Source organism: Blautia sp. MSK.20.85 (genome assembly GCF_013317245.1).
Taxonomy (GTDB): Bacteria; Bacillota; Clostridia; order Lachnospirales; family Lachnospiraceae; genus Blautia_A.
In genome coordinates this window covers 57,672-173,014 of record NZ_JAAIUN010000001.1, presented here as the reverse complement: position 1 = coordinate 173,014, position 115,343 = coordinate 57,672, and the positions used below count along the sequence as shown (strand labels likewise).

The 115,343-nt window shown below is 45.5% G+C and carries 93 protein-coding genes, 2 tRNA genes, 1 pseudogene and 1 riboswitch (2 of these 97 cut by a window edge); of the genes and pseudogenes, 72 read left to right on the top strand and 24 right to left on the bottom strand.

The window, feature by feature from the left end; all coding sequences use genetic code 11:
• From G5B12_RS00720 to G5B12_RS00690, 7 genes are all read left to right on the top strand, one after another.
• Positions 1-479 carry the end of a D-alanyl-D-alanine carboxypeptidase family protein gene (locus G5B12_RS00720; protein ID WP_118062020.1) on the top strand. The gene continues 832 nt to the left of window position 1, outside the view, so 479 of the gene's 1,311 nt are visible here — the last part of the coding sequence; its start codon lies beyond the left edge, outside the window; its stop codon occupies positions 477-479.
• A 16-nt stretch (positions 480-495) separates the two neighbouring features.
• Positions 496-1,053 carry a dTDP-4-dehydrorhamnose 3,5-epimerase gene (rfbC, locus tag G5B12_RS00715; protein ID WP_021976724.1) on the top strand — a complete coding sequence of 186 codons (558 nt, stop codon included), beginning with the start codon at positions 496-498 and terminating at the stop codon, positions 1,051-1,053.
• Positions 1,054-1,064: 11 nt separating this feature from the next.
• Positions 1,065-1,871 (top strand): ABC transporter permease, encoded by an 807-nt coding sequence (locus tag G5B12_RS00710; protein ID WP_021976723.1) that lies wholly within the window; start codon positions 1,065-1,067, stop codon positions 1,869-1,871.
• A gap of 105 nt (positions 1,872-1,976) precedes the next feature.
• A complete protein-coding gene (locus G5B12_RS00705; RefSeq protein WP_021976722.1) occupies positions 1,977-3,305 on the top strand; it encodes an ABC transporter ATP-binding protein in 1,329 nt (442 codons plus the stop codon).
• 14 nt (positions 3,306-3,319) lie between these two features.
• The gene (locus tag G5B12_RS00700; protein ID WP_174087567.1) at positions 3,320-8,959 is read left to right on the top strand and encodes a glycosyltransferase; all 5,640 of its coding nucleotides are present in this window, start codon (positions 3,320-3,322) and stop codon (positions 8,957-8,959) included.
• Positions 8,935-11,382, top strand: a complete 2,448-nt coding sequence (locus tag G5B12_RS00695) for a glycosyltransferase family 2 protein (protein ID WP_021976720.1) — start codon at positions 8,935-8,937, stop codon at positions 11,380-11,382. Before G5B12_RS00700 ends, G5B12_RS00695 begins: the two co-directional genes overlap by 25 nt.
• A 12-nt stretch (positions 11,383-11,394) precedes the next feature.
• Positions 11,395-12,834, top strand: a complete 1,440-nt coding sequence (locus G5B12_RS00690) for an ArnT family glycosyltransferase (protein WP_244096012.1) — start codon at positions 11,395-11,397, stop codon at positions 12,832-12,834.
• Between the two features lie 168 nt (positions 12,835-13,002).
• On the opposite strand, the gene G5B12_RS00685 is transcribed toward G5B12_RS00690, so the two are convergent.
• Positions 13,003-14,253: a D-alanyl-D-alanine carboxypeptidase family protein gene (locus G5B12_RS00685; protein WP_174087566.1), complete on the bottom strand. Its 1,251-nt coding sequence runs from the start codon at positions 14,251-14,253 to the stop codon at positions 13,003-13,005.
• A 181-nt stretch (positions 14,254-14,434) separates the two neighbouring features.
• Here G5B12_RS00685 and G5B12_RS00680 point away from each other — a divergent pair, with 181 nt between their 5' ends.
• The 10 genes from G5B12_RS00680 (at position 14,435) to G5B12_RS00635 (ending at position 30,622) form a co-directional block, all read left to right on the top strand.
• Positions 14,435-16,294 (top strand): glycosyltransferase family 2 protein, encoded by a 1,860-nt coding sequence (locus G5B12_RS00680; RefSeq protein ID WP_021976717.1) that lies wholly within the window; start codon positions 14,435-14,437, stop codon positions 16,292-16,294.
• Positions 16,295-16,298: 4 nt separating this feature from the next.
• Positions 16,299-17,255: a glycosyltransferase family 2 protein gene (locus tag G5B12_RS00675; protein ID WP_021976716.1), complete on the top strand. Its 957-nt coding sequence runs from the start codon at positions 16,299-16,301 to the stop codon at positions 17,253-17,255.
• Between the two features lie 108 nt (positions 17,256-17,363).
• The gene (locus tag G5B12_RS00670) at positions 17,364-18,767 is read left to right on the top strand and encodes an undecaprenyl-phosphate glucose phosphotransferase (RefSeq protein WP_021976715.1); all 1,404 of its coding nucleotides are present in this window, start codon (positions 17,364-17,366) and stop codon (positions 18,765-18,767) included.
• 18 nt (positions 18,768-18,785) lie between these two features.
• Positions 18,786-20,219 (top strand): LCP family protein, encoded by a 1,434-nt coding sequence (locus G5B12_RS00665; protein WP_174087565.1) that lies wholly within the window; start codon positions 18,786-18,788, stop codon positions 20,217-20,219.
• A 70-nt stretch (positions 20,220-20,289) separates the two neighbouring features.
• The gene (locus G5B12_RS00660) at positions 20,290-21,219 is read left to right on the top strand and encodes a glycosyltransferase family 2 protein (RefSeq protein ID WP_021976713.1); all 930 of its coding nucleotides are present in this window, start codon (positions 20,290-20,292) and stop codon (positions 21,217-21,219) included.
• Between the two features lie 125 nt (positions 21,220-21,344).
• Positions 21,345-23,021, top strand: coding sequence for a S1C family serine protease (locus G5B12_RS00655; protein WP_118169400.1), 1,677 nt, complete (start codon positions 21,345-21,347; stop codon positions 23,019-23,021).
• 156 nt (positions 23,022-23,177) lie between these two features.
• Positions 23,178-24,563, top strand: a complete 1,386-nt coding sequence (gene clpX, locus G5B12_RS00650; protein WP_021976711.1) for an ATP-dependent Clp protease ATP-binding subunit ClpX — start codon at positions 23,178-23,180, stop codon at positions 24,561-24,563.
• Between the two features lie 39 nt (positions 24,564-24,602).
• Positions 24,603-25,244 carry a zinc ribbon domain-containing protein gene (locus G5B12_RS00645; protein WP_021976710.1) on the top strand — a complete coding sequence of 214 codons (642 nt, stop codon included), beginning with the start codon at positions 24,603-24,605 and terminating at the stop codon, positions 25,242-25,244.
• A 78-nt stretch (positions 25,245-25,322) separates the two neighbouring features.
• Entirely contained in the window at positions 25,323-26,963 is a 1,641-nt protein-coding gene (locus G5B12_RS00640) for a hypothetical protein (protein WP_021976709.1), read from the top strand.
• A gap of 20 nt (positions 26,964-26,983) precedes the next feature.
• Entirely contained in the window at positions 26,984-30,622 is a 3,639-nt protein-coding gene (locus G5B12_RS00635; protein WP_174087564.1) for a protein kinase domain-containing protein, read from the top strand.
• 28 nt (positions 30,623-30,650) lie between these two features.
• On the opposite strand, the gene G5B12_RS00630 is transcribed toward G5B12_RS00635, so the two are convergent.
• The 3 genes from G5B12_RS00630 to G5B12_RS00620 all read right to left on the bottom strand — a co-directional run bounded on the left by G5B12_RS00630 (position 30,651) and on the right by G5B12_RS00620 (position 32,073).
• The gene (locus tag G5B12_RS00630) at positions 30,651-31,352 is read right to left on the bottom strand and encodes a protein phosphatase 2C domain-containing protein (RefSeq protein ID WP_021976707.1); all 702 of its coding nucleotides are present in this window, start codon (positions 31,350-31,352) and stop codon (positions 30,651-30,653) included.
• A gap of 13 nt (positions 31,353-31,365) precedes the next feature.
• Complete coding sequence (locus G5B12_RS00625; RefSeq protein WP_021976706.1) at positions 31,366-31,716, bottom strand: hypothetical protein; 351 nt, start codon at positions 31,714-31,716, stop codon at positions 31,366-31,368.
• Positions 31,717-31,989: 273 nt separating this feature from the next.
• Positions 31,990-32,073: transfer RNA gene (locus tag G5B12_RS00620), tRNA-Leu, on the bottom strand.
• Positions 32,074-32,310: 237 nt separating this feature from the next.
• On the opposite strand from G5B12_RS00620, the gene G5B12_RS00615 reads away from it, so the two are divergent.
• The 7 genes from G5B12_RS00615 (at position 32,311) to G5B12_RS00585 (ending at position 44,259) form a co-directional block, all read left to right on the top strand.
• Positions 32,311-33,387 carry a carbamoyl phosphate synthase small subunit gene (locus G5B12_RS00615; RefSeq protein ID WP_118062010.1) on the top strand — a complete coding sequence of 359 codons (1,077 nt, stop codon included), beginning with the start codon at positions 32,311-32,313 and terminating at the stop codon, positions 33,385-33,387.
• Positions 33,387-36,602, top strand: coding sequence for a carbamoyl-phosphate synthase large subunit (carB, locus tag G5B12_RS00610; protein ID WP_021976704.1), 3,216 nt, complete (start codon positions 33,387-33,389; stop codon positions 36,600-36,602). Before G5B12_RS00615 ends, carB begins: the two co-directional genes overlap by 1 nt.
• A 159-nt stretch (positions 36,603-36,761) precedes the next feature.
• Entirely contained in the window at positions 36,762-37,664 is a 903-nt protein-coding gene (locus G5B12_RS00605) for an undecaprenyl-diphosphate phosphatase (protein ID WP_174087563.1), read from the top strand.
• Between the two features lie 39 nt (positions 37,665-37,703).
• On the top strand, positions 37,704-38,621 hold the full coding sequence (locus G5B12_RS00600) for an SPOR domain-containing protein (protein ID WP_174087562.1): 918 nt from the start codon (positions 37,704-37,706) through the stop codon (positions 38,619-38,621).
• A 17-nt stretch (positions 38,622-38,638) separates the two neighbouring features.
• Positions 38,639-40,300 (top strand): CDP-glycerol glycerophosphotransferase family protein, encoded by a 1,662-nt coding sequence (locus G5B12_RS00595; protein WP_174087561.1) that lies wholly within the window; start codon positions 38,639-38,641, stop codon positions 40,298-40,300.
• Between the two features lie 85 nt (positions 40,301-40,385).
• Complete coding sequence (locus G5B12_RS00590) at positions 40,386-43,148, top strand: CDP-glycerol glycerophosphotransferase family protein (protein ID WP_174087560.1); 2,763 nt, start codon at positions 40,386-40,388, stop codon at positions 43,146-43,148.
• A 16-nt stretch (positions 43,149-43,164) separates the two neighbouring features.
• Positions 43,165-44,259: an acyltransferase family protein gene (locus G5B12_RS00585; RefSeq protein WP_174087559.1), complete on the top strand. Its 1,095-nt coding sequence runs from the start codon at positions 43,165-43,167 to the stop codon at positions 44,257-44,259.
• A gap of 114 nt (positions 44,260-44,373) precedes the next feature.
• On the opposite strand, the gene G5B12_RS00580 is transcribed toward G5B12_RS00585, so the two are convergent.
• Together G5B12_RS00580 and G5B12_RS00575 are read right to left on the bottom strand one after the other, a co-directional pair.
• Positions 44,374-45,294: a substrate-binding domain-containing protein gene (locus tag G5B12_RS00580; RefSeq protein ID WP_119247768.1), complete on the bottom strand. Its 921-nt coding sequence runs from the start codon at positions 45,292-45,294 to the stop codon at positions 44,374-44,376.
• Complete coding sequence (locus G5B12_RS00575) at positions 45,287-45,499, bottom strand: TOBE domain-containing protein (protein WP_118062004.1); 213 nt, start codon at positions 45,497-45,499, stop codon at positions 45,287-45,289. The genes G5B12_RS00580 and G5B12_RS00575 overlap by 8 nt, the downstream gene beginning before the upstream one ends.
• A 192-nt stretch (positions 45,500-45,691) precedes the next feature.
• Here G5B12_RS00575 and modA point away from each other — a divergent pair, with 192 nt between their 5' ends.
• From modA to G5B12_RS00560, 3 genes are all read left to right on the top strand, one after another.
• The gene (gene modA / locus G5B12_RS00570; RefSeq protein WP_119247787.1) at positions 45,692-46,594 is read left to right on the top strand and encodes a molybdate ABC transporter substrate-binding protein; all 903 of its coding nucleotides are present in this window, start codon (positions 45,692-45,694) and stop codon (positions 46,592-46,594) included.
• A 64-nt stretch (positions 46,595-46,658) separates the two neighbouring features.
• A complete protein-coding gene (gene modB / locus G5B12_RS00565) occupies positions 46,659-47,354 on the top strand; it encodes a molybdate ABC transporter permease subunit (protein WP_174087558.1) in 696 nt (231 codons plus the stop codon).
• On the top strand, positions 47,354-48,403 hold the full coding sequence (locus G5B12_RS00560; protein WP_174087557.1) for a sulfate/molybdate ABC transporter ATP-binding protein: 1,050 nt from the start codon (positions 47,354-47,356) through the stop codon (positions 48,401-48,403). Before modB ends, G5B12_RS00560 begins: the two co-directional genes overlap by 1 nt.
• An 85-nt stretch (positions 48,404-48,488) precedes the next feature.
• Here the strand turns inward: G5B12_RS00560 and G5B12_RS00555 are convergent, their stop codons facing one another.
• Both G5B12_RS00555 and G5B12_RS00550 read right to left on the bottom strand, forming a co-directional pair.
• Positions 48,489-49,574 carry a PucR family transcriptional regulator gene (locus G5B12_RS00555; protein WP_174087556.1) on the bottom strand — a complete coding sequence of 362 codons (1,086 nt, stop codon included), beginning with the start codon at positions 49,572-49,574 and terminating at the stop codon, positions 48,489-48,491.
• A gap of 109 nt (positions 49,575-49,683) precedes the next feature.
• Positions 49,684-50,799 (bottom strand): ABC transporter ATP-binding protein, encoded by a 1,116-nt coding sequence (locus tag G5B12_RS00550; RefSeq protein WP_174087555.1) that lies wholly within the window; start codon positions 50,797-50,799, stop codon positions 49,684-49,686.
• 337 nt (positions 50,800-51,136) lie between these two features.
• Between G5B12_RS00550 and G5B12_RS00545 the strand changes: the two genes are divergently transcribed.
• From G5B12_RS00545 to G5B12_RS00535, 3 genes are all read left to right on the top strand, one after another.
• Positions 51,137-51,595: a transcriptional repressor gene (locus G5B12_RS00545; RefSeq protein WP_021976235.1), complete on the top strand. Its 459-nt coding sequence runs from the start codon at positions 51,137-51,139 to the stop codon at positions 51,593-51,595.
• Between the two features lie 265 nt (positions 51,596-51,860).
• Positions 51,861-52,205 carry a DUF6110 family protein gene (locus tag G5B12_RS00540; protein WP_021976234.1) on the top strand — a complete coding sequence of 115 codons (345 nt, stop codon included), beginning with the start codon at positions 51,861-51,863 and terminating at the stop codon, positions 52,203-52,205.
• A 14-nt stretch (positions 52,206-52,219) separates the two neighbouring features.
• Positions 52,220-54,295 carry a heavy metal translocating P-type ATPase gene (locus G5B12_RS00535; protein WP_118061998.1) on the top strand — a complete coding sequence of 692 codons (2,076 nt, stop codon included), beginning with the start codon at positions 52,220-52,222 and terminating at the stop codon, positions 54,293-54,295.
• A 202-nt stretch (positions 54,296-54,497) separates the two neighbouring features.
• On the opposite strand, the gene G5B12_RS00530 is transcribed toward G5B12_RS00535, so the two are convergent.
• The gene (locus G5B12_RS00530) at positions 54,498-55,445 is read right to left on the bottom strand and encodes an AraC family transcriptional regulator (protein ID WP_021976224.1); all 948 of its coding nucleotides are present in this window, start codon (positions 55,443-55,445) and stop codon (positions 54,498-54,500) included.
• A 227-nt stretch (positions 55,446-55,672) separates the two neighbouring features.
• Here G5B12_RS00530 and G5B12_RS00525 point away from each other — a divergent pair, with 227 nt between their 5' ends.
• Positions 55,673-57,790, top strand: coding sequence for a glycoside hydrolase family 36 protein (locus G5B12_RS00525; protein ID WP_174087554.1), 2,118 nt, complete (start codon positions 55,673-55,675; stop codon positions 57,788-57,790).
• Between the two features lie 208 nt (positions 57,791-57,998).
• On the opposite strand, the gene G5B12_RS00520 is transcribed toward G5B12_RS00525, so the two are convergent.
• Positions 57,999-59,192, bottom strand: a complete 1,194-nt coding sequence (locus tag G5B12_RS00520; protein ID WP_118061996.1) for an MFS transporter — start codon at positions 59,190-59,192, stop codon at positions 57,999-58,001.
• A 161-nt stretch (positions 59,193-59,353) separates the two neighbouring features.
• Here G5B12_RS00520 and G5B12_RS00515 point away from each other — a divergent pair, with 161 nt between their 5' ends.
• The gene (locus tag G5B12_RS00515) at positions 59,354-60,199 is read left to right on the top strand and encodes an AraC family transcriptional regulator (protein ID WP_174087553.1); all 846 of its coding nucleotides are present in this window, start codon (positions 59,354-59,356) and stop codon (positions 60,197-60,199) included.
• Between the two features lie 17 nt (positions 60,200-60,216).
• Here the strand turns inward: G5B12_RS00515 and G5B12_RS00510 are convergent, their stop codons facing one another.
• On the bottom strand, positions 60,217-61,086 hold the full coding sequence (locus tag G5B12_RS00510; RefSeq protein WP_174087552.1) for an AraC family transcriptional regulator: 870 nt from the start codon (positions 61,084-61,086) through the stop codon (positions 60,217-60,219).
• Between the two features lie 232 nt (positions 61,087-61,318).
• Between G5B12_RS00510 and G5B12_RS00505 the strand changes: the two genes are divergently transcribed.
• A complete protein-coding gene (locus tag G5B12_RS00505; protein ID WP_021976229.1) occupies positions 61,319-61,942 on the top strand; it encodes a sugar O-acetyltransferase in 624 nt (207 codons plus the stop codon).
• Entirely contained in the window at positions 61,932-63,293 is a 1,362-nt protein-coding gene (locus G5B12_RS00500) for an MATE family efflux transporter (RefSeq protein WP_174087551.1), read from the top strand. The genes G5B12_RS00505 and G5B12_RS00500 overlap by 11 nt, the downstream gene beginning before the upstream one ends.
• Here the strand turns inward: G5B12_RS00500 and G5B12_RS00495 are convergent.
• The 7 genes from G5B12_RS00495 to G5B12_RS00465 all read right to left on the bottom strand — a co-directional run bounded on the left by G5B12_RS00495 (position 63,286) and on the right by G5B12_RS00465 (position 69,447).
• Entirely contained in the window at positions 63,286-64,572 is a 1,287-nt protein-coding gene (locus G5B12_RS00495) for a Na+/H+ antiporter NhaC family protein (protein ID WP_174087550.1), read from the bottom strand. The genes G5B12_RS00500 and G5B12_RS00495 overlap by 8 nt on opposite strands.
• Before the next feature lie 71 nt (positions 64,573-64,643).
• Positions 64,644-65,450, bottom strand: coding sequence for a Cof-type HAD-IIB family hydrolase (locus G5B12_RS00490; RefSeq protein ID WP_174087549.1), 807 nt, complete (start codon positions 65,448-65,450; stop codon positions 64,644-64,646).
• Positions 65,451-65,458: 8 nt separating this feature from the next.
• Entirely contained in the window at positions 65,459-65,665 is a 207-nt protein-coding gene (locus tag G5B12_RS00485) for a DUF6219 family protein (protein ID WP_021977798.1), read from the bottom strand.
• A gap of 32 nt (positions 65,666-65,697) precedes the next feature.
• Positions 65,698-67,056 (bottom strand): M20 family metallopeptidase, encoded by a 1,359-nt coding sequence (locus G5B12_RS00480; protein WP_021977799.1) that lies wholly within the window; start codon positions 67,054-67,056, stop codon positions 65,698-65,700.
• A 186-nt stretch (positions 67,057-67,242) separates the two neighbouring features.
• Entirely contained in the window at positions 67,243-67,902 is a 660-nt protein-coding gene (locus G5B12_RS00475; RefSeq protein WP_174087548.1) for an SDR family NAD(P)-dependent oxidoreductase, read from the bottom strand.
• On the bottom strand, positions 67,899-68,459 hold the full coding sequence (locus G5B12_RS00470) for an ECF transporter S component (RefSeq protein WP_021977801.1): 561 nt from the start codon (positions 68,457-68,459) through the stop codon (positions 67,899-67,901). The genes G5B12_RS00475 and G5B12_RS00470 overlap by 4 nt, the downstream gene beginning before the upstream one ends.
• Before the next feature lie 13 nt (positions 68,460-68,472).
• The gene (locus tag G5B12_RS00465; RefSeq protein ID WP_174087547.1) at positions 68,473-69,447 is read right to left on the bottom strand and encodes a nucleoside hydrolase; all 975 of its coding nucleotides are present in this window, start codon (positions 69,445-69,447) and stop codon (positions 68,473-68,475) included.
• Positions 69,448-69,570: 123 nt separating this feature from the next.
• A riboswitch (PreQ1 riboswitch) is annotated at positions 69,571-69,615 on the bottom strand.
• A 304-nt stretch (positions 69,616-69,919) separates the two neighbouring features.
• Between G5B12_RS00465 and G5B12_RS00460 the strand changes: the two genes are divergently transcribed.
• Positions 69,920-70,183, top strand: coding sequence for a hypothetical protein (locus tag G5B12_RS00460; protein ID WP_174087546.1), 264 nt, complete (start codon positions 69,920-69,922; stop codon positions 70,181-70,183).
• 156 nt (positions 70,184-70,339) lie between these two features.
• Here the strand turns inward: G5B12_RS00460 and G5B12_RS00455 are convergent, their stop codons facing one another.
• Positions 70,340-70,957, bottom strand: coding sequence for a hypothetical protein (locus G5B12_RS00455; protein WP_174087545.1), 618 nt, complete (start codon positions 70,955-70,957; stop codon positions 70,340-70,342).
• Positions 70,958-71,124: 167 nt separating this feature from the next.
• Here G5B12_RS00455 and G5B12_RS00450 point away from each other — a divergent pair, with 167 nt between their 5' ends.
• Both G5B12_RS00450 and G5B12_RS00445 read left to right on the top strand, forming a co-directional pair.
• Positions 71,125-72,150 carry an ABC transporter substrate-binding protein gene (locus tag G5B12_RS00450; RefSeq protein ID WP_174087544.1) on the top strand — a complete coding sequence of 342 codons (1,026 nt, stop codon included), beginning with the start codon at positions 71,125-71,127 and terminating at the stop codon, positions 72,148-72,150.
• A gap of 104 nt (positions 72,151-72,254) precedes the next feature.
• Positions 72,255-73,277 carry a threonine aldolase family protein gene (locus G5B12_RS00445; RefSeq protein WP_021977806.1) on the top strand — a complete coding sequence of 341 codons (1,023 nt, stop codon included), beginning with the start codon at positions 72,255-72,257 and terminating at the stop codon, positions 73,275-73,277.
• A gap of 223 nt (positions 73,278-73,500) precedes the next feature.
• Here G5B12_RS00445 and proC read toward each other — a convergent pair whose 3' ends face one another.
• The 3 genes from proC to G5B12_RS00430 all read right to left on the bottom strand — a co-directional run bounded on the left by proC (position 73,501) and on the right by G5B12_RS00430 (position 75,005).
• Entirely contained in the window at positions 73,501-74,295 is a 795-nt protein-coding gene (gene proC, locus G5B12_RS00440; RefSeq protein WP_174087543.1) for a pyrroline-5-carboxylate reductase, read from the bottom strand.
• Positions 74,296-74,365: 70 nt separating this feature from the next.
• Positions 74,366-74,436: transfer RNA gene (locus G5B12_RS00435), tRNA-Gly, on the bottom strand.
• Between the two features lie 116 nt (positions 74,437-74,552).
• Positions 74,553-75,005, bottom strand: coding sequence for a CYTH domain-containing protein (locus G5B12_RS00430; protein WP_021977808.1), 453 nt, complete (start codon positions 75,003-75,005; stop codon positions 74,553-74,555).
• Between the two features lie 173 nt (positions 75,006-75,178).
• Here G5B12_RS00430 and G5B12_RS00425 point away from each other — a divergent pair, with 173 nt between their 5' ends.
• The 14 genes from G5B12_RS00425 (at position 75,179) to G5B12_RS00360 (ending at position 89,690) form a co-directional block, all read left to right on the top strand.
• The gene (locus tag G5B12_RS00425; RefSeq protein ID WP_118061984.1) at positions 75,179-75,745 is read left to right on the top strand and encodes a DJ-1 family glyoxalase III; all 567 of its coding nucleotides are present in this window, start codon (positions 75,179-75,181) and stop codon (positions 75,743-75,745) included.
• A gap of 241 nt (positions 75,746-75,986) precedes the next feature.
• Positions 75,987-77,273, top strand: a complete 1,287-nt coding sequence (gene tig, locus G5B12_RS00420; protein ID WP_021977810.1) for a trigger factor — start codon at positions 75,987-75,989, stop codon at positions 77,271-77,273.
• Between the two features lie 24 nt (positions 77,274-77,297).
• Positions 77,298-77,879 (top strand): ATP-dependent Clp endopeptidase proteolytic subunit ClpP, encoded by a 582-nt coding sequence (clpP, locus tag G5B12_RS00415; protein WP_021977811.1) that lies wholly within the window; start codon positions 77,298-77,300, stop codon positions 77,877-77,879.
• A gap of 111 nt (positions 77,880-77,990) precedes the next feature.
• Positions 77,991-79,304: an ATP-dependent Clp protease ATP-binding subunit ClpX gene (gene clpX, locus G5B12_RS00410; protein WP_118062065.1), complete on the top strand. Its 1,314-nt coding sequence runs from the start codon at positions 77,991-77,993 to the stop codon at positions 79,302-79,304.
• 17 nt (positions 79,305-79,321) lie between these two features.
• Positions 79,322-81,634, top strand: a complete 2,313-nt coding sequence (gene lon / locus G5B12_RS00405; protein WP_021977813.1) for an endopeptidase La — start codon at positions 79,322-79,324, stop codon at positions 81,632-81,634.
• Positions 81,635-81,703: 69 nt separating this feature from the next.
• Positions 81,704-82,315, top strand: a complete 612-nt coding sequence (gene yihA, locus G5B12_RS00400) for a ribosome biogenesis GTP-binding protein YihA/YsxC (protein WP_021977814.1) — start codon at positions 81,704-81,706, stop codon at positions 82,313-82,315.
• A gap of 13 nt (positions 82,316-82,328) precedes the next feature.
• Entirely contained in the window at positions 82,329-83,180 is an 852-nt protein-coding gene (locus G5B12_RS00395; protein WP_021977815.1) for an energy-coupling factor transporter ATPase, read from the top strand.
• The gene (locus G5B12_RS00390) at positions 83,165-84,052 is read left to right on the top strand and encodes an energy-coupling factor transporter ATPase (RefSeq protein ID WP_021977816.1); all 888 of its coding nucleotides are present in this window, start codon (positions 83,165-83,167) and stop codon (positions 84,050-84,052) included. The genes G5B12_RS00395 and G5B12_RS00390 overlap by 16 nt, the downstream gene beginning before the upstream one ends.
• Positions 84,049-84,852, top strand: a complete 804-nt coding sequence (locus tag G5B12_RS00385; RefSeq protein ID WP_021977817.1) for an energy-coupling factor transporter transmembrane component T family protein — start codon at positions 84,049-84,051, stop codon at positions 84,850-84,852. Before G5B12_RS00390 ends, G5B12_RS00385 begins: the two co-directional genes overlap by 4 nt.
• 90 nt (positions 84,853-84,942) lie before the next feature.
• On the top strand, positions 84,943-85,680 hold the full coding sequence (gene truA / locus G5B12_RS00380; protein WP_118061981.1) for a tRNA pseudouridine(38-40) synthase TruA: 738 nt from the start codon (positions 84,943-84,945) through the stop codon (positions 85,678-85,680).
• Positions 85,681-85,706: 26 nt separating this feature from the next.
• Positions 85,707-87,041 (top strand): MATE family efflux transporter, encoded by a 1,335-nt coding sequence (locus tag G5B12_RS00375; RefSeq protein WP_118061980.1) that lies wholly within the window; start codon positions 85,707-85,709, stop codon positions 87,039-87,041.
• Between the two features lie 225 nt (positions 87,042-87,266).
• Entirely contained in the window at positions 87,267-87,695 is a 429-nt protein-coding gene (gene rplM / locus G5B12_RS00370; protein WP_021650595.1) for a 50S ribosomal protein L13, read from the top strand.
• A gap of 16 nt (positions 87,696-87,711) precedes the next feature.
• On the top strand, positions 87,712-88,104 hold the full coding sequence (rpsI, locus tag G5B12_RS00365; protein WP_021977820.1) for a 30S ribosomal protein S9: 393 nt from the start codon (positions 87,712-87,714) through the stop codon (positions 88,102-88,104).
• 197 nt (positions 88,105-88,301) lie between these two features.
• Positions 88,302-89,690 (top strand): sodium-dependent transporter, encoded by a 1,389-nt coding sequence (locus tag G5B12_RS00360; RefSeq protein WP_174087542.1) that lies wholly within the window; start codon positions 88,302-88,304, stop codon positions 89,688-89,690.
• Positions 89,691-89,835: 145 nt separating this feature from the next.
• Here the strand turns inward: G5B12_RS00360 and G5B12_RS00355 are convergent, their stop codons facing one another.
• A complete protein-coding gene (locus G5B12_RS00355) occupies positions 89,836-90,177 on the bottom strand; it encodes a VOC family protein (RefSeq protein WP_021977822.1) in 342 nt (113 codons plus the stop codon).
• 337 nt (positions 90,178-90,514) lie between these two features.
• Here G5B12_RS00355 and G5B12_RS00350 point away from each other — a divergent pair, with 337 nt between their 5' ends.
• The 17 genes and pseudogenes from G5B12_RS00350 (at position 90,515) to G5B12_RS00275 (ending at position 110,622) form a co-directional block, all read left to right on the top strand.
• Positions 90,515-92,071 carry an ABC-F family ATP-binding cassette domain-containing protein gene (locus tag G5B12_RS00350; RefSeq protein ID WP_021977823.1) on the top strand — a complete coding sequence of 519 codons (1,557 nt, stop codon included), beginning with the start codon at positions 90,515-90,517 and terminating at the stop codon, positions 92,069-92,071.
• 35 nt (positions 92,072-92,106) lie between these two features.
• Positions 92,107-95,142: a translation factor GTPase family protein gene (locus G5B12_RS00345; RefSeq protein WP_174087541.1), complete on the top strand. Its 3,036-nt coding sequence runs from the start codon at positions 92,107-92,109 to the stop codon at positions 95,140-95,142.
• Positions 95,143-95,486: 344 nt separating this feature from the next.
• The gene (locus G5B12_RS00340) at positions 95,487-96,017 is read left to right on the top strand and encodes a CarD family transcriptional regulator (RefSeq protein ID WP_021977825.1); all 531 of its coding nucleotides are present in this window, start codon (positions 95,487-95,489) and stop codon (positions 96,015-96,017) included.
• A gap of 136 nt (positions 96,018-96,153) precedes the next feature.
• The gene (gene greA / locus G5B12_RS00335) at positions 96,154-96,654 is read left to right on the top strand and encodes a transcription elongation factor GreA (RefSeq protein WP_021977826.1); all 501 of its coding nucleotides are present in this window, start codon (positions 96,154-96,156) and stop codon (positions 96,652-96,654) included.
• 252 nt (positions 96,655-96,906) lie between these two features.
• Positions 96,907-98,727 carry a Na/Pi cotransporter family protein gene (locus G5B12_RS00330; protein WP_174087540.1) on the top strand — a complete coding sequence of 607 codons (1,821 nt, stop codon included), beginning with the start codon at positions 96,907-96,909 and terminating at the stop codon, positions 98,725-98,727.
• Between the two features lie 178 nt (positions 98,728-98,905).
• Positions 98,906-99,580: a winged helix-turn-helix domain-containing protein gene (locus G5B12_RS00325; RefSeq protein ID WP_021977828.1), complete on the top strand. Its 675-nt coding sequence runs from the start codon at positions 98,906-98,908 to the stop codon at positions 99,578-99,580.
• The gene (locus G5B12_RS00320; RefSeq protein WP_174087539.1) at positions 99,577-100,932 is read left to right on the top strand and encodes a sensor histidine kinase; all 1,356 of its coding nucleotides are present in this window, start codon (positions 99,577-99,579) and stop codon (positions 100,930-100,932) included. The genes G5B12_RS00325 and G5B12_RS00320 overlap by 4 nt, the downstream gene beginning before the upstream one ends.
• A gap of 145 nt (positions 100,933-101,077) precedes the next feature.
• Entirely contained in the window at positions 101,078-102,001 is a 924-nt protein-coding gene (locus tag G5B12_RS00315; protein ID WP_021977830.1) for a sugar phosphate nucleotidyltransferase, read from the top strand.
• A gap of 135 nt (positions 102,002-102,136) precedes the next feature.
• Positions 102,137-103,153, top strand: a complete 1,017-nt coding sequence (galE, locus tag G5B12_RS00310) for a UDP-glucose 4-epimerase GalE (RefSeq protein WP_118061961.1) — start codon at positions 102,137-102,139, stop codon at positions 103,151-103,153.
• Positions 103,154-103,462: 309 nt separating this feature from the next.
• Positions 103,463-103,834: pseudogene (locus tag G5B12_RS18455) on the top strand (site-specific integrase); the annotation flags it as partial.
• A 200-nt stretch (positions 103,835-104,034) separates the two neighbouring features.
• Positions 104,035-104,172 carry a zinc ribbon domain-containing protein gene (locus G5B12_RS18215; protein ID WP_291542162.1) on the top strand — a complete coding sequence of 46 codons (138 nt, stop codon included), beginning with the start codon at positions 104,035-104,037 and terminating at the stop codon, positions 104,170-104,172.
• Positions 104,173-104,424: 252 nt separating this feature from the next.
• Positions 104,425-104,772 carry a hypothetical protein gene (locus G5B12_RS00300; RefSeq protein WP_118061956.1) on the top strand — a complete coding sequence of 116 codons (348 nt, stop codon included), beginning with the start codon at positions 104,425-104,427 and terminating at the stop codon, positions 104,770-104,772.
• Positions 104,773-104,980: 208 nt separating this feature from the next.
• Positions 104,981-105,265, top strand: coding sequence for a helix-turn-helix domain-containing protein (locus G5B12_RS00295; RefSeq protein WP_021977834.1), 285 nt, complete (start codon positions 104,981-104,983; stop codon positions 105,263-105,265).
• Positions 105,266-105,368: 103 nt separating this feature from the next.
• Positions 105,369-105,554, top strand: a complete 186-nt coding sequence (locus tag G5B12_RS00290; protein ID WP_021977835.1) for a hypothetical protein — start codon at positions 105,369-105,371, stop codon at positions 105,552-105,554.
• Positions 105,555-105,637: 83 nt separating this feature from the next.
• Entirely contained in the window at positions 105,638-106,753 is a 1,116-nt protein-coding gene (gene glf, locus G5B12_RS00285; RefSeq protein ID WP_119247778.1) for a UDP-galactopyranose mutase, read from the top strand.
• Between the two features lie 139 nt (positions 106,754-106,892).
• Positions 106,893-107,630 (top strand): hypothetical protein, encoded by a 738-nt coding sequence (locus tag G5B12_RS00280; RefSeq protein WP_021977837.1) that lies wholly within the window; start codon positions 106,893-106,895, stop codon positions 107,628-107,630.
• A 31-nt stretch (positions 107,631-107,661) separates the two neighbouring features.
• Entirely contained in the window at positions 107,662-110,622 is a 2,961-nt protein-coding gene (locus tag G5B12_RS00275) for a C1 family peptidase (RefSeq protein WP_174087537.1), read from the top strand.
• A gap of 111 nt (positions 110,623-110,733) precedes the next feature.
• Here the strand turns inward: G5B12_RS00275 and G5B12_RS00270 are convergent, their stop codons facing one another.
• A complete protein-coding gene (locus G5B12_RS00270) occupies positions 110,734-111,180 on the bottom strand; it encodes an RbsD/FucU family protein (protein WP_021977839.1) in 447 nt (148 codons plus the stop codon).
• Positions 111,181-111,525: 345 nt separating this feature from the next.
• Between G5B12_RS00270 and G5B12_RS00265 the strand changes: the two genes are divergently transcribed.
• The 4 genes in view from G5B12_RS00265 to G5B12_RS00250 are tightly spaced (at most 36 nt apart) and all read left to right on the top strand, a layout consistent with a single transcriptional unit that may run on beyond the window.
• Entirely contained in the window at positions 111,526-112,377 is an 852-nt protein-coding gene (locus G5B12_RS00265; RefSeq protein ID WP_174087536.1) for a class II fructose-bisphosphate aldolase, read from the top strand.
• Positions 112,378-112,413: 36 nt separating this feature from the next.
• Positions 112,414-113,439, top strand: a complete 1,026-nt coding sequence (locus tag G5B12_RS00260; protein ID WP_021977841.1) for a LacI family DNA-binding transcriptional regulator — start codon at positions 112,414-112,416, stop codon at positions 113,437-113,439.
• Positions 113,439-114,956 (top strand): xylulokinase, encoded by a 1,518-nt coding sequence (gene xylB / locus G5B12_RS00255; protein ID WP_174087535.1) that lies wholly within the window; start codon positions 113,439-113,441, stop codon positions 114,954-114,956. Before G5B12_RS00260 ends, xylB begins: the two co-directional genes overlap by 1 nt.
• A 2-nt stretch (positions 114,957-114,958) precedes the next feature.
• On the top strand, positions 114,959-115,343 hold the beginning of the coding sequence (locus tag G5B12_RS00250) for a galactitol-1-phosphate 5-dehydrogenase (RefSeq protein WP_021977843.1). Its footprint extends 668 nt past the window's final position; the window shows 385 of its 1,053 coding nt (coding positions 1-385); it begins with the start codon at positions 114,959-114,961; the stop codon falls past the right edge of the window.

Here is a 115,343-nt window from a genome sequence, read left to right as displayed (position 1 = left end):
GGGCAGCTGATCTGGCGAATTCCTGTATGGACAGTACTGCCATGTTTAACTATGGTTTTGATAATTTCACAAAAACAGAAGTAGACGGAGGAAGTGTGCTTCTTCCAAAGGGAACAGATCTGAATTCTCTCACAAAGAAATCCGAAGATGTAAACGGAAAAACAGAAACTTCTTATTATTTTGGAGAATATCTGGTGGGCAGCGGAAGTGTGGCACAGGCTACAGCAACTCCAACGCCGGAGCCAACTGCGGCATCTGATCAGGAAAATACAGAAGGTTCCGAAACAGAAACAGCAGCAGATCAGACTGCTGCAAAAACAGAGAAGAGTACAGCCAGCAAAGAAAGCAGCGAAACAGAAGGAATGCCGGTACTTCGAAAGATCCTTCTGGGAATCATGGCAGTTATGATCCTGATCCTGATCGCTCTTCTTGTGGCACTCAGAATAAAAGAAAAGAAACACGCAAATAAATATCGTTAGAAAAGGAGAAAGAAAAATGGGAAAAATAAAAGTAACACAGTGCGGAGATATTGAAGGACTGAAAGTGATCGAGCCAACAGTTTTTGGGGATTCCAGAGGATATTTCATGGAAACTTACAATTACAATGACTTCAAGGAAGCCGGCATTGATGTGGAATTTGTTCAGGACAACCAGTCCAGCTCCCGTTACGGTGTCCTCCGCGGACTTCATTTCCAGATCAACTATCCGCAGGATAAACTGGTACGTGTGGTAAACGGAGAGGTTTTTGATGTTGCAGTTGACCTTCGTGAGGGATCCAAAACATTCGGAAAATGGTACGGAGTAGTTCTTTCAGCAGAAAACAAGAAACAGTTCTTTATCCCGAAGGGATTTGCCCACGGATTCCTGGTACTTTCCGAGAATGCGGAGTTCACCTACAAATGCTCTGACTTCTATCATCCAAACGACGAGGGCGGTCTTATCTGGAATGACAAGGATATCAATGTAGAGTGGCCGATCCCGGAAGGCATGGAGCTTATTTTCTCCGACAAGGATCAGAAGTGGGGAAGCTTCGAGGAATATAAGAATCGATAAGGAATTACAGAATGAAGAAAATATTAGCTTTGCCGGCAGAGCTGTACCAGAATCGAAAGCTGGTTTTAAGCCTTGCAAAAAATGATTTCAAAACAAAATATGCAGGATCCTATCTTGGCATTGTCTGGGCATTCATCCAGCCTATCGTGACGATCCTGGTCTACTGGTTTGTATTTTCCGTGGGACTGAAAGCCGGAACTGTATCGGATTATCCTTTTGTACTCTATCTGGTATCCGGTATCGTGCCGTGGTTTTTCTTCCAGGATGCGTTAAACGGTGGAACCAATGCACTGATTGAGTACAATTACCTTGTAAAAAAGGTTGTATTTAAGATCAGTATTCTTCCCATCGTGAAGATCATTTCCGCACTTTTTGTGCATGTGTTTTTTGTAGTGTTCGCACTTATTTTGTGCGCATGTTATGGATATACACCAAGTTTATATACACTGCAGATTATTTATTATTCCATCTGTACCTTCCTTTTGGTACTGGGGCTTGTGTATGCCACAAGTGCAATCGTCATTTTTTTCCGTGACCTGACCCAGATCATCAGCATTTTTCTCCAGGTTGGCGTATGGCTTACACCGATCATGTGGGATATCAATATGCTGTCTTCACATCCATGGCTGATCAAGCTGTTCAAGCTGAATCCAATGTACTATGTAGTTACGGGTTATCGTGATTCCATGCTTGGTCATGTCGGAATCTGGAACCATGCTTCATGGACGATCTATTTCTGGGTGGTTACGATCCTGCTTTTCGGACTGGGATCTGTAATATTCAAACGTCTGAAACCGCATTTTGCAGACGTTCTTTGATCGAATCAGGGAAGTCTCCTGCGGAAACTTGCTCAGTACGCAGAAAAACAGCAAAACGGCGACAGATTGTGAGAGTGAACGATTTACACAAAAGTGAGGTTAAAAATGGCAGAAGATATTGCGATTTCAGTAAATGATGTCAGTAAAATGTATAAACTTTACGATAATCCCATGGACCGTCTTAAAGAGTCTCTGGGATTATCCAGAAAAAAGAAATATAAAGAGCACTATGCTCTGAACCACGTATCTTTTCAGGTGCATAAAGGGGAAACAGTAGGAATCATCGGAACCAATGGATCTGGTAAATCTACGATCCTGAAGATCATCACAGGCGTACTTTCTCCTACAGGTGGAGAAGTTTCCGTAAATGGAAGGATTTCCGCTCTTCTGGAGCTTGGAGCAGGATTTAACGGAGAATATTCCGGACTTGAGAATGTATATCTCAACGGAAGTATGATCGGTTTTTCCAGAGAGGAGATTGATGCCAAGCTGCAGTCTATCCTGGATTTTGCAGATATTGGAGAGTTTATCCATCAGCCGGTAAAAACATACTCCAGTGGTATGTTCGTGCGTCTGGCTTTTGCGGTGGCCATCAATATCGATCCGGAGATCCTGATCGTTGATGAGGCGCTTTCCGTAGGTGATGTATTTTTCCAGGCAAAATGTTACCGGAAATTCGAGGAGTTCAAGGAAATGGGTAAGACCATTTTGTTCGTAAGCCACGACCTGAGCAGTATCGGAAAATACTGCGATCGGGTTGTTCTTCTCAACAAAGGAGAAAAGCTTGCGGAAGGTGGCGCCAAGGAGATGGTCAATCTCTACCGTCGTGTGCTGGTGAATCAGTATGATGATGCAGATCTGGAGGAAGGTGCAGAGAATGCAGAAGCAGGGCAGGATGGTCAGCTGACAGATGGCACAGCTGGAGAAAATGTGTCGAAAAAAGAGCATGCCGGAGGCGGCAGGGCTATGAAAGACAGCCTGAATCTGAATCCGAAGGTTCTTGAGTATGGCAGTAAGCTTGGAGAGATCGTGGATTTTGCGATCCGGGATGATACCGGAATGATTACAAATGTGATCGAAAAAGGTAAAGAATTTTCTGTTCAGATGAAGGTACGCTTTCAGGCAGATGTCAATGACCCGATTTTTGCATTCACACTGAAAGATCTGAAAGGTACGGAAATCACAGGAACAAACACCATGTATGAACACACTCCTGTGAAACCGCAGAAAGCCGGTGATGTGCGGGAGATTACTTTTAAACAGATAATGCCGCTGGAGGCAGGAGAATATATGCTTTGTCTGGGCTGCACAGGATATAAAGACGGCGATTTTACCGTATTTCACCGGCTTTATGATGTGTGCAATCTGACGGTGATCACAGATAAAAAAGCAGTGGGATATTTTGACATGTTTTCCAAAGTATCTGTGAAATAAGTGGAGGAACTACTATGGCGGAGTTGAATTTAGATTATTATACGGCGAAGGATCATTATTCCGATGGGGATATCGAGGAAACACTTCTGAAAATGGCACAGGAAGGGAAATCGTTTGAGGACCTGCCGGAGGATGAAGTGAGTTTTCCCATGGTCTATCATTTTTCCGGACTGCGGGAGAATATTTTAAGCTGGTACCCTCTGAAAGAGACGGATTCCGTTCTTGAGATCGGAGCCGGATGCGGAGCTATTACCGGAATGCTTTGCCGCAAGGCCGGGCATGTGACTTCAGTGGAGCTTTCCAAGCGTCGTGCAGACATAAATTATGCAAGAAACAATGATAAAGAAAATCTCACGATCATGGTTGGAAATCTCAACGACATGACTTTTCCGGAGAAATTCGACTATGTGGTAGTAAACGGTGTTCTGGAGTATGCCATGAGTTTTACGGAAGGAAAAACTCCTTACGAGACATTTCTTCAGCGTATGGGTGCATACCTGAAACCGGAGGGAAGACTTCTGATCGCCATCGAGAACCGACTGGGACTGAAGTACTTTGCCGGAGCACCGGAGGATCACACAGATCTTCACTTTTTCGGAATCAACGGATATCCGGGAAATCAGTCTGTGCGCACCTTTTCCAAGAATGAACTGGGAGAGCTGCTGGAAAACAGCGGCTTTCCTTTTCTGCACTTTTATTACCCGTACCCGGATTACAAATTTCCTACAGAAATTTTTACAGATGAGAGCCTTTATACCAATTCCTATGGAAGAAACTATCCGGTGTACACAGATAAGACAGCGGATCTTTTCTCAGAACATGCAGGGGTAAAAGCTTTTGAAAAAGAGAAGATCCTGAGCAGTTTTGTGAATTCTTTCCTTGTGGAGGCCGGAAGAACAGAAAGACAGGAGAAGGAAGAAATTCTCTATGTAAAACTGAATCAGGAACGAAAGGAAAAGTTTCGGCTTCTGACAAAGATCGTTCGTGAGAACGGAGAGGTCCGTGCAGAAAAAGAGGCCATGGTGCCTGAGGCAGAGTGGTTCCTGAAGACCCTGGAAAAGCTTGGAGCGGAAAAAACAGGCTCTGATAAATATAAAAATCTTCCATGCAAGGCAGAAAACGGAAAAGTCAGCTATCCGCTTCTTACCGGAAAAACTCTTCATCAGGAAATCGCTGAACTTGCTCATGAAGGAAAAACCGGGGAGCTCAAAGGACTTCTTAAGAATTTCCATCGGGATTTTTTCCAGTCCCGCAGGATCATGGATTACAGAACGAAAGAGTTCTGTGAGGTATTTGGAAAATATCCCGGAAGAACAGATTATGAATGTGTCTGCCCTGCCAATGTGGATCTGATCTGCAGTAATATTTTCATGGGTGAAAGCCAAAATCAGATCATTGATTATGAATGGATGTTTGATTTTCCTGTACCGGTGAATTTCATTATGTGGCGTCTGATCCATGAACTGTATACTCATATTCCGGAGCTGCCACAGCTGATACATGAAGATGATATGATGGCAGAATTTGAAATCGGTTACACAGATTATGAGATCTTCATGAAATGGACCATGCATTTTGTTTATGAGTATGTTGGATGTGGATCCCTGCTTCCGTTTGAACAGAAAAAAGTACCGGTTTCCGTAACAGAGCTGGTGAACAGAGAAAGAGAAAAACACCAGATGCACAGTAAGATTTACTATGATCTTGGTGAGGGCTTCTGTGAAGAACATACGCTTTATGCAGAGGGAAAACTTACAGGAAACCGTTTTCGGGTGGAGTTTGATCTTTCCGAAATTGAGGGGATAAAGAATCTCCGATGGAATCCGGCAAACGGTCATTTCCTGAAAGTAAAAGTAGAGCGCCTGGACTGCGGATGCAGTGCAGAACTTGTGCCGCAGGGTGTTCATATGAAGGTGGACAACAGTATAACCGCATTTTTTACAACCGATGGTTTTTATCTTATTCACGTTACACACCCGGAAAATGTAGATAAGATCGTAATTGAGGGAAAACTTGACTGTCTGGAGCTTCCGGATGTGGAAAAGCTTCTGGCATTTGAAAAAGAACGGGAAGTACGCAGGGAACAGGAAAGAGTTAAAAAAGAGGCCGAACGTGCAGCAAAACAGGCGGCGGAAGAGGCAGCCCGTATGCAGGAAGAGGCACTGCGTCATCCTGGCAAAAAAGCTCAGGTGAAAAGGCTGGTCAAAAAAGTTCTCCATTATCATACAGAGCCAGCAACTGTGATGGGAGTGGAGGCAACTCCTACCTGTATGGGAAGTGTTGATTTTTTCCATTATGAAAATGGTACTTTAAATGCCATTGGCTGGGCATTTGATCCTACATTTGCTTCCATGGGACAGCCAAGGATCGTATTTTACCAGGGAACACAGAAGCTTCAGGAAGCTTCCTGTACTACGATCTATCGTACGGATGTAGCCAATGCCATTGGAAAGCCGGAGGCGGAAAGTGCGGGATTTTCTTTCCTGGCAACGGTTCTTGCGCCGGCAGAGATTTCTGTTTTTCTGGAATACGGAACAGCAGCAGATACCGGAAGATTCCTCATTGGAAAGATTCCCGGAACCAGAGATCAGAAGGAACTTCTGGTATATGCCATTGAAGATCCGAAGAGTATCGGAAATCTCCGCCACTTCAAACAGCGTTATGTCCGCAGTGTGAGAAAAGATTATCCACAGGCTGTTTATCAGCAGAAGGTGGATGTGATCGTGCCGGTTTATAATGGTCTGGAGTATTTTGACGCCCTGTTTTCCGGAATTGAGAAGACAAAGGTTCCGTATCGCCTGATCATTGTAAATGACAAGAGCCCGGACTTGGAAGTAGGAAAATATCTGGAAAAATATGCCGCTGAGCATGACAATGTGGTACTTCTTAATAATGAGACCAATATGGGCTTCCTTCCGTCCGTAAACCGTGCGTTAAAGATGGCGGAAAATCACGTTGCCCTTGTAAATACAGATGTGGAGGTTCCGGAAGAATGGCTGGAGCGCCTGATGCTTCCCATCTTCGCAAAGGAAAAAATTGCGACCACCACACCGTTTACCACCTGTGGAACCATCTGCAGTTTCCCGGATTTCTGCCGGGATAACAAGCTGTTCGAGGGAATGCCGCTGTGGGAGATCGATGACGAATTCCGTATGATCCGCCCGCAGTATCCGGCCATGCCTACCGGTGTGGGATTCTGCATGGGTATGAACCTGAAAGCAATCAGAGAAGTCGGACTTCTGGATGAGGAGAACTTCGGAAAAGGCTACGGAGAGGAAAATGACTGGTGTCAGCGTGCCATAGCAGCAGGTTATGAGAACGTACATGTAGATAACCTGTTTGTATATCACAAGCATGGTGGAAGCTTCCCGTCCGAGGAGAAACAGCGCCTTCTGAAAGAGCACAGTGATGCACTGCTCCGCAAGCATCCGGACTACAACAAGGATACCGCAGATTACTGCAGAAGAGATCCGCTCCGTCCGGTAAGGCTTTATGTGGAAATGAAACTTCTCAATAAGAAACTGGATGTGCCTACCATTGTGGCTTTTGACCATGATCTGGGTGGTGGAGCTACGGCTTATCTTGTTGAGAAAAGGCGTCTGGCACTGCGGGAAGGATACCGTTTTGTAACTATCCGCTATAATATCGTAAGCAACCGTTTTTACTTTACGTATCAGTATAAGCAGTATGAGATGGAATTTTTTGCCAACGATCTGGAAACTGCTCTTGGAGAGCTGATGCGTGTGGATGAGATCTGGATCAACGAGCTTGTAACTTACCAGAATCTCTATGGAACCCTGGAGCGTATCCTGCGTCTTAAGAGAGAACAGGGTGCGAAGATCCTCATGCTTCTTCATGACTTCTTTGCTCTCTGTCCGGCAGTGAACCTGATCGATGCGAAGGGAAAATACTGCGGCGTTCCATCCTGCGATGTCTGCGACAAATGTGTTCCGGACAACCGCAGCAATGCATGCACAGAGTATGGAAGTGGAACTCTCTGGCGTACAAAATTCCGGGAATTCCTGTCAAACTGTGATGAGATCCGTGCGTTTTCCGATGATACGGCGAAGCTGTTCAAGCGTGCTTATCCGGATGTATACAATCTCCATGTGATCCCGCATGCACCACATTATCTTCCGGCAGTGAAGAAAACCAGAAAGACCACAGAGACCTTTAACATCGGTCTCATCGGTGTGCTCTGCTACAAAAAAGGCCTGGAAGTTGTGAAGGCGCTTGCAAAATATATCGAAGAGAATGATCTGAGTATCCGTCTGAGACTGATCGGTACTTCCGATGAAGAGATCGAAAGCCCGGTATTTTCCCAGACAGGAAGATATACAAGAGAAGAGATCCCGAGGCTTACCCTGGAGCAGGATATTGATATGTTCCTGATCCCGTCTGTATGGCCGGAGACCTTCTCCTACACAACCTCCGAGATCATTTCCATGGGCTTCCCGGTAGCTGTGCTTCCGGTAGGCGCACCTGTGGAACGTGTAAAACGTTATGGGAAAGGTCTTGTTCTTAAGAATGAGCAGCCGGAGAATATTGTGGAAGAGATGATTTCCCTGTGGAAAACTCTTGGCGGAAATGAACTTCCTGTGGAAAAAAGCAAGATTCTTTTTGTCGGGGAGGAAATTTCCTTTGCATCCAGATATCGTGTGGAACATTTCCGGGAGCAGCTGATCCTTAACGGATATGCATCGAAATTTATCCAGATGGATCAGGCAGAGCAGGAGAAGATCGAAGAATATACAGCAGTTGTGATGTACCGCTGCAGTAAACTGATGGAAGCGGAAATGCTGGCCGACCGGGCAAAAGCTGCCAAAATTCCTGTTTACTATGATGTGGATGACCTGGTATTTGATTACGAAAAAATTTCCGGACTGCATTTCCTTAAAGGCAGCGAATACAGCGATTTCCGTACAACCACAGACCGAATCCACGGATGTATGGAATTCTGCGACGGATATTTTACGTCCACGGAAACGCTGGCAGAGGAAATCCGGGAGGAATTTCCGGGAAAACCGGTGGTGATCAACCGTAACTGCATGAGTATGGAGATGGAAGTTCTGTCTCACGAAGCGGTGGAACAGACAGATAAAGATAAAGACCGGATCTATATCGGATATCTGAGCGGTTCCAAAACCCATGATCAGGATTTTGTCCAGGTGGAAGCCGCACTTCTGGAAGTGATGGAGCGTCATCCTGAGGTTTATCTGAAGCTGGTAGGTGTTCTGGATGAGTCCGGAATGGAGCCGGTACAGAACCGTATTGAAAAGCTTCCGTTTATGGACTGGAGACAGCTGCCAGGAGTCATCGCAGGACTGGATATCAACCTGATGCCGCTGGAGAACACACTGTTCCACTGCTGTAAGTCCGAAAACAAGTGGACGGAGGCAGCCCTTGTGAAAGTTCCAAGTGTCATGAGCCGCAACCGTGAGATGGAATATGTGATCGAAAATGGAAAAGACGGCTGGATGTGCACCACGAAAGAAGAATGGGTCAGTGCCCTGGAATCTCTGGTAACCGATGAGAAGGCCAGAAAAGCCATGGGAGAGGCCGCACATCAGAAAGTTATGGAACATTACCTGACAGAGAATACCGGAAAGGACGCAATGGAGGAATTGTTATGCAGCGAGAGCTATACGAAGTAGAAAAAGACAGGTTTGACCTGAAGGACAGTTCCCTGTATCACCTTCAGGGAACCTGGCCGAAAGACCATAAGCCGGAAGCCGTTCTTGACGGGGAAAAACTTCCGGCTGCCATCAGTGCCCAGGAGCGTGTCAGCGCCCTGGAGCGCTTTAAAGATCTGGATCTGGTAAACGGGGAACGTGTGCAGATGGAAATAAAGCTTCCGGATCTGGAAGGCAAAAAGAAGCTTGTTGTCTATGCGGTAAAGGGCGGAAAACGTATCCAGTGGTTTGCTGTTTCCGCGGCGCAGCTTTACAGGAAGCAGGGAAAACCACAGTACTTTATCGAAAGTATTGAGGTGGAATCCGCAGAAAAAATCTGCCGTGTCCGTGGATGGGCAGCTTTTAACCGTCCCTTAACCATTCGTCTGGAAGACCGCAGCCGGAAGGAAATCCCCTGCGAGATCACCAGACTGAAACGGGTGGATGTGCAGAACCAGTACCAGGAAACAGAAATTGATGCGAAGAGCGGATTTTTCTTTGAATTCCATTATGACAATGTGAAGGAATTTTACATTGTATTTGAGGCCGGCAATGTGCGGACACTTCGTCTGGTGCATCTGCAGCCACAGAAGCGCCTTGCGGAGAAAGCCGCGGTATATTTCCGGAAGGGAAGCCGCTACATGAAACTTCACGGGGCAGCAGCCCTTACCGGAAAAGTTTTCGGAAAGGTAATGAACCGGAAAAACCGTCCTGTGGATTATTCCAAATGGATTGTGAAACATCTGCCGGATAAGGCGGAACTTGCGGAAGAGAGAAAAACAAAATTTTCCTGGAATCCCAAGTTCAGTATTGTGATCCCGCTTTACAAGACCCCGGAGAAATATCTCCAGCAGCTGGTGGATTCCATTGAGGCCCAGACTTACGGAAACTGGGAGCTTTGTCTTTCGGATGGAAGCGGAGTGGACTCTCCTCTTACCGATTATCTTGCCGGACTGGAAAAAAGTGATGAAAGAATCCGGGTGATCCGCAATGACCAGGCACTTCAGATCGCGGAGAATACCAATGCGGCTATGGAAGCGGCAACCGGAGATTTTATCGTGTTTGCAGATCATGATGATGAGATGACACCGGATGCCCTGTTCCAGTGCGTGAAGGCACTGAATGAAAATCCGGAGATCGAGGTCCTGTATTCAGACGAGGATAAGATGTCCATGGATGGCCATAAATTTTTCCAGCCTCATTTCAAACCGGACTTCAATATCGATCTTTTGTGTACAGTAAACTACATCTGCCATCTTTTTGTTGTAAAAAAAGAGATCGTGGATCAGATCGGAATGCTGAAGAAAGAATTCGACGGCGCACAGGATTACGATTTTGTATTCCGCTGCGTGGAAGCTGCGGGAAGAGAGAAGATCCATCATATCCCGAGGATCCTTTATCACTGGAGATGCCATGAGGATTCCACAGCAGAGAATCCGGAAAGCAAGATGTACGCCTTTGACGCAGGCGCACGTGCCATTAAAGCTCATTATGACAGGATCGGTGTTCCGGTAGAAATCGAGAAGGGCGAGTATCTTGGTCTTTACCGCACGAAATTCCTCTGGGAGGAAAAACCGCTGATCTCCATTATCATCCCGAACAAAGATCACATCGATGATCTGAAGAGATGTATTGATTCCATCGAAGAAAAAGCGACTTACCGCAATTATGAGTATGTGATCGTGGAGAACAACAGTACGGAAGATGAGACATTCGCTTATTATAAAGAGCTGGAAGCCTCCAATCCGAAGGCTCATGTGGTGTACTGGGATGGCATTTTCAATTATTCCGCCATCAACAATTTCGGTGCTTCTCATGCCAAAGGTGAGTATCTGCTTCTTCTCAACAACGATACGGAGATCATCAGTCCGGACTGTCTGGAACAGCTTCTGGGATACTGTATGAGACCGGATGTTGGAGCTGTGGGAGCGCGTCTCTATTATGAGGATGATACTGTGCAGCACGCAGGTGTGGTCATTGGTTTCGGCGGCATTGCGGGACACTGCTTTGTGCAGCAGAAGAGGGACGCTACGGGATACTGCCACAGGATCATCTGTGCCCAGGATTACAGTGCGGTGACAGCTGCCTGCATGATGGTAAAACGTGAGGCTTTTGACAAGGTTCACGGATTAAGCGAAGAATTCCAGGTTGCTTTTAATGATATTGATTTCTGCCTCCGTCTTGGAAAAGCCGGATATCTGGTTGTGTACAATCCTTATGCGGAGCTTTATCACTATGAGTCCAAATCCAGAGGTCTTGAGGATACGCCGGAGAAAGTGGCAAGATTTAACCGTGAGATCGCTTCCTTTGAGAAGCACTGGCCGGAAATCCTCCGTGACGGAGATCCTTACTATAACCCGAACCTTACACTGGAGAGTCAGGATTTCTCTCTGAAGCGGATATAGGAGGAACTGATCTTGGAAAAGAAAAAAATCTGGAAAGAAGAACGGTTTCAGGTGCTGGTTCTTGTCCTGGCAGCATTTCTGCTTTTGACTGCATGGGCATTCATGCAGCCGCTGGGAGCGGGCCCCGATGAAAAAATGCGCTACATGGTGGCACAGTATCTTCATAAACATCCGGGAAAACTTCCTCTCGGAGATGATCCTGCCATCCGGGATGCCACCTGGGGAATTTCCTATGCCTATTATCCCATTCTTTCCTATATGGTATCTGCTGTATTTATGGGAATTGTAGGTCTGTTCCATGCTTCTGCCGACGGACTTCTCCATGCGGCAAGAATGGCAGATGTGCTTTTTGTGACCGGATCTGTGTATTTCGTTGTGAAAGCATCCGGAAAGCTTTTCCCAAAAGAGGGAAGATGGCTGTTTGCGGCGCTGGCAGGTTTTATGCCACAGGCACTGTTTTTGGGAACTTATGTAAATACGGATTCCCTGGCACTTTTGTCTATGGGAATTATTCTGTATTCCTGGTCCTGCTATCTGGAAGAAGGAGACTGGAGTTTCAAAAACTCGATCCTGCTGGCTGTTGGCATGGCAGTCTGCGCATTGTCCTACTATAATGCCTACGGCTGGATCTTATGCAGCTTTCTGTTTTTCTGCCTGACAGTCCTTCTGTGCAGGGAAGAACCGGTAAAACAGAGAATCGCTTTTCTGTTTCGAAGAGGAATCGTGATCGCGGCAGTAACCCTTGTTTTATGTGGCTGGTGGTTTGTCCGGAACGCCATTCTTTATGACGGAGATTTTATCGGAAGAAAAGCCTGTGCAGAGTGTGCGGAGAAATATGCGGCCATTGATTACCGGCCGTCCAGATATCCAACACCGGAGAAACTGAAATGGACATGGAAGGATATTCTTCTGTATCAGGACCCGGGCTGGAACCATAACTGGTTACTGACAGTTCTGGTAAGTTTTATCGGAACTTTCGGACTGATGCAGATCTATATGCCTTATGGTGTGAGCAAGGCATATTTCCTGTTGTTCGGGATCGGTGGCCTTGGAGTATTGTCCATGCTGGGAATGTTTTATCCGAAGAAACGTACTGTCGTAAAAGAATGGAAAACATCAGGCACTGAAAAACTGAAGATAAAAACAGTGACTGTGTCCAATAAATGGGACAGAAAAGGAATCTTCCATCTGCTGATGATCCTTCTGATCCTGATCCCTGTGGGATTGTTCATGTATTATGTATATTACAGTGACAACCAGGCACAGGGACGTTACATCATGCCGGCACTGTATCCGGCCATGTATTTTGTGACAGCGGGCTGGAACTGTCTGCTGGAACGTTTTGTAAAAAAAGAAAATATCAGAATGTGGATCTACCGGGGCTTAAGTGCACTTCTGGTGGCTTCGCCGTTTTTGTGCTATATCTTCCTGGTGGTTCCGTTTTATCGCTGATTTTCCGAGGGGAAAATCGAAATTGACAATAAAAAAATCCCTCCTGTGTATCCGGATATGACCGGTACACAGGGGGGATTTTTTAACCAAATCAAGTAAGTCCCCTGCTTCAATCGCGAAAAGCAATAAGCAGTGGGTGGGGGACTTGCATATAAGATGTGATGCAGATCAGGAGCGGATAATCCTGATCATACGCCACAGAAGCAGGATCAGGATCAGGAGGCCGGCGCCGCCGATCACAAAATAAGGAATTGGAGAGCGGGATTCTGAGTAAGCTTTTGCGGCATCCATATTGTCATCATTTTCCTGAACCTCTGCGGTAGTGCTTTCTGTGGAGGTGTCTTCCACCACTGCAGTTCCCACCTGAGCTCCGCCAAAGGAATAGGTGCGGAGAATCTGGCCATCGGATTCCGTATCTTCCGTAGTAAGATCATCCGAAGTTGCACCGGACGGAACCATTACGGTACCTCCGGACAGAATGTGGAAATCTTCTTCCGAAAGATCCAGAAGCTGGAAATTGGCAAAACCGTAGTCCATAAGAGTAACCGCTTCATTGGCTGTCTGTCCGGTCGCTCCGTTCATAACAACGCAGATCAGTGTGGTGCTGTTGCGTTCAGCCGCAGTTACCAGGACGCTTCCGGAAGTAGTGGTAGTACTCTCACGTCCGCCGATACAGCCCTGGTAATAAGTGGCGGAAGTCGGATTTGTCATGGAAAAGGAACTGGTGAGGTTTCTGGCACCGCCGGAAACATTGGTGGCCGGTATGGTATAGGAAGTGGCTCCGGAAATTGTCCGGAAACTGTCATTGCTGATTGCTGCCTGCATGATCAGAGACAGGTCGTGGGCGGTGGTGTGCTGATTATCGTCCGGAAGACCGGTAGGATTGGTAAATACGGTATTGGTACAACCAAGTTCCTGGGCGCGGTCATTCATTTTCTGGACAAAAGCATCCACAGAACCGCCGATCTGTTCTGCAACCTGAAGGGCAATATCATTGGCAGAAGCCAGCATGATCGCATAGAGGCACTGCTCCATGGTAAAAACTTCTCCGAGCTGTGAGGAAATATGGGCGCCTCCGTCGGTGACACCGGATACACCGGTTTCTGTCATTGTCACCTGATCGGTTAACTGGCTGTTCTCCAGCGCCAGAAGGCAGGTCATGATCTTAACTGCGCCGGCAGGGGAGAGCGCGGTATCCATATCTTTGGCGTAGAGAATGGTATCGGAAGAATCTTCCATGACTACGGCAGATGCGGAAGTGATCTCAGGCCCCTGTGGCCATCCGCTGATGGAGTTGGTTGTAATACCGGATGTGGCGGCAGCAGCGGTTTCTTCTGTGGCGAAAACTGGAGTCTGGAACACCATGGAAGCTGAGATCCCAAAGGCCAGAAGCGCCGCGGTTATTCTTGATTTTTTCATAATATATGGTACTCCTGTATAAAAAATAATTCTTATGTAAGCAATACATACGTAAATGTTACTGTTCACTCCGTGACCAGCAACACGTAAGCACAGTATAACACACTTTCTCTCTTCCTTGCAAAAAAAATGCGGTAATGTTAAAATACGTTTATCAAATTGAGTAATACGGAGAAAATATATGAGTAAAGATGATTCCACAGGAAAGATTCAATGGGACAGGCTTGTGAAGAAGCTTTCTCCCTATACAGTACAAAAGGGCTTGAGATACCTGAAGCATTACGGACTGAAAGAATTCTGGATCAGGCTTCATGAACGCTTTGAGCCGGAAGAAGTTCCCTACGGACCGTGGTATGAGGCATACAGGCCAACCGAAGAGACTCTTGAGAAGCAGCGAAAGAGGAAATTTCCGGATGGCCCGCTGATCAGTATTGTAGTGCCTGCATATCTGACACCGGAGAGGTTCTTAAGACAGATGCTTGATTCTCTGCTTGCCCAGACATATCAGAACTGGGAACTCTGTCTCGCAAATGGCAGTCCGGAAGATCCGGATATGCAGCTTGTACTGAGATCCTATGCAGAGATGGATAAAAGGATCCGCTATGAAGATCTGAAGGAAAATCTCGGTATCGCTGAGAATACCAATGCAGCCTTTGCCATGGCAAGAGGAGATTTTATCGCACTTCTGGATCATGATGATCTGCTTGCACCCAATGCTCTGTATGAGATCGCAGCTGCACTGGAGGAACATCCGGAGGCAGATGTGATCTATACCGATGAAGATAAGGTCACAACAGATCTGTCCGAGCATTTTCAGCCACATCTGAAACCGGATTTTAACCTGGACCTTTTAAGATCCAACAATTATATCTGTCATTTTCTGGTTGTGAGACGTTCAGTTGTGCAGAAAGCCGGAGGTTTCCGCAGAGAATTTGACGGAGCGCAGGACTATGATTTTATTTTCCGCTGTGTGGAACAGGCACGTGAGGTCATCCATGTACCGGAGATCCTTTACCACTGGAGAACCCACAAATCCTCCACAGCGGATAACCCGGCAAGCAAGATGTATGCTTTTGAGGCAGGAAAGCGTGCCATTGAGGGAAATCTTGAACGAACCGGAACTCCGGGAACTGTGGAGCATACCCCGGATTTCGGATTTTACCGTGTGAAATATCCGGTGCAGGGGGAACCGCTGGTGTCCATTATCATCCCCAACCGGGAAGAAAAAGAAACCCTTCAGGCCTGCGTGGAATCCATTTTTGAAAAAACTGTCTATAAGAATTATGAGATCATTATCGTGGAGAATAACAGCGGTTCCGACGAGATCTTCCGTTACTACCGGAAGCTTTCTGAAGACCCGAGGATCCATCTGCTCCGCTGGAAAAAAGAATTCAATTATTCTGCCATCAATAATTTTGGCGTGCGCCATGCAAAGGGAGATTATCTGCTTTTCCTGAATAATGATGTGAAAGTGATCGATCCGGACTGGCTTTCGGAGATGCTTGGTGTCTGCCAGCGACAGGAAGTAGGAGCTGTCGGGGCCAAACTGATCTATCCGGATAATACCATCCAGCATGCAGGCTGTGTGGTGGGAATGGGCGGCATTGCGGGACATATGTTTGTAAATATGCCGGCAGAACGTACCGGATATCTGCATAAAGCATCCCTTCTGCAGGATATGAGCTGTGTGACAGCTGCCTGCATGATGATGAAAAAAAATGTTTTTCTGGAAGCAGGCGGCTTTACAGAAGAACTCGCGGTAGCATTTAATGATGTAGATCTCTGCCTGAAAGTGAGGAGCCACGGCCATCTGATCGTCTATGATCCGTACGTGAAACTTTATCATTATGAGTCCAAATCCAGAGGTGCGGAGGACAGTGAGGAAAAAGTCCGTCGATTCCAGTCGGAAATCGAATATATCCGTTCTCACTGGATAGACATCCTCAAAAACGGAGATCCGTACTATAACAAAAATCTTTCTCTGTCAAAATGGAATTATTCCCTGAAGCCTCTTCCGGGAATGGGAAAGAAGAAGGGATGAACCAATGCAGGAAGTATCAGTAGTCATACCGAATTTTAACGGGATGGCATATCTGGATGGTGTGCTTTCAAGTCTTGAGAGACAGACCATCCGCAATTTTGAGGTTATACTGGTGGACAATGGGTCCACAGACGGCAGCTGTGCTTTTGTTTCTGCGGAATATCCGTGGGTCCACATGATCCAGCTTCCGGAAAACTATGGATTCAGCAGGGCTGTGAATGAGGGAATTCATGCGGCACGCTCTCCGTATGTGCTGCTTCTGAATAATGACACGGAAGCAGAACCGGATTTTCTGGAAGAGATGGTAGCGGCCCTCAGAAGACATAAAAAAGCTTTTTCCTGCCAGGCAAAAATGATCCAGCTTCATGACCATGACAAGATGGACGATGCGGGAAATTATTACTGTGCACTGGGATGGGCGTTTGCCAGAGGGAAAGATAAGGATATTAACCATTACGATAAAGAGCAGAAGATTTTTTCCGCCTGCGCGGGAGCTGCCATTTACAGAAAAAAAATCATCGACCGGATCGGAGATTTTGATGAAGAGCATTTTGCCTATCTGGAGGATCTGGATATCGGTTATCGCGCCCGGATCTTTGGGTATCAGAACTGGTATGCTCCAAAGGCGAAAGTTTATCATGTGGGAAGCGGAACAAGCGGTTCCAGATATAATCAGTTTAAGATCCGGTATTCATCCAGAAATAATATTTACCTTATTTACAAGAACATGCCGTTCCTTCAGATCGTTCTGAACCTTCCATTTCTGCTTGTCGGATTCGGGGCAAAAATCCTGTTTTTTGCGTCAAAAGGCTTTGGCAGGGAGTATCTGGCAGGAATTAAAAATGGCTTCCAGATCAGCCGGAAGAACAGGAAAGTAAAGTTTTCCATGAGGAATTTTCCACGTTATATCCAGCTGCAGGTTGAGCTCTGGATCAACATTTTTAGGCGATTTGCCGGTTAAAACTCCATATTTTCACAGAAATTTTATATTTCGGAGGGAAGATTTTGTTGCTTTTGGGATGCATCTATTATAAGATAAAAGCAATGAACTTAAATGAGGTGACGGAAATTGATTAAAGATAACCAGAAAAATTTCAGTCGTCTCCATATGCTGATCGATGTATTTGTGATCGCAGCCTCTTATGCGCTGGCGTGGCTGATCCGTTTCCAGGGAATATTTGAACATTCCGCAGTTCAGTCCAAGACCGTTCAGGAATATATGTTTATGCTGATCTTTATCATTCCTGGATATGTGCTTTTATATCAGGCATTTGATCTTTATACACCGATGCGAATGCAGGGGCGTCGTCTCGTGCTTGCCGGAATCGTGAAGGCAAACGCGTTAGGGCTCCTTATCATCATGTTTGCACTTTATAATTTTAAAGAACTGGATTATTCCCGTCTTACACTGGTTTCCTTCTGTTTTATCAATATTGTCCTGGAATGGCTTGTACGCATGTTTGTGTTTTACATTCTCCGGGACATGCGGAAGAAAGGAATGAACCAGAAACAGGTGCTGCTGGTTGGATACAGCCGTGCCGCTGAGGAATATGTGGACAGGATCCTGCAGAATCCGCAATGGGGATATGTGATCAGGGGCATACTGGATGACAATGTGCCGGCAGGCACTACCTATAAAGGAGTCAAGGTGATCGGGCGTATTGCCAATCTGATGATCATCCTTCCATCCAGCCGACTGGATGAGATAGCTATTACCCTGGGCTTAAGTGAGTATTATCGTCTGGAAGAGATTGTTGCACTCTGCGAGAAATCAGGAGTACACACGAAATTTATTCCGGATTATAATAATATTATTCCGACCAAACCGTATACAGAAGACATTCTCGGACTTCCGGTGATCAATATCCGGTATGTGCCGCTGAGCAATACGTTTAATGCAATGATCAAGAGGACGATGGATGTGATCGGTTCTTCGATCGCGATCATTGTTTCATCGCCGGTGATGCTGATCCTGTGTATCCTGATCAAGCTGACCTCTCCTGGTCCGCTGATCTATAAACAGGAACGTGTTGGCCTTCATAATCAGACTTTCCGGATGTATAAATTCCGTTCCATGGAGATCCAGAAGGAGTCCGAAGAAAAGAAAGCATGGACTGTAAAAAACGATCCACGTGTCACCGGAATCGGAAAATTCATGCGTCATACCAGTCTGGATGAACTTCCACAGCTTTTCAATATCCTGAAAGGGGAGATGAGCCTTGTGGGACCGAGACCGGAGAGACCGTTTTTTGTAGAGAAGTTTCGTGAGGAAATACCGCGGTATATGGTGAAACATCAGGTGCGTCCGGGCCTTACCGGATGGGCACAGGTAAATGGTTACCGTGGAGACACTTCTATCAGGAAGAGGATCGAATGTGATCTGTACTATATCGAAAACTGGTCAGTAGGATTCGATATCAAGATCATGTTCCTCACCATATTTAAAGGCTTTATCAACAAGAATGCATACTAAAAAGGGGAAAAGGAAAAGATGTCAAAACCTCGGAAAAAAAGAAGAAAAGTTCTGTTTATCCTGGAAATTATCGTACTGCTCCTGTTTATAGGAGGCTTATATGTTTACGGTCAGATCTCAGCCAAGCTGGACAAGATCGATATTCAGGAAACAGATCTTCAGGAACAGGATATCGTAACCAATGACCAGGCACCGCAGATGACGGGTTATACCACATATGCACTGTTCGGACTGGACCACAGAAGCAAGAATGAGAAGCTGAACACAGAGAACAGTGATACCATCATCATTGCAAGTATCAACAACGACACGAAGGCAGTCAAGCTGGTATCTGTTTACCGAGACACACTTCTCAATGTGAAAGATGATACCTATTCCAAAGCCAATGCAGCATATGCCCTTGGCGGACCGGCACAGGCAGTTAATATGCTGAACACAAACCTGGATCTTAATATTACAGATTACGTATCCATTGATTTTGACGCACTGGTAACAGTAATAGACTGTCTGGGAGGACTGGATATCCCGCTTTCCTATGCGGAGATCGTTCATATGAACAACTACTGCGTGGAAACTGCGGAAGAGACTGGCAAGAGTTATACACCGGTAGAGCTGCCGGAGCCGAAGCCGGAAGATCAGGAAGCGATTGTCGGAACCTATCATCTGAATGGTGTACAGGCTACTTCCTACTGCCGTATCCGTTATACGGCAAGCCTGGATATGGGACGTACAGAGAGACAGAGAAGAGTTATCCAGATGATCGTTGACAAGGCAAAAAAAGCCGGCCTTTCCACAATCTTTGATATCATGGATCAGGTTTTCCCGATGGTCAAGACATCTGTTTCCAAGACAGAGATCCTGAAGCTGATCCCGGCAATGATCGGATACTGCATTGATGAAACAACGGGATTCCCGCAGGACTATAAATTTGCTACAGTTAAGGGCAGTGTCATTGTACCGACAACTCTGGATTCCAATGTACTGAAGCTGCATCAGTTCCTGTACGGAAATACAAATTATACACCGACACAGGATGTACTGAACAAAAGTGCGCAGATCGCTGCGATTGTAGGCGGTGGACAGGTACAGGATACAGCGCCTGCGGTAACGGACGCTCCGAATACAACAACGGATGATTCGTATACCTGGGAGGGAAGTACAGACACTTCTGCCGATTACAGCTACGATGACACGGATTACAGTAATAATACAGACTACACGGATTACGGCAATGACACCAGCGATGATACGGATTATTCCGGTGGTGGAGACGATTCGAATACAGATTATTCCGGCGGCGGAGACGATTCAGGAAACGACGATTCCGGTGCAGGAGATACTGGCGATGATACGTCTGGAGGCGGAGATGAATCCGGCGGAGATGACGCTGGGGGAGATGCTGGCGGCGGAGATGGCGGCGCAGGAGCTGACGATCTCTCAGACGGAGAATAAAAAATTAAAATAATCAACCAGCAGAAGGGACCATCCGGTGAGGGTGGTCCTTTCTGGACAGGAGAGAATTATGAATGCAGTAAAAACAGATGTAATCATACCGGCATATCACCCGGGAGAAGAATTTGACAAACTTCTGGAGCGCCTCAGCGCACAGAAATATCCTGTCAATAAGATCATAGTTATGAATACAGAGAAAAAATTCTGGAGAGAAAACTGGGAACAGAAGTATCCGCTGGTGGAAGTCCACCATCTTACAAAACAGGAATTTGATCATGGTGCAACAAGAAGAAGGGGAGCAGAGCTTTCGGATGCGGAGATCCTCATATTTATGACTCAGGACGCATTACCGGCAGACAGAAATCTGGTTGGAAATCTTGTTCAGGCTGTTGCCGGGAATGAAAAGACAGGAGCGGCCTATGCACGACAGCTTCCCAAAAATGACTGCGGTTTCCTTGAAAAATATACCCGTTCGTTTAATTATCCGGAGCAGTCCTGCCTTAAAACAGAAAAAGATGTAGAGACCAGAGGAATCAAGACATATTTTTGCTCAAATGTCTGTGCAGCATACGATCACAGGATCTACAATGAGATCGGCGGATTTCCGGAACATGCTATTTTTAATGAAGATATGATCTATGCAGGCTGGATGGTAAAAAAAGGTTATGCGGTTGCTTATGCAGCAGAGGCTAAGGTTTATCACTCTCATAATTACAGCTGCAGCCAGCAGTTTCACAGAAATTTTGATCTTGGCGTTTCCCAGGCAGAGCATCCGGAAGTTTTTGAAGGAGTTCCGTCTGAGGGGGAGGGAGTGCGCCTGGTAAAAAAGAGCCTGTCTTATCTTCTGAAAACCGGACATATCTGGATGATCCCCGGACTGTTTTTTCAGAGTGCTTCCAAGTATGCCGGATATTTCCTCGGAAAAAGATATCAGAAACTTCCTGAAAGACTGATCCTGTTTTGTACTATGAGTCCGGAATACTGGAAAAAACAGAAATGATCAGGAAGAATCAGCGGGTCACGATTTTTTAAAGGATATATCACAGTTTGAACACAATTGCCTGTTAAACTGTTTTTTATAAAGCAGATGGCATAAGAAAAATTTGAGAAGGGAGCACTAGGGTCATGAGTGAAGAAAACAGATGGGATGAAGATCTGCCAGAGGTAAACGAAAATGTTCCAACAGAAGAGAAACCTCTGGATACTTTTGGAAATACAGATACCGGCAGTGCTGCAGATAACAGTACTGAAAATATAGATATTGCACAGAAACCAATGGCTCATCCATATTCCGCAGGCCGGAGAATGCAGGAGAACGGTTACGGAAATGGAACAAACAGCAGCAATTTTCAGAATAATACCAGTTTTCAGGAAAAACCGAAATATGCACATTATGAAGTGCATCAGCCGCAGGCAGGAAATTATGCGGGAGGAAGTATTCCACCGAAGAAACCTCATAAACCGAAGACAGCTCATGGAGGCGGGAACGGCGGCTTTGGAAAGAAGGCTGCAACAGCCGTTGCCCTGGCAGTGATCTTTGGACTGGTGGCAGGTGCTGTTTTTCAGGGAGTAAATATTGCGGCAGATAAATACAGAGATAATAACAGCAGCAGTACACAGATCGGAAAAACAGAAACTGTTACCGGTACAGAAGAAAGCACAGATGGCAGTTCCACAGAATCCAGTGTGAAAAGCATCGTAGCAGAGAGCGGAACAGTAGCCGGAGTTGCACAGGCGACGATGTCCTCGATCGTTGCGATCACTTCTGTCAGTGTACAGGAGATCCCGAGCTTTTTCGGATATGGAACAAGACAGTATCAGAGTGCGGGAAGCGGTTCCGGAATCATTGTAGGTGAGAATGACAGTGAACTTCTGATCGCAACGAATAATCATGTGGTATCCGGCGCAACAACACTTACCGTATGTTTTGCAGGCGGAGATGTAGTCGGTGCGGAAGAAGAGACACAGGCGATGGCCAGTGGCGACAGTATTACAGACAGTTCAGATAGCAGTGTGGATGTGAATAATGCGGTATCAGCCAAGATCAAGGGAACAGACGAAGAGAACGATCTGGCAGTAATTGCTGTAGAGAAGTCCGATATTCCGGAAGAGACGATGAATGAGATCAAGATCGCACAGATGGGAAGTTCCGACGATCTTGTAGTAGGTGAGCAGGTAGTTGCGATTGGTAATGCTCTGGGTTATGGCCAGTCAGTCACTTCCGGATGGGTAAGTGCCCTGAACCGTACCATCAGCACAGAGGATGGTGATACCAGTGGACTGATCCAGACAGATGCGGCTATTAATCCCGGAAATAGTGGTGGTGCGCTTCTGAACATGAAAGGCGAAGTGATCGGGATCAATGCGGCCAAATACGCAGACAGTCAGGTGGAGGGAATGGGATATGCAATTCCGATATCCAAAGCAGAACCGATCCTGGAAGAGCTGATGAACCGCGAAACACGTGATAAAATAGAAGACACTTCAAAAGTTGGTTATATGGGAATCAAAGCTGCGGACCTTACAACAGAGGCAATCCAGATGTACAATATGCCGGCAGGAGCATTTCTTACAGAAGTTACACCAGGTGGTGCGGCAGATAAAGCCGGGATCAAAAAAGGTGATATCGTTGTAAAACTGGATGGGCAGAAGGTAAGCGGCAAGAATGATCTGGTGGATAAACTTCAGTATTACGAATCAGGCGAAACCGTGGAAGTGGTAATTGCAAGAGCAAATAACGGAGAATATAAAGAAGAAACCGTAGAAGTCACTCTTGGAAGCAAGCCGGCTTCTGACAACTGAAAACAGAAATCTGGACAGGGAGCTGCGTTTTTTGCGGCTCCCTGTTTTATAAAAACTTAATTTGATACGTCGGGATTATGTGGTATAATATGCATTATGACACAAGACGGAAAACGAAACCGGCTTCCGTCTTATAAAAACCAGAAAGGAAATGTTATGGCAGATCAGTTTGATAATAATAAAGACAATGACCAGGAGCAGAAATACGAGAAATTCTGCTTTTTATGCCGCAGACCGGAGAGTCAGGCAGGGAAGATGATCGACCTTCCCAATAATATACATATCTGTGCAGACTGTATGCAGAAGAGCTTTGATACTATGAATACACAGATGAGCAATGGAAATTATTCCGATCTTTTTAACATGCCAAATGTGAGCATGATCGATCTTAGCAGTCTTCAGAATCCGGGAAATCAGGCGAAGAAGATCAAGAAGAAATCTGAAACCCCGAGGCCGGTGATCGATCTTAAAGATATCCCGGCACCGCATAAGATCAAGGCAACGCTGGATGAATATGTGATCGGACAGGAATATGCCAAGAAAGTAATGTCCGTAGGTGTATATAATCATTATAAGAGAGTTGCTACGGACACCATGGATGATATTGAGATCGAGAAATCCAATATGCTGATGATCGGACCGACAGGATGTGGTAAGACTTATCTGGTAAAAATGCTTGCCAAACTCCTTCAGGTGCCGTTGGCTATTGCAGATGCCACCTCTCTTACAGAGGCAGGATATATTGGTGATGATATCGAGAGCGTGGTATCCAAGCTTCTTGCAGCAGCAGATAATGATGTGGAGAAAGCAGAGCACGGAATCATCTTTATCGATGAGATCGACAAGATTGCCAAGAAGAAGAACACCAATCAGAGAGATGTCAGTGGTGAGGCTGTGCAGCAGGGACTTCTGAAACTTCTGGAGGGAAGTGAGGTCGAGGTGCCGGTAGGTGCTACCAGCAAGAACGCAATGGTCCCGATGGTGACTGTAAATACAAGAAATATCCTGTTTATCTGCGGCGGTGCTTTCCCGGATCTTGAGAATATCATCAAGGAGAGACTGAACAAGCAGGCTTCTATCGGATTTTACGCAGATCTGAAGGATAAATATGACAATGATCCTCATGTACTGGAGAAGGTAACTGTAGATGATCTCCGTGCATTTGGAATGATCCCGGAGTTTATCGGACGTCTTCCGATCATCTTTACACTGAATGGACTGACAGAAGACATGCTTGTGAAGATCCTCAAGGAGCCGAAGAATGCCATCCTGAAACAGTACCAGAAACTTCTGGCGCTGGATGAAGTAAAGCTTGAGTTTGAGGACGGAGCACTTCATGCTATTGCACGTAAGGCACTGGAGCGTCACACAGGCGCCAGAGCACTTCGTGCGATTCTGGAAGAGTATATGCTGGACATTATGTACGAGATTCCGAAGGATGATAATATCGGTGAGGTAGTGATCACAGAAGGATACATCCAGGGAAATGGCGGACCGAAGATCCTGATGCGTGGTCAGGAAACTCCGCTGCTGGAAGGATAAAGATAACACAGGAAGCAAATAAAAAGGAGCGTGACAGATATGGCGAAGAGCAGTTTTTGGGATGATCTTGGAAATGCACTGACACGGAAAGCGAAGGGCCTCAGTTCCAAGGCGGAGAATCTCTATGAGATCCAGAAGATCCGCAATAAACTTTCTGCACAGGAGCGTATGACAGAAAAACTGATGATGGACATCGGAAAAATGATCTACACCCGTTATGAACACGGAGAAGCTGTTGACGGAGAAGTGGGAGCAATCTGCGAGGAGATCAGCCAGCACATGCTGGAGGCGGATCACTTCCGGGATGCCATTGCAGCCAGCAAGGGCGAGAAGTTCTGTCCGGCCTGCCATAAGGCAGTAATGAGAGAAGCAAGTTTCTGCCCTTACTGCGGCGCCGCGTGTCCGACAGCAGAACTGGAAGAAAAAGCCACTGACGTGATCGAGCAGGCAGAGGAAGAACTGAAAGACGCAGCAAATGCAGAAGTTACGGAAGCAGAGGAAGTAACAGAGGCAGCAGAAGAAACAGAAACACCGGAGAAGGAAGTATCCGGAAGAGAAACGGAAACGATGAAGACTGAAGAAGCCGCTCCGGAAGCAGAGACTTCGGAAGAAACAGATACGCAGGAAGTGGTGGAAGAAGCAGAAGAAACTGCAACAGAATCTGAAGAAAAAACGGAATAAATATTTGAGATGTGGCAGGCTCCTGAGAGAAAGGGAGCCTGTTGCTGTATTTTTTACAGGGAAAGGAAACGAAAACACATGGAAAATACTTGCCTTCAATATGAGAACAGTCTCACAAGACAGGCAGAAGAATCAATGGATATATGGACGAAAGAACTGGCAGATATGAGTGAAGAACTGATGAACGATCCGATGGCTGTTGTCAGGAGCCTGAACGATGCCAGAAATCTCTGTACAGCCGGATTTTTGATGAGAAGGCAGATACAGGCATCTTTTTCTGAACTTTTGCGTGATGCTTCCGAAGAAACAGGGGAATCCTATGAAGATCTGACCGTAAATAACAATGTCCCATGGCCGGAGAAATTTCTTAAGAATCTGAGTTCCAGGCTGGAAAAATATATGTTAAAGGAACAGAACGAGGTAGTGAAGGCAATCGAATGGTTTCAATGGCTCAGTGACAAAAAATATCCCAGAAAAAGAGAACTTGCGGTAAAACTGTCTTTCCTTTTAAATATGGATGATTATACTACGACAAAATTTCTCCTTGCCTGTGGACACGAACCGTTCAGCGTAAGAAATCCGCTGGACTGTATCTGCCTGTTCTGTAAAATGCTGCGTCCCCAGGGTGACTGGACTAAAGTTAAAAGCATACTCAAAAAATATGAACAGAACAGACCACAGGATGCAGAAGATGCCGGGAAAACGCAGACTGTGGGAAATATCGGCATGACCAGAATGATCAGTAACCAGATACCGGAACTGGCCGGTATCAGTGTTCCGGAATCTGAGCGGGAAGATATGGAAGACAAACTGATCGAATATATGTATTCTGTAGATCCAGAGTTTACCAGACGAAAAATCCTCGTGAAGAAAGATAAAAAAACGAAAAAAGTGGTATCGGATAATCTTTCTGTTTACTATTCCGGATACTCCCTGCAGCGAAGAAAAGACCTGATGGAACTGACACGCTATCTTGTAAAACTGTATCCAACTTACGATTACTGGGCATATCACAAAGGTGACCGCAGAAACGATGCAGTCGGAAAGGTTTCAAATTCCGGAGATAACCAGGTTAAAGTTGAGATCGCGGAAGATGGTTATCCGGATATGGGAAGTCTGGCCAGGGCATTTATGTGTGCTCATGGCTGGCAGTTTGCAGAACCTGGGGAGTTTGGCCTGCCATCACATGGAAGTCTGAAGACGAAACATGACAATATACCATTTAATAAAGAAATTTATCTTGTGTGTAAGGCTTATGAGAGAAGCAACCGTCTGGGAGCAATCAGACGCTTTGTGGAAAAACCGGACAATGCGGCCATTGTTGAACGTAAAGATATACTGTTGCTTGCGTATCTTTTTATTTCCGGATATTCAAGAAATGAAAATGAAGATTTACGGAATGAACTTTATGAAATGGCAGAAGCAAACGAAGAAAAACATTTTTCTGAAAATATGGAAAACATTCTCGGGCAGCTGGAAGATGTTGTTGACAGCTGGGATGAATACGAAAAAATAGAAGGTTATATCAGCTGCATCAATGGATTTCTGATGATGTTTTCTTTTGAACCACTGTATCCGCCATTTCCTCTGGACCGGTTTGTTCTTTATGCGCTTGTGGCGGAGGAGATAGGAACACCGGGGCTGTCATGGGATGGAAAAACCGAGAATTTAAGTGATATGTGGCTGGAATCCGGATATGGAAACGTAGAAGAAGTGTGAATGAGAAAAAGGAAAAAACAATGCGAAAAGTACTGCAGGAAGGAACATGGATCCGTTTATCCCAGGGTGAACTGTATAAAATTACCGGAAAACCTATCGGAGAAGGCGGCGGAAGTATTGTATACCCATGTAAAAAAATATCTTATCTTGATGGGAAAATTACAGTCAGTGAAATTGACTATGCGTTAAAAGAGTGTTTTCCGCTGTCAGCTGCGTTTGTTTTTGAGAGAAGAGAAGATGGTGAGATCGTATCTGCGTCAGAAGATCCGGCATCCGTCCGTTATCTGGATTCTGTCAAAAAAATGCAGATGCAGGAGCAGGAGATAACAGGGAAAATTTACAATACCGCTGCCAGAACGATTCCCGTCATCAGCGCTTCCGGGGAAGTTGAGCTCTCTTTTGATGAGGGACATACTTTTCATCTGGTAAATAACACTGTTACAATCATGACATCACTGGAATCCAAAGGAAAAGCACTGAAATCTTATCTTTCCCAGGGAGAAAAATTTTCGGTTGTCCAGGCATTTCAGATCATAAAACAGGTATTATTCGCGGTGAAAGAAGTTCATGAAGCAGGTTTTCTCCATCTGGATATCCAGGACGGAAATGTATTTATAAAAGGAAGCCTCTCAGAGGAAGATAATCTGGTTTCTCTGGTAGATTTTGGAGCGGCGAGACCTGTCTGCGAGGACGGGTTATGTCCTGTGATTCGTGACAGAGCATTATTTTCCACAATAGGATTCGAGTCGCCGGAGATTGTCGGGCACAATGATGGAACTCTGAGGCTGGGAGCAGAGGCAGATCTGTACAGTGTGGGATACCTGCTTCTTCTGATGCTGACCGGAAAGAGATACACCCAGAGGGAACTTGACTCTGCGAATATCGGCCTGTATCTTTCAAAAAGAAAACTGAAAAAGCTGAACTGTCCGGCTCATATGGCGGATAAAGTCCATCAGATCATTTCGAAAGCGTTAAAGAAAACGCCGGAGGAGCGATATCATTCCTGTGAAGAAATGCTGGCAGATGTATCGGATCTTATTCATGCGCTGCAGCCGTATAAAAGCGATCTTTCCCAGGTTGTATATGATGCGTTTATCTGCTATCGTCATGGGGAAACGGACAGCCAGGCTGCAAAAATACTTCAGCAGAAACTGGAACATTTCCACATTCCGTGGATGCGTAAAAATAAAATAAAAAAGATCAGACGGGTTTTTATGGACGAAGGGGAACTGTCATCCTGTTCTGATTTTGGGCTCCAGATCCGGGAAGCACTGAAAAATTCGGGATGGCTGATCGTGATCTGCTCTTCTGAAACCAAAGATTCCCCCTGGGTTAATCTGGAAATAAAAACATTTCTTGAATTTCATGACAGATCCAGGATACTTGCCGTAGTAACAGAGGGAGAACCGGAAGATGTTTTCCAAAAGGAACTGCTGGGCAGTGACAGGACCGCAGAGGTCCTTGCGGCCGATGCAAGAGGGGAAACACCGGAACAGGTGCTCCGAAATGTAAAGAAAAACGTACTGTTAAAGATTGCGGCTCCAATCTTAGGAACCACATATGATTCCCTGAAACAGAGGCAGAGAAATTATATCATAAAGAAATATGCAGTCATTGGATCTCTGGCTGTGCTGATGGCAAATGCTTTTTTCCTGTTTGCCATGGACAGAAACCACAGGATCGAAGAACAGAACCGGCGGATCATGGAAAACCGGGCGGAGGATCAGGTGGCTCTGTCTGCGGAACTTCTGAAGGAAGGAAACCGGGAAGAAGCGTTACAGGCTGCTCTGGAAGCACAGGAAGAAGGGGATACACCAGTGATCCCGGAAGAGATCTATGCATTGAATTCTGCCCTGTACAGTTATCATCATGAAGGAAACGTAGAAGGTTTCCGGCCGGACAGACAGGTGGAACTGGAAAATAATACAACGGATATCGGTGAAAGCAGTCCGGATGGAAAGGTGTTTTTCTGTCTGGATGAATCGGGAATCGCATATTTTTACAATATGGAAGACTGGTCTTTGAAGTGGAAGTGTAAACTGGAGGAGGAAACTTCTGCATTTATAGATGGAAAGTTTGTTTCTGAGGGAAAAATATTGTTGTTTTCACAGAACACAGCGTACTACACAGACATCGAACAGCAGAAATGTATAAAAAGGATTCCGTTAAAAGAAGAGGACAACATGCTGGAAACTCCGGTCTGGGCACTTCATGATGGAATGCTTGTATTTGGCTGCGAGTCTCTGGATGGAGTTTATGTGTATCGGTATGACCTGAACCAGGACAGCATGGAAAAGATCAGACTGACTGTGGATACAATGGATCATATAACTTCCATCGCAATTTCTCCGGACGGAAATACTCTGGCAGTCAGCTGGGTTGATTATGCTTCCGGGGATATCTGGGACGGAGGCATTCAGACGGTTGATCTGAATACCGGAAAACAGACAACACTGGAAGCTAATCATGTTTCCGTGATCCGTTTTATCAGTAATTCGGAATTCCTTACCATAGAATGTGAGAACGTGCCTTTTGGAAGTGGTGGAATCGATGATAAAAAAAGATACCGTGAAGCAATATATCAGATGGAAAAGGGAAGAGTGTGGGAAAATACGACCCATTATCTGCGGACACAGTATGAAGATTCTCTGTATGCAGATGCAGCAGTATATGAAAATTTTCAGTTTGACAGTGAAAAAAAGGCAGACGTGATCTTGGTCAACCTGGGTACACATCTGATGATCATTGACAGGAATACATATAACATATTATGTGAAGAAGATTTTTCATATCCAATCGTGAAACTGGCAGTGTATAATGAAAGTACAGTGCTGCTTGGCCTTGCGGACGGAAGTGTGGAACGGTTCTGGATGGATGATCGTCAGAAGATTTTTTCCGCGGAAGACAGTTCTGTTGGCGGTTTTTTATATGATGCGAATAAAAAAGTGATCATTCAGATGAAGGACGGGACGCCGTTTCTGGTCATTTCTCAGATCGCGCAGGATACATCCATGAAACCGGCAGAGGCACAGGATATAAAAAAGAAAATTCAGACAGAAAAAACTGTGGAGAAGACGACAGAAGGAACACGGGTTCAGGGAGCGTCAACAAAGCGTTTTGCAGTCATAAATGATACATCGATCGATGTGTATGACGGAGAGAAGAAAGAGCCGTTTTTCACGATTTCCCGCAATGGGGCAGATGAACCACTGGTGGCATTTTTTAAAGAAGATGAACAGCTGGTGGTATACTGCGACAGAAAAGTTACGATCTGGGATCTTGCTTCCGGAAAAAATATCGCCACACAGGTGGTGGATATGGATTCTGCACAGAAAACAGATATTTTGGCAGATCCGAAAGGCAGATATCTGGCGCTGTATACAAGAGAGGGCCAGGTAAGCGTCCATTCCCTTGACGGATGGCTGGAAAGAGTACTGAATATCTATTCTGTGGATGAAAATTCTCAGCTGCACCCGTATGCGGATATTCCTTATGCTTATGTGGATCTTGAGAAAGAGATGATATATGCGCTGGGACGGGATGACGACAGATATTATGGTATTTCTTTCTACGGGTACAGAGAGCTGAGGGAGAAAGCGGAGCAGATCCTGGGGGACAGAAAAGAGAAAACGGTGGATATCACATATATTTTCGGATGATTTTGCAAAAATGTCCGGGGCACTGACGTCATTGCCTGGAACAGGGAGCATCTAACTCACAGAGCACATAGCTCATATCATCAAAATTTCTGGTGTTTATCATTTTCTGATTCAGGAGATCCTGATTCTGCACAGAAAAGATACCGGAAGTGAGTGGCGCGTTCAGGCCGTTCATTCCATCGGATAAGAGGATGATCCTTCTGGCACCAGGTTTTGTCCAGCGATAAAAGCGCAGGTAATAAAAAAGCGGGCAGTTCATGGTCAGATAGGTTGAATTTGGCTGATCTCCTCTCTGAGGAGAAGAGACAGTCTTAAGGAGATCACTGCTGCCAACGTTCCACAAGATGCTGCCGTCTCCCAGATGAACACCGACAAATCTGCCGTCATTGTCTATGGAAATGGCAAGCATGGTTGTTGCCAGCAGCCGGGGATCGATCTGCATTTCTTTTGCCATTTTTTTTAATTCAGTGTCCACAGTCCTGGTCAGCTGCATCCGGATATCGGGAAGGGCACCATGAAGATACTGTTCGAAATTAAGATGAAGATTTCCGGCCAGAGTACTGGCAGCTACACTGGCCGCAATGCCACCATAGGGGCTGCTTCCAGCCCCGTCGCATAAAACTATGGTTGTCTGTGTGGCATCGGAAAGTATTCTGATCTGATCCTGACACCGGCTGATGTCAAATCCGTGGCATTTTCCGGCAGTGCGGAAAGATCGAACATGTATCATAGGAAATGTCCTTTCAACGCATTGGTGGACGGTTTTCTTTCTGGAAGGAGAGAATGGTGATTCCCTGGTAGCGAAGGATTCCGATATCGCCTGCAGAAAAAAATACTTTACGTGGTTCGAAAGTTCTGAGTTTTAAACGTTCTCCGTTTTCGAATTCTACAAGATACCATCCAACGAAGAGAGTATCTGTGATTTTTTCAAGGATTTTTGCACGTGTTGCGAAGACAGGTTTGTTTTTATCGGATTTTTTTATAAAATAGAAAATAGTCCAGACTAAAATAGCAAAACCAGCCATTATAATAAAAAATGTTGTGAAAGCGCCAAAAAGTGCATCGTAATCATAAGTATTAAATCTAATTGTCATTATTTTTTCCTCCTGTTGTAAATATGAATGAAGTTAACGTGTATCGGTGTCTGAGATTTATGGCTTCATGATCAGGTCCTCCTTTTGTTTTGGAAATGTGTTGTTCTTTGAACTGACTACATCATAGCGAAAATGGGAGAGGACCCGGGTTTTACTTTTTTCCTGGTATTTTGTGGAGGAAAAATGGAAAAAATAAAAGAGCTGCTGCCTTCCGAATGAAAGTTCCTCCGGGAAGCAACAGCTCCTTTTGATTTTGGATAAAATAAAAAAGAATGCAGGAAATGGGACTTGAACCCACACGATCTTGCGACCACAGGCACCTGAAGCCTGCGCGTCTGCCAATTCCGCCATTCCTGCATTTTGTCAACCGGCTTACTTCGCTTTGTTTGCTCCGCTCGTCGACTGCTCACTTATAATAACCCAGGAACTAAAGAATGTCAATAGAAAAATTCAAAAAAATTAAAAAAATTCAAAAAAAATATTTTAAGTTAGTTTTATACATTTTTTTTGCATATGGTGTTGAAAAATGACGATTCCTGTGATACAATTTTGAAGATTTAGGATAAAATAAGAGAACAAAGAAAGGGAGATTGTATGAAAGCATTTCTGATATTGGAAGATGGCCATGTATTTACAGGAACTAGCATTGGTTCTGCAAGGGAAGTCATCAGTGAAATTGTCTTTAACACTTCCATGACCGGTTATCTGGAAGTAATGACAGATCCTTCTTACGCAGGACAGGCGGTGTGTATGACATATCCGCTGATCGGAAACTACGGAATCTGTTATGATGACCAGGAATCAAGGAAGCCGTGGATTGACGGATTTATTGTACGCGAATTATCACGAGTTCCCAGCAACTTCAGAAGCGTAGACACCATTCAGCATTTTCTGAGCAAAAACGACATTCCGGGAATCGCAGGAATTGATACCAGAGCACTGACTAAGATCCTTCGTGAGAAGGGAACCATGAACGGAATGATCACAGTTGACGAGAACTATGACCTGGATACAATCATCCCCAGATTAAAAGCATATACAACAGGAAAAGTGGTAGAGAAGGTTTCCTGCCGCGAAAAGGAAGTGCTTAAGGGGAACGGACCGAAGGTTGCGCTTCTTGATCTGGGCGCCAAGAGAAACATCGCACGCTCACTGAATGAGAGAGGATGCCAGGTTACCATTTACCCGGCTCTGACACCGGCAGAAGAGATCCTTGGAGACAATCCGGACGGCATCATGCTCAGCAACGGCCCTGGAGATCCGAAGGAATGCACTTCTATTATTAAAGAAATCAAGAAACTCTATGACTCCGATGTGCCGATCTTTGCCATCTGTCTTGGACATCAGCTTATGGCTCTTGCAACAGGCGGAGATACCCATAAGATGAAATACGGTCACAGAGGTGGAAACCATCCGGTCAAAGACCTGGAGACAGGAAGAGTTTATATTTCTTCTCAGAACCATGGCTACGTAGTAGACGCAGAAGGCCTTGAGGAGAAAAACATCGCACATCCTGCATTTGTAAACGTCAACGACGGAACAAACGAGGGTATGGCATATAATGGAAAGAACATCTTTACCGTACAGTTCCATCCAGAAGCATGCCCGGGACCACAGGATTCCAGTTACCTGTTTGACAGATTCATGAAGATGATGGGAGGAGAGAAATAATGCCAAGGAATAAGGACATAAAAAAAGTACTTGTGATCGGCTCAGGTCCGATCGTAATCGGCCAGGCAGCAGAGTTTGACTATGCAGGAACCCAGGCATGCCGCTCTCTGAAGGAAGAGGGCATGGAGGTTGTACTTTTAAACTCCAATCCTGCTACCATCATGACAGATAAAGACATCGCAGACAGAGTTTACATCGAGCCTCTGACTGTTGAGGTCGTAGAGCAGCTGATCCTCAAAGAAAAACCGGACAGTGTACTTCCTACACTGGGTGGCCAGGCAGGACTGAACCTTGCCATGGAGCTTGAGGAGAAAGGCTTCCTGAAAGAGCACAATGTACGACTGATCGGTACCACAGCAGCTACCATCCGTAAGGCTGAGGACCGTCAGGAGTTCAAAGATACCATGGAAAAGATCGGCGAGCCGGTTGCAGCATCCAAGGTCGTTACAACCGTAGAAGATGGTGTGGAGTTTACACAGACCATCGGATATCCGGTTGTTCTCCGTCCTGCATACACACTTGGCGGAAGCGGCGGCGGTATCGCACACAACGAGCCGGAGCTTCGTGAGATCCTTGAGAATGGTCTCCGTCTTTCCCGTGTAGGCGAGGTTCTTGTAGAGAGATGTATCGCCGGATGGAAAGAGATCGAGTACGAGGTAATGCGAGACAGCGCAGGAAACTGCATCACAGTCTGCAACATGGAGAACATTGACCCGGTTGGTGTCCATACCGGTGACTCCATCGTAGTTGCTCCTTCCCAGACACTTGGAGATAAAGAGTACCAGATGCTTCGTACATCTGCGCTTAACATCATCACAGAACTTGGTATCACAGGTGGATGTAACGTACAGTACGCTCTTCATCCGGAGAGTTTTGAGTACTGTGTCATCGAGGTTAACCCTCGTGTAAGCCGTTCTTCCGCACTTGCAAGTAAGGCTACCGGTTATCCGATCGCTAAGGTTGCGGCCAAGATCGCACTGGGCTACACACTGGATGAAATCCCGAATGCCATCACAGGAAAAACATACGCAAGCTTCGAGCCGATGCTGGACTACTGTGTCGTTAAGATCCCGCGTCTGCCATTTGATAAATTTATCACAGCAAAACGTACACTGACCACACAGATGAAAGCTACCGGTGAGGTTATGAGTATCTGCCATAACTTTGAGGGTGCTTTAATGAAAGCCATCCGTTCCCTGGAGCAGCACGTAGACAGTCTGATGTCCTACGATTTCTCCCATCTTTCTGATGAGGAACTTCTGGACGAGCTGAATATCGTGGATGACCGCCGTATCTGGAAGATCGCAGAAGCCCTGAGACGAAATATTTCCCAGGAGAAACTTCACGAGATCACCAAGATCGATATCTGGTTCATCGACAAGCTGGCAATCCTTGTTGAGATGGAGCAGGCTCTGAAGACCCAGAAACTGGACAAAGACCTTCTTCTGGAAGCAAAACGAATGGAGTTCCCGGACTACATCATCGCAGATCTCACAGGCAAGACAGAAGCCGAGATCAAAGAGCTGCGTAAAGAGTACGGCATCCGTGCAGCATATAAGATGGTAGATACCTGTGCGGCAGAGTTTGCGGCAGAGACACCATACTATTATTCTGTATATGGCGATGATCAGACAGAGAACGAAGCAATCGAGACCAAAGATAAAAAGAAGATCCTGGTACTTGGTTCCGGACCGATCCGTATCGGACAGGGTATCGAGTTCGACTTCTGCTCCGTACACTGTACATGGGCATTTGCAAAAGAAGGATACGAGACTATCATCATCAACAACAACCCGGAGACAGTAAGTACAGACTTTGATATCGCGGACAAACTGTATTTCGAGCCACTGACACCGGAAGATGTTGAGAATGTTGTAAATATCGAGAAACCGGACGGAGCCGTTGTTCAGTTCGGTGGACAGACAGCCATCAAGCTTACCGAAGCACTGATCAAGATGGGCGTGAAGATCCTTGGAACATCTGCTGAGAACGTAGATGCCGCAGAGGACAGAGAGCTCTTTGATGCCATCCTTGAGAAATGCCAGATCCCGAGACCGAAGGGACACACCGTATTCACAGCAGAAGAGGCGAAAAAAGCTGCCAACGAGCTGGGATATCCGGTACTTGTCCGCCCGTCCTACGTACTTGGAGGACAGGGAATGCGTATTGCTGTCAGCGATGAGGATGTGGAAGAGTACATCGGAATCATCAACCAGATCGCACAGGAGCATCCGATCCTTGTTGATAAATATCTCATGGGTAAAGAGATCGAGGTCGATGCGGTATGCGACGGTGAGGACATCCTGATCCCTGGAATCATGGAGCACATCGAGCGTGCAGGTATCCACTCCGGAGACAGTATTTCCGTATATCCGGCACAGACCATCAGCCAGAAAGCAAAAGATACCATTGCCGAGTACACACGTCGTCTTGCACAGGCACTTCATGTGATCGGTATGATCAATATCCAGTTTATCGTTGTAGGCGAGGATGTATATGTTATCGAGGTTAACCCACGTTCCAGCCGTACAGTACCGTATATCAGCAAGGTAACAGGAATCCCGATCGTTCCTCTTGCAACAAGAGTCATCCTTGGACACAAGATCAAAGAGCTTGGCTACACACCGGGACTTCAGAAAGAGGCAGAGTATTTCGCGATCAAGATGCCTGTATTCTCCTTCGAGAAGATCAGAGGCGCAGATATCAGCCTTGGACCTGAGATGAAATCCACAGGTGAGTGCCTTGGTATTGCAAAGACCTTCAATGAGGCTCTTTACAAAGCATTCATCGGAGCAGGAATTCGCCTTCCGAAACACAAACAGATGATCATCACTGTGAAAGATGAGGATAAAAAGGATATTATTCCGATCGCCAAGAGATTTGAGGCTCAGGGATACCGTATCTTCGCAACAAGAGGTACTGCAAATGTCCTGACTGAGAATGGAATCAAGGTAACACGTACCAACAAGCTGGAGCAGCCGTCTCCGAACCTGATGGACCTGATCCTTGGCCACAAGATCGATGTTGTCATCGATACACCGCCACAGGGTGTTGAGCATCAGAAAGATGGTTTCGTCATCCGTCGTAATGCTATCGAGACAGGCGTTAACGTACTTACAAGCCTTGATACTGCAGAGGCTCTGGTTACAAGTCTTGAGAACACAGACCTGAACAATCTGACTCTGGTAGACATCGCGAAGATTGATAATCGCTAAAGGTCATGAAAATGTAAAAAAAGCGTAAATTTTGTGAAATGGAAATTTCAAAGTTTACGAATTGCAAAATATGTAATATACTGATAAGGACGGGGCCGTTGTTTACATGCCGGCTCTGTCCTTATCTTGCGTTGGACGTAAATTACGAAAGGAGTTTGTATGAGCTTTATAGAATTGCTGAAGGTTATCCTTCTTGGTATCGTGGAGGGAATTACAGAGTGGCTTCCCATCAGCAGTACCGGCCACATGATCCTGGTAGATGAATTTATCAAGCTGAATGTATCTGATGCATTTATGGAATTCTTCCTGGTTGTCATCCAGCTTGGTGCGATCATGGCAGTTGTCGTATTGTACTGGAGTAAGCTGTGGCCTTTTTACATAAGAAAAATCCCGAAAAAAACACAGATGGCACTGCGTAAACAGCCGGCAGTATCCAGAGCAATCCTTACATTTGTGGAGAAATACTGTGATAAGGAGAAATGGATCCTGTGGGTCAAGATCCTGGTAGCATGTCTGCCGACGATCATCATCGCACTTCCATTTAATGATATCATTGAAGAGAAATTTTATAATTATGTTGTAGTTGCGATCACACTGATCGTATATGGTGTTCTGTTTATTGTGATCGAGAATTACAATAAACGTCGCAGACCAGCCTGTACCAGCCTGGAGGATCTTACCTTTAAAACGGCGCTGATCATTGGCTGTTTCCAGGTGCTTTCCGTAATTCCGGGAACTTCCCGCTCCGGATCTACCATTATCGGAGGAATCCTCGCCGGAACTTCCCGTACTGTTGCGGCTGAGTTTACCTTTTTCCTGGCAATTCCGGTTATGTTTGGCGCAAGTCTTCTGAAGCTTGTGAAATTCGGTTTTGCCTTCAGCTCTACAGAGTTGATCATCCTGATCGTAGGTGTACTGGTATCTTTTGTGGTATCTATCCTGGCGATCAAATTCCTGATGGGATATATCAAGAAACATGATTTCAAGGCATTTGGATGGTACAGAATCATTCTTGGAATCCTGGTTCTCGGATATTTTATCGGAAAAACGTTACTTGCATAAAACAAATATGTATAAACAGTAATTCTGGAGGTAATTATTATGAAATATAAGAAAATTATGATCGCACTGGCAGCAACTGCAGCACTGAGCGCAGCCGGATGCGGAAGCTCATCAAAAGACACCGTGGAAGTAACACCGACACCGGTTCCGACAGCCGCACCGACTTCAACACCGGCAACAGCCAGTCCGCTGCCGACTTCAACACCGGCACCGAAGCTTATTGGTGTGAAGACAAGTACCGCGAAATTTGTTTATCTCTCAAACAGCACCAAGGGTGAAGTGCGAGAGATCTATCTCCGTGCAGCCGGTGGATCAGAATGGGGTAAGAATCTGGTTCCGGCAGAGTCTACGATCAAGGCAGCAGAACAGGTACAGATGTATTACACACCGGAATCCGCCACAGATGATATTTATGATATGAAGATCGTGGATGGAGACGGAAACGCATATGAGATCTACAGTGTGGAACTGGGAGATATGGAGAGTGCGAAGCTGATGATCGACAACGGATCTGCATATCTGACTTATATGAGTCTCAGCGAGAAGAGCGAGAAGAGCACACAGGGAAATGTGGAAACGGATAACAGTGAGAATACAGACAGCACAGATTCTACAGACAGTACAACGGATTCTTCTGATGCAACCGATTCTTCTTCTGACAGCAGCACAGATAACAGCAGTGATTACGATAACAGTGATAATGGAAGTTACGACGGCGGAGACGATGGAAGTGATGACAGCAGTGATAACGGAAATTATGACAATGGTGACGGTGATGACGGCAATGATAATTATGACAATGGAGACAGCGGCGATTCCGATAACAGCGATGATGGCGGTTATGTAGATGACGGTGATAACAGCGGAAACGGAGACGAAGTGATCGATGACAGCGGCAGCGATGGCGGAAACGGAGACATTATCTGGGATGATAATGGAGACTGGTCAGAGCAATAAGCGATACAGGTGGAAATATGCAGGATTTCAAGGAAGCTTCGGCTGAGATCAAAGTAAAAACCAAAAGATTTTCCCTGAAAAAAGGAACCATAAAGATCTGTTTTGAACTGCCGGAGGAAAAGGGACAGATCCGGTCTTTGAAACTGAAACTGCGAAATGAGATCATGGATGTCAGCTATCCGTTTATACTACACACGAGATCCAGAGGAAACAGAACTGTCTATCGGGCGGAGATCAATGTAAATGCCTATCCTATGGAGCGGGCATTCTGGGATGTTGTGGCTGTTGTTGACAGCGGCAGTGGGGAAACTTATGATGCGATCCTGGGTGGATTAAGTATATTTCTGAAACTGAAACTGATCTTTTTTCCAAGATGGACAAGAACAAATGGCGGAAATATGATCTATCCCTTTGTCAACGGGAAGCGGCAGTTTAATCTTCAATACCGGAAATATGACCGAAAATACGACAGCTATCTGTTCCTTATGAAAGAATTTCTGGCTCTTTTGTGTTATTTTATCCTGAAGCCCTACTGGGACCATAAGAAATTGTGGCTTGTAGGCGAGAAATACTGCACGATGGCACAGGACAACGGTTTTTATTTCTTCCGGTACTGTATGGAACAGGTACCGGAAGAACAACGAAAAAAGATCCTTTATGTAATAGATAAAAATAGTACGGATTATCAGGCTGTAAAGAAATATGAACCGAATGTGATCCAGTTCATGTCATTTAAATACATGATCTATCTCAGTGCGGCTCAGTATCTTATTTCCACAGATGCGATCCGGCATTTTTATATCTGGGATTCTCCGATCAGTGTTTATAAGCTTCAGTATCAGGCCAGAAAAAATATTATTTTTCTGCAGCATGGTGTCACCGCATTTAAACAGTGCCATAAAACCTATCGCAAAAACTGTGGAAACCAGATGGCGTTGTTTGTGGTAACTTCAGAACCGGAGCAGAAGATCATAGAGAAATATTTCGGTTATGATAAGGAAGAAGTGATTGTAACCGGCTTTTCCAGATGGGATGTTCTGGAAGACCGGTCGGACCCTGCACATAAAGAGATCCTTCTGATGCCTACGTGGAGAAACTGGCTGGAAGATATCAGTGAAGAAGCATTCCGTAAAAGTGAATATTATCAGAGATATGAAACACTTTTGCAGGATGAACGGCTGAGGACGATCCTGGAAAGAGAGAATATCACGCTGAATTTTTATATTCATGCCAAGTTTCGGGAGCGTCTCGGAAACTTTTATACGGAGGACAGACACATCCGGCTGATCCCCTTTGGAACTGTGCCGTTAAACCAGCTTCTGATGAGCTGTCATATGCTGATCACAGATTATTCTTCTGTTTCCTGGGAAGTTTATTATCAGGGGAAACCGGTAGTTTTTTATCCTTTTGATCTGGAAACTTACGAGAAGGCCCACGGAAGTTATGTAGATTACAGAAAAGATGTTTTCGGGGATCTGGCATGGACAGAAGAGGAGCTTCTGGATACCATAGAATCCTATGTGAAAAACAACTTCCAGGAGAAACCGGAATATGCAAAGCGAAGAGATACTCTTCTTCCGTACCGGGATCACAATAACAGCAAACGTATTTACGAAGCGATTGTCAGAGCGCACATTCCCAGTAAGCTGAAAAAAAGAAGAAAAGATATAAATTTTTGAGCAGATCAGTTCTCTACGCAGATGCCTGGATAAATAAGCGGTAGAAAGAGTTGTCTGTACCGGGAATGGATAAGATGGGAGAAATATGACCAGAGAAGATGATTTTTCAGTTGTTGTTTTTGCTAAAAATACATCAGGATTATACAGAACATACAGAAATATAAAACAGAATCCACTGGCAGATACCATACAGATCCTGGCGGTACGTGTGGAAGGGATTGCAGATCAGTTCAGCCAGAGTGATCTGAAAGAACTGCAGCTTCTTGGAGAAAAGGAGAAAACTCTTCAGGCACAGGCGATGGATGAGAAATTTGGTCCATTTCAAATGAAAGATAAGCGTTTTCGGGAAATGCTGAAAGATCCAAAACTGATCTATATTGACGGATCAGAGTGTCAGGATATTGCCAGTGAACTTTACAGTCAGATTACCGGAACTTATATTACATTTGTAAGAGGCGGAAATGGTTTTTCAAAAGAGGCATTCCGGGAACTGCAGCGCTGCTTTCAGGAAGAAGGCAGTGATGTAGCTGTGATAAAAATTGACGGAAAAGACAGTTTGCCGGTAAAAGAGCATAATAATTACTGTGACTCTTTTGGAAAAGATGCAACACTGGACGATCATGCCTGTCTGTTGCATCAGATGTATCCGGCATATACATTTGTTACAGAAAAACTGAAATGGACAAAAGAAATCAGAAAGGATACCTGGTATCTGGATATCATGGAAATGGTATACAGAAATGCGGTATCCTGCGGGAAAATTTCGGTAATTTCCGGGGAAAATGCCCGGGTGCAGATTCCTGCGGAGCATTTTATCAGGGATGAATGGGAGAATCTTATACAGGATACTAAGCAGACAGGGATGTTTTACGAGCGTTTTTTGAAAAGGCTTGAAGAATACAGAAAGCAGGGAAAAATCCGGTTTGTGAAGAATGGTGATTATGTGCTTCTGTATTATTATACAAAACTGGCAGAAGTGATATTCCGGAATCCGGAACATGTGGAGCTGATTTCCTATGAAAGAAATATTGATGAATTTCTGAAACATCTGGAATTTCCGGAACTTATCATATTCAGCCATCACATAGGAAGAGAAAATAAACTTTATCTGCTTCATAAATATTTTCCGGATATAAATAAAAGATATCCCAGACAGACAGAGGCTGTTATGAATTCAGAACAGGATGAGCTGAATGTCAGGATTTTCCAGCTTACAGATGAGGGAATACACTGTGAGTTTTCGGTTGTGGAACCATGGATAAGGAACCGGGAGTTCTGCATGATAACCGGAGAACGAAGATATAAAGCAGTCTGGAGATATACACTGGATCGATTCGGGTGGTGCAGGAAGGAAACAGCGACAGAGAAGCTGTATCTGGTGGATATTCCTTATGGGGGGATTCACGATTCTGTTTGCTGGGCGGAAAAAGAGCAGGGTCATATCAGGAAGATGTATAATGTTTCTTACGGAAAATATACACCATTTGCCAAAGAGGTTCCTCTTTTTCTGCATGTAAGGGGAATGCTGTTGCTGCCTGCCGGAAAAAAAAGATCCATTTCTTCACTGGAAGAACAGAACGAAGATCAAATCCAGGAGCAATATGAGATCTGTGTAAAACCTTATCGAATAGGCAGGACCCTGATACTTGGATGGAAACGTGACCGTGCTTTACTGTTACAGGGACTTCCCGGAAAAAAAGCCTTTTTTGTACGCTGGCTCTGTGCATGGAAACGTGCAAGGAAGAAAAAACAGATCTGGCTGTTCTCGGACCGAGTCAACCGGGGAGATGATAACGGAGAGGTTATGTTCCGCTATGTCTGTGAAAATCCGGTTTCCGGGGTGAAACCATATTTTGTTATCAGTAAAAATACACCGGAGAGCCGGGAACTGGTGAAACTTGGAAAAATTGTGGAGCCTTTTTCCTGGAATCACAAAATCCTGTTTCTTCTGAATGATCTTTCTCTTTCTTCTCAGGCAAATAAGACTGTAGTGAATCCATTTGGAAGTTTCGAGTATCTTTACCGGGATCTGATGTACAATAAGAAACTGGTATTTTTGCAGCATGGAGTGACGAAAGATAATCAGTCTCAGTGGCTGAATAAATATAACCGGAATCTGTTTGGGTTTGTGGTAAATACGAAGCAGGAGTATGATTCCATATTCAATTATGATTACTATTATCCGGCAAAGAATGTATGGCTTACTGGTATGCCAAGATTTGACAGGCTGGTCCATGCGGAACGGAAATACGTGACGATTATGCCTACCTGGCGAAAAAGTCTTTCCTCCGGAACCGATGACAGAGGTGTGTGGAAGCTTGGAGAAGAATTCGTCCACAGTGAATATTTTTGCTTTTATAATGATCTTCTGAACAGTGAAAAGCTTCTGAAAGCTTCTGAAAAATATGGTTACACTATCTGCTTTATGCCACATCCGAATACTGTTGATGGACTGCATCTGTTCCGAAGAGATCCCAGGGTGAAATTTCTGGATAGCTCCAGTTCCTACAGAGAGATTTTTGCGCAGACAGATCTGATGGTCACGGATTATTCTTCGGTTGCATTTGACTTTGCGTATTTAAGGAAGCCGATCGTGTATGCACAGTTTGACAGAGAGAGCTTTTTCAGCGGTTCCCATTCCTACACAGAGGGATATTTTGATTATGAGAGGGACGGATTTGGAGAGGTGGAAGATACACTGGAAGGAACGGTAGAACGGATCATTGAATATATGGCTTCTGACTGTCAGATAAAAGAGAAATATCTGAAGCGAATGGATGATACATTTGCATTTAATGACCGTAACTGCTGCAGGCGGGTATACAAAAAAATCATGGAAAACATGTAATATAAAGGAGAAAATTTTGGAAAAGGAAAAAACAGTCCGATTTGATAAATACACTTCCCAGGCGATGAAAGGGATTGCCATAGTGATGATGCTGTTTCATCATCAGTATCTTTCAAGAAAGCGCTTTGAGGGATTTACGGTATCTTTTGCGCCATTTGCGGATGATACCATGATCTATATGTGCAGTGTATTTAAGATTTGTGTGCCGATCTATGCTTTTATTTCCGGATACGGACTATATTTAAGTTATCGTAAGAAGCGCTCTGCGCCTGTGAGATGGACTGCCGGCCGGCTGGTCAAAACCATGTCCGGGTTCTGGATCATCTGGATCTTATCTGCGGCTATTTTTCAGGGCATGTTCGGATACGTATCAAAAGTATATTTTTCAGGCGGAAGCAGAATCGAAGGTCTGGCAGCTATGGGGCTTGATTTTCTGGGGCTTCATAGCCTGTTTGGTACAGTAACCATGAATGGAACCTGGTGGTATATGAGCGCTGCGGTGATCTTTGTGATCCTGGTTCCACTGGTCATGAAAAATGAAGACTGTCTTCCGATGATCCTTGCGCTGGTTGTGGCAGTTCCCCATATGCTATCACTGAAGATCATGGGAGAAACCAATGTATATTCTTTTATTCCTGTATTTCTTATGGGAATGTGTGCAGCAAAGTATGAGCTGGCTGACCGGTGGCTGCAGGTGTGGAACCGGGGACCGAAGAAGATCATGAAATTTTTGTTGGAGGTGCTGATATTATTTGTTCTGTACAAAGTATATGGGAAATTACCGGGATCTGTATATAATGAGATCCGCTGGGGGATTTTTCCGATTATTGTGATCGCATTTTGCAGCGAGTTTATCACAGTGATCCCGGGAATCCGCCAGGTACTGTTATTCCTTGGAAAACATTCCATGAATATTTTTCTGATACATACATTTATAAGACATTATTTCTGGAGTGATTTTATTTATTCCTTTGGTCATTTTGTGGTAAATGTTCTGGTACTGCTGGGAATTTCTCTGGCAGTGTCCATTGTGCTGGAATGGCTGAAAAATATAACCGGTTACAACCGCCTGATTCGGAATATCTGTGAAAAAATTGAACTAACTGTATAAAAGCATAAAAAGTCCTGAACTTTGATAAGTGCCTTATTTACCGGACAAAGAAGATGTCCGGGATTCTGGCATAGATCAATGCTCAGGACTTTTTTGTGCATAAATAACAGACTCTCAGATAGAAAAAATTTCTCCTGTATGAGTGGTATCATATCCGGTCTGGAGTGCCAGTGTGCGGCGAAAATTCTCTGAAGAGATCGTTTCGGTCACTGCCTGAAAACCGGGAGTATCCAGATTTTCGGAATGCATGATCAGATAAAGTGTCTCCTGTGTAAGGGGGAGAAACGTAAGTTCCGGGAAACTTCTTACAGCATAACTTTCTCCAAGTGCAACATCTGCCTGCCCACCGGCAACCGCGGCAGCTGTGGAATAGTCGGAAACAAGCTCATTACGGTAACCGGATATGGATTCCGGAGAAATACCGGAAGATTTCAGGGTGCGGTCAAGAAGAACCCTGCGGCTGCTTCCTTTTTCGCGGTTTGCAAAAATGATATCCGCTCTTGTAAGATCCGGAAAGTCATGAATATTCCGTGGATTCCCCTTTTTTACATAAAAGCCCATGGGATACTGGCAGAAGAGAAGGGCTGTAAGAGAAAGTCCGGGTACCAGACTGCGGACATCCTCAGGAGCTGCTGCGGCACAGGCAATATGGACTTTTTCAAAATAGAGGGAATACAGGCCATTGTAGGTATTCATATGTGATTGCAGCACAGGAAGGTTCCCAGGTGTGGAAGGCAGCTGATTCAGAAGAAGATCCAGCGCCGGAGATGCCTGTCCGCTGATGATCAGTCCGCTGGAGTGAAGCAGATAATCTCTTTTCAGAAGGGAACTTTCCGGTTGATAATCAAGGTGCTGGGCGGAGACACTGTTTTTCGCCGCTCCGTTCAGATACAGGGACAGCTGATCTTCACTGACTCGCAGCTGTTTACCGATTTTGGAAGAGGAAAGCTCCCCGCGTTTGATCAGTTCGTATACGGTTGTTTTTTTGATCTTTAATTTATCGGCGACTTCCTGGGCTGTGTAGAATTTATTCATCGATTCCCACCATAACACTGGTTGCTTTGATGACAGCGTAAGCGTCAGATCCAACTTTCAGTCCCAGTTCTTCCACAGCGGCACAGGAAATGGTTGCTGTGATAATATTTCCTCCGCCAATATCGATGGAAACAATGGAATTTACGGCTCCTTTGTTGATATTGATAACTTTTCCTTTTAACTGATTTCGTGCACTGAGTTTCATAAAAAAATCTCCTTATCTTTTAAGATCCTGATGTTGCAGTGAAAACTGCTCGGTATATTTTATGATAGCATGTGTATGAAAAAACAGCAATGGCCTTACGCTTGACAAGAAACATTCATTTGGGTAAAATTAAATGAAACCATTCAAAACTGAATGAAACTGAACGAAACAAAAAAGGAGAGAAACAAAAAGATGAAGAAAAAAATCTTAGCGGCTCTTACAGCAGGAATCCTGACAACAGGCCTTCTGACCGGAAATGTCTTTGCGGCAGATACAGAGGTGAAAGGTGATGAGAATCTGAAAGGTGAGGTTTACGCTTTTATCGCAGCCAGCCTCAGCAATTCCATGGAAGAGATCCAGAAAGATTTCAATGAACTTTATCCGAATGTGACAATCTACTACAGCGCAGACAGCTCAGGTACACTGCAGACACAGATTGAGGAAGGCGCACGCTGCGATCTTTTCTTTTCAGCAGCAGATAAACAGATGGATGCCCTCACAGAGGAGAAACTGACAAAAGAGGACACCGTTGTTGACCTTCTTGAGAATAAAGTTGTTCTGATTAAACCAAAGGACGGAGAGACAAAGGTAACAGGATTTGAGAACATCACAGATGCCGAGAATATGGCGCTTGCAGGTGAGGATGTTCCGGTTGGACAGTACTCCCGTGAGATTTTCAACAACCTTGGAATCATGGATGATGTAAACGAGATGGAGATCAACGAGTGCAAGAACGTAACAGATGTACTTGCTGCAGTCAGTGAGGGAAGTAATGAAGTTGGTGTAGTATATGCGACAGATGCTGCATCTGTTGCGGATAAAGTAGAGATTATTGCAGAGGCACCGGCAGACAGCCTTCAGACTCCGGTTCTTTATCCGGTAGGACTTATTGAGGATAAAGAAGCATCTGAGGATGACACCAAGGCAGCAGAGGCATTCCTGGATTATGTAGAATCTGACGCTGCAATCAAGGTATTTGAGGACTATGGATTCACAGCATATAAGGCTGAAGATTCCAAAGAAGATGCAGAAGATTCCGCAGACAGCACTGAGGCTGAGGACAGCACAGACTCTACAGGCAGTACCTCCAAATAATCATTATGCAGAAAACCGGCAGTAATTTCTGGAAATGCCATAAACGCCGGTGCAGGAATGAACGATGACAGAATTTTTGAAAGAAATAAACTGGAGTCCTCTTTGGATTTCCTTAAAAACAGGTCTGGTGGCTACCGTGATCGCCTTTTTTCTGGGGGTATTCTGCGCCCGTAAGATCATGAAACTGAAACCGGGAGCAAGAGCAGTACTGGACGGTATCTTTACCCTTCCCCTGGTACTTCCGCCTACAGTTGCCGGATTTTTTCTTCTGCTGATTTTCAGCCTGAAAAGACCGCTGGGAAGTTTTCTTCTGGATAATTTTGATATTAAGATCGTACAGACCTGGAAGGGGTGTGTGATCGCGGCTGCAGTGATTGCGTTTCCGCTGATGTACCGCAATGCACGCGCTGCTTTTGAGCAGGTAGACGTGAATCTGATCTATGCGGGCCAGACTTTGGGAATGAGCGACAACCGGATCTTCTGGAAGGTGGTTATGCCTGCGGCAGGACCGGGAATTGCTTCCGGAACGGTACTGGCTTTTGCACGTGCCATCGGTGAGTACGGAGCGACTTCCATGCTTGCCGGAAATATCCTTGGAAAAACAAGAACAGTTTCAGTAGCCATAGCTGCAGAGACCGCAGCTGGAAACTATGGAACCGCAGGTTTCTGGGTCGTTGTGATTGTGCTGATTTCTTTTGTGATCGTGGCACTGATCAACATTGTATCCGGAAGAGGAATGAAGACAAGAAGGTGGATCTGATGGCAGTCAGCGTAAATATCGAAAAGAATTTCCGGGATTTTTCCCTGAAAGTGCAATTTGAGGGCAGCTCGGCAGCCATCGGGCTTCTTGGAGCATCCGGCAGCGGAAAGAGCATGACACTGCGGTGTATAGCAGGAATTGAAACTCCGGATCGGGGTAAGATTGTAATTAACGGAAAAACAGTCTTTGATTCGGAAGCAGGAATCAATCTGAAACCACAGAAACGGCGGATTGGTTATCTCTTCCAGAATTATGCGCTGTTTCCGACCATGACAGTAGAACAGAACATTCGCTGTGGTTACCGTGGAGAAAAATCCTCCGCCCAGGAAAAAGTGTCGGATCTGATCCGGAGGTATCATCTGGAGGGCCTGGAAAAACGTCTTCCATCCCAGCTTTCCGGCGGGCAGCAGCAGCGAGTGGCACTGGCCAGAATGATGATCGGGGAACCGGAAGCCATTCTTCTGGATGAGCCGTTTTCCGCACTGGATGGATATCTGAAAGATGTGCTTCAGAGGGAAATGCAGGATTTTCTTCAGGATTATCCAGGCGATATGATCCTTGTAACTCACAGCAGAGATGAGGCCTATAAATTCTGTAAAGAGCTTTCTGTTGTGGACGGGGGACGGATCCTTGTAACCGATGAAACGAAACGGCTGTTTGAGAATCCAAGAATGCTGGAAGCGGCAAAACTTACCGGATGTAAGAACTTTTCAGCGGTCCAGCGGCTGGGAGAACATGAAATTTATGCCACGGACTGGAAAATAAAACTTCATACAGCAGAAAAAGTGGCAGAAGATATTACTCACGTGGGAATTCGCGGACACTGGATCAGGCCGGAAGATAAGCCGGGAGAGAATTGTCTGGAAGTACAGGTGGACGAGTATATCGAAACAACTTTTGAACATCAGTATATGATCCGCAGGAAAGGTGAGGAGGCAGCGGCCGGTTTGTGGTGGATGCGGCCGAAAAACAGTTTCAGAGAGGATCCGGACAGGGGTCTTCCGAAATATCTGTATCTTCCGCCGGAACACCTGATGCTGCTGAAATAAAAATATCTCTGCAATAAAATCCCGGAAATATCCGTCAGGTATTTCCGGGATTTTTTTTGTAGTGTGTTCTATTTTTCTGAGATATTTATTTTCCGTGATTCCGGGAGTAGGTAATGTAATCCGATACCATCATGGCAAGCTTAAAGGCCAGCGCATCTTCGAAGGTACGGATATCCAGCCCGAATCGTTTCTGAAGCTTTTCAAAGCGGTACACCAGAGTATTTCTGTGCACATAAAGCTGTCTGGATGTCTCGGAAAGATTCAGGTTGTTTTCAAAGAAAGTGCGGATGATATTCAGCGTTTCATCATCAATAGAATCCAGAGATTCCTCTCCGAAAATTTCACCTACGAACATGTCACATACCTGAGTCGGAAGCTGATAGATCAGACGGCCAATACCAAGGCGGTTGTAACCGAAGACATTTTTGTCCGCGTAAAAGATTTTTCCGACTTCCAGGGCAGTACGTGCTTCTTTATAGGCATCAGAAAGCTGCATGATATCGTCAGCAACATTGCTGTAGGAAACCCAGGCAGAAGTCATAGCCTCCGTATTCAGCATATCCACAAGCATGCAGGCAATACCGTTAAGTTCCTCGTAGCTCTCTGTACTCTGAAGTTCACGGACAACAATAATGCCGGAATCATCCAGGGCAGTGATAAAGTCACGTGTCCGGGCCGAAAAGATATTCCGGATGGTTGCCAGAGCGTTTTCGTCTTTATGCTGCTTGGTTTCCACAAGAAAGACTGCACGGCGGACAGAAGGTGCAATGTGGAGGCGGGCAGCTTTGTTGAAAGCTTCCACCTGAGAATAGTGGTCCAGAAGAAGGTTCTGCATAAAGGAGTTTTTGTCCGTTTTTTCCGCATAGGCAGTAAGAAGACTTTCGACCTGGCAGACCGCAAGTTCTCCGATGGTGGAAGCGGAGTCTGTGGAACCCCATACCGTCAGAAGCATATCTCCGGATGCGCCGTTTAATTTGTAGATGCTGCAGGAACGGTTGGAAATACATAAAGCAGGATCTTCACGGAACTGGATAAGCTTTTCGGCAGATGGCAGCTTTCTGTCTCCGGTGGAAGCGAAAACCTGATTACTTTCGTCCAGAATACAAAAATCCAGTCCGCTGATCCGGTTCCAGTCATCCAGGCATTTTTGAAGTGTTTGCTGTATTTTCATAAAACTGAGTCCTTTCTGTAGATGAAGTGAAAATTGTGCAGAGGAAAAAAGAAACCCCGGGAAAATATATCCCCCGGGGTTAAATTCATTTTTTGTAATTCGGTAAGAATTAGTTTGTGATGGTAAGCTCTGTCTCTTTGTCGAAGAAGTGAGCTTTCTCCATATCGAATGCGAATCTGATCGGATCACCGGTCTTAGCTGTTGTACGAGGATCAACTCGTGCTGTGATCTGAGTTCCGTCAACATCGAAGTACAGGAATACTTCGGCACCAAGAAGCTCGTAAACTTTAACTACGGAGTTCATCGGTTTGCTTGGGGATGTCTCAAGGAACATCTGAGAATCATGGATATCCTCAGGACGGATACCAAGAACAACTTTCTTTCCAACATAGCCTTTGTCTTTGAGAACTTTAGCTTTAGCTGCAGGAACAATAACCTCATGTTCGTTACCGATTGTAGCGATCATGTTACCGCCTTTTTCGGAGATAACAGCATCAAGGAAGTTCATCTGCGGAGATCCCATGAATCCTGCAACGAAGAGGTTGCCTGGTTTCTGATACAGGTTCTGTGGTGTATCAACCTGCTGAACAACACCGTCTTTCATAACGACGATTCTGGTACCAAGTGTCATAGCCTCTGTCTGGTCATGTGTTACATAGATGATTGTAGCACCAAGTCTCTGATGGATCTTGGAAATCTCGATACGCATCTGTACACGAAGTTTAGCATCCAGGTTGGAAAGAGGCTCATCCATAAGGAATACCTTAGGATTACGAACGATAGCACGTCCCATAGCAACTCGCTGTCTCTGACCACCGGAAAGAGCCTTCGGTTTACGATCAAGAAGTTTGTCAAGGTCAAGGATTCTTGCTGCTTCACGAACAGATTTGTCAATCTGATCCTTCGGAACTTTACGAAGTTTAAGTCCGAATGCCATGTTATCATAAACAGTCATATGAGGATACAGAGCGTAGTTCTGGAATACCATTGCGATATCACGGTCCTTAGGCTCAACATCGTTCATGACTTTGTCACCGATCTTAAGTGTACCACCGCTGATCTCCTCAAGACCTGCGATCATACGAAGTGTTGTGGACTTTCCACATCCAGACGGTCCTACGAAGATGATAAACTCTTTGTCTTCGATTTCAAGGTTGAAATCTTTAACTGCCTGGAAGCCGTTTGGATAAGTTTTATTAATGTGAGATAATGATAAACTTGCCATTGTTGTTTCCCTCCAAAATTAATATATTGTTTTTTACGTAATTTCCTTTGCTGGTTAACAGTATATCGAAAATGGAGGAAAAGAGCTAGAGCTGAATCGTACAAAGTTTCCGGCAGTTTCTTGTCATTCTGACGAAAAAACGAAAGGGGATTTTTCGTCATTTTGTCAAAACGACGGTTTCATATGGATAGATTCACGAATTATTATACTGCATTCCGGCGAAATCCTCAATATTATAAAAAAATCCAAAACAAGTTATTTACAGCTAACCACAGTTGGAGTATACTAACTTATTAGATAAAAGAAAAGTTTTCTCAATAATAAAGGAGGGATCAGAATGCAGAACGCAAAAGCTGAGAAAGAAGAAAAGAGAACAGGATGTTACCGCCATACACAGATGCAGAAAGATCTTATTATAGAGAAGCTGAAAGAACGGGGCTTAAGAATTACCAGACAGAGGAGGATCCTGCTTGATATCATTCTGGAAGGGGAGTGCTCCTGCTGTAAGGAAATTTATTACAGGGCTTCCGCACTGGACCCGAAGATCGGTGTGGCAACGGTATACCGTATGATCAATACGCTGGAGTCCATCGGAGCCATCAGCCGCAAAAATATGTACCGGGTAGCCTGCAGTACCAAAGGGGCCTGCACAGTGGAGCTGGATGATGATACCATCTGCCACCTGTCCGGGCAGAAGCTTAATGAGGTGATCCGTGCGGGACTTCGGGCATGCGGGGAGATCCATGAGCAGAATATCCGCACACTTGCAGTGCTTCCGGTACATGAAGTGGGATAAACACAGCAAGGAGATATTCCCTATATAATAGGAAATAAAGGGTTTGTACAGACTAAAAATTAGAAAAACGAAACTATTAGTAAAACTTAACTGTTAGGGGAAATTAACTGAAAATTCAGCGAATTGTGTTAAATTCACAAAAAAAACACTGGACATTTTTTTACAAGTATTTTATAATGATGAAAATACCGGGGCAGGCATGGGAAATTGTCCACCGGAAATCAGTAAAATGATAAAAATTATATATTTAGGAGGAAAAATTATTATGGTAGATTTTAAATTCAAAAAATCAGGACTTTTTGCAGCAGGTGTTCTTTTTGGAACAGCAGGAATCAAGATCCTTACAAGCAAGGATGCGAAGAAGCTTTACACAGGATGCACAGCAGCCGTTTTAAGAGCTAAGGACTGCATCATGAAAACAGCTACAAGCCTTCAGGAGAACGCGGAGGATATCTACGCTGAGGCTAAGGGAATCAATGAGGAGAGAGCTGCAGCAGAAGAGGCTGTAGAAGATGTTGCAGAGAATGCAGAAGAGACTGCAGATGAGGATGCATTCAAGGAGGCAGCAGAAGAGACAAAAGAAGCAGCAACTGAAGAGACAGCTGAGTAAAGAGGCGATTTCCCGTGAAATTTTATATTAAACATGAGACAAGAGGACGACTTCGTATTCATCTTGCCCAGAAGAGAATGAGTTACGAGCAGGCGGATACTTTGCTGTATTATCTCGAAAATCTTGACGGAGTGGCTTCCGCCAAGGTATATGAGAGAACCTGTGATGCGGTTGTGAATTATCAGGGCAGCCGTGAGGCTGTTATCTGCGGTATCAGAGCATTCCATTATCAGGATGTGGAAGCTCCCCAGCAGGTACTGCAGAGCTCCGGAAGAGCACTGAATGCAGAATATCAGGAGAAACTGATCTCCAAGGTGATCTATCATTTTGGAAGAAAGCTTTTCCTGCCATATCCGTTGAACGCAATTTATACGACAGCAACTTCCCTGAAATATATCTGGAAGGGCATTGATACACTTCTTCACCGCAAGATCGAAGTACCGGTTCTGGATGCCACTGCGATCGGTGTATCCGTACTGCGTCAGGATTTCGGTACTGCAGGTTCCATTATGTTCCTGCTTGGAATCGGAGAAATTCTGGAAGAGTGGACACATAAGAAATCGGTCGGTGATCTTGCAAGAACCATGTCACTGAATGTTGGCAAGGTGTGGCTGAAGAGAGAAGATCAGGAAATTCTTGTAGAATCCAAAGAAGTTCAGCCGGGAGATGAAGTTGTTGTCCGTATGGGTACTGTGATTCCGTTTGACGGAAGCGTTACGGATGGAGAAGCTATGGTGAACCAGGCGTCTCTTACCGGTGAGTCTGTACCTGTATGTAAGAAAGAAGGCAGCGTTGCCTATGCAGGTACCGTTGTGGAGGAAGGTGAGATCACTATCCGGGTGAAGACGGTAGGTGGTTCCAGCCGTTATGACAAGATCGTCACCATGATCGAGGAATCTGAGAAGCTGAAATCTTCCCTGGAAGGCAAGGCAGAGCATCTGGCAGATAAGCTGGTTCCGTATACTCTTGGAGGAACAGCCCTTACATATCTGCTCACCAGAAATGCAACCAAGGCCCTTGCGATCCTGATGGTAGATTTCTCCTGTGCACTGAAGCTTGCAATGCCAATCTCCGTACTGTCCGCGATCCGTGAGGCAGGTACACATAAAGTTACGGTTAAAGGCGGTAAATATCTGGAAGCAATGGCTGATGCAGATACCATCGTATTTGATAAGACCGGAACTCTGACAAAAGCAAAACCAACGGTTGTGGATGTGGTTTCCTTTGATAACAACAATCCGGACGAGATGCTGCGTATTGCCGCATGTATGGAAGAACATTTCCCGCACTCCATGGCCAAGGCCGTTGTCAGTGCAGCCAGAAAGAAACATCTGGCACATGAAGAGATGCATTCCAAGGTTGAATATGTAGTGGCACATGGAATTTCCACTACCATAGAAGAACATAAAGCCGTGATCGGAAGTTATCACTTTGTTTTTGAAGATGAGAAATGTGTGATCCCAGAGGATGGCCAGGAGAAATTCGACAGCATTCCGGAAGAATATTCTCACCTGTATCTGGCTATTGACGGACGTCTTGCAGCTGTGATCTGTATTGAAGATCCACTTCGTGAGGAGGCAAAAGCTTCTGTAGAAGCACTGCGCGCGGCAGGAATCTCCAAGATCGTTATGATGACAGGAGACAGCGAGCGTACAGCAGCAGCTATTGCCAGACGTGTAGGTGTGGATGAATATTATTCCGAGGTACTTCCGGAGGATAAGGCCAACTTCATTGAAAAAGAGAAGGCAGCCGGAAGAAGGGTGATCATGGTAGGTGACGGAATCAATGATTCTCCGGCACTTTCCGCAGCCAATGTCGGTATTGCCATCAGCGATGGCGCTGAGATTGCCCGTGAGATCGCAGACATTACCGTAGGTGCAGATGACCTTCAGGAACTTGTTGTTCTGAAAGAGATCAGTAACGCACTGATGAAGCGCATCAGACGTAATTACCGTTTCATCATTACCTTTAATGCAGGTCTTATCGCCTGTGGCGTTGCAGGAATCCTGCAGCCGACTACATCTGCACTTCTTCACAATACTTCTACACTGGCGATCAGTTTGAAGAGCATGCAGAATCTGCTTCCATAGAAAGTTAACCAAATCAACTGCGGAGCAGTTATTTGGTGTAGAGCTACGTAGCGAAGCGGATTGCGAATATCCGCTTGACATAAATATAAAAGCCGGCCAGGTTATCGAAGAGATAAGATCTTCGTGCCTGGCCGGCTTTTTTCAGGTTGATCAGACGTGTATTGCAGGTATCAGCCTGAAGATGGATCTGAGATGGTAAGTTTTATTCCTGCGGAAAAGGTTCACTTTCCAGCTTCCGTCCGTCCGCCATATGATAGCGTTTCTTTTCGGTATCCGAGCGAAGAGGACGGGTATGCAGGCTCCGGTACCGGGAAGGACTCATGTGATAAAATTTTTCGAAGGTATGTGCAAAATGCTGCCGGCTGTTATATCCGGAAGAAAAGGCAATATCCGTAATGTGAAGAGTGCTGTTGCACAGAAGAAAGGCGGCCTGCTCCATACGCTTGCGGTTGATATAAGTGTTGATGGTACAGCCGTTTTTTTCTGTAAAAAGTGCCTGGAGGTAGGATTTATTGATCCCTGCATATGCGGCAATGGCAGGAATATCGATGTCTTCCAGATAATGTTCATCAATATACCGGAGCGCTTTTTTCAGATAAACACTTCCCTGGGTGTTCCGGCTGGAGCGGGCGCAGAAAGCAAGTTCTGTGAGCATACGGCCAAACAGAAGAAAGAAGAGAAATTCTTCCTCCTTTATCTGATCGGAACTGCGCTGTAAAAAGGTGAGAAGGTCTTTCAGGCTGTATCCGAAATTCCGGGAATCCGTGCCGGAGCAGAATCCCCGGGAGGAGGCAATAAAATTCCAGAACCGGGAAAATCCGGGATCTTTTTTCAGAAGAAGGTCCAGAGAAACCGGGCTTTTTTCGGAGGTGAGGGAAAATTCCAGATTCAGGATCGAGCATGGAAAACCGTCCGGGATCTCAAGCCTGTGCGGGATACCCGGGCGTATAAAGATAAACTGCCCGGATTTCAGCGGAAATTCCATGTCCTGTTCCTCATCCATGCAGAAAACCCGGCAGGAACCGGAAGTAATGTACATGATCTCATAGCTGGAATGTGTGTGATGTTCCATATGATAATACGGCAGGGAAAGGGCATAAAAGGCGGAAATATGAAAATATCTGGAAGAATCCTGAAAAATATCTGGCATGAAAAACCTCCTGAGCATGTGGTGAGATCACGAATATCCATTTGACTCGTATATTCGCAATCCACAGTTGCTGTAATGTCCGTTTTGTGGTCTGTGAACAGTATATCACGTAAAAATAAATGCGACAATATATTGCATTTTTTCATTCAGGGGATGATACCTGTCACCTTGTGGAAAATCCGATGATATACTGAAAGCAAGATTACAAAAACGGGAGGATATTTTGTATGAGCGACCAAAACGGGAACATGAAAACAATCGAATTACATGAAAACGGCCTGGATATCCAGTTCCGTATCCGTGAAAACGGCGTGGTAGAGCTGGCAGATCTTTCTTCACAGGAAGTAAAAAAGGCAGCCATGGAGCCGAAGGAAGATATTTATTATCCGGCTGTTGAGATCCACAGAAGCGGCACCGGAAGCCTGAATATGCATGCTTACAAAAACAACATCAATCAGTCCTCTGTAGACTTTGTTTATGAGAAACATGAACTGAAAGAGCAGGACGGTGGAAAAGAACTGGAGATCGTAATGGTTTCTCCGGAAAAGCTGAAAGCCATATATCATATGCGCCTGTTTGACGGAGTTCCGGCAGTGCAGACCTGGACAGAGATCACCAACGAGGGAAGTGAAGATCAGGGCCTGACTTACGTTTCTTCTTTTATATATCAGGGAATTTCCAGAGGCGGTAACAAACCTTATTACAAAAAAACAGATATCTATGTACCGTTTAACAGCTGGTGCTGTGAGGCACAGTGGCAGAAATATGATGCAGAGACACTGAACTTAAACGGAATGGTCGTAGACGGATTTAATCATCAGGGATATGGACTGAACCGTTATTGTTACAGTGGAAAGGGAACCTGGTCTACCTGCGAGTATCTTCCAATGGGAATTGCCGAAGACAGAGAAACAGGGGAAACTTATATTTTCCAGGTTGAAAGTTCCGGACAGTGGCTGATAGAATATGGTTCCGCCCAGGGTGGGAATCTGTATCTTACTGTAAGCGGTGCCACAGAGCAGGAGCACGGCTGGTATAAGAATCTGAAACCGGGAGAATGCTTCACAACTGTTCCGGCAGGGGCAGCCGTTGTAAAAGGAGGTCTGAATCCGGCAGTAGCAGCGCTGACCAGATATCGTAGAAAAGTACGCAGAGCGAATCCGGACGATGAGAAACTGAACGTGGTATTTAATGATTACATGAACTGCCTGATGGGAGATCCCACAACAGAGCGGGAGCTTTCCATTATTGACAAGGCGGCAGAGCTGGGATGCGAATATTACTGTCTGGATGCAGGATGGTATGACGACGGATTCTGGTGGGACCGTGTCGGTGAATGGAAGGAAGCATCCGGAAGATTCCCTGGAGGCCTGAAAGAAGTCTGCGATTACGCACACAGCAAAGGCCTGAAAATGGGACTCTGGCTGGAAATCGAAGTTATGGGAGTTGCCTGTGAGCTTGCAAATAAACTTCCGGATGACTGGTTTGTCTGCCGCCATGGAAAACGCCACATTGACAACAAACGTTACATGCTGGATTTCCGCAATCCGGAAGTACGGAAATACTGCCGTGATGTAGTGGACAGGCTGATCCGTGATTATGGCGTAGAGTACTTCAAGGTGGACTATAACGTAACGATGGGATACGGAAGTGAATTGAACAGCGACAGCTGTGCAGATGCCATCCGTGAGCATTATGAATGCCTCCATCAGTGGTATGAGGAGATCTTCCGTGATTATCCGGATCTTGTTGTGGAGAACTGCGGTTCCGGCGGACAGCGTATGGACTATGGTATGCTGAAAGTCTTAAGCCTGCAGTCCACCAGTGACCAGACCGATTATCTCTACAATGCCAATATTGCAGCCAATGTGGCAAGTGCGGTTGCCCCTGAGCAGGGTGGCATGTGGGTATATCCGTATGAGGATGAAGAAGAGCATGTGATCTACAATGTGGTAAACGGTATGCTCCTTCGCCCGTATATCAGCGGTATGGTATGGAAGCTTGGCGAGAATTCCATGAACCGTATGAAAGAGGGAATCGCCCTGTATAAAGAGATCCGTGAGGAAGTCCGTGACGGTGTGCCGTTCTTTCCGCTTGGTTTTGGAACTCTGAAATCCGAAGTGCTTGCTTACGGAGTAAAAGCAGAGAAGAATACCTATCTTTCCGTATGGACACCGGGAACAACAGAAGCAGTGATCCCGCTGGAAGACGCAGAGCAGATCAGTAAGGTATCCGTAATCTATCCGAAAGAAGAGATGTGCGAATATAAGATCGAAAATGGAAATCTTGCAGTGAAGATGCCGCAGGAAAAAGCAGCCAGACTGTTTATGATCGAGATGAAATAAGAAAGATATAAAGTCCTTTTTATTGGACTGTAAAAACGACGAATGATGAAAATTACAGGAAAATAAAAAGAGTGATACAAGGCAAGATGCAGATAAAAATACAGCCAGGAGTATCGGAGGTAGATTCTGATATATTCCTGACTGTATTTTTTATAGCAGTAATTTATGGAAATGCTATAGTCCCGGTAAATGGACAGTATTGTTTGATTTACCGGATATCCGCACCCGGTTTCATGATCTGAAGCAGGATCACCGCACAGATGATCGCTCCGATACCGGGAATGGCACCGCCGATTCCCACAAACCGAAGTCCGGCATATTTTACGATCACACCACCCATGGCAGAACCGGCTGCAATACCGAAGTTAAAGAAAACCGAGATCAGAGAAGAAGCCAGGTTTACACAGGCAGGGTGATCCCTGGTGGCAATCTTCAGGAAATGCATCTGCAGCGGTGAATTCAGAAGATACATCACAACACCGAGGATAAAAAGTACCAGTCCTCCGCTTACAAGATTGTGGGTGGCAATAGGAAGAAGCAGCAGACATACAGTCTGGATCACATAGATCAGAGGCAGCATGCGGATGCCGGTTTTGTTTGCCACCTGACCGGAACTTACGTTGCTGGTGATAGCTGCAATACCGAAGATCAGAAGCGCAAGGCTTAACATGGAATCCGGAATGTGAAGTTCCTGCTGGAAGATCGGTGTCAGGTATGTATAAAAACAGTAAGTGGAAGCACCGGCCAGAAAAACAATGGCACAGCCGATGGAGATCCTTTTATCCAGAAAAAGCTTAAACTGTTCCAGGATACTTCCTGCTTTCAGACGGTTCTGACGTGGCAGTTTCATAAACAGAAGCGCCAGCAGAGCCAGAGTCGCCACGAAGATCGTGATAAAAGCCGCACGCCATCCAAAAACATGAGTGATGGTGGAAGCGATCGGCACACCGATAACAGAAGCGATACTGAAGCCCGAAAAAACACCTGCGATCACACCCGGGATATGCTCCGGGATGGAAGCAACATCTTCCGCATAAGTCATGGAGATGGAAACCACAGTACCGGAAACGACAGCCGTAAGAATACGGAATACCAGAAACACCATGTAATTGGTAGCAATGGCACAGATCAGGTTGCAGAGTGCAAACAGTGAAATTCCAAGCATGGTAATACGGAAACGGTTGTATTTTCCCACATAGGCGGCCAGAAACGGAGTGCCCAGGCCATAGGCGAAAGCAAACAGAGATACAATACTTCCGGCCTGTGTCAGTGAAATCCCGAATCCGTCAGCAATTTCCGGCAGGATACCGATCACCGTATATTCACTGGTACCCAGAAAAAAGCTGAGCATGATCAGGCCTACAACAGCCGGATTAAAAAATCGAGCTTTGGATGATGACATGATAATAAGTCCTCCCTGAAAAAATAAAGATCAAGTTTCTGCATCAGAGAAATCTTCTTCAATGCGGTAAAAGAATATCATAATTTCCACCGTGTTTCTTGTTTACAGCTGTCAGATTTTTGTAGTATATTGATATCAGAAAACGGGGAGGAGTAGAAAAAATGGCAATACCGGTATTTGGAAAAGAACAATATCCACTGCGCAAAGAGTCCGGACTTTCCTATACGATCTCGGATATTTACAAGCATGTGCCGCTACATACCCATAATCATTATGAACTTTTTATTATTTCAGAGGGTACGGCCTATCATTTGATCAATGATTCCGTGCAGACGGTGAAAAAAGGAGACCTGTTTTTTATACGCCCCAATGATATGCACAGTTACAGCTTTTTTCATTCAGAGAATTTCTGTGTCCGGAATCTGGGCTTTTCCACCCAGGTGCTTCGAAATGTTTCTCTGTTTCTTGAACAGGAAGAAAAGATGGATAAACTGATAAACAGCGAGATGCCGGCCTATGTTCATATGGAAGGGGAAAATTTCCGCAAAGTCCTGGATGCCATGGATACTGCCGGAAATCTGGTAAACGAAAGCCATCCCAGGCATGCAAGATATCATGCACAGTGTATCATTGCGCTTCTTCTGGAGGATTATTTTTTCACTTACGATGAAAAGGATCCCTGGAATCAGATGCCGTCCTGGCTGTCAGAACTTCTCTTAAATATGTCCAAGATCGAAAATCTTCAGGAAGGCTATGAAAGAATGTGTGAGCTGGCGCCATGTTCTCCGAGCCATCTCTGCAGGCTGATGAAGCAGATCAGCGGGAAAACTCCTACTCAGTATATCAACCAGGAACGTCTGAAATACGCGGTCTATCTTCTGGCGCAGACAGACAGGGAGATTCTGGACATCTGTGAGTGTTGTGGATTTTCTAATGTGAGCCATTTTTATCATCTGTTCCGGGAACAGTTCGGGGTGTCACCGGCAAAATTCCGGAAGACAGTGTGATCTGCCTGGGGCAGTTATCAGGCTTTGCGAAATTTCCCGGGACTCATGCCTGCCCATTTTCGAAAAGATTCCGCATAATAACTGGCACTGCCAAAGCCGGTGGAAAGAGCGATTTCTGTTATAGTCATATCGGTTTCCCGGAGAAGCTGAGCACTTTTATTCAGGCGGTACTGATTCAGATAGAGATTTGGACTCTGGCTGAAATATCTGGAAAAGAGTTTGCAGCATTTGCTGATACCTACGGAACCGGCAGCCGCAATTTCCTTAAGGGAAATCCTGGAAGTGTAGTTCTGCTGGATAAAACCGGTCATGTTCCGGATGGCGGTAAGATCTGTATTGGTATGGTCTTCGGTCCGGGAGGCAGAGGGCAGATGTTCAAGAAGCAGAGCCCAGATCAGGGAAAAAGAGGACAGGATCCGTAAAGGAGCAGTTTTACTCTTACGGTGCACATAGATGTCGGCCATTTGTTTCAGAATCTGTGCCTGCCAGGAAATCCCGGGATCAAAGATAAAAAAGGAAACTTCGTTGTTCCGGATCAGAGGAAGGACGAAGTTTTTTTCATAGGCAGGTAATGTGCACAGAAGCATGGGGTGGATGAGGATGCAAAAAAATTCACATTCCCTGTGACTTTCAGAAAATCCGTAATGCATCTGCCTGGAATTTACAAAAATCCCCTGTCCCTGTTCCAGAGTGAGGATTTTTCCGTTGACATTATATTGCATCTGGCCGGACTGGATCATCAGAAATTCAATGTCATCATGCCAGTGGCTGATAGCGGAATAATTGGGATAGTGGGAAAGCATTTCATGGATGGTGTAGGCCGGACAGTCAGGATAATCGTAGACCATTTTTTCAGAAAGGTCATCCTTTAAGTCTATATAGATCATATTCATACCTCGCAGGATTGCTATAAAGTTAGATAGAAAACCGATAGAATAACTTAAAAATATACAATATAATTATAAAACGAAAAGATGCTTCGGTCAATGTCCGCGTAAACTGTAAGGCAGATATAGTGGAGCATGCCGCCGTCCTCTCCGGAATCACTCACAGTGCGTCAGGAGACACCGGGCATTTTTTTGAAGAAAACAAAGTGTATTTATAAGAGAGGGATTTACAATGGACAATATTTACAGAAGAGATCACGAAATGGCATACATCTCCGATGATGCAGTAGTGGCGCAGCAGAAAGAAACAAAAAAGGCCGTCCGGGAGTACAATGAGGCCATGCCTTTTGACCCGGAAAAGGGTATGGAATATCTGGAACGCACAGGACTGAAACATAAGAAAAACGTATATTTTGAGCCGCCGTTTCACTGTGAGTACGGAAGCCATATCGAAGTCGGAGAGAATTTTTATGCCAACACCCACTGCGTGATGCTGGATGTGGGAAAAATCACCATCGGGGATAACGTAATGTTTGGCCCAAATGTGGGAATTTATACAGCCGGGCATCCGATCCATCCGGAGAGCAGGAATTCAGCTTTTGAGTACGGGATTCCTGTCACCATCGGGGATAATGTGTGGATCGGCGGAAGCTGCTGCGTTCTTCCGGGTGTAAAAATTGGAAACAACGTTGTGATCGGTGCGGGAAGCGTAGTGACAAAGGACATTCCGGACAATGTATGTGCAGCTGGAAATCCCTGCCGCGTGATCCGCGAGATCACGGATGCAGACAAGCCATATTACTTTAAAGATCGGAAATTTGATGAGGAGGCATGGGCAAAAATAAATGAAAAATAAAAAAGACCCGGCATTCACCAGAAAGCTCATAAGCCTGGTGATGCCCATCGCTTTTCAGCAGTTTATGCTGGCGCTGGTCAGTGCATCCGATGCCCTGATGCTGGGAGTGATCTCACAGTATTCTCTTTCCGCAGTATCGTTGGCAGGGCAGATAACATTTATCCACAATCTTCTTCTGGAAGCAATGACCATCGGCCTTTCTCTTATCGCAGCCCAGTACTGGGGAAAGGGAGATATTCCGGCAGTGGAGCGGATCTTTGCCTTTGTAATGAAAGTTACCACTGTGATCTCTCTGGTCTTTACCCTGTCCGCGCTGCTGATCCCGGGAATGCTGATGAGGATCTTTACCAATGATCCGGTACTGATCCGGGGCGGTTCCCTGTATCTTCGTGTGATCGCGGTATCCTATCTGCTTACCGGAAGCTCGCAGATGTATCTCTGCATCCTGAAAAACAGCGGCAGAGCGGCAAAAAGCAGCATGATCAGTGCCACAAGTGTGGTAGTAAATATTTTTATCAATGCAGTGCTGATCTATGGATTGTTCGGAATGCCAAGAATGGAGATTGCCGGAGCCGCACTGGTAACAGTAACAGCCCGTATCATTGAAGTTACATGGTGCGTTCTGGAAACTGTGGGAAAAGATCAGGTAAAACTCCGGGCAAAATATCTCCGCAGAGACGATCCCGTTCTCAGGAGAGATTTCTGGAAATATACAACACCGGTGATCTGCAATGAGATCGTCTGGGGAACCGGATTTTCCATGTATTCCGTAATTATGGGACATCTGGGAAGTGATGCGGTAGCCGCCAATTCCATTGCCAGCATTGTCAAAAACCTGGCCGGATGTTTCTGTATGGGACTTGGAAACGGTGGCGGAATCATGGTAGGAAACGAACTGGGAGCCGGAAAACTGGAGAAAGCCAAAGAATACGGCAGAAGGCTCTGTCATCTGTCTGTTTCCAGCGGAATCGTATCCGGACTGGTGCTTCTGGCATTCAGTCCGTTGATTCTCCGTGCGGCCAACCTAAGCGTTACAGCGGAAGGATATCTTAAGGGAATGCTCCTGATCTGTGCTTATTATATGATCGGACGTTCGGTAAACGGAGTAACCATCAGCGGAATTTTCTGTGCAGGCGGAGACAGTAAGTTCGGGCTGTACTGTGACTGTATTTCCATGTGGTGTATTATGGTTCCACTGGGCCTTATCGCCGCATTTGTGCTGAAGCTTCCGGTGCTTGCGGTTTACTTTATCATCAGTCTGGATGAATTTGTGAAGATCCCGGCTGTGTATCTGAATTATAAGAAGTATCGTTGGGTGAAGGATCTGACGGTAAAAACAGACCCTACCTGAACAGATGCACAGCCAGTCCCCACAGCGGCAGCAGATACAGATAAAAGGCAACTGCGATACTGATGTTTGGCGCACCAATGGCAGCCAGCGGCACGGCTCCTGCAATGGACCAGGGGATCATGGGCGCTATGACCACCACCGTATTTTCCAGATCCAGGGCAAAAGAAGATTTTTCCGGATTGTTTTCCCCGCACAGCTGGCTGGTGAGCATGATGGCAAGAGTCTGGTTGCAGGAGATGGCGGAAGTGACAATGGAAGTCAGTAAGGTCGTGCCATAAGGGGTGATCCTGGAGCCCAGTTTTTCCATCAGGGCTTCAATTCCGTTCAGAAATCCGGTTCCCTCAAACATGCCGGAATAGCAGGAAGAAATTCCAACGATCAGATAAACCCGCAGCATGGAAAGAAAACCGCCGCCGCTCATCAGTTTCGCAATCGTCGTATCAGAAGGAGAAAATCCTGAGAAACATAAAGCAGGAAGTTCCGAAAATGGAAAGTGCTGTACACCTACCGCAATGACCATTCCCACCAGTCCGCTGATGGCAATGGTCTTTTTTACATCCACATGAAGAAGGGAAAGTACCAGCACGATTACAACAGGAAGAAGCATCAACGGCGAGAACTCATAATAATCCTGCAGTAAATTTCTGGTAGTATCCGCAGCAGATCCTGTATGGACGGAAAAGCCGAGAATTCCATACAGAACACAACTGAGTATGAAGGGAACCAGAGCACTGCGTGTCATATTCCGGATATTGGAAAAAAGATCCGTTTTTGTCAGTTCACTGACAAGAAGCGCACTGGTGGAAACCGGAGAACACCGGTCCCCGAAAAAAATCCCGGCCAGGATCGCGCCGCCGGTAAGAAAGGGAGGAATACCCATACTGTTGGCCATAGTCATACAGATTACGCCGATGGTGGCAGCGCTTCCAAAAGATGTTCCCGTAAGGAAGGAGATCAGACAGCACAGAAGAAAAGACGCCAGCAGCATCACGGAAGGAGTACAGATGGCAGATGCATAATATACGATATAGGCAATGGAACCACAGGCACGCCAGATCGCTGTGAGCATACTGATCAGCAACAAAGTCAGTAGAACATTTTTTACTGTGAAAATTCCGTTCCTGGAAAAACGAAGCATCTCTTTTACACTTTTTCCATGGATCAGTCCATAAGAAAAGAACAGAATGTACCCGAATATCAGGGCAAAAACAACAGAAGCACCGGTGACTACACATGCGATCAGACTGGCTGCAAACAGCGCCAGAAATAAAAGTTCCATAGATATTTTTTCCTCCGTGATACTGAAAAGTCTTTTCGTATTATACCAGTATGGAAATAGGAAAACAATTGTTACATTATCAGTTCACGAAGTGCATGGGCGATACCGTCCGAATTATTGGACAGTGTAACCTTATCAGCGACAGCCTTTACCGCATCTTCCGCATTACCCATGGCAACACCACAGCCGGCAGCCTGGAGCATAGGGATGTCATTTTCGGAATCACCGAATGCTGCCGTGTCAGCCGGATCGATACAAAGGCGGCTGCACACATCAAGAAGAGCTTTTCCCTTATTGATGGAAACCGGGATGATTTCCAGATAAAAAGGTGCCGTGCGGACAACACAGAGATCATCGGGAAGATGGCTGCGGATCATATCCTGAATGTTCAGGATTTCATCCGGGTCAACAGATAGGAGAAGCTTTACCGGGGAAAAATCCAGAAAATCTGCAAGGTTATCGACTTCTGTGCAGTCCATCTGATTGTTCCAGCATTCGTATTCCACCTTATATCCATGAGCATCTTCCACATAGAAGCGTTCGCCGTCGTCCAGGATTACAGTGACAGGAAGCGCTTCCAGAAAACGGAGAAGTTCCCGGGTTTTATTAAGGTCCATATGGGTTTGTGAAAGAAGTTGTCCGTCTGTGGCGTCTACGACTTTTCCGCCGTTGTAGGCCATGAGGATGCCGTGGTGGTCACCAAGGCGCAGCTCACTGGCAGCAGAATAAAGTCCGGGTACAGGTCTGGCAGAAGCCAGCATTACCCGGATTCCCTGTTCCTGAAATTTCAGAAGTGTGCTTAGGGTATCTGCTGTGATTTTTTTCTCATCGTTGGTAAGTGTACCGTCAATATCAAGTGCGATCAATTTTAATTTCATATTTGCAGTTATTTGTTGTCAGCAGGACATTCTTTTTCCTGCGATCTTTTTGAGGGAGTGATCATTTTGTGACCGGACCAGATAGCCATGATCATACAAAACAGTGTGCCGAAAGAGAAATATTTGTGTGCTTTCATGAATTTTCTGTAGCCTGTGTAAAAAGAACCTGTCATGCAGAGCAATGCTCCAAGTGACCAGTATTTATGTGCTTTCATATAAAAATTCTCCTATCTTTCTATAGTATTTTTCAGATAGCAAGCAGATTTCTGATCGCTTCCATATAGATCAGGACTGCTTCTTCCATACCGGAAACCAGGATAAATTCGTCGGCTCCGTGGATGCGGTAGTCGATTCCCTCTTTTTCAGGTCCGAAGGCAATGATATTTTTGAGGGATTTTGCATAAGTACCGCCGCCGATGACCATTGGTTTGTGCTCTGTGTCGCCGGTTACATCTGTATAAGCTTTGTACAGGGCATTTACCAGTGGAGATTCTCTTGGGAAGAATAATGGGGCAACAACGTTGTTGATCTCAATACGTCCGTTTTTATCCTCCAGTTTGTCCTCACACATTTTGCGGATCTCTGCTTCCTTAAGAGTAACCGGGACACGGATATCGATGGTGCAGGAGATCACGCCGTTTTCTGTTTTTACGATTCCGTTGCACAGGGTCAGATCTCCGTATTCATCCGCAAATTTCAGACCGATGCCGGAACCGTCACAGGCAGTGCCGATATGGGAGTTATAGAATTTTACAAAATCATCTTCAAATCCTGCCTCTGCCAGGCATTCAAAGGTTACACCTGCAGCATTGACTCCCAGGTGCGGGGTGCTGGCATGAGCCGGAACACCTTTGGCGTAGATGGTAAGCTCACCATTTTCTTCAGTTACTTTGTATTCCTGGAGCTTTGTATGGGAAAGTGCTGCTTCCAGCTTTTCTTTCAGATCATCGTCGGCGGGAATAACAGTTGTGCAGGTGTCGCACATTGCATTGGAAACAAAACCGCCGTTCATGGAAAGGATCCTGGTGTTTTTGGAGTAGGCCATCATACCCAGCTGTCCCTTTTCGCCGTGGATACATGGGAAATTGGCATCCGGTGTGAAACCACAGGAGAGCTCTTCGGCTACCTGGTTATAGTGAGCCATACATCTGGAACCGGTCTCTTCGTTGCAGCCCATGATCAGGCGGACTCTTTTGTTCAGTTTTACACCGTGGTCGCGGAGAAGCTTCATGGCGTAGAGCGCTTCCAGAATCGGACCTTTGTCATCGGTAGTTCCACGTCCGTATACATGGTCGCCTTCACGGGTAAGCTTAAATGGATCATAAGTCCAGTCACCACCCACTGGCACGATATCCAGATGTCCGGCGATTCCAACGATCTCATCGCCCTCACCCATTTCTGCATAGCCACAGTAGTTGTCCAGGTTTACGGTTTTAAAACCAAGCTCATCGGCAATCTTGAGACCTTCTTCCAGGGCTTTTGCAGGGCCTTCACCGAAAGGCTTTCCTTCGGCAGGTGTGCCGAGCTGGGAGTCGATGGCAACCAGTCGGCCAAGGTTTGTGAGCATTTCTTCTGATAATGAATGGATTTCTTCTTTAATATTCATAACGATTTCCTCCTGTTGACAGCGTTCCGGAAATGTATCCTGTGTTTATGGACAGATGGCATCTGCCTGCTTGGCATAGTGATAGACCGGAACGCCAGTATTATGAGGTCTATTATAACACAGATCAGAATAGACGGCAGAGGAGATTTTTATATTGTGGAGCGTCTGGCGGTGTTAAGAGAAATCTCACGTTTCATCCGGCCAGATAAAATTGCAGTTTCCGGCTTCCAGGCCATCGATGAGAATATTCTGGCCTGTACAGAAGCGGTTTTTTACAGCCATAAAATAAATCCATTCTGCAGCTTCATCCACAGTCATCCACCGCTTCAGCGGAGTCAGATCCATGATCTGATCCCAGAGTTTTTTGTCCTCCATTACCGGACGGTTCAGCTCTGTCATGACGCCGCCGAAATCCAGGCTGTTGCAGGTGGCCTGGTAAGGCGCAATCCGCATTGCCACATTTTTGGTATAGGCCAGAACGCCGCCTTTGCTGGCTGCATATTCTGGGAACTCGGAGCCGGTGTGACCGCTTGCGGAACCGATCATCACAATAGAGTAAATATCAGGGTGGATTCCGTAATGTTCGGTAATGGAAATGGTTCCTTTTAAGTTTACGTCAATGTCATTTTCGTCCTGGGTTCCTGCATTGTTGATCAGGATATCTACAGGAGGGAGTTCCGGGTAGGAATCCTTATCCCGGATATCCAGGCAGAAATGGGTATATCCGAGCTGAGTGATCGTGGCGGCATTTTTATCGAAGCCATAGACTTCATGGCCTTTTTTCAGAAAAAACTCCGCACATCCCTTTCCGATCCCGGAGCTGGTACCTGTAATTAAAATTTTCATCGGATAAAACTCTCTTTCATACTTTTTCGCAATGCTCCCATCAGGACAGCTGCCAGTGCAAGACAGAGAATTCTGTCAATGTAATCGGTGATAAACTGGACTGCAAAACAGCTTCCGACCATTCCAAGAGGTGTTTTTGCGAGAAGCTGTACAAGAATGGAGGAACCGGAAGAGGTGATCCCGCCGAACAAAAATGCAGTGATGCAGGAGCTGATCAGAGTTGACGGAAGGGTGATCGCAATGGCCGCCGGAAAGATCTGCCATTTTTTCGGCTGAAATTTCCGGTATACAAGACCGGTCACAAAACCGAGAACGATTCCCACCGGAGCATAATACAGAGAATAAACATCTACAGTCATTCCCATTAACAAGCCGCTGATCAGATTGGGAAGCATACCATAAAACGGTCCAAGAATGGAAGCGATAAACACAGTACCGATACTGTCAAGATAGATGGGGAGCTTCAGGAAAAGAGCGATCTGTCCGCCCACAAAATTAATACAGATGGCAAACGCGATCAGGCAGATTTTCTGTACATTTATTTTTTCTGTTTTCATATTCAGTCACTCCTTATATTAAATCCTGCAAAATATCCAGTTTTTCCGGTTCCAGACCAAGGATCCTGGAGAGGAACAGCTGGAAGAATGCATATACGTCTACTTCGGTCAGTACTTTTGTATTTGGTGTTTTCCGGTAAAAATCCATGGAATCCACAACGGACTGTCCAAGAGAGATTCCTTCGGTTTCGATCTGTACATAGGAATCAAAACCCTGGCAGATATCCGGATCCAGAAAGTATGCCACTGCCAGTGGATCGTTGATCACACAGCCAATGATATGCTCCCATTCCCAGTGAAAGTCAAAATAAAATTTCGTGATCTTTCGGATAAATTCTCCGGTCTCTTTATTCAGACGACAGATATATTCCAGAAGAGTAGGAGTGAGAACGATCTTTCTTGTCACATCAAGACCGATCATGTGGATCATTTTTCCATTCTGGTGAAGGGTGTCATAGACCAGTGCGGCAGCATCCGGATCGCACCAGTAGTTATACTCTGCAACAGGGGAACAGTTTCCGTGGCTTTTAAAAGAACCGCCCATAGATACCAGTTCCTCGATCTGGTCAAAAGCTGCCGGGGCTTTCTGGATCAGGCGTGCAAGATTTGTCATGGGACCCAGGGCGATCACGGAGACTTTTTCTTTTATCAGCGCCTTGGAGAGAAAATCTACAGCACCGATTTCCTGCTGATATCCGGGGACCTCGGGCAGAAAGCTTTCGCCGAGCCCGTCAGCGCCATGAGTATCCAGAGCGTTTACGTAATCCCGCTTCAAAGGTCTGGGTTCCCCCATATAGACCGGCACATCCAGCCGGTTCATCTGCTTCAGGATCTTTTTTGCGTTTTCGAATCCCATTTCCACGGGGGAATTTCCGCAGACAATGGTGATTCCAAGTACTTCGATTTCCGGTGATGTAAGAGCCAGCATGATGGCCAGGCTGTCATCAATTCCCGGGTCGCAGTCAATGATGATTTTTCGTTTGTTCATTTTGTTCCTTTCCAACTTGTGTCAAAGCAAAAAAAATGCTTTTGTTTATCACCTCCAATAAACAAAAGCATCCGTAAAAAGACTGCAGATTGTGTATACGTGCAGCCGGAAATTCTTTTTTTACTTTGCCTAGTTTTTTATACTGGGAGGTTTTCGAACCAGTTTCGTTGCATATTTTAACATATGATTCACGACGTGACAATATTTTTGAGAAAAAAAGCACAGTAGGATTTCTTAACGGAAATTATGTTGACGCAGGATAACCCGGCATTGTATCATGGAAATATCAGTGAAAAAAGTAGCCAGATATACAGTAGAAACCCAGTTTCAGAGCAACTGTCCGGTTACGCAAAAAAATATAAAAGCGGACTGACCAGATCTGCTTGACAGGGGGGAAAGATGAGAAAAAATATACAAGAAGGATATCTATTTTGCAAATGAAGAGCAGGGAAGAGAATATTATTATCTGTTTGTGCGTGAGGACAGAATAGATATCAACGCAACCGATCTTTCTACGCTTGAGAATGCCAGAGTTGGAATCAACAAAGGCAGTGTGCAGGCAGATTTTTTTCAGGAGTGGTGTGAGAAAAACAATGTGAAATGCCAGATCAATTATGCCTGCGGCTACGCCTTCTCAGGCGACTATCCGGAAGCTTCCCTGCTGGATCTCCTCAACGAAGCAGACCTTAATATGTATGAGGATAAGGTTCAGTCGAAACAGGGACGGAGAAATTAATCATCGTTTATAAAGATGCGGCGGAAATGTCATCAGCGATATTTCCGCCGCTTTGTCGCCGAGGATGTCTGGCTCAATTGATTCAGTCCGCGTCAGAACAATTATCTTCAAGTTTCTAGATTAAAAACGAGATGTTGTCTACCTGTGATAAAGATATTAATACATTTTATTTTCTTTTTTCTTCTTTTTCGCAGCATCTACCGTATACCAAAAACGTCCTGCTGACATTGTCTGTTCTTTCCAGCTACCATCTTTAAGCTGAATTGAAAGTTTCACTTCTACATCCGATGTTTTTTCACCAAAAGTCATTACTGCAACACGTTTATAATTCTGTACAATAAACTGATTATTAAATATTTCTACAAGACAATTTTTGCTTTTAGATATACCCCAGAACTGTATTGGTAAGTCGAAAATTATTTTCTTGCAATCAGGCTTATTACTTTCTTTTACTGCTTTTTGTGCTACAACAAATATATATTGATGTTTCTTGAAATAGTTGTAGTGACTCTTTACGATACTCTCCAATGGAACATCTATGACTTCCCTGTGTTCTGAATTAAATACATACATTTTATAGGTTTCCTGACACATATCTATTTCGACACAATACTTTCCCGACATACGGACAACCTTTTCATCGAAATATATCAAGCCAACCTTGCCAGGCTCTCTACCAACCTTCAAATTGGAAAATAACACAGAATACTGCTTAGAAACAGCATTATATTTAATACTGTTTTTTGAAATATGACCTAATGTGCAATAAACCATAATAAATACCTCTCTCGTTTAATTGTGTGTTTACATTATAGATCAAACGGTAAATTACAGCAAGAACCATGGGGACGGTGTTTTGTGACACTTTGTGTGTCCCGGTGGTCACTAATTGAGCAATTTTGCATATCCTAACAGCAGAAGTTTCTTAAAGGAGTATCTGCATGAAAAATAAAAAATGGATTTCCCTGGCGGCGGCAGTGGTTTTGGCGGTGACCGCGCTGCCGATGACGGCTTTTGCTGCTAAGAAGGACGGGGCAGAGGAGAAGATTACGAAGGTTACATTAAATGAGGTAGCGCATTCGATTTTCTATGCGCCGCAGTATGTGGCGATCGAAGAGGGATATTTTGCAGAGGAAGGTCTGGACTTGACACTGGTAACTGGTTTTGGCGCAGATAAAGTTCTGACAGCTCTGATCTCCGGTGAGGCAGATATCGGCTTCATGGGAGCGGAAGCATCGATCTATGCATACCAGGAAGGGGCAACCGATCCGGCTGTGAACTTCGCCCAGCTGACCCAACGCGCGGGAAATTTTCTTGTTGCAAGAGAAGAGATGCCGGATTTCAAGTGGGAAGATCTGAAAGGAAAGAAAGTTCTTGGCGGGCGAAAAGGCGGCATGCCGGAAATGGTATTTGAATATATCCTGAAGAAAAACGGCATTGACCCGCAGAAAGATCTGACCATTGACCAGAGTATTGATTTCGGTTCCACGGCGGCGGCTTTTACAGGGGATGATTCTGCGGCGTATACCGTAGAGTTTGAGCCATCTGCCACAATTCTGGAAAAAGAAGGCGCAGGCCATGTGGTGGCATCGCTTGGGGAAGCATCCGGGTATGTGCCTTACACATCTTACAGTGTAAAAACAAGTTACATGAAAGAAAACCCGGAGATCATCCAGAAATTCACAAATGCACTTCAGAAAGGTATGGACTATGTGCAGAGTCATACGCCGGAGGAGATCGCAGAAGTGATCGCACCCCAGTTTAAAGAAACAGATATCGACACGATCACTACCATTGTGAAGCGGTACTATGATCAGGACACCTGGAAAGAAAATCTGATCTTTAAGAAAGACAGCTTTGAGCTTCTGCAGGATATCCTGGAAGATGCAGGAGAGCTAGGCGAACGTGCAGAGTATGAAGAACTGGTGCAGACGGAATATGCAAAGAACGCAGTAAAAGAAAAGTGAAAAAGCTTCAGAAGTATACAGAGCAATGCCGGTTGACAGAAACATTTTCCGGGATTTATACTTAAAAAAGATTGCAAAAAATACAGATGAGGAGAGCATGTGAGATGTTATATTTTGTAAATGATTACTGCGAGGGCGCTCATCCGGCGATCCTGCAGAAACTTCTGGAAACCAATATGGAGAAGCTTTCCGGTTACGGCACGGATAAATACTGCGATTCTGCCAAAGAAAAGATCCGAAAAGCCTGCAGCTGTCCGGATGCAGAGGTGTATTTCCTGGTGGGAGGAACCCAGACCAATGCAACGATCATCGCATCTGTCCTGAACCGTTATGAGGGAGTCCTTGCGGCACAGACAGGTCATGTAGGCTGTCATGAAGCAGGCGCGATTGAATACACAGGCCACAAAGTGCTGACACTTCCGGAAAAAAATGGAAAGATCAGCGCAGAGAGCATCACGGACTATGTGGAAACCTTTTATGGGGATGCGAACCATGAGCATATGGTATTTCCGGGAATGGTCTATATTTCCCATCCGACCGAGTACGGAACCCTTTATACAAAGAAGGAACTGGAAGAAATCTCCGAGGTATGCCATAAATACGATCTTCCACTGTTTCTGGACGGAGCAAGACTTGGCTACGGCCTGGTAAGCCCGGAGACAGATGTGACACTGGAAGATATCGCCAGATATACCGATGTATTCTATATCGGTGGAACCAAGGTAGGCGCACTTTGCGGAGAGGCAGTCGTTTTTACGAAAAAAGCTCCGAAGCATTTCATGACCATGGTAAAACAGCAGGGTGCCCTTCTTGCAAAGGGACGTCTTCTGGGAATCCAGTTTGATACGCTGTTTACCGATGATCTGTATACAAAGATCAGCAAAAATGCCATCGAGACAGCCATGAAACTGAAAAAAGCCCTTCAGGAAAAAGGCTATCAGTTATATCTGGATTCTCCCACAAACCAGCAGTTTGTAGTTCTGGAAAATAAAAAGAAAGAAGAACTGGGCAAAAAAGTTCAGTTTGATTTCTGGGAGAAATATGATGAAGATCATACAGTGATCCGTTTTGCCACAAGCTGGGGAACGAAGATGGAGGATATTGATGCGCTGATCGAACTTCTGTAAAGTCATGAGCAGACAGAAAAACAGCTGAGATGATCCTGCATGCAAATAGAAGCTGCATTGCAGATCCCATCATATCCTATAGCTGACATAAGACAGAAAAACTCCGTGAAGTCTGCATGACGGCAGAATGACACGGAGTTTTTTCATGTCAGTAACAATGCTGAATCTGATCAGATCAGGCGGAGGATATTTGGCTGCCTGACCGTTAGATGCTTTCAAAAAATTATAATTTTTTACCCTTCTCAGCAGCAGCAGTAAGCGCTTCAAACACAGCACTGCGGAAACCATTCTTCTCCAGGGTACGTACACCCTCGATGGTAGTTCCGGCAGGGGAGCAGACCATGTCTTTCAGGTCTCCCGGATGACGTCCGGTTTCCAGAACCATTTTTGCACTGCCAAGAACAGTCTGGGAAGCGAACTTGTAGGCCTGTTTACGAGGCATTCCCTGGCTGACAGCGGCATCAGCCATAGCTTCGATGAACATAAACACATAAGCCGGTGCACAGCCACCTACAGCACCGGCCGCATCCATCAGACGTTCCGGGATCACTTCCGTACATCCGAAGCTGTCTGTGATCTTAAGAATCTCAGCAAGTTCATCCTGTGAAACCCGTTCATTGGCACATACAGCAGTCATTCCCTCACCGACCTGCGCCGGGGTATTAGGCATAAAACGGACAACTTTCAGAGGAAGACCGGCCTTTTCTTCCAGCCATGCAAGGGTTTTGCCTGGGGCAATGCCGATAATGGTGTGTTCTTCAGTAAGGCTGTCGTGGACTTCGTCCAGAACCTCCTCATAAAACTGAGGCTTTACGGCAAGAACAACAGTTTTTGCAGATCTGACGACCTCCTTGTTATCCAGAGTGGTGACAACGCCGAGATTTTTTTCACTGCGTGCTTTTCCCTCGGGGGTAAGGTTGGAAACAATGATGTCCTCTTTGGAAAAAATCCCCTGACGGAGAATACCGCCGATCATGGCAGAACCCATATTTCCACATCCGATAAATCCGATCTTCATAATAAAATCCTCCTTAAAATCATTTATAAAAAAAGACACGCCTGACTCGCGTGCCTTCTTTGGCAATGAAAGCAGATAACGGGAATCGAACCCGCCTCCTCAGCTTGGGAAGCTGATGTTCTACCAATGAACTATATCTGCTTGCATCACTAATTATAGCACTGCAAATGAGAAATACAAGTGTGATTTCAGATACAGGCCACGGAGTGACAGCAATGGTATTGAGAGCTGGCAGCATCTGCAAACAGCGATCGCATTTACCAGCCCTGGCTCATAGTGCTGTTATGATATTTTGTAGAATAAGTCACATCTTCACCGAACCATTCTGGCGCGGTGTAGGCATTGGCTGCTTCCTCTGTGGGAAATTCCACTTCAGCCAGAAGAACGCCCTCATATTCTCCGTGAAAGATATCCAGTTCGATAAAAAGTCCGCCTTTTTCCGGGATCACGTAGCGGTCTTTTGTGATGAGGATTCCATCTGCCTTGGGTTTCAGGTGTTCATAAGCTTCTGCGGTGAGCGGAAGATTATATTCCTCACGGCTCATCAGTCCTTTGGATTTATAAGTGAGAAAATAGTCATCGTCCTGTCTTCGGATGCGGACCACCGGTGAGGTGCAGAGATAACCCTGCTCGATTCGATGGCAGGGATAAGAAGCCAGGTTTTCCGGCAGATTTTCTTTTTTAATAAGAAATTTACGCTCAATTTCCATAACCGATTCCTCCTGTAAATATACTGCCCTCAGTTTACATGAAAAAAATATAATTTGCAACGGACTTACCCTGCAAATTTTCTTGACATTTTTTATGGAAAAAAGCATTATGAAAGGGAATGGAAAAACCTCCGGACAGCACCGGAATAATATAAAAAGAAAGGACGGAAAACATTATGAGCAAAGTATATATTTTTTTCGCAGACGGATTTGAAGATATCGAGGGACTGACTGTGGTAGATCTGATGCGGAGAGCAGGAATCGACATCCAGACAGTATCTATTAAAGAGACCAGAGAGATCAGAACCTCTCACGGAATCAATATTCTTACAGACTGCACATTTTCAGAGTGTGATTTCTCTGATGCGGACATGCTTGTGATCCCGGGAGGAATGCCAGGAACAAAATATCTGGAGGAATACAAACCGCTGACCGGGCTTCTCACATCATTTTACCAGAAAGGCGGCAAGGTGGCAGCTATCTGTGCAGCTCCGGGTGTATTCGAGAGACTTGGCTTCCTCAAAGGCAGAAATGCCACATCTTATCCATCTGTAATGGAGCAGCTTACAAGCGCCAGAACTTCCCTGGAGCCGGTAGTAGTGGACGGAAATGTGACTACCAGCAGAGGTCTTGGAACAGCCATTGATTTCAGTCTTTCTCTGATCCGTCAGCTGGAGGGAAGAGCAAAAGCCGAGGAAATCGCAGAGTCTGTAGTATATTCAACAGAGATTTTTTACTAAAGAAGAGCTGTTTTTGCGGTTAAGAAGGAAAACCAGAAGAGCTGCACTGCTTCTGAACGGGATTTTTACGGAAAACAGGGGATTTACAGCGGTATAAGAGCCATATATGGCGAAAAAAATACTGGCGTTTTTACAGTGATTATGCTATACTACAGAAATGACTGTAAATATATAAAATGCGAGTGTTAACTATTTATATAATAAGGTATTTACTCGATATAATTAAGGAGGAACAAGAAACATGAGTTTACAGGTTGAGAAAATGGAGAAAAACATGGCGAAACTTACAATCGAGGTTTCCGCCGAGGATCTTGACAAAGCAATGCAGAACGCATATCAGAAAGCAAAAGGCAGAATTTCCATTCCGGGATTCCGTAAAGGAAAAGCTCCTAGAAAAATGATCGAGCAGATGTACGGTAAGGGAGTATTCCTTGAGGATGCTGCTAACGCTCTGATCCCAGAGCATTACAGCAAAGCACTTGCTGAGTGTGATCTTGAGATCGTTTCCCAGCCTAAGATCGATGTAACACAGGTTGAGCCTGGCAAACCATTTATCTTTACAGCAGAAGTAGCTACCAAACCAGAGGTAACTCTTGGCGACTATAAAGGACTTGAGGTTCCGAAGTCTGAGACAGAAGTAACAGACGAGGAAGTTGAGGCAGAGCTTAAGAAAGAGCAGGAGAAGAACTCCAGAACGATCACAGTTGAGGATCGCGCAGCCGAGAATGGCGACACAGCAACTATCGATTTCGAGGGCTTCGTAGACGGAGAGGCATTCGAGGGCGGTAAAGGAACAGATTATCCGCTGACACTTGGTTCCAACACATTCATCCCGGGATTTGAGGAGCAGCTTGTCGGTGCCAAGACTGGTGACCATGTAGAAGTTAAAGTAACATTCCCTGAGGAGTATCAGGCAAAAGAGCTCGCTGGTAAGGAAGCAGTATTCCAGTGCGACGTTAAGAAGATCGAAGCGAAAGAGCTTCCGGAGCTTGACGATGACTTCGCTAAAGATGTATCTGAGTTTGATACACTTGCTGAGTACAAAGAAGACGTTAAGAAGAACCTGACAGAGAAAAAAGCAGAAGATGCTCGTCGTGCAAAAGAGGACGCAGCAGTAGATAAAGTGATCGAGAATGCCCAGATGGATATTCCGGAGGCAATGATCGAGACTCAGACACGTCAGATGCTTGACGACTTCGCAAGAAGAATGCAGTCCCAGGGTCTTTCCATGGAGCAGTACTTCCAGTTTACAGGCCAGAGCGTTGAGAAGATGATGGAAGACATGAAGCCACAGGCTCTTAAGAGAATCCAGACAAGACTGGTTCTTGAGAAGATCGCTGAGGTAGAGAACATCCAGCCAACAGAGGAAGAGGTTAACGAAGAGATCTCCAAGATGGCAGAGATGTACAAGATGGAAGCAGACAAATTAAAAGATCTCATCGGTGAGAACGAGATGGAGCAGATGAAGAAAGATATGGCTGTTCAGAAAGCTGTTACATTAGTTGCCGATGCAGCTGTAGAGGCGTAATAAACCTCGGAAATGGAGGGTAAAATGAGTTTAGTACCTTACGTCATTGAGCAGACCAGCAGAGGAGAAAGAAGTTACGATATCTATTCAAGACTTCTTAAGGACCGAATCATTTTCCTTGGAGAAGAGGTTAACGATGTCAGTGCGAACCTGATCGTTGCACAGCTTCTCTTCCTGGAAGCAGAAGATCCTTCCAAGGATATCCAGCTTTATATCAACAGTCCGGGTGGTTCTGTAACTGCCGGAATGGCGATCTATGATACGATGCAGTATATCAAGTGTGATGTATCTACAATCTGCCTTGGAATGGCAGCCAGCATGGGAGCTTTCCTCCTGTCTTCCGGTGCCAAAGGCAAGAGATACGCACTGCCGAATTCAACGATCATGATCCACCAGCCATCAGGCGGTGCACAGGGGCAGGCTACAGAGATCCAGATCGTAGCTGACCAGATCGCAAAAACCAAAAAGAAGCTGAACGAAATTCTTTCCGCGAATACCGGACAGCCTCTTGAGATTGTGGAGAAAGATACTGACCGTGATAACTATATGACAGCAGAAGAAGCGAAGGCATATGGTCTGATCGATGGTGTTGTAGTCCACAAATAATGCGTAAGAAAAGACTCCTGTAAAGACACAGGAGTCTTATCTTGCTTTAAAAAGGAATTTTAAATGTCTGCGGGAGACGGACATTTACGTTTAGAAAGGAAACAAAAAGATATGGCAGATAAAGTAAGAGAAGGAAAGGTAAGATGCTCCTTTTGCCATAAGACCGAAGACCAGGTACGGAAACTGATCGCAGGTCCGGATGGAGCGTATATTTGTGATGAATGTATCGGTATCTGTTCCGAGATCATGGAAGAAGAATTCAATATGTATGATCATGAAGCAGATTACGAAACAGGGATCAACCTTCTGAAACCGGAAGAGATCCACAGTATCCTGGATGAATATGTCATTGGTCAGGACGATGCCAAGAAGGCACTTTCTGTGGCTGTTTACAATCATTACAAGAGAATTCTTGCTTCCAGAAATCTGGACGTTGAGCTGCAGAAGAGTAATATCCTGATGCTTGGTCCTACAGGTTCCGGTAAGACACTTCTTGCACAGACACTGGCGAGACTTCTGAATGTTCCTTTTGCCATCGCAGATGCCACTACTCTCACAGAGGCAGGCTATGTTGGCGAGGATGTTGAGAATATTCTTCTGAAGATCATTCAGGCAGCAGATTACGATATTGAACGTGCGCAGTACGGAATCATCTATATTGATGAGATCGACAAGATCACAAGAAAATCCGAGAACACTTCCATTACCAGAGATGTGTCCGGTGAGGGCGTACAGCAGGCACTTCTGAAGATCCTGGAAGGAACCGTTGCAAGTGTTCCGCCGCAGGGCGGAAGAAAGCATCCGCATCAGGAGTTTATCCAGATCGATACGACAAACATCCTGTTCATCTGCGGTGGTGCTTTTGATGGACTGGAGAAGATCATCGAGGCAAGACAGGATACCAAGTCCATTGGTTTTGGAGCAGAGGTTTCTGAGAAGGAAGACCGCAATGTAGGCGAAGTCCTGAAAGAAGTTATGCCGGAAGACTTTATCAAATTCGGTCTGATCCCGGAGTTTATCGGACGAGTTCCGGTTGTTGTGACACTGGATTCCCTGGATGAAGAAGCACTGATCCGAATCTTAAAAGAGCCTAAGAACTCCCTCACCAAGCAGTATGACAAGCTTTTTGAGCTGGACGGTGTGGAACTTGAGTTCCAGGATGAGGCACTTGAGACAGTTGCCCGGAAATCTCTTGAGAGAAAAACAGGTGCCAGAGGACTTCGTGCCATCATGGAGCATACCCTGATGGATCTGATGTACAAGACACCTTCTGACGATACCATCCGTAAATGTATCGTCACAAAAGAGGCAGTGGAGGGAACCGGAGAGCCGGAGATCATCCACGGGGAGGCCAAGTCTCCTGCCAAGAAAGCAGGACACAAAACATCCCGTTCGAGAAAGAAAGGCAAGCCGGAAACAGCTTGATGAAGGGAATGACATAAATGACAAATCAGGTCAATATAATGCCAATGATTGCTCTACGTGGGACTACGGTCCTTCCGGAGATGATCGTACACTTTGATGTGAGCAGAGAGAAATCCATCCGTGCCGTGGAAGCAGCCATGCTCCATGACCAGAAGGTCTTTCTGCTGACACAGAAGGACCCGGAAGTGGAAACACCGGAACTTGATGATCTGTATCGGGTAGGAACCATTGCATACATCAAGCAGGTGGTGAAACTTCCGCAGGATCTTTACCGGGTTCTGGTAGAAGGACTGGACAGAGCTGAAATACTGAGCCTGGAGCAGGAAGAACCCTACCTGAAAGCGGAATGTGAGATCGTTACCGCCCAGGAAGAGGAGTATCCGGAACCGGTGAAAGATGCCATGCTTCGCAGCATCCGGGAACTTTTCCAGAGATATTGCAGAGAGAGCGGAAAGATAAGCAAAGATCTGGTAACACAGATCATGACCATTGAGGATGTTAAGGAGACCATCGACCAGATTGCGGTGAACCTTCCGATGTCCTATCAGAACAAGCAGAAGCTTCTGGAAGCAGTGTCTCTGAATGACCGTTATGAGATCCTGGGAGCACTTCTTGGCAGCGAGATCGAAGTGATCCATATCACCAAAGATCTCCAGCGCAAGGTGAAATCCCATATTGATAAGAATCAGAGAGAGTATATCCTCCGTGAACAGCTCAAAACTATCCGTGAAGAACTGGGTGAGGATAATACTGCAGATGATATCGAGGAGTTTAAGAAACAGCTGAAAGAGCTGGATGCATCCGATGAAGTAAAAGAGAAGATTTCCAAGGAGATCAGCCGTTTTAAAGGAATGGCAGCCAGTGCAGCGGAGGCAACGGTACAGAGAGGCTATCTGGAGACTGTTCTTGCACTTCCGTGGAATAAGAAATCCGAGGATTCCGAGGATCTTGAGAATGCATGGAAAGTACTGGAAGAAGGCCACTACGGACTGAAAGATGTTAAAGAGCGTATCATGGAATTTCTTGCGGTCCGGAAACTGACCCACAAGGGAAAGAGCCCGATCCTCTGCCTGGTGGGACCTCCCGGAACCGGAAAAACTTCCATTGCCCGTTCTGTGGCGGAGGCCATGAACAAAAAATACGTCCGCATCTGTCTCGGCGGTGTCCGTGATGAAGCGGAGATCCGTGGACACAGAAAGACCTACGTCGGCGCCATGCCCGGAAGGATCACGGTTGCATTGAAAGAAGCCGGAGTCAGCAATCCGCTGATGCTTCTTGACGAGATCGACAAGACCAGCAGTGACTATAAGGGAGACACTTCTGCGGCACTTCTGGAAGTCCTTGATCCGGAGCAGAACAGTAAGTTCAACGATCACTATGTGGAGATCCCTCAGGATCTTTCCGAAGTACTGTTTATTGCAACGGCCAATGACGTACAGGGAATCCCGAGACCTCTTCTTGACCGTATGGAACTGATGGAAATTCCAGGCTATACGGAGAATGAGAAGGAACATATTGCAAGGGAACATCTGATTCCGAAACAGATGGAGATCAACGGGATTCCGGAAGGAAAACTGGTGATCCAGCCGGCAGCTCTCGGTAAGTTGATCAACAACTATACCAAGGAAGCCGGAGTCCGTTCCCTGGAGAGAAATATCGGACGCATCTGCCGGAAGACCGCACGTGCGCTTATGGAAGAAGGCAAGGATAAAGTTGTGGTCACATCCAGAAATATCTCCAAATTCCTTGGCAAAGAACGATATAACTATCTGATGGCCAATGAGAAGGATGAGATCGGAATTGCCCGTGGCCTTGCCTGGACACAGGTAGGCGGCGATACCCTTCAGATCGAGGTCAACATCATGCCTGGAAAAGGAGAACTGCTTCTCACCGGACAGTTGGGCGATGTGATGAAAGAATCTGCACAGGCAGGCATCAGCTATATCCGTTCTGTAGCAGATCAGTATAAGATCGATCCGGAATTTTTCCAGAAACATGATATGCATGTACATATCCCGGAAGGTGCTGTTCCAAAAGACGGCCCGTCCGCAGGTATAACCATGGCAACTGCCATGCTGTCCGCAATTATCGAAAAACCGGTGCGTGCGGATCTTGCCATGACCGGTGAGATCACCTTAAGAGGCCGCGTGCTTCCGATCGGTGGACTGAAAGAGAAGCTGCTTGCAGCCAAATACGCAAAGATAAAAGAAGTCCTTGTTCCGGAGAAAAACCGTCCGGATATTGAGGAGATGGATAAAGAGATCATCCAGGGGCTGAATATCCAGTTTGTGGACAATATGAAAGAAGTTCTTGGTGAAGCTCTTGCATAGACAAAAACAGAAAAAACCCTGCCCTGTTTTTCAGGACAGGGCTTTTCCGAGAAAAGGGAGGAACAACGAATGGTAATCAAAAACGTATCACTGGATATTGTCTGCGGAATCACAAGCAAGATCCCGGACACAGGAAGGCCGGAGGTAGCTTTTGCGGGAAAATCAAATGTAGGGAAATCCTCCCTGATCAATGGTCTGATGAACCGCAAGGCCCTGGCAAGGACCAGTGCACAGCCTGGAAAAACACAGACCATCAATTTTTATAATATCAATGAAGCAATGTATCTCGTAGACCTGCCAGGCTACGGCTATGCCAAGGTTTCCGCGGCAGAGAAGGAAAAATGGGGAAAAATGATCGAGGGCTATCTTCACAATTCCAAAGAGCTCCGTGCAGTTTTTCTTCTGGTGGATATCCGCCACAAACCTTCTGCCAATGACAAGCAGATGTATGACTGGATCTGCCACAATGGATATGAGCCGGTGATCATCGCAACCAAACTTGATAAACTGAAACGCAGCCAGGTGGCAAAAAGCCTCAAGGAGATCCGTATTGGATTGGGCCTTCCGAAAGAAGGAAAAATCCTTCCTTTTTCTGCAGAAACCAAGCAGGGAAGAGACGAGATATGGGCACTGATCGACGAGTTGACCGGACTTGCTGAACCGGCAGCTACAGAGGATTAAGGAGAACAAAAAGATGGGAATTATCAAGGCGCTCAAGCTGGGATTTGACTATCAGAGATATGATGACGATGGCAATGTAGTAGACATGCAGCGTGCAGTCAATGATGTAAACCTGGACATTGAAGCAGGAGAATTTGTGGCAGTTCTGGGACATAACGGCTCTGGAAAATCCACACTGGCAAAGCATATGAATGCGCTTCTGATCCCAACAGAGGGAACCATGCTGGTGGACGGGATTGATACTGCCAGAGAGACCAAACTCTGGAAAGTACGCCAGAAGGCTGGAATGGTATTTCAGAATCCGGACAACCAGATCATAGGAACTGTTGTGGAAGAAGATGTGGGGTTTGGCCCGGAAAATATGGGAATCCCTACGGATGATATCTGGAAACGGGTGAATGACAGCCTGGAAAAAGTTGGCATGACAGCTTATCGCTATCAGTCACCAAACAAACTTTCCGGAGGACAGAAACAGCGTGTAGCCATTGCCGGTGTGATGGCCATGCGTCCGCGATGTATCATTCTGGATGAGCCAACCGCCATGCTGGACCCCAACGGACGGAAAGAAGTTCTGGAGGCTGTGAGGGAACTGAACCGTAAGGAAAAAGTAACCGTTATCCTGATCACGCATTACATGGAGGAAGTGATCCATGCAGACCGTGTCTACGTCATGGACAGTGGAAATGTTGTGATGCAGGGAAATCCAAAAGAGATCTTTTCCCAGGTGGATACCCTCAAAAAATACGGCCTGGATGTACCGCAGGTAACACTTCTTGCATATGAACTGAAGAAATCCGGTGTGGATGTTCCGGATGGAATACTGACTACAGAGGAGCTGGTGAGCGCATTATGTCAATCGAATTAAAAAATGTAACCTATACCTACAGCCCCGGGACAGCCTATGAGAGCCATGCGCTGAAAGATGTCAGCCTGGTGATCCCGGACGGCCAGTTTATCGGGATCATCGGACACACAGGAAGCGGAAAATCCACGCTGATCCAGCATCTGAATGCACTGGTACAGCCTACATCCGGACAGGTTCTGTATAACGGAGAAGATGTGTGGGCGGAAAAATACGACCGGAAGCAGCTACGCAGCGAAGTTGGCCTGGTGTTCCAGTATCCGGAGCATCAGCTTTTTGAGAATGATGTGATTTCCGATGTGTGTTTTGGACCTATGAATCAGGGACTTTCCAGAGAGGAAGCGGAGAAGGAAGCGAAGCAGGCACTGACACATGTTGGAGTAAAAGAATCCAATTTCAAAAAATCTCCTTTTGAACTTTCCGGAGGCCAGAAGAAACGAGTGGCCATTGCAGGCGTGCTTGCCATGAATCCGAAGATCCTGATCTTGGATGAGCCTACAGCAGGTCTTGACCCGAAGGGCAGGGATGATATCCTGGATCAGATCGCGGAACTTCATAAAGTGAGAGGAATCACCATTGTTCTGGTGTCCCACAGCATGGAAGACATTGCGAAATATGTGGAACGGCTTATTGTTATGAACCACGGAGAAGCGGTATTTGATGATACTCCCAAGAAAGTTTTTTCCCATTATAAAGAACTGGAAACCATGGGACTTGCAGCACCGCAGATCACTTATATCATGCATGCTTTGAAGGAGCATGGACTGAATGTGGATGCAGATGCCACAACAGTGGAAGAGGCCAGAGACAGCATTCTTGCTGCGTTGAAAGCTTCAGATTCTCCGCTGTTGAAAGAAGGAGGAGCGGAAAAATGATCAGAGATATTACCATTGGCCAGTATTATCCGGCAAAATCCGTTCTTCACAGACTGGATCCCCGGACCAAATTCCTGGGAACTCTGGGATTTCTGATTTCCGTGTTCCTGTTCCATACGTTTCTTGGATATGCGGTGGCAACGGTATTTCTGGTGGCCATGATCGCAATTTCAAAAGTTCCTGTGAAATTCATGTTCAAAGGTCTGAAGGCCATTGTGATGATCCTTCTGATCACCGTTGTGTTCAATATTATCCTGACGCCAGGTGAAGTACTGTGGCGTTTCGGAATCATCAAGGTTACGAAGGAAGGTCTTGTTCTTGCTGGAAGAATGGCGATCCGTCTTGTTTACCTTGTGATCGGATCTTCCATTATGACACTGACCACCACACCGAATCATCTGACAGACGGTCTGGAGAGACTTCTCCGCCCGCTGAATAAGATCCATGTGCCGGTTCATGAAATCGCCATGATGATGTCCATTGCCCTTCGTTTTATTCCGATCCTTCTGGAGGAGACCGATAAGATCATGAAGGCACAGATCGCCAGAGGTGCGGATTTTGAAAACGGAAACCTGATTCAGAAGGCAAAAAACATGGTACCACTTCTTGTACCGCTGTTTATTTCTGCGTTCCGCCGTGCCAATGACCTTGCCATGGCCATGGAAGCCAGATGTTACCACGGCGGTGATCACAGAACGCAGATGAAACCGCTGCATTATGAAAAGAGAGATTACATTGCATTTGTGATCCTTGTGGCATATCTTGCAGTTGGAGTGGCGTTCCGTGTAGTGGGACTGTAACCGAGCCAGGCGGATTCCTGTGAGACTGTGAGTATTCAGCTATGGATAAGCAGTGTCAGAAGATGCCTGCATCAGGAGGTATATTATTTTATGAAACGAGTAGGACTTGTAGTGGCTTACGATGGAACGCATTATTCCGGCTGGCAGACACAGCCAAACGGAACGACCATTCAGGGTGTCTTAAACGATACCTTAAGTGAGCTGCTTGGAGAAAAGATTGAGACCATCGGTGCCAGCCGTACAGATGCAGGGGTACATGCTCTTGGAAATGTGGCGGTTTTTGATACCGAGTCCAGGATCCCCGGGGAAAAATTTTCCTATGCACTGAACCAGAGACTTCCGGAAGATATCCGTATCCAGCTTTCTGAAGAGGTGGAACCGGATTTTCATCCCCGTTACTGTGACAGTGAAAAAACATATGAGTACCGTATCCTGAACCGGAAATTCCCGGTTCCCACAGAAAGACTGTATTCGTATTTCTATCATTACAAGCTGGATGTGGATAAGATGAAGGAGGCAACCTCCTATCTGATCGGGCGCCATGATTTTGCCAGTTTCTGTGGTTCCGGTGCCCAGGTGAAGACAACTATCCGAACGATTACTTCCATGGACGTGTGGAGAGACGGGGATATGGTGACCATCCGTGTTTCCGGAACCGGATTCCTTTACAATATGGTGCGTATCATTTCCGGAACCCTGATCGAGATTGGAAACGGACAGTATCCTCCGGAACGGATGGATAAGATCCTCAAAGCCTGTGACCGGGCTGCGGCAGGTCCAACAGCTCCGGCTCAGGGACTGACCCTGATGGGAATCGAGTTTTTCTGAAAAAGGTACGAAAAAGAGGCACTGAAATGAAAAATACGCAGGATCTGCTGCATGGAAATATTAAGAGTGAACTGATCGCACTGACCATTCCTCTGGTATTGGGAAATATCCTGCAGCAGTTTTACAACACCATAGATTCTTTTATTGTGGGAAGATATGTGGGAACAGAAGCCTTTGCAGGCATTGGCGTTGCAGGCAGTATCATGAACCTGTTTATCTTTATCCTCAATGGTGGATGTAATGGAATGTCCATTATTTTTGCAGAACTCTACGGGCAGAAAAATTATGAAAAACTTCGAAAAGAAAGCTTCCTTTCGCTGAGCGCGGGAGGGGGCTTTACCATTGTTTTGAGTATTGTAAGCCTTCTGGTTCTGTATCCGGTGCTGGGCCTGATCCAGACACCGCCGGAGGTAGAGCCTTATGTTGTGGCTTATCTTCAGATCATTTTTATCGGACTTCCTGCCACCTTCCTTTATAACTGGTGCTCTGCAGTGCTCCGGGCTGCCGGAGATACGGAAACGCCGCTGTGGACTCTTTTTATTGCCATGTGCATGAATCTGGCACTGGATGTTGCTTTTGTACCGGGACTGCATATGGGAACTGCCGGAACCGCTCTGGCAACTGTGATCGCCCAGCTTTTTTCCGCAGGCGTATGTCTGTGGATCATGAGGAAAAAACATCCCATTTTCTTCTTCAGCCGGAAAGATATGGGGATGGATCTGCCGCTTCTGAAGAGAACAGCCAATTTCGGTGCTGTGTCGGCACTTCACCAGTCCAGCATTTACATTGGAAAGATGCTGGTCCAGGGAGCGGTAAACTCCGGCGGAACAGAGATCATTTCCGCATATACGGCGACCACCAGGATCGAAGGATTTTCCAATTCCTTCGGAGACAGCGGTTCCACAGCCATCTCTGTATTTGTGGCCCAGAACCGTGGCGCAGGAGATAAAAAGAGAGCGCTGAAAGGATTTCATCAGGGGCTTGGGCTGATGATCGTATTTGTCATCATTTTGTCGGCACTGCAGGCAGCTCTGACAAGAGGAGCAGTACAGCTTCTTATGGGAAATCCGTCAGAAACTGTAATGAAAAATGCAGTTCTGTATATGAATGTGGTATCTGTCTTTTACATCCTGAATTTCATCGGAAACGCAGGGGTGGGATTCTTCCGTGGAATCGGAAAGATTTCCGTTCCGGTGATCGGAAGCACACTGCATATTTCCATCCGTGTGGTTCTGTCCTATCTTCTGATCGGCAGGATGGGGCTTGAGGCTGTCGCCTTTGCCACAGGGATCGGCTGGATCAGTGTTGTGCTGTATCAGATCGTAGTTTACCGGAAGGTGAGAAAACAGGAATTTTGTTGAAAATTACAAGAAAAAACAGTTGACAGCCAAGGTACCTTATAATATAATAACTCAATGTGACGTAGTGCGAAGATGCTAGAGCCAATAGCCCCGGCGATGGCATTTTATCAGCGGTTTCGGACATTTCCGCGATTTATTTTGCACCCGCGTTTCCATTTACTTTTTTTCGCGGAAGTACCGCGGTTTGAGAAACATTATCGTTGATAAATAACAGGAGGTAGGACCATGCAGACTTATATGGCTAATCCGGATAAAATCGAAAGAAAATGGTATGTAGTTGACGCAGAGGGTTGCACTCTGGGACGTCTGGCATCCGGTGTTGCAAGTGTTTTAAGAGGAAAGAACAAACCTCAGTTTACACCGCACGTTGACACAGGAGATTATGTAATCGTTGTAAACGCTGATAAGATCAAAGTTACAGGCAAGAAGCTTGAGCAGAAGATTTATTATAACCACTCCGACTATGTTGGTGGAATGAAAGAAACCACATTAAAAGAAATGTTAGCAAAGAAACCTGAGAAGGTTATCGAGCTCGCAGTTAAGGGAATGCTTCCGAAAGGACCTCTTGGAAGAGCTATGAACAAGAAACTTTTCGTATACGCAGGACCAGAGCACAAACATGAGGCTCAGAAGCCTGAAGTTTTAACATTTTAATAGGAGGTAGAAAACATTGGCTAGCGCAAAATTCTACGGAACAGGAAGAAGAAAGAAATCAATCGCAAGAGTTTACCTGGTACCTGGAACAGGTAAAATCACTATCAATAAAAGAGACATCGATGAGTACTTCGGACTTGAGACTCTGAAAGTTATCGTTCGTCAGCCACTGGCTTTAACAGAGACAGAGGGTAAATTCGACGTGATCGTTAACGTTCGCGGCGGTGGATACACAGGACAGGCTGGAGCAATCCGTCATGGCCTTTCCAGAGCCCTTCTCGAGGCAGACAACGACTACAGACCAGCTCTTAAAGCTGCTGGATTCCTTACACGTGATCCACGTATGAAAGAGCGTAAGAAGTACGGTCTCAAAGCTGCTCGTAGAGCTCCGCAGTTCTCCAAGCGATAATCAGACCGACATATCGAATATCAGAACATCAGACCCTGGGAACCTATGGTTCCTGGGGTTTTTTATGTAAGAAAAGGACATTATCCTTTCTTTTGACATTTCCCCCATTTTTTGATACTATATTATCATACGGACTTCCCATAGGCGCGATCCTGTGGGAGTTTTTTTTACACAGGAATTTAAGGAGGGTTTTATGGATGAGTGAAGTGAAAAAATCCGGTCACAGCCATCATCAGCGGGGACGTTTTTCCGGGAAGATCGGTTATGTGCTGGCTGTTGCCGGATCTGCGGTAGGTTTGGGAAATATCTGGCGTTTTCCTTACCTGGCGGCGAAGTACGGCGGAGGAATGTTCCTGCTGGTTTATATCCTGCTGACCGTGTCATTTGGATATGTGCTGATCATGTCGGAGACAGCGCTGGGAAGAATGACGCGTAAGAGTCCGGTCGGAGCATTTGAACATTTTGGAAAGAGCGCACCGTTTAAGATCGGTGGATGGCTGAACGCCGTGATCCCGATGCTGATCGTGCCGTATTACAGCACCATCGGTGGATGGGTTATCAAGTATCTGGTGGAGTATTTAAGAGGAAATGTGCAGAAGGTTTCCGAAGATGGTTATTTTGGAAGTTTTATTGCGGATTCCTGGCAGGTGGAAGCCTGGTTTCTGGTGTTTGCAGTGCTGGTATTTGCCATCATCCTTGGCGGCGTAAAAAATGGCGTAGAACTTATGTCAAAGATCATGATGCCGGTTCTGGTAGTTCTGGCTGTGATTGTTGCCATTTATTCAATGACACGGCCAGGAGCTATGGAAGGAGTAAAATATTTCCTGATTCCGAACTTTAAGAATTTTTCCTGGATGACAGTTGTGACAGCCATGGGTCAGATGTTTTATTCGCTTTCTATTGCAATGGGTATCTTATATACCTATGGTTCCTATATGCATAAGAAGCTGGATATGGAACAGTCTACCACACAGGTGGAGATTTTTGACACAGGTATTGCAATCCTTGCCGGCCTAATGATCATTCCGGCAGTGTTTGCTTTCTCAGGCGGAAATCCGGATACACTGCAGGCTGGTCCTTCACTGATGTTTATCACGCTGCCGAAGGTTTTTGCAACTATGGGAGTGGGAACCGGCGCAGGAATCCTGTTTTTCGTGCTGGTTCTTCTTGCGGCACTGACCAGTGCGGTTTCTCTGATGGAGACAAGCGTATCTACCTTTATGGATGAGCTTCACTGGGGCCGTGCGAAATGCTGTATCCTGATGGCAGTGATCATGTTTGTGTTCGGAACTGCATCTTCCATGGGATATGGGGTGCTGGATTTCCTGAAGATCTTCGGAATGAATTTCCTGGATTTCTTTGACTTTATGACAAACTCCGTGATGATGCCTCTGGCAGCACTTGCCACCTGTTTCCTGGTAACACGTGTTGTGGGATATGACAGGATTGCAGCGGAGATCGAGCAGTCTTCGAAATTCCGCAGAAAAGGGCTGTACAAGTTTTTTATTAAGTATCTGGCACCTGTCTGCCTGATCATTGTACTGTTAAGTTCCATTGCAAACGTGCTTGGAATCATCAGTATGTAAAAAATAAAGTTATAAAAAAGATCAGGTGAGAATGAATGTTGAATGAAATCATTCTCATCTGATCTTTTTTTATGCCATAGATAGTTACGCTGTAGGCAAGGAAAGCTGGTTTCAGTGCTCCCATATATTGATTTAACGTGCTATATCAGTCGTTAACCTTCCAGTTAGCCAGCAGTTTCAGCTCGATCCTTGTTCCATCCGGAAGAGAAAACCAGTGGTCATTGATCGGCTTTACCGGATAAGCTTTGATCTTTTCCATTGTTTTTTCCACAGAATCAACGGCAATGGAAATGTGGTCATATCCGTTCTCTGCATCTGTGTTGATGGCAGAAACTTCACAGAGCTGGATACCTTCCCGGAACCAGCATTTGCGCTCTGGTTTTTCCCCGATCTCCCGCCACATATGCATGTCAAAAACATCTTCAAAAAATTTCTGTGCATCTTCATAAGAAGAAGTACGGATCGCTGCATGATCGATCTTTGCCATAAAAATCGTTCCTCCTTTGTATATGATGTATATGAGATTTTTTATCTGTCATAAGAATAAGCGATTTTGTGATAACTGGCAAGGAAAAAAGATTATTATACAGGGGGAGTTTTCTGGTCAGTGAGGGATTTTCATGAGAAAAGGTACAGACAGACCAGAGAACACAGAGGATGCGGAGATTTGGCTTTACAGCAGAGAAGAATATCAAGTATAATATATAGCATCGAAAAATCCGCTCCATCAAAAAGGAATCCTGCAAACAGGGATCCCATCGGGATGGCAGCATAAAGGAAAACAAATATAATACAAAAATCACAACAATAAAGGAATATAACAAATGAGTATTTTAAATGTAGAACACCTGACTCACGGATTTGGAGACAGAGCGATTTTTGAAGACGTGTCTTTCCGTCTTCTGAAGGGAGAACACATTGGACTTGTAGGCGCCAACGGCGAAGGAAAGTCCACATTTATGAGCATCGTAACCGGTAAACTGATGCCAGACGAGGGAAAAGTAGAATGGGCAAAAAATGTCCACGCAGGCTATCTGGATCAGCATGCAGTGCTGGAAAAAGGCATGACCATCGGCCAGGTGCTGAAATCCGCTTTTGATCCCCTTCTGAAAAAAGAAGAGCGCATGAACGAGATCTGCGACAAACTGGGAACTGCAGATCCTGACGAGATGGATGCACTGATGGAAGAACTCGGAACCATCCAGGACGAACTGACACTTCATGATTTTTACGCCATTGATGCAAAAGTAGAGGAAGTTGCCCGGGCACTGGGACTTCTGGATCTGGGACTGGACCGTGATGTTACAGACTTAAGCGGAGGCCAGAGAACCAAGGTACTCCTTGCCAAACTGCTTCTTGAGAAGCCGGACATCCTGCTTCTGGATGAGCCAACCAACTATCTGGATGAGGAACACATTGCATGGCTGAAAAGATATCTTCTGGATTATGAAAACGCCTTTATCCTCATTTCACACGATATTCCGTTCCTGAATTCTGTAGTTAATATCATCTATCACATGGAAAATCAGGAACTGAACCGTTACGTAGGAGACTACGACCATTTCCAGGAAGTCTATGTGGTTAAGAAGGCACAGCTGGAGGCTGCCTACCGAAAACAGCAGCAGGAGATCAGTGAGCTGAAAGACTTCGTAGCAAGAAACAAGGCACGTGTTTCTACAAGAAATATGGCCATGTCCCGCCAGAAGAAACTGGACAAGATGGATGTGATCGAGCTGGCAGCAGAGAAGCCGAAGCCGGAGTTTAACTTCCGCTATGGACGCACACCGGGCAAGATGCTTTTTGAAACACATGATCTGGTCATCGGATATGATGAACCACTTTCCAAACCGCTGAATTTTACCATGGAGCGTGGACAGAAGATTGCCCTGGTAGGAACCAATGGTATCGGTAAAACGACACTGTTACGAAGCCTTCTTGGCCTGAACAAACCGATCTCCGGAAGTGTGGAGCAGGGAGAAAATCTCGAAATTGGATATTTTGAGCAGGAAGTAAAAGGCGAGAACAAGACCACCTGTATCGAAGAACTGTGGCAGGAATTCCCGTCATTTTCCCAGTATGAGGTACGTTCCGCACTGGCAAAATGCGGCCTTACAACCAAACACATCGAAAGCCAGGTCCGTGTCTTAAGCGGTGGTGAGCAGGCAAAGGTCCGTCTCTGCAAACTGGTGAACCGTGATACCAATATCCTGCTTCTGGATGAGCCCACCAACCATCTGGATGTGGATGCAAAAGACGAGCTGAAAAAAGCTCTCCGGGAATACCGCGGAAGTATCCTTCTCATCTGCCATGAGCCGGAATTTTATCAGGATGTGGTAAATGAAGTATGGGATATGAGCAAGTGGACGACAAAGATTTTCTGATGATGTAATTACGATAGAAAAGAAAGGGGTATTTCATGGGTGAAAAACCTCAGAAGATACAAGAACAGAAACAAATAAGCCTGGGTGTGCTGGCTCACGTAGATGCAGGAAAGACAACTTTATCGGAAGGCCTGCTTTTTAAATGCGGAAGGATCCGGAAGATCGGACGTGTGGATCATAAAGACGCATATCTGGATACGTATGAACTGGAACGGGAACGAGGCATTACCATTTTTTCCAAGCAGGCAGTTTTTTCTATGGGAGCGTTTAATGTGACGCTTCTGGATACTCCAGGGCATGTGGATTTTTCTGCGGAAATGGAGCGCACACTGCAGGTGTTGGATTATGCGATTCTGGTGATCAACGGAGCGGATGGTGTGCAGGGCCATACCCAGACACTGTGGAGACTTCTTGAACAGTATAAGATCCCCACATTTCTTTTTGTGAACAAAATGGATCAGGACGGAACAGACAGAGAGGGGCTTCTTCAGGAGCTGAAGAAGAAATTAAGTGGAAACTGTGTGGATTTTGGTGGAGAACTGGAGTGCCACGGTGCAGAAGAATCCGGGAAAGCCATGCAGCAGGTGGATAACTTCGGGAAAACTTTCGGTGAGCCTGAAAATGAATCCGGAGTGGAAAAGCAGATGGATCATGATGGACGTTTTGCAGACAGCAAAAAAAGCGACCATATCAACGGAACCGATGATTTTCTGGAAAATATCGCCGTATGTGATGAAAATCTTCTGGAAAACTTTCTTGAAACAGGGATTATCAAAAAGAAAGCTGTGGTAAAGCTGATCCTGGAGCGGAAGCTTTTCCCCTGTTTCTTTGGCTCAGCTCTGAAAATGGAAGGCGTAGATGCATTCATTCACGGTATGGAAACCTATATGGCAGCGCCTGTTTGCCCATCTGAATTCGGTGCAAAAATTTTCAAGATCGCCAGGGATGATCAGGGTAACCGCTTGACTTACATGAAGATCACAGGCGGCAGCCTGAAAGTAAAAGAAACGCTTACCAATGCAGGGAGAAAAGGAATTCCGGAAGAAGAGATCTGGGAGGAAAAAGTGGATCAGATCCGTATTTATTCCGGTGCGAAGTTTGAGATGCTCAAAGAAGCGGAGGCAGGAACCGTCTGTGCGGTAACAGGCCTTACCGAAACCTATCCGGGAGAGGGCCTGGGTGTTGAGCGGGAGTCTGTCATGCCGGTTCTGGAGCCGGTGCTGAATTATCAGATCATCCTTCCGGAGGGCTGCGATGCCCACAAGATGCTGAAAAGCCTGAAAGAGCTGGAAGAGGAAGAGCCACAGCTTCATATTATGTGGGATGAGCAGCTGGGAGAAATCCATGCCATGCTCATGGGTGAGGTACAGATTGAGATTCTGAAACATCTTATCTGGGAACGCTTCCATGTGGCAGTGGAATTCGGAACCGGAAATATTGTATATAAGGAAACCATTGCCGCACCGGTGGAAGGCGTAGGACATTTTGAACCACTGCGCCATTATGCGGAAGTGCATCTTCTTCTGGAACCGGGAGAAAGAGGAAGCGGGCTGCAGTTTTTTACAGCGGCAAGTGAAGACCAGCTGGACCGGAACTGGCAGCGCCTGATCCTCACCCATCTGGAAGAAAAAGAGCATCTTGGTGTACTTACAGGATCACCGATCACCGATATGCAGATCACTCTTCTTACCGGACGGGCACATCAGAAACACACGGAAGGCGGAGACTTCCGTCAGGCAACTTACCGTGCAGTGCGTCAGGGCCTCAAAAAAGCGAAAACCATTCTTCTGGAACCATACTACAGCTTCCGTCTGGAACTTCCGGCCGAAAATGTGGGCCGTGCCATGACCGATATCCAGCGGATGCAGGGAAACTTCCAGGGACCGGAGACAGAGGGAGAACTGGCTGTGATCACAGGCAGTGCACCGGTTGCAAAAATGCGGGATTATCAGAGCCAGGTAATTTCCTACACAAGAGGAAAAGGCCATCTCACCTGTACGCTGAAAGGCTATGAACCATGCCAGGATCAGGAGCAGATCGTCCAGGAGATCGGCTATGATTCCGAGAGAGATCTTGAGAATCCTACGGGATCTGTATTCTGTGCTCACGGAGCAGGTTTTGTGGTTCCGTGGTATGAGGTAGAGGAATATATGCATCTGGACGGTGCAGAGATCCAGGACTGGGACGATGCGTATGATGATTCCGGTGACAGCAGTACGGGAACTGCGGAAGCTTCCGGAAGAGGATATTCCGTGCAGGGAAAAGATACACACAGTACCAGTTATGGGACAGGAAAAACCTCCCGTGGGAAATATACTTCGATGTATGGAAGCTACGAAGAGGAGAAAGAGCTGAAGGCAATCTTTGAGAAAACTTTCGGTCCTGTGAAATCGAAGAAATATAACAGCAACAGCAGAAGCTTCGGAAATCTGGAAAGCGGCAGCAGCTTTTACGGAAACAGTGGAAAACGCTCTCAATCTTCAGAACTTCCGGGGAAAACCAGTCAGGGTGCCTGGAGAAACAGCAATCCTGCCATCCACAGAGACGACTATCTTCTGGTAGATGGATGCAACATTATTTTTGCATGGGAAGATTTAAGAGATCTTGCCCAGGCTGATTTTCATGCGGCCCAGACCCGTTTAATGGACATATTAAGTGATTATCAGGGCATCAAAGGCTGTATCCTGATCCTGGTATTTGATGCTTACCGTGTGGAAGGCCATCCGGAGGAAACCTTCCAGTACCATAACATCCATGTGGTTTATACCAGAGAAGCAGAGACCGCAGACCAGTATATTGAGCGTACTGTCCATAAAATCGGACGGAAACATAATGTGACAGTTGCCACATCCGATGGCCTGGAACAGATCATCATCATGGGCCAGGGAGCTGCCAGAATCTCAGCCCGCGGTTTTAAAGAGGAGATTGCCTCCGCAAAACAGCAGATGAGGGAAGAATGGCAGGAACGCCGGGACAGCAGCAAAACATATCTCTTTGACAGCATGACCCCGGAATTAAAGTCTCATATGGAAGATATCCGTCTGGGAAGAAAGAAAAAAGAAGAATTATAACAGATACCAGAAAGAACGGACTGTACACCGGGAAATAAAAAGGTGTACAGTCTTTTATTTTCGGAAAAATACCGGCTACAGGCTGTAAAAACTGCACAAAAAGTATAAACTCTCTATTATGAGCATATTTCACAAAAATAAAAAAGCTTTTTGAATTCTTTTGCAAATAAATGGGAAAAGTAGTAAAATAAGGATAGAATCCTCAGTGAGAAGCTCCCTGTCCGGATATATACCCTGGCAGGGAGTTTTCATTAGAGCAATTCAGGGACATTGAAATGCTCACAGAGCACAATAAGACGCCACGATAACAGAAGAAAAAGCAAAAAATGAAAGGATGTGGAAAAATGTTTGAAACAGGCGAATATGTTGTGTATGGCCGTACCGGAATCTGCCAGGTGACGGGAGTTACTACAATGAAGATGGACGGTTCCTCCTCGGAGAGACTTTATTATATATTAAGGCCGGGAGGGGAGACGGAAGGAAAGATTTTTACACCGGTAGAAGGCGGGAAACAGGTGCTTCGTGGAATCATTACAAAAGAAGAAGCTGAGAAACTGATCGACGAAATTCCTTCCATAGAGACACTGAGTATTGAGAACGAAAAATTCAGGGAAGACAGCTACAAAAAATGTATCCGCACCTGCGAATGCAGAGATCTTCTCCGGATCATCAAGACAATCTATATTCGCAAACAGGCCAGATTATCTCATGGCAAAAAAACAACCGCTACAGATGAACGGTATCTGAAACTGGCAGAGGATCATCTCTATTCTGAATTTTCCATGCTACTGGATATTCCCAAAGAACATATGGCAGGTTATATTGAACAGCGGGTGCATCAGCACAGAGAAGAAGAACAGGCCTGCGCTGTTTGACAAAGTGAGGCGTATCTGCTATGGTATTTCCGGTAACCTTTCGGGAAATTCTGTATCCGTGACACAGGACTGCAGGAAGTGTAGAACAGATGCAGGATCAGCCTGAATGCTGTAAAGAAAAGGAGATGCCAGAAGAATGAGAGAACAGCTTACCCGCAAGGATGTTGAAAAAATAGAGCAGGAGATCGAACACCGTAAACTGGTAGTCCGTAAGGAAGCCATTGAGGCAGTTAAGGAAGCACGTGCCCAGGGAGATTTAAGTGAGAACTTTGAGTACTATGCAGCCAAGAAACATAAGAACCAGAACGAGAGCCGTATCCGTTATCTGGAGAGAATGCTGAAGACGGCATCCATTGTATCCGATGATTCCAGAGATGATGAAGTGGGGATGGATGATATCGTAGAAGTGCTTTTTGAAGAAGACAATGAAGTGGAAAAGTACAAGCTGGTCACTTCCATCCGTGGAAATTCCATGGAGAACCGTGTCAGCATTGAATCCCCTATTGGAAAAGCACTTCGGGGACATCGCGTCGGTGACCGGGTCGAAGTGAAGGTCAATGATGATTACAGTTATTACCTTGTGATCAAGTCTATCGATAAAACAGGTTCCGAGGATGAGGAGATCCGCGGATTCTGATTGAAGCCTTCAATTACAGAAAACCGGTGTCCGATATATAGGACACTTCTCTGAAAATCCGGATTACCGGAGAATTATCACGAAAAAGAATCTAAGGCAGAAGACCTGCAATCAGGTCTTTTGTCTTATTTTTTTACATAGATTTTACATTCCGGTGGGGAAAACTTTACAAAGGGCCGCTATCATGAAAAACGTTGAAATGAGAAAAAAGGAAATCAAACATATCTAAAAGAGAAAGTGAAGGAGAGTATTATGGACTTTTTCAGCGTACTGGCATTGCTTGGCGGCCTTGCTATTTTCCTTTATGGAATGAACTTAATGGGAGACGGACTTGCGAAAGTCGCAGGTGGAAAACTGGAACGTATTCTGGAAACCCTTACATCGAGCCCGATCAGAGCGGTTCTTCTAGGAATGGGTGTAACCGCTGTGATCCAGTCTTCATCAGCAACCACGGTTATGGTTGTAGGTTTTGTAAACTCGGGAATCATGAAACTTTCCCAGGTAGTGGGAATTATCATGGGTGCAAATATCGGTACCACAGTAACATCCTGGATCTTAAGTCTTACCGGAATCCAGAGTGATAACTTTATTATCCGGCTTTTTAAACCGACATCATTTTCACCGATTCTTGCTCTGGTTGGCGTAATTCTGATCATGTTTACAAAGAGCCAGAAGAAAAAAGATGTGGGAACCATTTTTGTGGGATTTGCAATTCTGATGTATGGAATGAGTGCCATGAGCGGAGCTGTTGAACCGCTGGCAGATGTACCGGAATTTACCGGAATGCTTGTGAAATTTTCAAATCCTCTGCTGGGAGTTGTGGCCGGTGCGGTGCTTACTGCGATCATTCAGTCATCTTCCGCATCTGTCGGTATCCTGCAGGCACTTTGCCTTACCGGAATGGTACCGTTCAGTGCAGCGCTTCCGATCATCATGGGACAGAATATCGGAACCTGTATCACAGCTATTCTTTCTGCCATTGGTGCGAATGTAAATGCCAAACGTGCGGCAATGATCCATCTGTATTTTAACCTGATCGGAACTGTGCTTTTTATGGCAGTATTCTATACGGTAAATGCGGCAGTGCATTTTTCATTTATGCCACAGGCTGCAACACCGGCGGGAATCGCGATCCTGCACAGTGCCTTTAATGTTACAGCAACACTGGTTCTGCTTCCTTTTGGAAAATGGCTGGAGAAACTTGCCTGTCTTACCATCCGGGACAAAAAAGAAGAAACCGAGACAGCTGTGGCAGCAGATCCGGATTTCATGATCCTGGAGAGCCGTTTTCTGGAAAAGCCTTCATTTGCAGTTGAGCAGAGCCGAAATGCCGCAAAAAAAATGGCAGAGGATTCCCACAGAACTCTGTTTACAGCTCTGGATCTCCTGAAGCATTTCAGTGCAGACGGAAAGAAGGCAGTTGAAGAATCGGAAAAAAAGGTGGACCGTTACGAGGATGAGCTTGGAACCTATCTTGTAAAACTGAACCAGAAAGATCTTTCTGTGCATGACAGCCACAGCATTTCCATTATGCTTCACTGTATCGGTGATTTTGAGAGAATTTCCGATCACGGCGTGAATATTATGGAATCTGCCCAGGAGCTTCATGAAAAAGGACTGAAGTTCTCCGAAAAAGCTCTGGAGGAACTTCGTGTCATGGAACATGCGGTGGAGGATATCGTGGATATCGCCTATAAGGTTTACGAAAATCAGGATGTACAGCTGGCCCGTGAGATCGAACCTCTGGAAGAAGTGATCGATGAGCTGAGCAAGGAGCTGAAATACCGTCATATCCAGCGACTTCGCGCAGGAGAATGTACCATTGAAATGGGATTTATCCTTTCTGATGTGACTACCAGCCTGGAGAGGGTGGCAGACCACTGTTCCAACATCGGCGTCTGTGTAACCCAGGTGCATGAAGATTCCTTTGATACGCATCAGCACCTGAAACAGATCAAGCACAGCCCGGATGAAACATTCTACCGGGAACTGGAGCTGATTCGCAGACAGTATCAGCTTCCAACATTATCCGAAGAAATAGCAAAGGATAAAACAGTAACCGCTGGTGCATAAAAAACAGAATCATAAAAGGCTGATAGAAATGTCGGCTTTCATATGCCCTGGCTATCCGCAAAAGTGTGGAGAACCAGGGCTTGTGCAGTAAAAGGAAAATAGTTATACTGAAAACAGAAAAAATAAAAATACGGCTGACAAAAAAACAGCCGGTGTAACGAACGGAGAGGGATGTGGAATGATCTACTGTGTGGAAGATGAACGAAACATCCGGGAGCTTCTTGTCTATACCCTGGAGACAACCGGATTCGAGGCAGAAGGGTTTGAGACAGGAGTGGAGTTTGACGCAGCGATGAAAAAAAGCCTGCCGGAACTGATCCTTCTGGACATTATGCTCCCGGGAGAAGATGGATATAATATTCTGAAACGGCTGAAAAGCGATACCAGGACCAGGGATATCCCGGTGATCATGGTCACTGCCAAAGAAGCGGAATTTGATAAGGTGAAAGGTCTGGAGGGCGGTGCGGATGATTATATCACGAAGCCTTTTGGAATGATGGAATTTGTAGCCAGGGTAAAAGCAGTTCTCAGGCGCTGCGCAAGACAGAACGAGGAGCGGGAACTGCACTGCAAAGACCTCCGGGTTAATGTAGCCCGTCATGAAGTCAGCTATCAGGGCGAATTGAAAGAGCTTACCAGAAAGGAATTTGAACTGCTGGAGTATCTTCTTGAGAATAAAGGCCTGGTTATGTCCAGAAATCAGATCCTGTGTCATGTCTGGGGATATGATTTTGACGGTGAGACAAGAACGGTGGATGTACATGTGCGAACCCTCCGGCAGAAGCTGGGGGAGGCAGGAAATCTGATCGAGACTGTGCGCGGAGTCGGATACCGGATCGGAGATCACTTATGAAAAAAAAGATCCTGAATCATACAAGTATTATGATCGTCCTTGCTGTCCTGATCACCTTTCTGGCAGCAAGTGTAGTCACTTACAGTAAATTCAACACTTACATGCAAAATGGGGTCCGCGAGGAGGCCAGGTACATCTGCCTTGGCATGGAAGAATGTGGAGATACGTTTCTCTCAAAAAGACTGCGGGCAGTATCCTCCAGCCGTGTAACACTGATCCAAAAAGACGGAACCGTACTTTTTGATTCCCAGACATCCCCGGAAAAACTGGAAAATCACAGCAACCGTCCGGAGTTTATGGAAGCGGAAAAAGACGGAAAAAGTGAAAGTATCCGTTATTCCGAGACATTTGCCAAAAAGACTTTTTATTATGCGGTGCGGCTGGATAACGGGAATGTCTTAAGGGTAGGAAAGACGGTAGATTCTGTATATTCTACCTGGATTTCAAGCCTTGCGGTTCTTGGAATCCTGATGGTACTGGTCCTGATCCTGGAGTTTGCGTTTGTCGAGAGGCAGACCAGGGAGCTGATCAAACCGATCAATGATCTGGACCTGGAGCATCCGCTGAACAATGTGTGCTACGAAGAATTACGCCCCCTTCTTGTGCGGGTGGATGAGCAGAACCGTCAGATCCGGCAGCAGGTAAAAGAGCTGAAAGAGGCCGAAAAAATCCGGAAAGAATTTTCGGCCAATGTATCCCATGAGCTGAAAACACCGCTGATGTCCATTTCCGGATATGCGGAGCTGATGATGAACGGAATGGTTCCGGCAGATCATGTCCAGGAATTTTCCGGAAGGATTTATCATGAGGCGGTACGTCTTTCCAATCTGGTGGCAGATATCATACAGCTGTCCAGACTGGATGAAAGCAACAGTGAAGTTCCTTTTGAGGAAGTGGACCTTTATGAGCTTGCGGAAGATGTACAGAACAATCTCCGTCATCCAGCGGAAAAGAAAAATATATCCCTGGAGCTTACAGGAAGTTCCGAGAAGATCCAGGGTGTCCGTCATGTGCTGTATGAGATGTTTTTTAACATTGCGGATAATGCGGTGCGCTATACAGAACAGAATGGTCATGTGCGTATCATGGTCGGAAACCGTAAGGGAAATCCGTTTTACTGTGTGGTAGACGATGGAATCGGCATTCCGAAAAGTGAACAGGGCAGGATCTTTGAGCGTTTTTACAGGGTGGACAAAAGCCATTCCAGGCAGACCGGAGGAACAGGGCTTGGCCTTTCCATTGTAAAACATGGAGCAACCCTTCATCATGCACAGATCCATGTGGAAAGTGAGCAGGGTGAGGGAACCAGAATGGAGATTGTTTTTCCTGGAAAAGATCAGGCCCGGGGATAAAATGGAAAGAAGCAGTAGGATTTCCAGGGGAAGTGTAGTATAATAAAACGAGGTTCAAAGGCCGGCCGGATGAGAATCTGACCGGCCCGAACTATGTAAGGGGAAAAATCCCTGAATCTCTAAAAATATCAGGAGGAACAAGATTATGAAAGAGCCGGTTCTGGTAGTAATGGCAGCAGGAATGGGAAGCCGCTACGGCGGACTGAAGCAGATCGATCCTGTAGATCAGGAAGGTCATATCATCATGGACTTTTCCATTTATGATGCAGTACGTGCAGGCTTTAAAAAAGTAATATTTATTATAAAAAAAGAAAACGAGCAGGATTTCCGCGATGCCATCGGCGACCGTTTAAGCGATAAGGTGGAGATCGTTTATGTACATCAGGATCTGAATAATATTCCGGAGGGCTTTCAGGTTCCGGAAGGACGTGTGAAACCGTGGGGAACGGGACATGCCGTATTAAGTTGTGCTGAAGTTATTGACGGCCCGTTTGTGGTGATCAATGCAGATGATTATTATGGAACACATGCTTTTAAGATGGCATATGATTTTCTGGCCCAGGCACAGGAGGATACCGTTCCTGCCCAGTATATGATGGTAGGCTACCGTCTGGAAAATACACTGACAGACAACGGCTATGTATCCCGTGGGGTCTGCGAGACAGATGCGGACGGTTACCTTGCGGACATCAATGAGAGAACTCATATCGAGAAACGTGACGGCGGAGCAGCCTACACAGAAGACGATGGAAAAACATGGACCAGCCTTCCGGGAGACACACCGGTATCCATGAACATGTGGGGCTTTACCGGCGGTTTTATGAAAGAGCTGGTAAACCGTTTTCCTGTATTTCTCCAGAAGAATATTCCGGAGAATCCTCTGAAATGTGAATATTTCCTTCCGTTTGTAGTGGATGAACTTTTAAAAGAAAAGAAAGCAACCGTCAAAGTCCTTACCACACAGGACAAATGGTACGGAGTCACCTATAAAGAAGACAAACCGGTAGTGGTTGCGGCAATCCAGAAACTGAAAGATCAGGGACTTTATCCGCAGGGACTTTGGGATTAACCGGAAATTTCTGAGAAACTTTCAAAGATATGGGAAAAGTCAGGTAGTAAACCTGGGTTTCAGCTATTGTGGAAACAGTGGAACAGTGCTAAAATAAACAGGAACAGTTAGATCCAGTAGAGGAGGAGAAAAACTATGGCAATTTTAGTAACAGGTGGAGCAGGATACATTGGAAGTCATACCGTTGTAGAACTGCAGAACGCAGGATATGATGTTGTAGTAGTTGACAATTTATGTAATTCCAGTGAGAAGGCTCTGGACAGAGTATCCAAGATCACAGGAAAACCGGTGAAATTCTATAAAGCAGACATCCTGGACCGTGACGCAATGAATGAAGTTTTTGACAAAGAAGAGATCGACTCCTGTATTCATTTCGCAGGACTGAAAGCAGTAGGTGAATCCGTTGCCAAGCCGTGGGAATATTATGAGAATAATATCGCAGGAACCCTGACACTTGTGGATGTGATGAGAAAGCATAATGTCAAGAATATTATTTTCTCTTCCTCAGCGACCGTATACGGAGATCCGGCAATCATCCCGATCACAGAGGAGTGCCCGAAGGGACAGTGCACCAACCCATATGGCTGGACGAAATCCATGCTGGAGCAGATCCTTACAGATATCCAGAAGGCAGATCCGGAGTGGAATGTAGTTCTTCTTCGTTACTTCAACCCGATCGGTGCTCATAAGAGCGGAACCATCGGTGAGAACCCGAACGGTATCCCGAACAACCTGATGCCATACATCACACAGGTTGCAGTAGGTAAACTGAAAGAACTCGGCGTATTCGGAAACGATTACGATACACCGGACGGAACAGGTGTCCGTGACTACATCCATGTAGTAGACCTTGCCAAAGGCCATGTAAAAGCCCTCAAGAAACTGGAAGATAAATCCGGATTAAGCATTTACAACCTTGGAACAGGTAAAGGCTACAGCGTTCTCGACATTGTTAAGAACTTCGAGGCAGCTACAGGTGTTAAAATCCCATACGTGATCAAAGCACGCCGCCCTGGAGACATCGCAACCTGCTACTCCGATGCATCCAAAGCTGAGAGAGAACTTGGCTGGAAAGCAGAGAACGGAATCCGCGAGATGTGTGCAGACTCCTGGAAATGGCAGAGCCAGAATCCGAATGGATATGAGGATTAAGAAACGGTAAGTACATATCATAAATAAAAACAGGCAGGCTTCTTTTTATAAGAGAGGTCTGCCTGTTTTTTTGGGGTAAAAATGTCGCTTATCATTTCCATAAGCGACACCTGTTTTTCTCAATTATACATAGTTTCCGAATCATAAGCAATGATAGCATCGGCAATATGTGTTGTCAAGCCACGAAAAATGCACTATATTTAGCAGGTTATGCTCTTTTTGGGTGTGAGATATTCCTAAATACGCCACCTGGCTTCCTTTTTTCGCCGATTCGTGGTCACAAAAATGGTCAGGCTTTTGCTATAATGAATGAAAAAGGAGACTGCAATTATGCCTAGAAAAGGGGAAAATATCAGAAAGAGAAAAGATGGAAGATGGGAAGCGCGCTATGAAAAATCCCGTGACCAAAATGGCCGGATTCAGTATGGCTATGTATATGCTCACACTTATGATTCTGTAAAAAAGAAAAAGCTGGCAATTTTATGTAAAAACAGGCCACAGACAAATATCGGAAGAAAAATCTTCTTTCGGAACCTTAATCAGGAATGGCTGGCATCTGTTCGATACACTGTAAAGATCAGTACTTATACCTGTTATGAAACTTTGATCAGCATACATATTATTCCTGAATTTGGGGACATTCCTGTAAAATATATCTCATCAGATTCTATATACAGATTTTCCGAAAAACTGAAAAAAGAAGGGCTTTCTTCCCGCACCATAAAAAACATTCTTATTTTATTCCACAGTATCCTTCAATATGGAGAAAAGCAGGGATATATCAATCATCTTTCTCAGCTGGAATTTCGTTATCCTAAAATAATAGAACATTCTTTTAATATCATATCTCAGGAAAATCTCACAAAATTAATTTCTGTTCTTTGTACAGACACATCCAGATTTTGTCTTTATCTGAAAGAATTTATTACTGTGAATGTGGAAACAGAATGGATCGTGATGTGAATGCGGCATTCAATATCATGAACGAAGGAAAACGGATCCTTATAGAATGTGCATGATAACACAATAAAAAGTTCGCATCCGTACTTATAAAAACCGCGGGACACGCAGGGATAGCCTGTTTTATCTTTGCTCTGAAGGGCAATTGAGCAGGAACCCCCACATCAAAATCTATAAGATTTAAGTGGTGGGAGTATGTCACTATGCGGGATTTTGCGCTTATAGATTTTATTGTCAACAGGCTTGACAATTTTGAACATATGGTATAAACTACAGAAAAATACAACCAACAGTTGTTATGGAGGAACTATATGGAACAGATTTTCGTGTATAGGACCTCCGGTGGTAAAAATATTTTAAGTAATCTTTCAAACGAAGTAAAGCCGATAGTATTAACTGTGCTGGAGGGAATACTAAAGGATGGACTAGAGAACTTTACTACGAGACCGATTGATAAAAAGATTACGCCAACACTTTACGAAATTAAGAAGAAAGATGTGCGTATATTTTATTACAGGGGTTTGGATAATACTATAAATATTGTATATATAACGGAGCATAAACAGAAAAATAAGACGGAAAAGACAGATAAGAAAACCGCTGTTGACAGGGAAAAACGAATGTTAAAAAATCCGCTTATTCACAGAGAACATATATAGAAAATACCACTGGAGCATTAGTGCCTGAGAGAATTGATCTCTCAGGCAGAAGTCCTAAAAGTGTTTATATAGTTTCGAAAAAATATAATTTATGAAAGAAAGGAGTGATGAGTGTTATGCTAGATCCAAAATTATATTTAAATATTCAATGTTATAAAAATGGATAAAGATGTCTTTGATTTAGTTTATTGTAAAAGGAAATAGCAATATGGGTGCATTAGAAGAGTTGAAAAAAGAAGTAGCATCTGATTTGATACTTAAAAAGCAATATGAGATAGAAACGGAAATTTATAATATTGCTATATGTCTGAAAAGAATCCGGAAAGAAAAAAAGTTAACGCAAAAAGATGTTGCACAGAGAACAGGTTTAACACAACAGATGATTTCGAAAATTGAATCATATAATGGAAATCCATCAATAGAATCTTTTGTGAAATATTGTAATGGAATAGGAATTAATTTATTGGAGGTGTTATTAAATTACTGCAAATAATGTTTTAACCGAATCTGCGAAGCAGTTATTCGGTGTAGAACTGCGTAGCGAATGCGGATTGCGAATATCCGCTTGACATACAACCGCAAGAAAGGAGCTTATTATGGATAATGACAATGCAAAAGAACTGATTTCAGAAAATAATAAATATTATATAGCCGTTGATAAGAAAGAAGCATCAGGAGATATGAAACATGTGTTGAACGAAATGGTTGGATTTGGCTATGAAAAGATCGCCGAACACGAATACAATGGTGATGTAATAGTCATTTATGCAAAAAGAAAATAACATATGTCGGTAAAAAAGAACACTTGCCATACCCGCAGCACAGGTGTTAAAATAATCACATCAAACAACAAGGAGAAAAACGAATGTACGATTATCTTATCGTAGGCGCCGGTCTTTACGGTGCTGTCTTTGCTCATGAGGCGAAGAAGGCGGGCAAATCTGTTCTCGTGATCGACAAACGCCCGAATATTGCAGGAAACGTGTACACAGAGAAGATTGAGGGAATCAATGTTCATAAGTATGGTGCACATATTTTCCATACCAATAATAAGAAGGTCTGGAATTATATTACACAGTTTGCGGAGTTCAACCGTTTTACAAACAGCCCGGTTGCCAATTATCATGGTGAGCTGTACAGCCTTCCGTTTAATATGTATACCTTCAATAAGATGTGGGGGGTTGTGACTCCGGAGGAGGCTGCTGAGAAAATCGAGGAGCAGCGTAAGGCAGCTGGTATCACAGAACCGAAGAACCTTGAGGAGCAGGCAATCAGCCTGGTTGGTACAGATATCTATGAGAAGCTGATCAAGGGTTATACAGAGAAGCAGTGGGGACGTCCATGCACAGAGCTTCCTTCCTTTATCATCAAGAGACTTCCGGTCCGTCTGACTTTTGATAACAACTATTTCAATGCTCTTTATCAGGGAATCCCGGTTGGCGGATATACGAAGATGGTAGCGAACCTCCTGGACGGCATTGAGGTTCGTCTGAATGAGGATTACCTTGAGAAGAAGGCTGAGTATGATGCTATGGCTGAGAAGGTTATCTACACAGGTGCCATTGACGCATACTTTGATTATAAGCTTGGAACACTGGAGTATCGTTCTGTCCGTTTTGAGAATGAGACTCTTGATAAGCCGAATTTCCAGGGTAATGCAGCTGTGAACTACACAGATGTTGAGACACCGTGGACACGTATCATTGAGCATAAATGGTTTGAGTTCGGCAAGGATGAGAAAGGCAACGATCTTCCGAAGACTGTGATCAGCCGTGAGTACAGTTCTGAGTGGAAACCGGGCGATGAGCCATATTATCCGGTTAATGATGAGAAGAACGGACAGCTTTACGCACAGTATAAAGAACTTGCACAGAAGGAATCCAAGGTAATCTTTGGCGGACGTCTTGGCGAGTACAAGTATTATGATATGGATGCGGTAATCGCGTCTGCACTGGATATGTGCGAGAGAGAACTGGCATAAAACATATACACCAGACAGGAAACGCTGGCAGTACCACTACTAATGATAAGATCCTCTTATATTTCGGAGCAGAAGAGAAATATAAGAGGATTTTGCGTATACGGGAAACGAAGATGCGGGTACGGATGGAGGAGACAGAATGAAAAGAATAAAAGGTGTGCTGCTGGCGGCTTTGCTGACAGTGACGGTAAGTATGCCGGTTTATGCGGACAGATCAGAGAAAGTGGAACTTCCGCAGAGCAGCACGGATTATTATATGACCGTGGATTCCGGTGAGGACGGAGTGGATATTTATCCGTCAACAGATAAAAAAAGTGGAAAATTTAACGGAACTGAAATTAAAGACGGAACAGTTCTGCATATTGAAGGGGAAACGGAGAAAGACGGCGAGAACTGGGGTTATACCGAGTATCAGGGAAGACATGGATATGTGCCTCTTGATGAACTCCGACCATCGAAGGATGAAGAGCTGGCAGCAGCCGGAATAACGAAAGGAACCGGTGCAGATTCAGCAGGAACCGGAATTGAACAGGGTCTGAATGACCAGACGGGATCATCCGAAACCCGGCAGGAACCGAATGACGGTATTGCCGTATCAGGAACGCCACGGGAATCAGATGACAGTACGGATGTCTCCGGAACAGAGAAAGAAGTATCTTCCGGCGGAACTGGGGAAGTATATGGTCCGGCAGTACAGATATCTCCGGTTTCCACAGAAGAACAGGAAGAGACAGATGCGAAACCGGTCAATGGTTCCGTTGCGAAATCCTTCAAAGAAACAAAAGTATGGTACAGGAATCCTTTTATCTGGATCGGGACAGCGACAGCGCTTGCAGTGATCGGGATTTTCGGTTATCATTTGAAAAAAAGAGGATAATCATACAGTTAAAGCAAAAGAGGAGAATCATGTGAAAAGATCAAAACTGTTCAGGAAAAAATTGCTTCCATTATTTCTGAGTGTGGCTGTCGCGGGTAGTCAGGTGCCGGTTATGGCTGCGGATTTCGGTGATACGGCAGTCGTGTCAGCGGATGCGGATGAGACAGAGAGAAGTCAGAGCATACGAAATCAGGGTCAAACCGGGGAATCATCTGAAGCAGGGGCTGAAGATGGTGGAACTACGCAGAACGATACGGATGGAGTATCTGTGGCAGGAACCTCAGATACAGAAACGGAAGAGATCTCGCAGGGAAGTGACGACAATATTTCGGAGGAGCTGGATCAGGATGACAGAACAGACTGGACTTCGCCGGATAGTGAGGAGAATGTTTTTTCTGATTCTACAGAGAACACATTTGGAGATGGAACCGGTGATGGGGAAGACTCCCAAATAGAATATATCAAAGGGCGTCCGCTGACAGAAGAGGAAGAAAAAGAACAGCTGGCTCCGTTTGATTCCCTTACCAGTTACACGACAGTTGAGCCTATCGGAAATGATACAGAGGATGTTCCAGGGGCACGGGCAGCGGCGTATCCGTCCTACTATAATGCAGCGGATCTGGGATACGTAACTTCTGTGAAAAATCAGGAACCCTACGGAATGTGCTGGGCATTTGGAATGGCATCACTTCTGGAGACTTCACTCCTTTCACAGGGCCTTGGAACATATGATCTTTCTGAAGAACATCTGGCGTATTTTTTTGCAAACCGGAATAACGATCCTCTTGGAAATACTGCCGGTGATATTAATTACCATTATGGAACAGATGACTATGGAAATCAGGATTATCATGAATCCGGAAATGACATGCTCGCATCATTTTTTCTGAGCACCTGGTCAGGGATGACAACAGAAGAAGATGTTCCGATGGCAACAGATGAGACACATACGAAGAAAACCGGAGTAATCCCGGATGCGTCCAAGGAATACGATGCGGTGGCATATCTGAAGAATGCATATTTTTCCGATTATTCAGTAAGTGCAATGAAAAAAATGGTGCTTGCGAATAATGCAGTGACCCTTATGTACAATGCACAGAATCGATATTACAATGCGGATACAGCCGCATACTCCTATCCGTCCAGTACCAAAAGCATCAACCATCTGGTTACAGTAGTGGGATGGGATGACAATTATTCTGCAAAAAATTTTAAGACAGCGTCGAATGTAACTGCAGATGGTGCATGGATCGTCAAGAACAGCTGGGGAGAAAACTGGGGAAAAAATGGATATTTCTACTTATCTTATCAGGATGGTTCCATTAACAACCTGGTGGCAGCTTCAGCAACGAATCAGCCAAAGTATACCAATAATTATTTTTATGACGGAACCTGCGGGCTGAGTGCCCTGGCGATGTATGCCGGAGATAAGATTGCCAGTGTTTTCCGTGCTTCTGCAGGAAACGGTAAGGCGGAGAAGCTTGGCGAAGTGACGCTTGCAGCTCTGACGACCAACAATACCTATAAAGTGCAGGTGTATACAAACCTTAAAAACGCAAAAGATCCCACAAGTGGAACGCCGGCATATGCCACACCGGTAACTTTAAGACAGCCGATGGCCGGAATTATGACATTTCAGATCCCGGAGGTACTGATCAGCCAGGGAAGTTCTTACTCTATTGTGGTAACGAATGCGGGAAATGCAACTATTAAGTATTATGTGGAAGCAGAAGTTTCTTATGGCTGGTGCGAATTCGAACCCTCGATTCTGTCAGGTCAGAGTTTCCGTTATCTGAATTCGCAGAAAGAATGGGAAGATGGTGCGGATCTTGTGTTAAGTACCAAAACGAGGGATATTTATGGAATTACCTATCGGATCAAAGCCCATACAAAAACACTGGACAGCCCGGCAAAAATGCAGATTTCCAATACATCTCTGTCCATGTATGCCGGTGAGAAAAAATCTCTGAGTGCTTCCGCAACAAGAACGGAGATGACAACGTCCGGAATCAGCTGGGAGAGTTCGGATACGAATATTGCCACAGTCAGCAGTAATGGTCTGGTAACTGCGAAGCATCCCGGAACAGTGACGATTTCCTGCTATGGAAATAACGCGAAAGGAATCAGGGCATCCTGTAAAGTAACCGTGAAATTAAAACAGCCTGCCGGGCTGAAGATCACTTCCAAAGCCTACAATAAGATCAACCTGGCCTGGTCAGCAGTAACGGGATGCAACTATTATGTGATCTACCGAAGCGAAAACGGTGGAAAAGAAAGCAAACTGACGAGTATGAAATCCAGTATACAAAGCTGGAGTGATACGACTGTAAAAACAGGAAATACCTACAGTTACCGTGTCAGGGCAGCATATGTATGTACAGGAAAAACAACGCTCTATGGAACTGCTTCCACTGCCGTGTCCGCAAAGACAAAACTTGCAAAAGCAGCAGCCAGTGCGACTGCGGTTTCTGGTCCGAAAAATACAGTTTCCTGGGGGAAAGTTCCGGGAGCAAGCGGCTATCGTGTATATCGCAGAACAGGGAACAGTGACTGGGAGAGGATCGCTGAAGTGAAAAGTAATGTTTCCAGCTATCAGGATTCCCAGATCCGGGGAATTACGTCTTATACGTATTCTGTACGTGCATACCGTAACGTAGACGGAAAGAAAGTTTTTGGCAGTTATAAGGAGAGCAGAGCTGTTTTATCCTATCCGGATATCCAGAAAATTTCTGCTGTGAAGAAAACATCCAGTGGACTTAAACTTTACTGGAGGGCACAGAGCCGTGCAACATTCTATGATGTTTACCGGAAGACCAAAAACAGCACCTGGAAAAAAATAGGCACTGTCTCAGGCAGAAGTACTACAGTATCTTATGAGGATAAGACGGCGAAGAAGGGGACAACCTACTATTATGCGGTCCGTGCCGGTGTAAAAACATCCGAAGGGAAAACGCTCTGCGGAAGTTACGCTGCAAAATCAGGAAAAAGATAAAAACAAAAAGTCAAAACTCCCGTTTCCATTCCTCTGAAAAGAGTATGGAAACGGGAGTTTCTGGTTGAATATGTGTGTATATATGATATATCAGGCAGTTCAGAAGAAAGATCAGTCGTTGTTGATCACAACACCTTTCTGAAGCATTACATTGGCATAAAGTGCTTTCTCACTTGTGGAGATGATGCAGTATGCAGTTTTTGCTTCATCATAGAATGCGAAACGCTCGATATTTCCGATGGCTTTCTCGCCACGCTCGTCATGTTTGGAAACGATCTCTTTATATGTATCCCAGATCGGTGTCTCCACGTCATCACCAGGCATTACTTCCATCAGGTTTACCGGATGTTCTACATAGGTATCCAGCGGGAAGAGTTTCAGGATGGCATCCAGGATCTCCGGAACACCATGTCCGTCACAGCGGATGGTAATGGCATTTTTTCCCATGGATTCTACCGGGAAGTTTCCGTCAGCGATTACAAGACGGTCACTGTGTCCCATCTCACATAAAACTTTCAGTAATTCTGGTGATAAGATTTCTGGAATTCCTTTTAACATTGTTCATATCCTCCTAAGATCATTGTGTACTTATAACATTTCCGGAAAATGCTGCATCCGTTTCTGGTATTCAGAACGGGATACAGCGCTTCCTGAAATTGTTATGCTGCCGGTAGTATCAGACGGACCTGCCCGGCCACAGGTTTGTATTACTTTTAATTATTAATCTAACGGTATTTTGTCTTCTTTTCAAGGTAATATTTTCCTGTAAATGATGAAAATTTTATAGTTGACAGAAACGTTTCGGTGCGTTAAGATGAACTCAAACAGAAACGTTTCGGTTTCTGGATCAAATGAAGAAATAATATAAAAAATAAACACAATAATTCCAAGGAGGAAAAGATTATGCCACTGGTTACATCTAAAGAAATGCTGTTAAAAGCACAGAAGGGCGGATATGCGGTAGGAGCTTTCAACGCAGAGAATATGGAAATGGTGAAAGCGATCATCCAGGCAGCTGAGGAGCTGAAAGCACCGGTTATGATCCAGACAACACCATCTACGATCAAATATGGTACTGTTGAGACTTACGCAGCAATCGTGGCAGCAGAGGCAGCCAAGGCTTCTGTTCCGGTATGCCTTCATCTTGACCACGGCAGCAGTTTTGAACTTGCAATGCAGGCAATGCATGCAGGCTACACATCTGTGATGATCGACGGTTCCAAACTGGATTTTGAGGACAATATCAAAGAGACCAAGAGAGTTGCGGACGTAGCAGCAGCCCTGAACATTCCATGTGAGGCTGAGCTTGGTAAGGTAGGCGGTAAAGAGGACGACCTTGAGGCTGAGGCAGACACCAACACAGATCCGCAGGAAGCAAAAGAATTCGTAGAGCGCACAGGTGTTACTTCTCTGGCAGTTGCCATCGGAACCGCACATGGCTTCTATGTAGGAACACCGGTTCTTGACAAAGAGCGCTTAAGTGAGATCCGCGAAGTTGTAGATATCCCGCTTGTTCTTCACGGAGCATCCGGACTCAGCGATGAGGATGTCAGTGATTGTGTAAAACGTGGTATCTGTAAAGTAAATTTTGCAACAGAGCTTCGTGCAGCATACTCCAAAGCAGTAAAAGAGACATTTACAGAGAATGAGGACACCATCGACCCGAAGGCATACGGAAAGAAAGCCATCCAGGCAGTGAAAGAGCTGGTTGAGGCACGTATGAAAGTCTGCGGCTGCGATGGAAAGGCAGAATAAGGAATTTCTGTAAAAAGCAGAAACGGAGTGATCAGTATGGCAGCAACCATGAAAGATATTGCCAAGCGGACGGGACTTGGGCTTGCGACGATTTCTTCTTATTTTAATGGCGGAAACGTAAGAGAAAAAAACAGAGTAAAGATCGAGGAAGCCATCGAGGAACTGCACTATGAGGTCAATGAGGTGGCAAGAGGCCTGAAGACCAATGCCACCAAGACCATCGGGGTAGTGATCCCGGAGCTTAATAATACCTTTTGTGCGGAGATCATCACAGGAATGGAGGATGTGCTGCGAAGCCACGGATACGCCACCATTGTCTGTGACTGCCGTACCGATAAGAAACTGGAGCGGGACGCAGTGGAATTTTTAAGCCGGAAACGTGTGGATGGGATCATCAGCATGCCGGTGGATGCTGAAGGCAATCATCTGAAAAAATTCCAGAAAACCGGGAAGCCCATTGTACTCATTGACCGAAGAATACAGGAGCTTTCCTGCGACAGTGTTCTTGTGGACAATGAGAAGGCGGCCGAGGATGCCATGAGAGTTTTTTTTAAGGCAGGACACCGTAAGATCGGGATTATCGGCGGCCCGGAGGAAATTTCCACGGCGCAGGAACGTCTCCAGGGATACCGAAGCGCATATGAAAAAGAAAATCTTCCGGTACGGGAATCTCTGATCTATCACGGCGACTATACCATTCAGGGTGGCGTGAGAGGAATCGAGAAACTTGTGGCGGACAATCCGGATATGACAGCCGTATTCGTTACCAACTATGAGATGACCATGGGGGCGGTGATCGGAATGAATGAGCTGGATCTGAAAATTCCGGAACAGCTTTCCATGATCGGTTTTGATAATCTGCAGTTTGCCAGAGCCTGCAGCCCCAAGCTTACCATCGTGGCACAGCCTACATCGGGCATTGCCAGGGAAGTGGCGAGCATTATGCTGAAACGGCTGGGAGAGGCAGAGAGCGAAGAAACGGAGCCGATCACAGAGAAGCTTGGCGCGGAAATTATTATGGGGAAATCCGTGCGTGTGCTAAAGGAGAAGGAGAATTCATAATGAAACCATATTTACTTGGTATTGATATCGGCACCAGTGCCTGCAAGGTTGCGGTTTTTGAAAAGTCAGGAACCGTAGTGGCAGCAGCCAATGGTGATTATCCGGTATATTATCCGAAAGAAGGCTGGGCAGAGCAGAATCCGGAAGAATGGTGGAGTGCTGTCTGTCAGGCAGTAAAAAAAGTGATCGAAAAAGCCGGGATCCAGCTGGAGGAGATCGCAGGTATCGGCATTGACGGCCAGAGCTGGTCCGCCATTGCCATGGACAAGGACGGAAATGTTCTTACAAACACTCCGATCTGGATGGATACCAGAGCACAGTCCATCTGCGACAGACTGAACGAAGAAATCGGAGCGGACAAGATTTTTGAAGTATCCGGTAATTCTCTTCAGCCATCCTACACAACCGCAAAGATCCTCTGGTACAAAGAAAATCTCCCGGAAGTTTACGCAAAGATCGACAAGATCCTGCAGTCCAACAGCTACATTGCCTACAAACTGACCGGTGTGATGAGTCAGGATGTTTCACAGGGATACGGCCTGCACTGCTTTGACATGAGAAAAGCAGCCTGGGATGAGGAAATGTGCAAAAAACTTGGAATCCCCATGGGATTTCTTCCTGAGATCTGCGACTGTGACCATGTTGTGGGAACGGTTACAGAGAAAGCAGCAGAAGAATCCGGCCTTGCTGTGGGAACACCGGTTGTTGCCGGCGGTCTGGATGCGGCATGTGGAACGCTGGGGGCCGGAGTGATCCATCCGGGAGAGACACAGGAACAGGGCGGACAGGCCGGAGGAATGAGTATCTGCATGGACGAGTACAAGGCAGATCCCAGACTGATCCTCGGATATCACGTAGTTCCGGGACAGTGGCTCCTTCAGGGCGGCACAACCGGCGGCGGTGGTGTCATGCGCTGGTTTGAACGTGAGTTCGCAGATTATGAGCGCTCTGTAGCTGAGGAAAAAGGGTCTTCCCTGGATCAGCTCAATGAGATCGCGGAAAAAATTGCTCCAGGCAGTGACGGTGTGGTATTTCTTCCATATATGTCCGGCGAGCGTTCCCCAATCTGGAACCCGAACGCAAAAGGTGTATTCTATGGACTGGATTTCGCCAAGACCAAGGGCCATATGGTACGTGCCTGCATGGAAGGCGTGGCACTTTCCCTGAAGCACAACCTGGAGGTGGCAAAGGAAGCAGGAGCAGATGTGGAAGCTCTCCGTGCAATGGGAGGATCCGCCAATTCTCTTCTCTGGACTCAGATCAAATCCGATATTACCGGCAAGCCGATCGTAGTACCGTCATCCGATACAGCCACAACCCTTGGCGCAGCGATCCTGGCAGGTATTGGCGTTGGAATGTATCAGGATTATGATGAAGCCATCCGCCTTACCGTAAAAGAAACAAGAAGACATGAACCGAACCCGGATAACAGGGCCGTTTATGAGAAAACCTATAAAACCTATTTAAATCTCTATAAATCTCTTGAACCTATGATGAGAAATGAGGAGGAAAAATAATCATGAAAGCAGCAGTAGTAGTAGCAAATGAAGATGTCCAGTACCAGGAAGTGGAAGAACCACAGGTAACTCCGGGTCACGTAAAGATCAAAGTAAGATATTCCGGAATTTGTGGATCTGATATCCCTCGTGTATTAAACCACGGCGTACATTTTTATCCGATCGTACTTGGACATGAGTTTTCCGGTGATGTAGTGGAAGTCGGAGAAGGCGTTACCAAGGTAAAAGTCGGCGACCGTGTATCCGGTGCACCGCTTCTTCCATGTATGAAATGTGACGACTGCCAGAAAGGTAATTACTCCCTCTGCAAACATTACAGCTTCATCGGTTCCAGAGAGCAGGGAGCAAATGCGGACTATGTAGTAGTTCCTGAGAAAAATGCCGTAC

Bases quoted from the DNA above. Each gene is read 5' to 3' on its own strand.
- rfbC (WP_021976724.1), top strand. From the start codon at position 496: ATGGGAAAAATAAAAGTAACACAGTGCGGAGATATTGAAGGACTGAAA.
- G5B12_RS00710 (WP_021976723.1), top strand. From the start codon at position 1,065: ATGAAGAAAATATTAGCTTTGCCGGCAGAGCTGTACCAGAATCGAAAG.
- G5B12_RS00705 (WP_021976722.1), top strand. From the start codon at position 1,977: ATGGCAGAAGATATTGCGATTTCAGTAAATGATGTCAGTAAAATGTAT.
- G5B12_RS00700 (WP_174087567.1), top strand. From the start codon at position 3,320: ATGGCGGAGTTGAATTTAGATTATTATACGGCGAAGGATCATTATTCC.
- G5B12_RS00695 (WP_021976720.1), top strand. From the start codon at position 8,935: ATGCAGCGAGAGCTATACGAAGTAGAAAAAGACAGGTTTGACCTGAAG.
- G5B12_RS00685 (WP_174087566.1), bottom strand. From the start codon at position 14,253: ATGAAAAAATCAAGAATAACCGCGGCGCTTCTGGCCTTTGGGATCTCA.
- G5B12_RS00680 (WP_021976717.1), top strand. From the start codon at position 14,435: ATGAGTAAAGATGATTCCACAGGAAAGATTCAATGGGACAGGCTTGTG.
- G5B12_RS00675 (WP_021976716.1), top strand. From the start codon at position 16,299: ATGCAGGAAGTATCAGTAGTCATACCGAATTTTAACGGGATGGCATAT.
- G5B12_RS00665 (WP_174087565.1), top strand. From the start codon at position 18,786: ATGTCAAAACCTCGGAAAAAAAGAAGAAAAGTTCTGTTTATCCTGGAA.
- G5B12_RS00660 (WP_021976713.1), top strand. From the start codon at position 20,290: ATGAATGCAGTAAAAACAGATGTAATCATACCGGCATATCACCCGGGA.
- G5B12_RS00655 (WP_118169400.1), top strand. From the start codon at position 21,345: ATGAGTGAAGAAAACAGATGGGATGAAGATCTGCCAGAGGTAAACGAA.
- clpX (WP_021976711.1), top strand. From the start codon at position 23,178: ATGGCAGATCAGTTTGATAATAATAAAGACAATGACCAGGAGCAGAAA.
- G5B12_RS00645 (WP_021976710.1), top strand. From the start codon at position 24,603: ATGGCGAAGAGCAGTTTTTGGGATGATCTTGGAAATGCACTGACACGG.
- G5B12_RS00640 (WP_021976709.1), top strand. From the start codon at position 25,323: ATGGAAAATACTTGCCTTCAATATGAGAACAGTCTCACAAGACAGGCA.
- G5B12_RS00635 (WP_174087564.1), top strand. From the start codon at position 26,984: ATGCGAAAAGTACTGCAGGAAGGAACATGGATCCGTTTATCCCAGGGT.
- G5B12_RS00630 (WP_021976707.1), bottom strand. From the start codon at position 31,352: ATGATACATGTTCGATCTTTCCGCACTGCCGGAAAATGCCACGGATTT.
- G5B12_RS00625 (WP_021976706.1), bottom strand. From the start codon at position 31,716: ATGACAATTAGATTTAATACTTATGATTACGATGCACTTTTTGGCGCT.
- G5B12_RS00615 (WP_118062010.1), top strand. From the start codon at position 32,311: ATGAAAGCATTTCTGATATTGGAAGATGGCCATGTATTTACAGGAACT.
- carB (WP_021976704.1), top strand. From the start codon at position 33,387: ATGCCAAGGAATAAGGACATAAAAAAAGTACTTGTGATCGGCTCAGGT.
- G5B12_RS00605 (WP_174087563.1), top strand. From the start codon at position 36,762: ATGAGCTTTATAGAATTGCTGAAGGTTATCCTTCTTGGTATCGTGGAG.
- G5B12_RS00600 (WP_174087562.1), top strand. From the start codon at position 37,704: ATGAAATATAAGAAAATTATGATCGCACTGGCAGCAACTGCAGCACTG.
- G5B12_RS00595 (WP_174087561.1), top strand. From the start codon at position 38,639: ATGCAGGATTTCAAGGAAGCTTCGGCTGAGATCAAAGTAAAAACCAAA.
- G5B12_RS00590 (WP_174087560.1), top strand. From the start codon at position 40,386: ATGACCAGAGAAGATGATTTTTCAGTTGTTGTTTTTGCTAAAAATACA.
- G5B12_RS00580 (WP_119247768.1), bottom strand. From the start codon at position 45,294: ATGAATAAATTCTACACAGCCCAGGAAGTCGCCGATAAATTAAAGATC.
- G5B12_RS00575 (WP_118062004.1), bottom strand. From the start codon at position 45,499: ATGAAACTCAGTGCACGAAATCAGTTAAAAGGAAAAGTTATCAATATC.
- modA (WP_119247787.1), top strand. From the start codon at position 45,692: ATGAAGAAAAAAATCTTAGCGGCTCTTACAGCAGGAATCCTGACAACA.
- modB (WP_174087558.1), top strand. From the start codon at position 46,659: ATGACAGAATTTTTGAAAGAAATAAACTGGAGTCCTCTTTGGATTTCC.
- G5B12_RS00560 (WP_174087557.1), top strand. From the start codon at position 47,354: ATGGCAGTCAGCGTAAATATCGAAAAGAATTTCCGGGATTTTTCCCTG.
- G5B12_RS00555 (WP_174087556.1), bottom strand. From the start codon at position 49,574: ATGAAAATACAGCAAACACTTCAAAAATGCCTGGATGACTGGAACCGG.
- G5B12_RS00550 (WP_174087555.1), bottom strand. From the start codon at position 50,799: ATGGCAAGTTTATCATTATCTCACATTAATAAAACTTATCCAAACGGC.
- G5B12_RS00545 (WP_021976235.1), top strand. From the start codon at position 51,137: ATGCAGAACGCAAAAGCTGAGAAAGAAGAAAAGAGAACAGGATGTTAC.
- G5B12_RS00540 (WP_021976234.1), top strand. From the start codon at position 51,861: ATGGTAGATTTTAAATTCAAAAAATCAGGACTTTTTGCAGCAGGTGTT.
- G5B12_RS00530 (WP_021976224.1), bottom strand. From the start codon at position 55,445: ATGCCAGATATTTTTCAGGATTCTTCCAGATATTTTCATATTTCCGCC.
- G5B12_RS00525 (WP_174087554.1), top strand. From the start codon at position 55,673: ATGAGCGACCAAAACGGGAACATGAAAACAATCGAATTACATGAAAAC.
- G5B12_RS00520 (WP_118061996.1), bottom strand. From the start codon at position 59,192: ATGTCATCATCCAAAGCTCGATTTTTTAATCCGGCTGTTGTAGGCCTG.
- G5B12_RS00515 (WP_174087553.1), top strand. From the start codon at position 59,354: ATGGCAATACCGGTATTTGGAAAAGAACAATATCCACTGCGCAAAGAG.
- G5B12_RS00510 (WP_174087552.1), bottom strand. From the start codon at position 61,086: ATGATCTATATAGACTTAAAGGATGACCTTTCTGAAAAAATGGTCTAC.
- G5B12_RS00505 (WP_021976229.1), top strand. From the start codon at position 61,319: ATGGACAATATTTACAGAAGAGATCACGAAATGGCATACATCTCCGAT.
- G5B12_RS00500 (WP_174087551.1), top strand. From the start codon at position 61,932: ATGAAAAATAAAAAAGACCCGGCATTCACCAGAAAGCTCATAAGCCTG.
- G5B12_RS00495 (WP_174087550.1), bottom strand. From the start codon at position 64,572: ATGGAACTTTTATTTCTGGCGCTGTTTGCAGCCAGTCTGATCGCATGT.
- G5B12_RS00490 (WP_174087549.1), bottom strand. From the start codon at position 65,450: ATGAAATTAAAATTGATCGCACTTGATATTGACGGTACACTTACCAAC.
- G5B12_RS00485 (WP_021977798.1), bottom strand. From the start codon at position 65,665: ATGAAAGCACATAAATACTGGTCACTTGGAGCATTGCTCTGCATGACA.
- G5B12_RS00480 (WP_021977799.1), bottom strand. From the start codon at position 67,056: ATGAATATTAAAGAAGAAATCCATTCATTATCAGAAGAAATGCTCACA.
- G5B12_RS00475 (WP_174087548.1), bottom strand. From the start codon at position 67,902: ATGAAAATTTTAATTACAGGTACCAGCTCCGGGATCGGAAAGGGATGT.
- G5B12_RS00470 (WP_021977801.1), bottom strand. From the start codon at position 68,459: ATGAAAACAGAAAAAATAAATGTACAGAAAATCTGCCTGATCGCGTTT.
- G5B12_RS00465 (WP_174087547.1), bottom strand. From the start codon at position 69,447: ATGAACAAACGAAAAATCATCATTGACTGCGACCCGGGAATTGATGAC.
- G5B12_RS00455 (WP_174087545.1), bottom strand. From the start codon at position 70,957: ATGGTTTATTGCACATTAGGTCATATTTCAAAAAACAGTATTAAATAT.
- G5B12_RS00450 (WP_174087544.1), top strand. From the start codon at position 71,125: ATGAAAAATAAAAAATGGATTTCCCTGGCGGCGGCAGTGGTTTTGGCG.
- G5B12_RS00445 (WP_021977806.1), top strand. From the start codon at position 72,255: ATGTTATATTTTGTAAATGATTACTGCGAGGGCGCTCATCCGGCGATC.
- proC (WP_174087543.1), bottom strand. From the start codon at position 74,295: ATGAAGATCGGATTTATCGGATGTGGAAATATGGGTTCTGCCATGATC.
- G5B12_RS00430 (WP_021977808.1), bottom strand. From the start codon at position 75,005: ATGGAAATTGAGCGTAAATTTCTTATTAAAAAAGAAAATCTGCCGGAA.
- tig (WP_021977810.1), top strand. From the start codon at position 75,987: ATGAGTTTACAGGTTGAGAAAATGGAGAAAAACATGGCGAAACTTACA.
- clpP (WP_021977811.1), top strand. From the start codon at position 77,298: ATGAGTTTAGTACCTTACGTCATTGAGCAGACCAGCAGAGGAGAAAGA.
- clpX (WP_118062065.1), top strand. From the start codon at position 77,991: ATGGCAGATAAAGTAAGAGAAGGAAAGGTAAGATGCTCCTTTTGCCAT.
- lon (WP_021977813.1), top strand. From the start codon at position 79,322: ATGACAAATCAGGTCAATATAATGCCAATGATTGCTCTACGTGGGACT.
- yihA (WP_021977814.1), top strand. From the start codon at position 81,704: ATGGTAATCAAAAACGTATCACTGGATATTGTCTGCGGAATCACAAGC.
- G5B12_RS00395 (WP_021977815.1), top strand. From the start codon at position 82,329: ATGGGAATTATCAAGGCGCTCAAGCTGGGATTTGACTATCAGAGATAT.
- G5B12_RS00390 (WP_021977816.1), top strand. From the start codon at position 83,165: ATGTCAATCGAATTAAAAAATGTAACCTATACCTACAGCCCCGGGACA.
- G5B12_RS00385 (WP_021977817.1), top strand. From the start codon at position 84,049: ATGATCAGAGATATTACCATTGGCCAGTATTATCCGGCAAAATCCGTT.
- truA (WP_118061981.1), top strand. From the start codon at position 84,943: ATGAAACGAGTAGGACTTGTAGTGGCTTACGATGGAACGCATTATTCC.
- G5B12_RS00375 (WP_118061980.1), top strand. From the start codon at position 85,707: ATGAAAAATACGCAGGATCTGCTGCATGGAAATATTAAGAGTGAACTG.
- rplM (WP_021650595.1), top strand. From the start codon at position 87,267: ATGCAGACTTATATGGCTAATCCGGATAAAATCGAAAGAAAATGGTAT.
- G5B12_RS00360 (WP_174087542.1), top strand. From the start codon at position 88,302: ATGAGTGAAGTGAAAAAATCCGGTCACAGCCATCATCAGCGGGGACGT.
- G5B12_RS00355 (WP_021977822.1), bottom strand. From the start codon at position 90,177: ATGGCAAAGATCGATCATGCAGCGATCCGTACTTCTTCTTATGAAGAT.
- G5B12_RS00350 (WP_021977823.1), top strand. From the start codon at position 90,515: ATGAGTATTTTAAATGTAGAACACCTGACTCACGGATTTGGAGACAGA.
- G5B12_RS00345 (WP_174087541.1), top strand. From the start codon at position 92,107: ATGGGTGAAAAACCTCAGAAGATACAAGAACAGAAACAAATAAGCCTG.
- G5B12_RS00340 (WP_021977825.1), top strand. From the start codon at position 95,487: ATGTTTGAAACAGGCGAATATGTTGTGTATGGCCGTACCGGAATCTGC.
- greA (WP_021977826.1), top strand. From the start codon at position 96,154: ATGAGAGAACAGCTTACCCGCAAGGATGTTGAAAAAATAGAGCAGGAG.
- G5B12_RS00330 (WP_174087540.1), top strand. From the start codon at position 96,907: ATGGACTTTTTCAGCGTACTGGCATTGCTTGGCGGCCTTGCTATTTTC.
- G5B12_RS00325 (WP_021977828.1), top strand. From the start codon at position 98,906: ATGATCTACTGTGTGGAAGATGAACGAAACATCCGGGAGCTTCTTGTC.
- G5B12_RS00320 (WP_174087539.1), top strand. From the start codon at position 99,577: ATGAAAAAAAAGATCCTGAATCATACAAGTATTATGATCGTCCTTGCT.
- G5B12_RS00315 (WP_021977830.1), top strand. From the start codon at position 101,078: ATGAAAGAGCCGGTTCTGGTAGTAATGGCAGCAGGAATGGGAAGCCGC.
- galE (WP_118061961.1), top strand. From the start codon at position 102,137: ATGGCAATTTTAGTAACAGGTGGAGCAGGATACATTGGAAGTCATACC.
- G5B12_RS00300 (WP_118061956.1), top strand. From the start codon at position 104,425: ATGGAACAGATTTTCGTGTATAGGACCTCCGGTGGTAAAAATATTTTA.
- G5B12_RS00295 (WP_021977834.1), top strand. From the start codon at position 104,981: ATGGGTGCATTAGAAGAGTTGAAAAAAGAAGTAGCATCTGATTTGATA.
- G5B12_RS00290 (WP_021977835.1), top strand. From the start codon at position 105,369: ATGGATAATGACAATGCAAAAGAACTGATTTCAGAAAATAATAAATAT.
- glf (WP_119247778.1), top strand. From the start codon at position 105,638: ATGTACGATTATCTTATCGTAGGCGCCGGTCTTTACGGTGCTGTCTTT.
- G5B12_RS00280 (WP_021977837.1), top strand. From the start codon at position 106,893: ATGAAAAGAATAAAAGGTGTGCTGCTGGCGGCTTTGCTGACAGTGACG.
- G5B12_RS00270 (WP_021977839.1), bottom strand. From the start codon at position 111,180: ATGTTAAAAGGAATTCCAGAAATCTTATCACCAGAATTACTGAAAGTT.
- G5B12_RS00265 (WP_174087536.1), top strand. From the start codon at position 111,526: ATGCCACTGGTTACATCTAAAGAAATGCTGTTAAAAGCACAGAAGGGC.
- G5B12_RS00260 (WP_021977841.1), top strand. From the start codon at position 112,414: ATGGCAGCAACCATGAAAGATATTGCCAAGCGGACGGGACTTGGGCTT.
- xylB (WP_174087535.1), top strand. From the start codon at position 113,439: ATGAAACCATATTTACTTGGTATTGATATCGGCACCAGTGCCTGCAAG.